This is a genomic window from Variovorax xiamenensis (assembly GCF_050916385.1).
Lineage (GTDB): Bacteria > Pseudomonadota > Gammaproteobacteria > Burkholderiales > Burkholderiaceae_C > Variovorax.
On the sequence record NZ_CP139038.1, the window covers coordinates 1 to 115,343 of the forward strand.

89 protein-coding genes (1 of these 89 running past the window's edge) are annotated in these 115,343 nt (G+C 68.6%); 52 read left to right on the forward strand and 37 right to left on the reverse strand.

Annotated elements, in window-relative coordinates:
* The 3 genes from dnaA (at position 1) to gyrB (ending at position 5,332) form a co-directional block, all read left to right on the forward strand.
* Complete coding sequence (gene dnaA, locus SFB74_RS00005) at positions 1 to 1,380, forward strand: chromosomal replication initiator protein DnaA (RefSeq protein WP_093195817.1); 1,380 nt, start codon at positions 1 to 3, stop codon at positions 1,378 to 1,380.
* A gap of 103 nt (positions 1,381 to 1,483) precedes the next feature.
* Positions 1,484 to 2,590, forward strand: coding sequence for a DNA polymerase III subunit beta (gene dnaN, locus SFB74_RS00010; protein WP_125950241.1), 1,107 nt, complete (start codon positions 1,484 to 1,486; stop codon positions 2,588 to 2,590).
* Between the two features lie 135 nt (positions 2,591 to 2,725).
* Positions 2,726 to 5,332, forward strand: a complete 2,607-nt coding sequence (gene gyrB / locus SFB74_RS00015) for a DNA topoisomerase (ATP-hydrolyzing) subunit B (protein ID WP_432728629.1) — start codon at positions 2,726 to 2,728, stop codon at positions 5,330 to 5,332.
* A gap of 55 nt (positions 5,333 to 5,387) precedes the next feature.
* On the opposite strand, the gene SFB74_RS00020 is transcribed toward gyrB, so the two are convergent.
* Genes SFB74_RS00020 through SFB74_RS00030 form a run of 3 tightly spaced genes read right to left on the reverse strand, consistent with a single transcriptional unit; the run spans position 5,388 to position 10,353 of the window.
* Positions 5,388 to 6,122 (reverse strand): amino acid ABC transporter ATP-binding protein, encoded by a 735-nt coding sequence (locus tag SFB74_RS00020; RefSeq protein WP_432728630.1) that lies wholly within the window; start codon positions 6,120 to 6,122, stop codon positions 5,388 to 5,390.
* A 29-nt stretch (positions 6,123 to 6,151) separates the two neighbouring features.
* The gene (locus tag SFB74_RS00025) at positions 6,152 to 7,399 is read right to left on the reverse strand and encodes a M20/M25/M40 family metallo-hydrolase (RefSeq protein ID WP_432728631.1); all 1,248 of its coding nucleotides are present in this window, start codon (positions 7,397 to 7,399) and stop codon (positions 6,152 to 6,154) included.
* A gap of 5 nt (positions 7,400 to 7,404) precedes the next feature.
* Positions 7,405 to 10,353: an FAD-dependent oxidoreductase gene (locus tag SFB74_RS00030; RefSeq protein WP_432728632.1), complete on the reverse strand. Its 2,949-nt coding sequence runs from the start codon at positions 10,351 to 10,353 to the stop codon at positions 7,405 to 7,407.
* 109 nt (positions 10,354 to 10,462) lie between these two features.
* Between SFB74_RS00030 and SFB74_RS00035 the strand changes: the two genes are divergently transcribed.
* The 13 genes from SFB74_RS00035 to SFB74_RS00095 all read left to right on the forward strand — a co-directional run bounded on the left by SFB74_RS00035 (position 10,463) and on the right by SFB74_RS00095 (position 49,898).
* Positions 10,463 to 11,359: a dihydrodipicolinate synthase family protein gene (locus tag SFB74_RS00035; protein ID WP_432728633.1), complete on the forward strand. Its 897-nt coding sequence runs from the start codon at positions 10,463 to 10,465 to the stop codon at positions 11,357 to 11,359.
* Positions 11,360 to 11,438: 79 nt separating this feature from the next.
* Positions 11,439 to 12,275: an ABC transporter substrate-binding protein gene (locus SFB74_RS00040; RefSeq protein ID WP_432728634.1), complete on the forward strand. Its 837-nt coding sequence runs from the start codon at positions 11,439 to 11,441 to the stop codon at positions 12,273 to 12,275.
* Positions 12,276 to 12,323: 48 nt separating this feature from the next.
* Positions 12,324 to 13,046 (forward strand): amino acid ABC transporter permease, encoded by a 723-nt coding sequence (locus SFB74_RS00045; RefSeq protein ID WP_432728635.1) that lies wholly within the window; start codon positions 12,324 to 12,326, stop codon positions 13,044 to 13,046.
* Between the two features lie 22 nt (positions 13,047 to 13,068).
* Complete coding sequence (gene hydA, locus SFB74_RS00050) at positions 13,069 to 14,523, forward strand: dihydropyrimidinase (protein WP_432728636.1); 1,455 nt, start codon at positions 13,069 to 13,071, stop codon at positions 14,521 to 14,523.
* Positions 14,524 to 14,595: 72 nt separating this feature from the next.
* Positions 14,596 to 15,282 (forward strand): GntR family transcriptional regulator, encoded by a 687-nt coding sequence (locus SFB74_RS00055; RefSeq protein WP_432728637.1) that lies wholly within the window; start codon positions 14,596 to 14,598, stop codon positions 15,280 to 15,282.
* 663 nt (positions 15,283 to 15,945) lie between these two features.
* Positions 15,946 to 17,355: an MFS transporter gene (locus SFB74_RS00060; RefSeq protein WP_432728638.1), complete on the forward strand. Its 1,410-nt coding sequence runs from the start codon at positions 15,946 to 15,948 to the stop codon at positions 17,353 to 17,355.
* Entirely contained in the window at positions 17,352 to 33,488 is a 16,137-nt protein-coding gene (locus SFB74_RS00065) for an amino acid adenylation domain-containing protein (RefSeq protein ID WP_432728639.1), read from the forward strand. Before SFB74_RS00060 ends, SFB74_RS00065 begins: the two co-directional genes overlap by 4 nt.
* Complete coding sequence (locus tag SFB74_RS00070; protein ID WP_432728640.1) at positions 33,485 to 37,030, forward strand: amino acid adenylation domain-containing protein; 3,546 nt, start codon at positions 33,485 to 33,487, stop codon at positions 37,028 to 37,030. Before SFB74_RS00065 ends, SFB74_RS00070 begins: the two co-directional genes overlap by 4 nt.
* Positions 37,027 to 45,369 (forward strand): amino acid adenylation domain-containing protein, encoded by an 8,343-nt coding sequence (locus SFB74_RS00075; RefSeq protein WP_432728641.1) that lies wholly within the window; start codon positions 37,027 to 37,029, stop codon positions 45,367 to 45,369. The genes SFB74_RS00070 and SFB74_RS00075 overlap by 4 nt, the downstream gene beginning before the upstream one ends.
* Positions 45,366 to 46,346 carry a TauD/TfdA family dioxygenase gene (locus SFB74_RS00080; protein ID WP_432728642.1) on the forward strand — a complete coding sequence of 327 codons (981 nt, stop codon included), beginning with the start codon at positions 45,366 to 45,368 and terminating at the stop codon, positions 46,344 to 46,346. Before SFB74_RS00075 ends, SFB74_RS00080 begins: the two co-directional genes overlap by 4 nt.
* A gap of 33 nt (positions 46,347 to 46,379) precedes the next feature.
* Entirely contained in the window at positions 46,380 to 47,294 is a 915-nt protein-coding gene (locus SFB74_RS00085; RefSeq protein ID WP_432728643.1) for a TauD/TfdA family dioxygenase, read from the forward strand.
* Positions 47,291 to 48,463, forward strand: coding sequence for a hypothetical protein (locus tag SFB74_RS00090; protein ID WP_432728644.1), 1,173 nt, complete (start codon positions 47,291 to 47,293; stop codon positions 48,461 to 48,463). The genes SFB74_RS00085 and SFB74_RS00090 overlap by 4 nt, the downstream gene beginning before the upstream one ends.
* Before the next feature lie 22 nt (positions 48,464 to 48,485).
* Positions 48,486 to 49,898, forward strand: a complete 1,413-nt coding sequence (locus SFB74_RS00095; protein ID WP_432728645.1) for an alpha/beta hydrolase family protein — start codon at positions 48,486 to 48,488, stop codon at positions 49,896 to 49,898.
* A 14-nt stretch (positions 49,899 to 49,912) separates the two neighbouring features.
* Here SFB74_RS00095 and SFB74_RS00100 read toward each other — a convergent pair whose 3' ends face one another.
* On the reverse strand, positions 49,913 to 50,224 hold the full coding sequence (locus SFB74_RS00100; protein WP_432728646.1) for a hypothetical protein: 312 nt from the start codon (positions 50,222 to 50,224) through the stop codon (positions 49,913 to 49,915).
* Between the two features lie 305 nt (positions 50,225 to 50,529).
* Between SFB74_RS00100 and SFB74_RS00105 the strand changes: the two genes are divergently transcribed.
* The 3 genes from SFB74_RS00105 to SFB74_RS00115 all read left to right on the forward strand — a co-directional run bounded on the left by SFB74_RS00105 (position 50,530) and on the right by SFB74_RS00115 (position 53,034).
* Positions 50,530 to 51,051 (forward strand): hypothetical protein, encoded by a 522-nt coding sequence (locus SFB74_RS00105; RefSeq protein WP_432728647.1) that lies wholly within the window; start codon positions 50,530 to 50,532, stop codon positions 51,049 to 51,051.
* Positions 51,052 to 51,161: 110 nt separating this feature from the next.
* A complete protein-coding gene (locus tag SFB74_RS00110; protein ID WP_432728648.1) occupies positions 51,162 to 51,656 on the forward strand; it encodes a hypothetical protein in 495 nt (164 codons plus the stop codon).
* Positions 51,657 to 51,789: 133 nt separating this feature from the next.
* Complete coding sequence (locus tag SFB74_RS00115) at positions 51,790 to 53,034, forward strand: metallophosphoesterase (RefSeq protein WP_432728649.1); 1,245 nt, start codon at positions 51,790 to 51,792, stop codon at positions 53,032 to 53,034.
* Between the two features lie 3 nt (positions 53,035 to 53,037).
* On the opposite strand, the gene SFB74_RS00120 is transcribed toward SFB74_RS00115, so the two are convergent.
* Positions 53,038 to 53,496: a polyhydroxyalkanoate granule-associated phasin gene (locus tag SFB74_RS00120; protein WP_432728650.1), complete on the reverse strand. Its 459-nt coding sequence runs from the start codon at positions 53,494 to 53,496 to the stop codon at positions 53,038 to 53,040.
* A gap of 261 nt (positions 53,497 to 53,757) precedes the next feature.
* On the opposite strand from SFB74_RS00120, the gene SFB74_RS00125 reads away from it, so the two are divergent.
* The gene (locus SFB74_RS00125) at positions 53,758 to 54,336 is read left to right on the forward strand and encodes an acyloxyacyl hydrolase (RefSeq protein WP_432728651.1); all 579 of its coding nucleotides are present in this window, start codon (positions 53,758 to 53,760) and stop codon (positions 54,334 to 54,336) included.
* Here SFB74_RS00125 and SFB74_RS00130 read toward each other — a convergent pair.
* From SFB74_RS00130 to SFB74_RS00140, 3 genes are read right to left on the reverse strand one after another with little or no spacing between them, the layout of a single operon-like run.
* Positions 54,333 to 55,304, reverse strand: a complete 972-nt coding sequence (locus SFB74_RS00130) for a lysylphosphatidylglycerol synthase domain-containing protein (RefSeq protein WP_432728652.1) — start codon at positions 55,302 to 55,304, stop codon at positions 54,333 to 54,335. The genes SFB74_RS00125 and SFB74_RS00130 overlap by 4 nt on opposite strands.
* Before the next feature lie 23 nt (positions 55,305 to 55,327).
* Entirely contained in the window at positions 55,328 to 56,620 is a 1,293-nt protein-coding gene (clsB, locus tag SFB74_RS00135) for a cardiolipin synthase ClsB (RefSeq protein ID WP_432728653.1), read from the reverse strand.
* Between the two features lie 11 nt (positions 56,621 to 56,631).
* The gene (locus SFB74_RS00140) at positions 56,632 to 57,444 is read right to left on the reverse strand and encodes an endonuclease/exonuclease/phosphatase family protein (RefSeq protein WP_432732037.1); all 813 of its coding nucleotides are present in this window, start codon (positions 57,442 to 57,444) and stop codon (positions 56,632 to 56,634) included.
* Positions 57,445 to 57,677: 233 nt separating this feature from the next.
* On the opposite strand from SFB74_RS00140, the gene SFB74_RS00145 reads away from it, so the two are divergent.
* Entirely contained in the window at positions 57,678 to 58,109 is a 432-nt protein-coding gene (locus SFB74_RS00145) for a serine/threonine protein kinase (protein WP_432728654.1), read from the forward strand.
* Between the two features lie 80 nt (positions 58,110 to 58,189).
* On the opposite strand, the gene SFB74_RS00150 is transcribed toward SFB74_RS00145, so the two are convergent.
* From SFB74_RS00150 to SFB74_RS00185, 8 genes are all read right to left on the reverse strand, one after another.
* Positions 58,190 to 58,759, reverse strand: coding sequence for a Spy/CpxP family protein refolding chaperone (locus tag SFB74_RS00150; RefSeq protein ID WP_432728655.1), 570 nt, complete (start codon positions 58,757 to 58,759; stop codon positions 58,190 to 58,192).
* 195 nt (positions 58,760 to 58,954) lie between these two features.
* The gene (locus SFB74_RS00155; RefSeq protein WP_432728656.1) at positions 58,955 to 60,028 is read right to left on the reverse strand and encodes a flavodoxin family protein; all 1,074 of its coding nucleotides are present in this window, start codon (positions 60,026 to 60,028) and stop codon (positions 58,955 to 58,957) included.
* An 86-nt stretch (positions 60,029 to 60,114) separates the two neighbouring features.
* The gene (locus SFB74_RS00160; protein WP_432728657.1) at positions 60,115 to 61,011 is read right to left on the reverse strand and encodes a pirin family protein; all 897 of its coding nucleotides are present in this window, start codon (positions 61,009 to 61,011) and stop codon (positions 60,115 to 60,117) included.
* Positions 61,012 to 61,086: 75 nt separating this feature from the next.
* A complete protein-coding gene (locus tag SFB74_RS00165; RefSeq protein ID WP_432728658.1) occupies positions 61,087 to 61,860 on the reverse strand; it encodes a GNAT family N-acetyltransferase in 774 nt (257 codons plus the stop codon).
* Positions 61,857 to 63,125 carry a biosynthetic peptidoglycan transglycosylase gene (locus SFB74_RS00170; protein WP_432728659.1) on the reverse strand — a complete coding sequence of 423 codons (1,269 nt, stop codon included), beginning with the start codon at positions 63,123 to 63,125 and terminating at the stop codon, positions 61,857 to 61,859. Before SFB74_RS00170 ends, SFB74_RS00165 begins: the two co-directional genes overlap by 4 nt.
* An 11-nt stretch (positions 63,126 to 63,136) precedes the next feature.
* On the reverse strand, positions 63,137 to 63,709 hold the full coding sequence (locus SFB74_RS00175) for a hypothetical protein (protein ID WP_432728660.1): 573 nt from the start codon (positions 63,707 to 63,709) through the stop codon (positions 63,137 to 63,139).
* Entirely contained in the window at positions 63,690 to 64,619 is a 930-nt protein-coding gene (gene xrtQ / locus SFB74_RS00180) for an exosortase Q (RefSeq protein WP_432728661.1), read from the reverse strand. Before xrtQ ends, SFB74_RS00175 begins: the two co-directional genes overlap by 20 nt.
* Before the next feature lie 21 nt (positions 64,620 to 64,640).
* Positions 64,641 to 66,701, reverse strand: a complete 2,061-nt coding sequence (locus SFB74_RS00185) for a VIT and vWA domain-containing protein (protein ID WP_432728662.1) — start codon at positions 66,699 to 66,701, stop codon at positions 64,641 to 64,643.
* Positions 66,702 to 66,905: 204 nt separating this feature from the next.
* Between SFB74_RS00185 and creD the strand changes: the two genes are divergently transcribed.
* From creD to SFB74_RS00210, 5 genes are all read left to right on the forward strand, one after another.
* A complete protein-coding gene (creD, locus tag SFB74_RS00190) occupies positions 66,906 to 68,390 on the forward strand; it encodes a cell envelope integrity protein CreD (RefSeq protein WP_432728663.1) in 1,485 nt (494 codons plus the stop codon).
* Positions 68,387 to 69,679 (forward strand): glycoside hydrolase family 3 N-terminal domain-containing protein, encoded by a 1,293-nt coding sequence (locus SFB74_RS00195; protein ID WP_432728664.1) that lies wholly within the window; start codon positions 68,387 to 68,389, stop codon positions 69,677 to 69,679. The genes creD and SFB74_RS00195 overlap by 4 nt, the downstream gene beginning before the upstream one ends.
* 17 nt (positions 69,680 to 69,696) lie before the next feature.
* Positions 69,697 to 72,102 carry a penicillin-binding protein 1A gene (locus tag SFB74_RS00200; protein ID WP_432728665.1) on the forward strand — a complete coding sequence of 802 codons (2,406 nt, stop codon included), beginning with the start codon at positions 69,697 to 69,699 and terminating at the stop codon, positions 72,100 to 72,102.
* A gap of 99 nt (positions 72,103 to 72,201) precedes the next feature.
* A complete protein-coding gene (locus SFB74_RS00205; RefSeq protein ID WP_432728666.1) occupies positions 72,202 to 72,807 on the forward strand; it encodes a hypothetical protein in 606 nt (201 codons plus the stop codon).
* A gap of 9 nt (positions 72,808 to 72,816) precedes the next feature.
* On the forward strand, positions 72,817 to 73,731 hold the full coding sequence (locus tag SFB74_RS00210; protein ID WP_432728667.1) for an acyl-CoA desaturase: 915 nt from the start codon (positions 72,817 to 72,819) through the stop codon (positions 73,729 to 73,731).
* On the opposite strand, the gene creC is transcribed toward SFB74_RS00210, so the two are convergent.
* Both creC and creB read right to left on the reverse strand, forming a co-directional pair.
* Positions 73,720 to 75,159 (reverse strand): two-component system sensor histidine kinase CreC, encoded by a 1,440-nt coding sequence (gene creC, locus SFB74_RS00215; RefSeq protein WP_432728668.1) that lies wholly within the window; start codon positions 75,157 to 75,159, stop codon positions 73,720 to 73,722. The two genes, SFB74_RS00210 and creC, sit on opposite strands and share 12 nt — an antisense overlap.
* A gap of 124 nt (positions 75,160 to 75,283) precedes the next feature.
* The gene (gene creB / locus SFB74_RS00220; protein ID WP_432728669.1) at positions 75,284 to 76,075 is read right to left on the reverse strand and encodes a two-component system response regulator CreB; all 792 of its coding nucleotides are present in this window, start codon (positions 76,073 to 76,075) and stop codon (positions 75,284 to 75,286) included.
* 566 nt (positions 76,076 to 76,641) lie between these two features.
* Between creB and SFB74_RS00225 the strand changes: the two genes are divergently transcribed.
* Entirely contained in the window at positions 76,642 to 77,598 is a 957-nt protein-coding gene (locus SFB74_RS00225) for a YcjF family protein (RefSeq protein ID WP_432728670.1), read from the forward strand.
* Between the two features lie 5 nt (positions 77,599 to 77,603).
* Here the strand turns inward: SFB74_RS00225 and cueR are convergent, their stop codons facing one another.
* Together cueR and SFB74_RS00235 are read right to left on the reverse strand one after the other, a co-directional pair.
* Positions 77,604 to 78,008, reverse strand: a complete 405-nt coding sequence (gene cueR, locus SFB74_RS00230) for a Cu(I)-responsive transcriptional regulator (RefSeq protein WP_432728671.1) — start codon at positions 78,006 to 78,008, stop codon at positions 77,604 to 77,606.
* Positions 78,005 to 78,199, reverse strand: a complete 195-nt coding sequence (locus SFB74_RS00235; RefSeq protein ID WP_019653627.1) for a heavy-metal-associated domain-containing protein — start codon at positions 78,197 to 78,199, stop codon at positions 78,005 to 78,007. The genes cueR and SFB74_RS00235 overlap by 4 nt, the downstream gene beginning before the upstream one ends.
* 156 nt (positions 78,200 to 78,355) lie before the next feature.
* Here SFB74_RS00235 and SFB74_RS00240 point away from each other — a divergent pair, with 156 nt between their 5' ends.
* The gene (locus SFB74_RS00240; protein WP_432728672.1) at positions 78,356 to 80,599 is read left to right on the forward strand and encodes a heavy metal translocating P-type ATPase; all 2,244 of its coding nucleotides are present in this window, start codon (positions 78,356 to 78,358) and stop codon (positions 80,597 to 80,599) included.
* 18 nt (positions 80,600 to 80,617) lie between these two features.
* Here SFB74_RS00240 and SFB74_RS00245 read toward each other — a convergent pair whose 3' ends face one another.
* Genes SFB74_RS00245 through SFB74_RS00265 form a run of 5 tightly spaced genes read right to left on the reverse strand, consistent with a single transcriptional unit; the run spans position 80,618 to position 84,794 of the window.
* The gene (locus tag SFB74_RS00245) at positions 80,618 to 81,100 is read right to left on the reverse strand and encodes a GNAT family N-acetyltransferase (protein WP_432728673.1); all 483 of its coding nucleotides are present in this window, start codon (positions 81,098 to 81,100) and stop codon (positions 80,618 to 80,620) included.
* A gap of 58 nt (positions 81,101 to 81,158) precedes the next feature.
* Positions 81,159 to 82,289 (reverse strand): sterol desaturase family protein, encoded by a 1,131-nt coding sequence (locus SFB74_RS00250; RefSeq protein WP_432728674.1) that lies wholly within the window; start codon positions 82,287 to 82,289, stop codon positions 81,159 to 81,161.
* 33 nt (positions 82,290 to 82,322) lie between these two features.
* Positions 82,323 to 83,606 carry a beta-ketoacyl-[acyl-carrier-protein] synthase family protein gene (locus tag SFB74_RS00255; protein ID WP_432728675.1) on the reverse strand — a complete coding sequence of 428 codons (1,284 nt, stop codon included), beginning with the start codon at positions 83,604 to 83,606 and terminating at the stop codon, positions 82,323 to 82,325.
* Positions 83,603 to 83,899: a phosphopantetheine-binding protein gene (locus SFB74_RS00260; protein ID WP_432728676.1), complete on the reverse strand. Its 297-nt coding sequence runs from the start codon at positions 83,897 to 83,899 to the stop codon at positions 83,603 to 83,605. Before SFB74_RS00260 ends, SFB74_RS00255 begins: the two co-directional genes overlap by 4 nt.
* Before the next feature lie 34 nt (positions 83,900 to 83,933).
* Positions 83,934 to 84,794, reverse strand: a complete 861-nt coding sequence (locus tag SFB74_RS00265) for an alpha/beta hydrolase (RefSeq protein WP_432728677.1) — start codon at positions 84,792 to 84,794, stop codon at positions 83,934 to 83,936.
* 137 nt (positions 84,795 to 84,931) lie between these two features.
* Between SFB74_RS00265 and SFB74_RS00270 the strand changes: the two genes are divergently transcribed.
* Both SFB74_RS00270 and SFB74_RS00275 read left to right on the forward strand, forming a co-directional pair.
* Entirely contained in the window at positions 84,932 to 85,621 is a 690-nt protein-coding gene (locus SFB74_RS00270) for a response regulator transcription factor (protein ID WP_432728678.1), read from the forward strand.
* 41 nt (positions 85,622 to 85,662) lie between these two features.
* Positions 85,663 to 87,045, forward strand: coding sequence for a sensor histidine kinase (locus tag SFB74_RS00275; protein WP_432732038.1), 1,383 nt, complete (start codon positions 85,663 to 85,665; stop codon positions 87,043 to 87,045).
* Positions 87,046 to 87,056: 11 nt separating this feature from the next.
* Here the strand turns inward: SFB74_RS00275 and gloA2 are convergent, their stop codons facing one another.
* The 7 genes from gloA2 to gstA all read right to left on the reverse strand — a co-directional run bounded on the left by gloA2 (position 87,057) and on the right by gstA (position 93,403).
* Positions 87,057 to 87,818 (reverse strand): SMU1112c/YaeR family gloxylase I-like metalloprotein, encoded by a 762-nt coding sequence (gloA2, locus tag SFB74_RS00280; protein ID WP_432728679.1) that lies wholly within the window; start codon positions 87,816 to 87,818, stop codon positions 87,057 to 87,059.
* A complete protein-coding gene (locus SFB74_RS00285; RefSeq protein WP_432728680.1) occupies positions 87,815 to 88,282 on the reverse strand; it encodes a GNAT family N-acetyltransferase in 468 nt (155 codons plus the stop codon). Before SFB74_RS00285 ends, gloA2 begins: the two co-directional genes overlap by 4 nt.
* Positions 88,279 to 88,761 carry a RidA family protein gene (locus SFB74_RS00290; RefSeq protein ID WP_432728681.1) on the reverse strand — a complete coding sequence of 161 codons (483 nt, stop codon included), beginning with the start codon at positions 88,759 to 88,761 and terminating at the stop codon, positions 88,279 to 88,281. The genes SFB74_RS00285 and SFB74_RS00290 overlap by 4 nt, the downstream gene beginning before the upstream one ends.
* A gap of 75 nt (positions 88,762 to 88,836) precedes the next feature.
* The gene (locus SFB74_RS00295) at positions 88,837 to 89,940 is read right to left on the reverse strand and encodes an alkene reductase (RefSeq protein ID WP_432728682.1); all 1,104 of its coding nucleotides are present in this window, start codon (positions 89,938 to 89,940) and stop codon (positions 88,837 to 88,839) included.
* Between the two features lie 85 nt (positions 89,941 to 90,025).
* Positions 90,026 to 91,849: an acyclic terpene utilization AtuA family protein gene (locus SFB74_RS00300; RefSeq protein ID WP_432728683.1), complete on the reverse strand. Its 1,824-nt coding sequence runs from the start codon at positions 91,847 to 91,849 to the stop codon at positions 90,026 to 90,028.
* Positions 91,846 to 92,628, reverse strand: coding sequence for an enoyl-CoA hydratase/isomerase family protein (locus SFB74_RS00305; protein ID WP_432728684.1), 783 nt, complete (start codon positions 92,626 to 92,628; stop codon positions 91,846 to 91,848). The genes SFB74_RS00300 and SFB74_RS00305 overlap by 4 nt, the downstream gene beginning before the upstream one ends.
* Positions 92,629 to 92,794: 166 nt before the next feature.
* Positions 92,795 to 93,403 carry a glutathione transferase GstA gene (gene gstA, locus SFB74_RS00310; protein WP_432728685.1) on the reverse strand — a complete coding sequence of 203 codons (609 nt, stop codon included), beginning with the start codon at positions 93,401 to 93,403 and terminating at the stop codon, positions 92,795 to 92,797.
* 184 nt (positions 93,404 to 93,587) lie between these two features.
* On the opposite strand from gstA, the gene SFB74_RS00315 reads away from it, so the two are divergent.
* From SFB74_RS00315 to SFB74_RS00355, 9 genes are all read left to right on the forward strand, one after another.
* Positions 93,588 to 93,773 carry a DUF1328 family protein gene (locus SFB74_RS00315; protein ID WP_019653611.1) on the forward strand — a complete coding sequence of 62 codons (186 nt, stop codon included), beginning with the start codon at positions 93,588 to 93,590 and terminating at the stop codon, positions 93,771 to 93,773.
* Entirely contained in the window at positions 93,773 to 94,660 is an 888-nt protein-coding gene (locus SFB74_RS00320) for a transglutaminase-like domain-containing protein (protein WP_432728686.1), read from the forward strand. Before SFB74_RS00315 ends, SFB74_RS00320 begins: the two co-directional genes overlap by 1 nt.
* 173 nt (positions 94,661 to 94,833) lie before the next feature.
* Positions 94,834 to 96,777, forward strand: a complete 1,944-nt coding sequence (mnmG, locus tag SFB74_RS00325; protein ID WP_432728687.1) for a tRNA uridine-5-carboxymethylaminomethyl(34) synthesis enzyme MnmG — start codon at positions 94,834 to 94,836, stop codon at positions 96,775 to 96,777.
* Positions 96,774 to 97,427, forward strand: a complete 654-nt coding sequence (rsmG, locus tag SFB74_RS00330; protein ID WP_432728688.1) for a 16S rRNA (guanine(527)-N(7))-methyltransferase RsmG — start codon at positions 96,774 to 96,776, stop codon at positions 97,425 to 97,427. Before mnmG ends, rsmG begins: the two co-directional genes overlap by 4 nt.
* Before the next feature lie 126 nt (positions 97,428 to 97,553).
* Positions 97,554 to 98,168: a LysE family transporter gene (locus SFB74_RS00335; RefSeq protein WP_432728689.1), complete on the forward strand. Its 615-nt coding sequence runs from the start codon at positions 97,554 to 97,556 to the stop codon at positions 98,166 to 98,168.
* A gap of 22 nt (positions 98,169 to 98,190) precedes the next feature.
* Positions 98,191 to 99,111, forward strand: a complete 921-nt coding sequence (locus tag SFB74_RS00340) for a ParA family protein (RefSeq protein ID WP_432728690.1) — start codon at positions 98,191 to 98,193, stop codon at positions 99,109 to 99,111.
* Positions 99,112 to 99,153: 42 nt separating this feature from the next.
* The gene (locus tag SFB74_RS00345) at positions 99,154 to 99,699 is read left to right on the forward strand and encodes an RBBP9/YdeN family alpha/beta hydrolase (RefSeq protein WP_432728691.1); all 546 of its coding nucleotides are present in this window, start codon (positions 99,154 to 99,156) and stop codon (positions 99,697 to 99,699) included.
* Positions 99,699 to 100,667: a ParB/RepB/Spo0J family partition protein gene (locus tag SFB74_RS00350; protein ID WP_432728692.1), complete on the forward strand. Its 969-nt coding sequence runs from the start codon at positions 99,699 to 99,701 to the stop codon at positions 100,665 to 100,667. Before SFB74_RS00345 ends, SFB74_RS00350 begins: the two co-directional genes overlap by 1 nt.
* A 115-nt stretch (positions 100,668 to 100,782) precedes the next feature.
* Positions 100,783 to 101,679: a CsgG/HfaB family protein gene (locus tag SFB74_RS00355; protein ID WP_432728693.1), complete on the forward strand. Its 897-nt coding sequence runs from the start codon at positions 100,783 to 100,785 to the stop codon at positions 101,677 to 101,679.
* Positions 101,680 to 101,765: 86 nt separating this feature from the next.
* On the opposite strand, the gene SFB74_RS00360 is transcribed toward SFB74_RS00355, so the two are convergent.
* Positions 101,766 to 103,190, reverse strand: a complete 1,425-nt coding sequence (locus SFB74_RS00360) for an FAD-binding oxidoreductase (RefSeq protein ID WP_432728694.1) — start codon at positions 103,188 to 103,190, stop codon at positions 101,766 to 101,768.
* Positions 103,191 to 103,261: 71 nt separating this feature from the next.
* Here SFB74_RS00360 and SFB74_RS00365 point away from each other — a divergent pair, with 71 nt between their 5' ends.
* From SFB74_RS00365 to SFB74_RS00380, 4 genes are all read left to right on the forward strand, one after another.
* On the forward strand, positions 103,262 to 103,762 hold the full coding sequence (locus SFB74_RS00365) for a DinB family protein (protein ID WP_432728695.1): 501 nt from the start codon (positions 103,262 to 103,264) through the stop codon (positions 103,760 to 103,762).
* Positions 103,763 to 103,783: 21 nt separating this feature from the next.
* Positions 103,784 to 104,368, forward strand: a complete 585-nt coding sequence (locus tag SFB74_RS00370; RefSeq protein WP_432728696.1) for a cob(I)yrinic acid a,c-diamide adenosyltransferase — start codon at positions 103,784 to 103,786, stop codon at positions 104,366 to 104,368.
* Entirely contained in the window at positions 104,365 to 104,733 is a 369-nt protein-coding gene (locus tag SFB74_RS00375) for a hypothetical protein (RefSeq protein ID WP_432728697.1), read from the forward strand. Before SFB74_RS00370 ends, SFB74_RS00375 begins: the two co-directional genes overlap by 4 nt.
* Positions 104,734 to 104,847: 114 nt before the next feature.
* Positions 104,848 to 105,375, forward strand: a complete 528-nt coding sequence (locus tag SFB74_RS00380) for a class IV adenylate cyclase (RefSeq protein ID WP_432728698.1) — start codon at positions 104,848 to 104,850, stop codon at positions 105,373 to 105,375.
* On the opposite strand, the gene SFB74_RS00385 is transcribed toward SFB74_RS00380, so the two are convergent.
* The gene (locus SFB74_RS00385) at positions 105,353 to 105,991 is read right to left on the reverse strand and encodes a GDSL-type esterase/lipase family protein (RefSeq protein ID WP_432728699.1); all 639 of its coding nucleotides are present in this window, start codon (positions 105,989 to 105,991) and stop codon (positions 105,353 to 105,355) included. The two genes, SFB74_RS00380 and SFB74_RS00385, sit on opposite strands and share 23 nt — an antisense overlap.
* 181 nt (positions 105,992 to 106,172) lie before the next feature.
* Here SFB74_RS00385 and SFB74_RS00390 point away from each other — a divergent pair, with 181 nt between their 5' ends.
* Genes SFB74_RS00390 through SFB74_RS00415 form a run of 6 tightly spaced genes read left to right on the forward strand, consistent with a single transcriptional unit; the run spans position 106,173 to position 112,430 of the window.
* Positions 106,173 to 107,354, forward strand: coding sequence for an ABC transporter substrate-binding protein (locus tag SFB74_RS00390; protein ID WP_432728700.1), 1,182 nt, complete (start codon positions 106,173 to 106,175; stop codon positions 107,352 to 107,354).
* Between the two features lie 7 nt (positions 107,355 to 107,361).
* On the forward strand, positions 107,362 to 109,191 hold the full coding sequence (locus SFB74_RS00395) for an ABC transporter permease (protein ID WP_432728701.1): 1,830 nt from the start codon (positions 107,362 to 107,364) through the stop codon (positions 109,189 to 109,191).
* 14 nt (positions 109,192 to 109,205) lie between these two features.
* Positions 109,206 to 109,784 carry an OsmC family protein gene (locus tag SFB74_RS00400; protein ID WP_432728702.1) on the forward strand — a complete coding sequence of 193 codons (579 nt, stop codon included), beginning with the start codon at positions 109,206 to 109,208 and terminating at the stop codon, positions 109,782 to 109,784.
* Positions 109,768 to 110,631 (forward strand): ABC transporter ATP-binding protein, encoded by an 864-nt coding sequence (locus SFB74_RS00405; RefSeq protein ID WP_432728703.1) that lies wholly within the window; start codon positions 109,768 to 109,770, stop codon positions 110,629 to 110,631. The genes SFB74_RS00400 and SFB74_RS00405 overlap by 17 nt, the downstream gene beginning before the upstream one ends.
* Positions 110,628 to 111,473 carry an ABC transporter ATP-binding protein gene (locus SFB74_RS00410; RefSeq protein WP_432728704.1) on the forward strand — a complete coding sequence of 282 codons (846 nt, stop codon included), beginning with the start codon at positions 110,628 to 110,630 and terminating at the stop codon, positions 111,471 to 111,473. The genes SFB74_RS00405 and SFB74_RS00410 overlap by 4 nt, the downstream gene beginning before the upstream one ends.
* Positions 111,474 to 111,515: 42 nt before the next feature.
* Positions 111,516 to 112,430, forward strand: a complete 915-nt coding sequence (locus tag SFB74_RS00415; protein WP_432728705.1) for a VOC family protein — start codon at positions 111,516 to 111,518, stop codon at positions 112,428 to 112,430.
* A 20-nt stretch (positions 112,431 to 112,450) separates the two neighbouring features.
* Here SFB74_RS00415 and SFB74_RS00420 read toward each other — a convergent pair whose 3' ends face one another.
* Entirely contained in the window at positions 112,451 to 112,846 is a 396-nt protein-coding gene (locus tag SFB74_RS00420) for a VOC family protein (RefSeq protein ID WP_432728706.1), read from the reverse strand.
* 12 nt (positions 112,847 to 112,858) lie between these two features.
* Here SFB74_RS00420 and SFB74_RS00425 point away from each other — a divergent pair, with 12 nt between their 5' ends.
* Complete coding sequence (locus tag SFB74_RS00425; protein ID WP_432728707.1) at positions 112,859 to 113,584, forward strand: CPBP family glutamic-type intramembrane protease; 726 nt, start codon at positions 112,859 to 112,861, stop codon at positions 113,582 to 113,584.
* Positions 113,585 to 113,594: 10 nt separating this feature from the next.
* On the opposite strand, the gene SFB74_RS00430 is transcribed toward SFB74_RS00425, so the two are convergent.
* The gene (locus SFB74_RS00430) at positions 113,595 to 114,017 is read right to left on the reverse strand and encodes a winged helix-turn-helix transcriptional regulator (protein WP_432728708.1); all 423 of its coding nucleotides are present in this window, start codon (positions 114,015 to 114,017) and stop codon (positions 113,595 to 113,597) included.
* Positions 114,018 to 114,118: 101 nt separating this feature from the next.
* On the opposite strand from SFB74_RS00430, the gene SFB74_RS00435 reads away from it, so the two are divergent.
* Together SFB74_RS00435 and SFB74_RS00440 are read left to right on the forward strand one after the other, a co-directional pair.
* On the forward strand, positions 114,119 to 114,709 hold the full coding sequence (locus SFB74_RS00435; protein WP_432728709.1) for a dihydrofolate reductase family protein: 591 nt from the start codon (positions 114,119 to 114,121) through the stop codon (positions 114,707 to 114,709).
* 127 nt (positions 114,710 to 114,836) lie between these two features.
* Entirely contained in the window at positions 114,837 to 115,262 is a 426-nt protein-coding gene (locus tag SFB74_RS00440) for an RcnB family protein (RefSeq protein WP_432728710.1), read from the forward strand.
* 79 nt (positions 115,263 to 115,341) lie between these two features.
* Here SFB74_RS00440 and SFB74_RS00445 read toward each other — a convergent pair whose 3' ends face one another.
* Positions 115,342 to 115,343: a 2-nt sliver of a hypothetical protein gene (locus SFB74_RS00445; RefSeq protein WP_432728711.1), read on the reverse strand. 181 nt of this gene lie beyond the right edge of the window; only 2 of the gene's 183 nt are visible here; its start codon lies beyond the right edge, outside the window; its stop codon straddles the right edge of the window (only 2 of its three bases are visible, at positions 115,342 to 115,343).

Genomic DNA, 115,343 nt, shown 5'->3' on the forward strand with positions numbered 1-115,343 from the left:
ATGTCGACTGACGGCATCGGCGAGAGCCTCTGGCAGGCCTGCGTCGACCAGCTCGCGCAGGAGCTGTCCGAGCAGCAGTTCAACACCTGGATCAAACCCCTGACGGCGCAGGTCGCCGACGACCTGTCGCGCATGACGGTGTTCGTCGCCAACCGCTTCAAGCTCGACTGGATCCGTGCCCAGTACGCCGGCAAGATCGCGGCCATGGCCGAGAAGATGTACGGCCAGCCGGTCGCCATCGAGTTAGCGCTTGCTCCTCGCGAAATCCCCGTGCGTGCTGCGCCCGTGGCTGTCATGACCGAGACGGACGTGCCGCGCGACGTGGCCGGCCCGGGCGAGGAACCGGCCGCCGCCGGCTTCAAGAACCGCCTGAATTCCGGCCTCACCTTCGACACCCTGGTCGAAGGCACGGCCAACCGCATGGCGCGCGCCGCGGCGATGCACGTGGCCGGCATGCCGGGGCATCTTTACAACCCGCTTTTCATCTACGGCGGCGTCGGCCTGGGCAAGACCCACCTGATGCATGCTGTGGGTAACCGGCTGCTGACCGACAAGCCGGATTCCAAAGTTCTCTACATCCACGCCGAGCAATTTGTATCGGATGTGGTCAAAGCCTATCAGCGCAAGACTTTCGATGAGTTCAAGGAGCGCTACCACTCGCTCGACCTGCTGCTGATCGACGATGTGCAGTTCTTCGCCAACAAGGACCGGACGCAGGAAGAATTCTTCAACGCGTTCGAGGCCCTGCTGGCCAAGAAGTCCCACATCGTGATGACCAGCGACACCTATCCGAAGGGTCTGGCTGACATCCACGAGCGCCTGGTTTCGCGCTTCGATTCCGGCCTCACGGTCGCCATCGAGCCGCCCGAACTCGAGATGCGCGTGGCCATCCTGATCAACAAGGCGCGCGCCGAATCGGCCGAAATGCCCGAGGAAGTGGCCTTCTTCGTCGCCAAGAACGTGCGCTCCAACGTGCGCGAGCTCGAAGGCGCGCTGCGCAAGATCCTCGCGTACTCGCGCTTCAACCAGAAGGAGATCTCGATCGCCCTGGCGCGCGAGGCGCTGCGCGACCTGCTGTCGATCCAGAATCGGCAGATCTCCGTCGAGAATATCCAGAAGACGGTGGCCGACTACTACAAGATCAAGGTCGCCGACATGTACAGCAAGAAACGCCCGGCCAGCATCGCGCGGCCGCGGCAGATCGCGATGTACTTGGCCAAGGAGCTCACGCAGAAGAGCCTGCCGGAAATCGGCGAGCTGTTCGGCGGGCGCGATCACACGACGGTGCTGCACGCGGTGCGCAAGATCTCGGGCGAGCGCCAGCAGCTCACCGAGCTCAACCAGCAGCTCCACGTGCTCGAGCAGACTCTCAAGGGCTGATCAGTCGGAAAGAAGAAGCCGGATGTCATCGGGGATGACCCTCGCGACAGCGGAGAATGGCACCTTACATGCTGATTCAAAGAGATAGGAAGAGGAAGAAGACATGATCGTTTTGAAGGCAACACAAGACAAAGTCCTCGCCGCGCTGCAGTCGGTGGCGGGCATCGTGGAGCGGCGTCACACCTTGCCGATCCTGGCGAACGTGCTGATCCGCAAGACCGGCGGCCAGCTGCAGCTGACCACCAGCGACCTCGAGATCCAGATCCGCACCACCGCCGAGCTCGGCGGCGACGAAGGCAACTTCACCACCACCATCGGCGCGCGCAAGCTGATCGACATCCTGCGCACCATGCCGGCCGACCAGACCGTGAGCCTCGAGTCGAGCGCGAGCAAGCTGGTGCTCAAGGGCGGCAAGAGCCGCTTCACACTGCAGTCGCTGCCGGCCGAAGACTTCCCGCTGGTGCAGGAAGCCGCCAACTTCGGCCCCGTGTTCAGCGTGCCGCAGAAGACGCTGAAGGACCTGCTCTCCCAGGTCTCGTTCGCGATGGCCGTGCACGACATCCGCTACTACCTGAACGGCATCCTGTTCGTGGCCGAGGGCAAGCAGCTGAGCCTGGTCGCCACCGACGGCCACCGCCTGGCGTTCTCGTCGGCCACGCTCGACGTCGAGGTGCCGCGCCAGGAAGTGATCCTGCCGCGCAAGACCGTGCTCGAAATGCAGCGCCTGCTGTCCGACGCCGAAGGCGCCATCGAGATGCAGTTCGCGAACAACCAGGCCAAGTTCAGCTTCGGCGGCATGGAGTTCGTCACCAAGCTGGTCGAGGGCAAGTTCCCCGACTACAACCGCGTCATCCCGAAGAACCACAAGAACACCGTCACGCTGGGCCGCGCGCCGCTCCTGGCCAGCCTGCAGCGCACCGCCATCCTGACCAGCGAGAAGTTCAAGGGCGTGCGCCTGAACATCGAGCCGGGCACGCTGCGCATCGCGTCGAACAATGCCGAGCAGGAAGAAGCGCAAGATGAACTCGACATCGACTACGGTGGGGACACCATCGAGATCGGCTTCAACGTGACCTACCTGATCGACGCGCTGTCGAACATGGACCAGGACATGGTCAAGCTCGACCTGGCCGACTCCAACAGCTCGGCGCTGCTGACCATTCCCGAGAACGCATCCTTCAAATATGTCGTGATGCCGATGCGCATCTAGCAGCCGGAAACCACAGCGCCTTGCGCACACGACCCGCGGCCCTCCGCGGGTTTGCGCTTTCAAGAGGCGGCGAATTGAGCCCTTGAGAGCCCGAAAAATCACGCAGAACGGCGTGAGAGACAGAGGAATATCCGAATGAGTGCAGAAGAGAACAAGCCCGAAGTGCCGCATACCGAGCCGGTCTACATCCCCGAGATCGATACGGTGGCCGCCGACAACAGCTACGGCGAGGGCTCCATCACGATCCTCGAAGGGCTCGAAGCCGTGCGCAAGCGCCCCGGCATGTACATCGGCGACACCTCCGACGGCACCGGGCTGCACCACCTGGTCTTCGAGGTGGTCGACAACTCCATCGACGAGGCGCTGGCCGGCCACTGCGACGACATCGTCGTGACCATCCACACCGACAACTCGATCTCCGTCACCGACAACGGCCGCGGCATTCCCACCGGCGTGAAGATGGACGACAAGCACGAGCCCAAGCGCTCGGCCGCCGAGATCGCGCTGACCGAGCTGCACGCGGGCGGCAAGTTCAACCAGAACAGCTACAAGGTGTCGGGCGGCCTGCACGGCGTGGGCGTGAGCTGCGTGAACGCGCTGAGCACCATGCTGCGCCTGATCGTGCGCCGCGAAGGCAAGATCCACGAGCTCGAATTCAGCCGCGGCTTCGTGCAGAACCGCCTGCTCGAGACGGTGAACGGCGTCGAGGTCTCGCCCATGAAGATCATCGGCGACACCGACAAGCGCGGCACCGAGGTGCACTTCCTGCCCGACACCGAGATCTTCAAGGAGAACTCGGACTTCCACTACGAGATCCTCAGCAAGCGCCTGCGCGAACTGAGCTTCCTGAACAACGGCGTGCGCATCCGCCTGAAGGACGAGCGCACCGGCAAGGAAGACGACTTCTCCGGCGCCGGCGGCGTGCGCGGCTTCGTCGAGTTCATCAACAAGGGCAAGACCGTCCTGCACCCGAACTCGTTCTACGCCGAGGGCGAGCGCCCGGCCGATACCTACGGCGGCATTCCCGGTACGCACATCGGCGTCGAAGTGGCGATGCAGTGGAACAGCGGCTACAACGAGCAGGTCCTCTGCTTCACCAACAACATCCCGCAGCGCGACGGCGGCACCCACCTCACGGGCCTGCGCGCGGCGATGACGCGCGTCATCAACAAGTACATCGAAGAGAACGAGCTGGCCAAGAAGGCCAAGGTCGAAGTCTCGGGCGACGACATGCGCGAAGGCCTGTGCTGCGTGCTGAGCGTGAAGGTGCCCGAGCCCAAGTTCTCGAGCCAGACCAAGGACAAGCTGGTGTCCAGCGAGGTGCGCGCGCCGGTGGAAGACATCGTCGGCCGCCTGCTGACCGACTACCTGCAGGAGCGCCCCAACGACGCCAAGATCATCTGCGGCAAGATCATCGAGGCCGCCCGCGCCCGCGAGGCCGCGCGCAAGGCCCGCGAAATGACGCGCCGCAAGGGCGTGCTCGACGGCATGGGCCTGCCCGGCAAGCTGGCCGACTGCCAGGAAAAGGACCCCGCCCTGTGCGAGGTCTACCTGGTGGAGGGCGACTCCGCCGGCGGCTCCGCCAAGCAGGGCCGCGACCGGAAATTCCAGGCCATCCTGCCGCTGCGCGGCAAGATCCTGAACGTCGAGAAGGCACGCTACGAGAAGCTGCTGACCAGCAACGAAATCCTCACGATGATCACCGCGCTGGGCACCGGCATCGGCCGCGCCGGCGCGAGCACGCCGGGCGGCGGCGCGGACGACTTCAACGTCGCCAAGCTGCGCTACCACCGCATCATCATCATGACCGACGCCGACGTCGACGGTGCCCACATCCGCACGCTGCTGCTGACCTTCTTCTACCGGCAGATGCCGGAGCTGGTCGAGCGCGGCCACATCTACATCGCGCAGCCGCCGCTGTACAAGGTGAAGGTCGGCAAGGAAGAGCAATACCTGAAGGACGGCCCCGCGCTCGATGCCTTCCTGCTGAAGGTGGCGCTGAAGGACGCGCGCATCGAGACCGGCGGCGCCAGTTCGACCACGCTCAGCGGCGACACCCTGGCCGAACTGGCGCGCAAGCACCAGGTGGCCGAGGCCGTCATCGCGCGCCTGCGCAACTTCATGGACGCCGAGGCCCTGCGCGCCATCGCCGACGGCGTGGCGCTCGACCTCGACACCACGCCCGCCGCCGAGGCCTCGGCCATCGCGCTGCAAGCCAAGCTGCGCGAACTCAACACGACCGGCGTGCCGGCCGAGGTGAGCAGCGAGTTCGATGCCCGCACCGACAAGCCGCTGCTGCGCATCAGCCGCCGCCACCACGGCAACGTCAAGAGCAGCGTGCTCACGCAGGACTTCGTGCACGGCGCCGACTACGCCGCGCTCGCCGAAGCCGCCAACACCTTCCGCGGCCTGCTGAGCCCCGAGGGCGCGCTGGTGAAGCGCGGCGAGGGCGACCGCACCAAGGAAGAAAAGGTCGACGACTTCCGCCAGGCCATGAAGTGGCTGATCGGCGAAGCCGAGCGCTCCACCTCGCGCCAGCGCTACAAGGGCCTGGGCGAGATGAACCCCGAGCAGCTGTGGGAAACCACCATGGACCCGAACGTGCGCCGCCTGCTCAAGGTGCAGATCGACGACGCCATCGAGGCCGACCGCGTGTTCACCATGCTCATGGGCGACGAAGTGGAACCGCGCCGCGAGTTCATCGAGCAGAACGCGCTGCGGGCGGCGAATATCGACGTCTGATTCTTTCTTCCTGCCTTCACGGCCCTGGGGCCGCGCTCTTCCGGAGCGCCCAACCTCAGTGCTGCAGGATCTTCGAAAGAAACTGCCGCGCGCGGTCCGAGCGCCCGGCGGGGTTGCCGAAGAACTCCTCCTTGGCGCAGTCCTCGACGATGCGGCCGCGGTCCATGAAGATCACGCGGTTCGCCACCTTGCGCGCGAAGCCCATCTCGTGGGTGACGCACATCATCGTCATGCCCTCGCGCGCGAGTTCGACCATCACGTCGAGCACCTCGTTGACCATCTCGGGGTCGAGCGCGGAGGTGGGCTCGTCGAACAGCATGGCGACCGGGTTCATCGCGAGCGCGCGGGCGATGGCCACGCGCTGCTGCTGGCCGCCGGAAAGCTGGCTGGGAAACTTGTGCGCATGGGCGCGCATGCCGACGCGCTGCAGCAGCGCCATGGATGCCGTCCGGGCTTCGCTGGCGGAGCGCTTGAGCACCTTGACCTGCGCGATCGACAGGTTGTCCTCGATCGAGAGATGCGGAAACAGCTCGAAGTGCTGGAACACCATGCCCACGCGGGCACGCAGCTTGTTGAGATCGGTCTTCGGGTCACCCACCGACACGCCGTCGACGGTGATGCTGCCCCGCTGGAAGGGCTCGAGCGCATTGACGCACTTGATGAGGGTGGACTTGCCCGAACCCGAGGGCCCGCAGACCACCACGACCTCGCCCTTGCGGACCTGGGTGGTGCAGTCGGTCAGCACCTGGAAGGCGCCGTAGCTCTTGTCGACGTGGCTGATTTCGATCATGTCGTGTCCTCGATGAGATGCGATGAGATTCAGCGCGTGAGCAGCCGGTGCAGCGTGTTGGCGACCACGCGCGTGGCCTTGCGCAGTTCGTCGAGCGGCACGCGCTCGTCGGCGCGGTGGCCGTTGGCCTCGAGCAGCGATTCAGGGCCGGCGCCGTACATCACTGTGGGAATGCCCGCCTCGCTGTAGAGGCGCGCGTCGGTGTACAGCGGCACACCGATCGGCGTCACCGGCTTGCCCATCACTTCGCTGGCTTCGCGGCAAACCAGTGCGGCGAACTCGTCTGCACCCGGCGCGGGCGCGAAAGGGCGGGCCAGCAGGATCTGGCGGATTTCCACCGAGATGCCAGGCAGCGGGCGGCAGGCCGCCTCGATCATCTCTCGCAGCTCGGCCTCGACGGCCTCGGGCGATTCCTCCGGCACGATGCGGCGGTCGATGCGCAGCGTGAGCACGTCGGACACCACGTTGGTGTTGATGCCGCCGTCGATCAGGCCCACCACCATCGTGGGATGGGTGATGCCCGGCGTGCGCGAGGGGCGGGCGGCGAGGCTGTCGCGGTAGCGATAGAGCGCCGGCAGCAGGGTGGCGGCAGCTTCGATCGCGTCGTGGCCGGTGTCGGGACGCGCGGCATGCGCCGAGGTGCCGCGCACGACGACTTCGAGGTGCAGGCAGCCGTTGTGCGCCACCACGACATGGTGCGAGAAGGCGGCGGAGAGCACGAAATCGGGCTTGCTCAGGCCCTTGGAGAGGATCCAGTCGGGCCCCGTCATGCCGCCGGTTTCCTCGTCGTAGGTCAGGTGCAGCTCGACGGTGCCGGCCAGCGGCGTGCCCGAGGCCGCGAGGTGCTTGAGCGCGCGCATCGCGAAGGCGTAGGTGGTGAAGTCCGACTTCGACACGGCGGCGCCGCGTCCGTAGAGCCAGCCGTCGCGCACTTCGCCGCCGTAGGGGTCGACGCTCCAGCCCGCGCCAGGCGGCACCACGTCGCCGTGCGCATTGAGCGCTACCACCGGCCCATCGCCGAAGCGTTCGCGCACGATCAGGTTGGTCGCGCTGCGCATGCCGTGTGCGGCCGCGAACTCGGCGGGCACTTCGTGGCGCTCCACCGTGAAGCCCATGGCTTCGAGCAGCCGGGCGGTGAGCTCGGCATGCGGGGCGCAGTCGCCGGGCGGGTTGTCGGAGGGACAGCGCACCAGCTCGGCGAGGGTGCGGACCTGCTCGTCGAAGTGCGCGTCGATGAAGTCGCGCAGCGTGTCGCGCGGGGAAGCGTTTTCGGTCATGGCGGTCAGAGGAAGCGGTCGATGAGGAAGGGGCTGATGTCGATGTCGGCGCGGCCGCGCACGATCAGGTCGGTGACCAGCCGCGCTGTGACGGGGGCGAGCGTGTAGCCGTTGGAGGTGACGGCGTTGTAGAAGCCGGGGCGGCCCGGCACTTCGCCGAGGATGGGCGCGCCGTCGATGTTCACGTTCATGCCGGCCCAGCAGCGCACCATGTGCAGCCCGCGCACGGCCGGCAGCACGTGGCCTGCCACCCAGAGGTTGCCTTCGATGCTCTCGCGCTCGGCGCGGTTGAGGCGCATGTCCTCGTTGAAGGCTGCGGTCCAGCCGCCGCCGATGATCAGGCCGCCGCTGGCCGCCTGCTTCAGGCTCAGGTGCCGGTCGGCATGCGCGACGAGATGGTTGACCAGCGGCGGCGCGGGCTCGGTCACGATCATCTGCAGCGGCGCGCCCTTGACGGGGATGTTCACGCTCAGCATGCGGCCGACGGCGCTCGACCACGCGCCGCTCGCGTTCACGACGCGCCCCGCGTGGATGGCGCCACGCGAGGTGCGCACCATGAAGCCGGCGCCTTCGCCAGGCAGCGCCTCGATGGACTGCACGTCGCAGCCGCGCAGCATGCGCGCGCCCTGCTGTTGCGCGCGCCGCGCGACCGCGTAGGTGGCGCGCAGCGGGTTGATCTTTCCTTCCATGGGGCAGAGTTCCGCGCCCAGCAGTTCGGCGGACAGGGCGGGCGAGAGGCGGCGCAGCTCGGTGCCGTCGATCACCTGCGCGTCGATGCCGTGGCTGCGCTCCAGCGCGGCCTTGGCTTCGAGAAAGCGCATGCCGGCCTCGCTGTCGGCGACCATGAGGCCGCCGGTGATCTTGATCTCGAGGTCTTCGCCGCAGTCGGCCTCGATCTCCTGCCACAGGCGCACCGACATCGGCCCGAGCGGCAAGGTGGCCGCGGCCGGGCCGCCGCCTTCCTGCGCCTTGGCGCCGAAGTCGAAAGAGAGAAGCTGCACGTGCAGGCTGCCGGCGTTGGCGCCAGACGCCTGCAGATTGATGTCGTCGCGATCGACCACCGTCACGTCCTGGCCGGCCTTCGACAGGTAGTAGCCGAGGCAGGAGCCGAGCACGCCGGCGCCGATCACGAGCACGTCGGTGCGCAGCGTGGTCCCGAACGGCGCCTGTTCCACCGGCCGTGCGAGGTTGGGCGTGATGGCGGGCTTGTGGCCGCCCCACTCGGGTTTCTCGAAGCCGAGTGCGCCGGCGGGTACCGGCTTGGCGGGCGGGCGCGGGGCGAAGTACTGCTCCACCTGCGGCGGCCGGCCGGTCATCTCTGTCAGCAGCCTGCCCGCTGTGACGGCGCAGTAGCGCGCCTGGCAGCGGCCCATGCCCAGGCGCGTGTTGCGCTTGAGCGCGGCCAGCGTGTCGCTGCCGGCGCGGATCTGCTCGCGCACCGAGCCGAAGGTGATTTCCTCGCAGCGGCACAGCAGGGTTTCGTCGGGCACCGCTTCGAGGCTGACGGGCGGTGGCGCGTAGATCGACCACAGCGCCTGCTGGAAGCACTCGGCGCGATGCAGTTTTTGCGTCGCTTCCCTGGGTTCCGGCACTTGAAGGCCGAGATTGCGCGCGACGGCGGTACCCGCCAGCGTGCCGCGCGCGAGCGCGACGCGGGAGCCGCCCAGATCGGCGCCGTCGCCCACGACGTACACGCCGGGCAGGCTGGTGGCACCGTCTTCCTGCGTGACGGTCGCGAGATAGCCGAGGTGGCGGGGCGCGAGGCGGTGCTCGCAGCCCAGCATGCGCGCGAGTTCGGTGGAGGGGATGAAGCCGTAGCCGAGGCAGAGCGTGTCGGCCTCGAGGCGGCGCGCCGTCGAGGGCACTGCGCGGCCTTGGGCGTCGATCCGCGCTACTTGCACCGAGCTCAATTCGGCAGAGCCGTCCGCGGAAACGACGGCGTGTTCCCACAGCACGGGCACCTTGTGCGCGCGCAGCTGCCGCATGTAGCGCCAGCCGTCGATCAGCAGGTCCGGGGCCGTGCGTGCCGCCGCCAGCAGATGGCGCCATTGCCGCGGCGAAGGGCGCGGGGCCGACTCCAGCACCGCGACGACTTCGGCGCCGCCCGCGAGAAGCTCCGCTGCGAGCTGCAGGTTGAGCGGCCCGTTGCCAGCGATCACCACGCGGCGCCCGGGCGCCACGCGGTATGCGCGCGCGAGCGTCTGGCCGGCGCCGGTGGTCATCACGCCGGGGAGGGTCCAGCCGGGGAAGGGCGCGGGGCGCTCGTAGGCGCCGGGGGCGATGACGAGTTGACGGCAACTGATGACGCAGGCGCGCCTGTCGATGAGTGCTGCGACCTCGCGCGGCGAGAAAGCGGCCCAGACCTGCGCGCTCTGGGCGATGGCGACGCCGGCTGCGCGGACTTCGTGCTCGAGCGCGAGGCCCTGCGCGAACTGGCGGTCGGCCGGGGAGGGCGCCTCGTGCGAAGGCGCGAGCGGCTTGTAGAACTGGCCGCCGGACTGGGGGCGCTCGTCGAGCACCAGTACATCGGCACCCGCCCGACGCGCGGCGAGCGCCGCCGAAAGTCCGGCCGGCCCCGCGCCGACGACGAGCACGTCGACCTGTCGGCGATCAGGTTCGGCGCCAGGCGCCGGGGTGAGCGGCCGCAGCGGATCGTCGGGCGTCCCCGCGGGCTGCGCCGAGCGAACCTGCTGGCCATCAGCCACTTTCGTGAGGCAGGCGCGCTGGCTGGCCTGGCCATCGACCGTGACGAGGCAGTCGAAGCACGCGCCCATGCCGCAATAGAGGCCACGCCGCTCGCCGCCGCGCGTGTGGCGCATCGCCTTGATGCCGCCGGCCGCCAGCGCCGCCGCGATGGTTTCGCCTTCCAGGCCCTGGACGGGCTGCCCGTCGTACCAGAAGCGCACGGGGCGCCCGGCCGGGGCGATGGAAGGGTGGGTCAGTCTGGCGCTCATGGGCAATGCGAAGGAAGAACGTCAACTTACGGTTGACGCGTCGAATTGTATACGTATACTCAGCGTATACATATACCGATTCGATCCGAGTTTTTCCCAAGGACTGCCCATGACAGCGTTCCGAGGCACCTATACGGTGCTCATCACCCCCATGACCGCCGACGGCAAGCACGTGGACGTGCCTGCGCTGAAGAAGCTGGTCAACTGGCAAATCGAGGAAGGAATCCACGGGCTGATCCCCCTGGGAAGCACCGGTGAGTTCCTCTCGCTGACGCCCGACGAGCGCCAACTGGTGATCGAAACCTGCGTGAGCACCGCTGCAAAACGCGTGCCGGTGTTGATCGGCACCGGCGCGGAGTGGACCGACGAGTGCGTGCGGCTGAGCCGCGAGGCCGAGGACATGGGCGCCGACGGCGTCATGATCATTCCGCCCTTCTACAGCACGCCCACCGACGACGAGCTGTTCGAGCACTACCGCAAGGTGGGCGAGGCCATCGGCATTCCGATCATGGTCTACAACAACCCGGCCACCGCCAACGTCGACCTCAAGCCCGAGCTGGTGGCGCGCCTCTCGCGCATCGACAACTGCAAGTACATCAAGGAGTCGACGCTCGAGGTCACCCGCGTGCGCGACATCATCGAGCTGTGCGGCGACCGCATGACCGTGTTCGCCGGCATCCTGGGCTACGAGTCGTTCTGGCTCGGCGCCCAGGGCTGGGTGGCCGTGTGCTCCAACCTCATCCCGAAGATGTCGGCGCGCCTGTTCGAGCTGGTGGCCGACGAGCGCGACATGCCCGCCGCGCTCGAGCTCTACAGGAAGATGCTGCCGATCGTGCGCTGGGTCGGCGGCCACCGCTACGTCGCTGCCTCCAAGGACGGCCTCTCGATGATGGGCCTGCCGGTCGGCAAGCCCCGCGCCCCGCGCCTTCCGCTGCCCGACGCCGACGTCGCCGAGTTGCGCCGCGAGCTCGCGCGCCTCGAACTGCTGGACTCGATCCGCGCCTGACGCCACCGCCGCCCGACGGCAAGCCCCTCATTCCCGCTTTCCACCTCGTCGCCTCGATCCCTTCCTCAAGGACCACACCATGAAACTGCTCCCCGCTCTCGCGTCGGCAACGGCACTCTTCATCTCCTGCGCTGGCGTCGCGAACGCGCAGCAGCAGGCCTGCAAGTCGCCCGTGCCGGATTCGGCGCTCGTCAAGAAGGGCACGCTGACCATGTCGGTCAACCCGACGCTGCCGCCGATGCAGTTCGTCGACCAGTCCGGCGCGCTCAAGGGCATGCGCGTGGAACTCGGCGAGCAGATCGCCAAGCGCCTGTGCCTCACGCCCGAGTACGTGCGCATCGAGTTCTCGGCCATGATCCCCGGCCTGCAGGCGGGCCGCTGGGACGTCATCAACACCGGCATCTTCTTCACCGACGAGCGCGCCAAGCTGATGCAGATGCTCGTCTACGAAGACCAGGCCATCAGCATCAGCGCGGCCAAGGGCAACCCGCTGAAGATCGTCAAGCCCGAAGACCTCTCGGGCAAGAGCATCGGCGTGGAGCTCGGCGGCTTCGAGGAGCGCAAGGCGCGCGAGCTCGACAAGCAGCTCACCGACAAGGGCATGAAGGGCATGACCATCCGCACCTTCGAGAACTTCGCGATGGCCTTCCAGGCGCTGCGTGCGGGGCAGGTCGAAGTGGCGCTGTCCATCGACTCGACCGGCGCCGAATACCAGAAGCGCGGCGACTTCGAGCGCGTGCTGCATGGCCTCTTCCCCACGCCGGTCGCGCTGGCCGCCCGCAACAAGGACCTGGCCGCCGCGATGGCCAAGGCCATGAACGACATGAAGGCCGACGGCAGCTTCCAGAAGCTGTTCGACCAGTACGGCGTGAAGGCCGCCGACGGCGCCGTGACCGTCAAGGGCCCGGCGAGCTGACGGCGCGCCGTCATCGACATCGCCATCGAGCAAGCGAAGGAGACTTCCATGGGACAAGGCTGGAGCTGGTCGGGCTTCTTCGACTACCTGTTCAATCCGTACATCCTCAGCGGCGCGGTGACCACGCTGTGGCTCACGCTCGCGGCGATCGCAGGCGGGCTTGTCGTGGGCTGCGCGCTGGCACTGGCCCGCCTGTCCAGCCACCGCTGGCTGGCGGCGCCGGCGCATTTCTACATCTGGGTGTTCCGCGGCACGCCGCTGCTGGTGCAGCTCATCATCATCTTCACCGGGCTGCCGCAGCTGGGGCTGAAGCTCTCGGTGATCGAGTCGGCGCTGCTGGGCCTGATCCTCAACGAGGCGGCCTACCTGGCCGAGATCGTGCGCGGCGGCATCCAGTCGATTCCCGCGGGGCAGACCAATGCGGCGCGCGCCGTGGGCTTCAGCAGCGCGCAGACCATGCGCTACATCGTGCTGCCGCAGGCCATGCGCCTGATCGTGCCGACGCTCGGCAACAGCATCAACGGCCTGCTCAAGACCACCTCCATCACATCGGTGATCTCGATGGAGGAACTGCTGCGCCGCACGCAGGTGCTGATCCAGGAGAAGTTCATGGTGCTCGAGCTCTTCATCGTCGCCGCCATCTACTACCTGCTCATGACCACCGCCTGGGACTTCATCCAGCGCCGCATCGAGCGCCACTACGGCCGCGCCTACGGCAGTGCCTCCGCGCCGCCGGCCGTGCCCGCCGAACCTGCCCTCGAGCAGCGCTAGGAAGAACGAGGAAGCAACGCCCATGAGCACCTACGACCTGATCCTGCGCAACGCCGACATCGCCACCGCCGGCGACCGCTACACCGCCGACATCGGCGTGCGCGACGGGCGCATCTGCGCCATCGCGCAAGGCCTCGACGCCAGCGCCGCGCGCGAGATCGACGCACGCGGCCGGCTGGTCACGCCCGGTGGCGTCGACGGCCACTGCCACTTCGACCAGCCCACCAGCGACGGCTCGCGCTTCGCCGACGACTTCCTCTCCGGCACCCGCTCGGCGGCCTGCGGCGGCACCACCACCGTGCTGCCCTTCGCCGCGCAGCAGAAGGGCCGCAGCGTGCAGGAGGCCGTGGACGACTACCACCGCCGCGCCGAGGGCAAGGCGGTGATCGACTACGCCTTCCACCTGATCGTGGCCGACGCCACGCGCGACGTGACGCAGCGCGAGCTGCCCGCCTTGATCGAGAAGGGCTATACCTCCTTCAAGATCTACATGACCTACGACGACCTGAAGCTGGACGACCGCCAGATCATCGAGGTGCTGGCCACCGCCCGCCGCCACGGCGCGATGACGATGATCCACGCCGAGAACAGCGACTGCATCGCCTGGCTCACCGAGCAACTGCTCGACGCGGGCCTCACCGCGCCGCGCTATCACTCCAGCTCGCGGCCGATGGCGGTGGAGCGCGAGGCGACGCACCGCGCCATCGCGCTGGCGGAACTGGTCGACACGCCCATCCTGATCGTCCACGTCTCGGGCCGCGAGGCCGTCGAGCAGATCCACTGGGCGCGCGGGCGCGGGCTGCCCATCCATGCCGAGACCTGCCCGCAGTACCTGTTCCTGAGCGCCGAGGACCTGGGCATCGACCCCGACGACCCGATGCACGGCGCGCGCTGCATCTGCAGCCCGCCGCCGCGCGACAAGGCGAACCAGCAGTTCATCTGGAACGGCCTGTCCAGCGGGCTCTTCACCATCGTCTCGTCCGACCACGCGCCCTTCAACATGAACGGCAGCGACGGCAAGCGCGTGGCCGGCGACAACGCGTCGTTCGACCGCATCCCCAACGGCATTCCCGGCGTGGAAACCCGCCTGCCGCTGCTCATGAGCGAAGGCGTGCTCAAGGGACGCATCGACATCCACCGCTTCGTCGAGCTCACGGCCACGAACCCGGCGCGCCTTTACGGCCTGTACCCGCGCAAGGGCACCATCGCCGTGGGCAGCGACGCCGACTTCGTGGTGTGGGACATGTTCCCCGAAGGGCAGGAGAAGCTGCTGTCCAACGACATGCTCCACCACGACGCCGACTACACCCCCTACGAGGGCATGCGGCTGCGCGCCTGGCCCGGCCTGACCGTCTCGCGCGGGCGCATCGTGTGGCAGGACGGCGTGTTCCAGGCCGAGCCCGGCTCCGGCCAGTTCCTTCCGTGCCTGCGGCCCCGTGCGCCCAACGACGGCAATCCGCTGGACAAATGGCTCTGAAAGAATGGCCCTGAGCCCGCCTGGCCGGCCCTGCTAAGCTCACCCGCCCTCGTGGCTTTCGCCCGTTCCCGCATGCCCAGCCTTCCCAGCCCCACGCAGCCCGCCACCATCACGATCGCCCCCCTGGAGGTGCGCTCCGCCAGTCTGGCCGAACAGGCCTACGACCGGCTGCGCACCCTCATCCTCGATCGCCAGATCTCGGCCGGCAGCCCGCTGCAGGAGGCGCGGCTGGCGGAGGACCTGCGCATCTCGCGCACGCCCATGCGCGAGGCCCTGGTGCGGCTGGCGGGCGAGGGGCTGCTGGTGCGGCGCGACGCGCGCTCCTATGCCGTGCGCGCGCTGGGCACCAAGGAATACTTCGACTGCATGCGCGCGCGCGAGGTCATCGAGTGCGAGGCCATCGCACTGGCGGTGGGCAAGATCACCGACGCCGAGATCGAGACCCTGGAGGCCGACATCAAGACGCTGGGCGGCGGCGAGCACAGCGAGACCGAGCACTGGCACTTCGACGACCGTTTTCACCTGCTGATCGCCAAGGCCAGCGGCAACGTCGTGTTTCCGCGGCTGGTGGAAGAGCTTCGCGTCAACGCCCGGCTCTTCCGCCTGCACAGCCCCCTGCACAGGCATTCGGAAAACCACGACGAACACGGCGAGATCATCCGCGCGCTACGTGCGCGCGACGCCGAGCGCGCACGCGTGGCCATGCGCGACCACCTGCGCAGCCTGCAGGAAGACGTGAAGCGCGCGCTGATCGAGTGAACGCGGGCACAAGCCCGCTACAGGGCCGTTGCGACGGCCGACGGATGATTCGAGATTCGTGCCAGTCCGATAAAAAAACTGCCAACGAATTCATTAATAAAAAGGCGCCCGGCATTGTCGGGCGCCTTTTTCTTTTTCCCTTCACGCAGTGCGCCAATCACTTGACGGCGCCGGCCGCGCTGATTTATTCGCCCGCGCGATTCAAAAACTCTCAACGCTTGCTTTTTTCTACAAATCGCCTTTCAAACTGAATTATTACGGCAGCCCACCCTATTTCCGGGCCGGATCGGCCTACCTGTCTTGCACCTGAACACCACAGGGAAGACAAGGTGTTGCACTTCGGATTTGACTCCGCCTTCCCTTTAGGTTTTACGCCGCACGCTTTCCGGGGCATTCGACGCCATTCGCATTACCCCGTGCGCCTCCGAACGGAACAGAATTTCGTAATTCCAAATTACCTCCAATTCCGAAGTTCTCGTCCTCCTGCGTCAACAAATTTAAATAATGCTTCATTTGTGAGAGCACCCAATTACAGTGCTGCAGCGCGGAATAATCGTGCATCACCCCGCGGCCCGGCCGCGCAAATATTCAACCGCCCCCCGAAGCAGCTGCGCTTTTTTTATTAATTGACAGTCCACGCACGGGCCCTGGAGAGCGCAAGTTATGCAGGAAGTGACCGTGGAAGCCGCTGCGACTCCGCCCCGTGACGACCCGGCCAGGCCGCTGCTGCAGCAGCAGCAACAGGCCCCGCGCACCCGATCGACATTCGCGCTCCTGTGGCTGAGCGAAACGGCCTTCGATCTCGGCACCACGCTGGTCAGCTTCGCCATCGGCGTCTGGATCTTCTCGCGCACCGGCTCGGCGCAGGACTACTCGTTCTCCGTGCTCGCCGCCGCGCTCGCGGCGATGCTGGCCACGCCCTTCGCCGGCGTGCTGGCCGACCGCCACGACAGGCGCCGGGTGGTGCTGTGCTGCGACCTCGCCGCCATCGCCGGCACCTTCGCGATCGTGCTGGCGCTGGTGTCAGGCCGGCTCGGCATCGGCGCGCTCTACGCCTACGCCGCCGTCGCGGCGGCCGTGGGCGCACTGCGCCGGCCGTCGATCCGCGTGGCGGTCAGCCGCTTCGTGCCCAGGGACCGCTTCGCGCAGGTCGGGGGGCTCACCGGCATCTCGCGCGCGCTGGTGCAGGTCGGCGCGCCCGCCGCCGCCGGCTTCCTGATGGCGCGAACGGGCGGCCTGCAGGGCGTGATGGCGATGCAGCTGTGCCTTCTGCTGGCCGCGGCCGCGCTGGTGTTCGCGGCCCTGACCCGCGCCGGGGCGGACGTGCGCGGCGGCGATGCGCCCGCGCACGGCGCCTCCTCGCTGTGGCGCGGCGCGGGCGCCAGCTTCTCCGGTGCGCTCGCCTACCTGCGCGAGCAGCCGCTGATGCGCGCGCTGCTCGGCTATGGCGCGCTGGTGCAATGCCTCATGGTGCTGGCCACGGCCATGGTGACGCCGCTGGTGCTGTCCACCCATTCAAGCGGCGTGCTGGGGCTGGTGATGTCCGTCGGCATCGTCGGCGGCCTGCTCGGCTCCATCCTGGTCGCCACCGCGCGGCTGCGGCACGGCCTGATGCAATGGGTGCTGGCCTGCGACGCGCTGCAATGCGCGGCGATGCTGGTGGCCGGCTGGGTGACCACGCCGGCACTGTGGTGCGCGGCGGCGTTCGTCTGCCTGTTCTGCGGCAGCACCTCGGTCGCGTGCTCGCATGCGCTGTGGATGCGCAAGGCGCCGATCGGCCGGCAGGGCAGCGTGTTCGCGCTGATCGCCGCGTCCAACCTGCTGGTGATGTGCGTGGTGCTGCTGGCCGGCGGCTGGCTCGCCGACGCGGTGCTGGAGCCCGCGCTGCGCCCGGGCGGCGCGCTCGACGGCACGCCGCTCGGCGCATGGTTCGGCACCGGGCCGGGTCGAGGGGTCGGCTTCCTGTTCTTCGCGAGCGGCGCGGCCGGCCTGGCGCTGACTGTGTTCGCGCTCTTCCATCGGCGCCTGCGCCGCCTGGAAACGCTGGTACCGGACGGCGGTGAAGAATCGTGAACGGCCAGCCCCTTTACCCCCTGAGCTCGCCCCAGCAGGCCGTCTGGCTCGACCAGTCGCTGGCGCCCGACCTGCCGTGCCACAACATCGGCGTTGCGGCCAGCCTCGACGGGCCGACCGACGTCGACCGGCTCGAAGCGGCGATCCGCGCGGTCGTCGCGCGCCACCAGGCGTTGCGCACCGTGCTCGAACGCGGCGGCAACCACGGCAACGGCGAAGCCATGCAGCGCTTCGCCGCCCCCGACGACGACAACAACGATGCCGCCGGCGCGGCATTGCAGCGCTTCGATTTCACCGGCGAGGCCGATCCCGAAGCAAGTGCCCGGGCGCACCTGCGCGCAGCCTTCCTCGTTCCCTTCGGCCTGTACGGCCAGCGGCTGTGGCGCATGCAGTGGCTGCAGGTCGCGCCCGAACGCGGCTACTGGCTGGTGTGCTTCCATCACCTGGTCGCGGACGGCTGGTCGGTCTCGCTGATCGGCAATGCCATCGCCGAGGCCTACAACCGGCTCGGGCGCGGCGAGGCCTTGACCGAGGAAGAAGGCGACGAGGACTACGCCGCCTTCATCCGCCTGGACGCCGAATACCAGGCTTCGCCACGCTACGCCCGCGACCGCGCCTTCTGGCTGCAGCGCCATGCACGCCTTGCCGCGCCGCTCTTCGACGAAGCTCCCGCGCGGCGCGCCCATGCGGGCCGAAGCAGGGTCGAGCAGGCCGTCTGGCAGCTGGAGCGCGCCGACCACGACAGGCTGACCGAAGCGGCGGCCGCGCAGGGCGCATCGAGCGCGCACTTCCTGGCCGCGCTGCTGGCGGTGTACTTCGCGCGCATCCAGGGACGCGAGGGCGATGAAGAAGAGGTCGTGATCGGCATGCCGGTGCACAACCGCACCACTGCGGCGCAAAGGCGCATGCCCGGCATGTTCTCCGGCGCGATTCCCGTCGGCATCGCGGTCCATCCGCAAGAGACGTTCGCGCAGACCCTGCGCCGCGTCGCGGCGGAGCTCAAGCAGTGCTACCGCCACCAACGCTATCCGCTGGCCGACCTGCACCGCGAACTGCTCGCCGGCGTTGGCGAACGCCGCGGCCTGTTCGACATCTCCCTGTCGATCGAAAGCTTCCAGGGCGACATCCGGCTCGAGGGCATCCGCAGCACGGTGATTCCGCTGCACAACGGCCACGAGCGCCAGCCGCTCGCGGTCTACGTGCGCGACTACGAGCCGGAGCGCCCGGTGCACATCGAGTTCAACCACGACCCGGCGCTGTTCTCCGCGCGGGAGATGGCCGCGCACCTGCGGCGGCTGCGGGTGCTGGCGCGCGCGGCGACCGATGCGCCGCACACGCCTGTGTGCGAGCTGCCGCTGATGGACGAGGCCGAGCGCGAACTGGTGGTGCACGGCTTCAACCGGCCGCTGCTCGACACCGGCGCGCCTTCGCTGATCCATGCCCTGTTCGAGCGCCGGGCCAAGCGCAACCCCGACGCCATCGCGGTGCAGTTCGAAGACAAGCGACTGAGCTACGGCGAGCTCGACCGGCGCGCCAATCGACTGGCCCACCATCTGCGCGGGCTGGGCGTCGGCCCCGATGCGCTCGTCGCGATCTGCATAGAGCGCGGGCTCGAGATGGTGGTGGCCATCCTGGCCACACTCAAGGCCGGAGGCGCCTACGTGCCGCTCGACCCTGTGCAACCCGAGGAGCGCCTGGCCCACATGCTGCGCGACAGCGCGCCGGTGGCGCTGATCGGCGACGGCGCCTCGCTCGATCGCCTGCCCACGCCAGCTTCGTGCCAACCGGTGCGCCTGGACCTTCCGTGGGAAGAAACGCCGTGGGCCGACGCTCCCATCGGCAGTCCACGAGTCGAAGGCCTCGCGCCATCGCACCTGGCCTACGTGATCTACACCTCCGGCTCGACCGGCCTGCCCAAGGGCGTGATGGTCGAGCACGCGCAGGTCAGCCGCCTCTTCGCGGCAACGCGCGGCGAATTCGGCTTCGGCCGCGACGACGTGTGGACCCTGTTCCATTCCTTCGCCTTCGACTTCTCGGTGTGGGAACTGTGGGGCGCGCTGATCCACGGCGGCCGGCTGGTCGTCGTGCCGCATGCGGTGAGCCGCGCGCCGGCGGAGTTCCATCGCCTGGTGTGCGAGCAGGGCGTGACCGTGCTCAACCAGACGCCCAGCGCCTTCCGCCAGTTCTCCGCCGCATGCCGGTCCGCCGCGAAGGAACTGCCGGCGCACGCGCTTCGCCATGTGGTCCTCGGCGGCGAGGCACTGGAGACGGCCACGCTCGAGCCCTGGTATGCGCAGCCGCACAACCTGGGCACGCGCCTGGTCAACATGTACGGCATCACCGAGACCACCGTGCACGTCACCTGCCGCGTGCTCGGCCCCGACGATGCCGGGCACGCCGGCGCGAGCCCGATCGGCAGGCGCATTCCCGACCTGCGCCTGTACGTGCTCGATCCGCGCGGCCAGCCGCTGCCGGTGGGCTGCGCGGGCGAGATCCACGTCGGCGGCGCCGGCGTCGCGCGCGGCTACCTGCGCCGGCCCGAACTCGATGCGCAACGCTTCGTGCCCGATCCGTTCAGCGGCGTGCCCGGTGCGCGCATGTACCGCAGCGGCGACATGGGCCGCCTGCTCGCGGACGGCAGCCTGGAGTACCTCGGCCGCAACGACCAGCAGGTCAAGATCCGCGGCTTCCGCATCGAGCCGGGCGAGGTAGAGGCGCGGCTCATGCGGCTCGATGGCGTGACCGACGCGGCGGTGATCGCGCGCGAGGACCAAGCCGGTCATCGCCTGATCGCGTATCTCGTCTTCACCGATGCCAAGGCCAGGGCCGCCTTCGATCCGTCCGCCGCGCGCGCCGCGTTGGGCGCGCACCTGCCAGACTACATGATCCCGTCGGCATACGTGCCGCTGGAGGCACTGCCGCTGACGCCCAACGGCAAGCTCGACCGCAAGGCGCTGCCCGCGCCGGAGCTTCGCGCGTGGCGCGAGCAGCGCGACCACGAGCCGCCACGCAACGCAACCGAGCAGGCGCTGGCAAGGCTGTGGGCGGAAGTGCTCGGCATCGAGCAAGTCGGACGCGGCGACAACTTCTTCGAACTCGGCGGGCACTCGATCCTCGCGGTGCAGCTGGTCGAGCGCATGCAGCGCGAAGGGCTCGAAGTCGACATCCGCCAGCTTTTTACCGAACCGACGCTGGGTGCGCTCGCGGCCCGCGCGGCACGAAGCGGGCAGGCCGCCACGGCGACTCCCGTGTCGGCCAACGCGATCCCCGCGCGATGCGAGCGCATCACGCCGCCGATGCTTCCTCTCGCGAGCCTGACGCAGGCGCAGATCGACCTGATCGCCGCCGGCGTTCCGGGTGGCATGCGCAACATCCAGGACATCTATCCGCTCGCGCCGCTGCAGGAAGGCATCCTGTTCCACCACCTGCTGCAAGGCGCGGGCGATGCCTATGTGCTGCCCGCGCTGCTGCGCTTCGACGACCGCGCGCGGCTGGACCGGTTCGTGGCAGCCCTGCAGCAGGTGATCGCACGCCACGACATCCTGCGCACCGCCGTGCAGTGGGAGGGGCTGGACACGCCCGTGCAGGTGGTCTGGCGCGACGCTTCGCTCACGCTGCAGGAACAGCATTTCGACCCGGCCGATGGCGACGTGCAGGCACAGCTGCAGGCCCGCGCCAACGCGCGCACGATACGACTGGACCTGCGCCGCGCGCCAATGCTGCAGGCCCACGCGGCCTTCGACCCGGCGTCGCGGCGCTGGCTTCTGCAGCTGCTGCATCACCACCTGACGCTGGACCACACCACCACCGAACTGATCCTGCATGAGGTGATGGCACTGCTGCAGGGGCGTGGCGGAAGCCTGCCGGCGCCGGTGCCGTTCCGCGATTTCGTGGCGCGCTCGCGCCTGGGCGTGAGCAACGCGGAGCACGAAGCCTTCTTCGGCGCGATGCTCGGCGATGTCGACGAGCCGACGGCGCCCTTCGGGCTGCTCGACGTGCAGGGCGACGGCTCGCAGGTCGAGCAGGCCAAGCTGATGCTGCCGCCGGCGCTGTCACCTCAACTGCGCGCGCTCGCCATGCGCCATGGCGTGAGCACGGCCAGCCTGTTCCACCTGGCCTGGGCCCGCATGCTGGCCGCCTGCAGCGGGCGCGACGACGTCGTGTTCGGCACGGTGCTGTTCGGCCGCATGCAGGGCGGCGCGGGCATCGACCGGGCCATGGGCATGTTCATCAACACGCTGCCGGTGCGCATCGGGCTGGGCGGACGTGGGGCCGCACAAGGGCTGCGCGAAACCCACGCGGCGCTGAGCGAACTGCTTCGCCACGAGCACGCATCGCTCACGCTGGCGCAACGCTGCAGCGGCCTCGCGCCGAACACGCCCGTCTTCTCGGCGCTGCTCAACTACCGGCACAGCCGTAGCGACAGCTTTTCCGGCGAAGGCGAGATAGAGATCGCCGAAGGCATGCACTACGTCGGCGGCCGCGATCTCACGAACTATCCGTTCAGCCTGTACGTCGACGACCTGGGCGAGGACTTCGTGCTCACCGCCGAGATTCATCTCTCGGTGTCCGCGCAACGCGTGTGCGGGTTCGTGCTGCGGGCATTGCAGGCGCTCGCGGAAGCCCTGGAAGAAGAGCCGGATCTTTCGCTGACGGCTCTCGATGTGCTGCCTGCAGAAGAGCGCGAGCGTGTGCTCCACGCTTTCAACGACTCGCGCCGTACGTACGACGCGACGCCGCTGGTCCACGAGGCCTTCGAGCGGCAGGCGGTGGCACATCCCGAGCGGATCGCCGTGGAGCTCGATGGTGCGCAACTGAGCTACCGCGCTCTCGATGAGCAGGCCAACCGGCTTGCGCGGCATCTGCGTGAACTCGGCGTCGGGCCCGACACCCGTGTCGCCATCTGCGCCGGGCGAAGCTTCGCGATGGTGGTCGCGATCCTCGCCACGCTCAAGGCCGGCGGCGCATGCGTGCCGCTGGACCCTGCGTATCCGGACGAGCGCCTTGCTCGCATGCTGCGCGACAGCGGGGCGGCAGTCGTACTCGGCCAGCGCGGATTGCTCGGGCGCCTGATGCCGTTCGATGCGGCTGCGGTGCTGCTCGACGAGGCCATGCCAGCATGGGCAGACGCATCGACGGCCGACCTGCGCTCGCAAGAGCCCGCCCTGAACCCTGAACATCTGGCCTACGTGATCTACACCTCGGGCTCCACGGGCGAGCCCAAGGGCGTGGCGATGCCGCATCGCGGGCTGGCCAATCTTCTTCTCTGGCAACAAGAGCAACTGCCCGAACCTGCGCGCACGCTGCAGTTCGCGGCCCTGGGCTTCGACGTTGCCTTCCAGGAGATCTTCTCGACGCTGGCCAGCGGCGGCACGCTGGTATTGCTGCGCGAAGAACTTCGGCAGGACCTTCCTGCTCTGGCCGAGTGGCTCGCCGGGGAATCGATCGAACGGCTGTTCCTGCCCTACATCGCGCTGCAGAACCTCTGCGAGCTGTGGTCGCAGCGCGATGCGCCATTGCCGATGCTGCGCGACGTGATCACCGCGGGCGAGCAGTTGCGCATCACGCCGGCGATCCGGCTCATGTTCGGCAGGCATCCCCAGGCAAGGCTGCACAACCACTACGGTCCGACCGAGACGCACGTGGTCAGCACGCACACGCTGGGCAACGCACCCGCGCAGTGGGAAGATCTTCCCCCGATCGGCCAGCCCGTCGGCAACAGCCGCATCTACGTGCTCGACGCGCAGCGCAACCCGGCGCCGGTGGGCGTGGCCGGCGAGTTGCATCTGGGAGGAGTCCAGGTCGCGCGCGGCTACCTGTCGCAATCCGAGCTCACGGAAGCACGCTTCCTGCCAGACCCGTTCGACAGCCGCGAAGGCGCGCGCATGTACCGAAGCGGCGACTTCGGACGCTGGCGCGCCGACGGCAGCATCGAGTACCTTGGGCGCAACGACCATCAGGTGAAGCTGCGTGGCTACCGCATTGAGCTTGGAGAAATCGAGGCGCAACTGGCGCGACTCGACGGCGTCAGGGACGCAGTGGTGGTCGCCCGTGAGGACCAGCCGGGCGACAAGCGGCTGGTGGCGTACCTCGTCCTCGACGATGCCACCGATCCATCGGCACTGCGCACCGCCTTGCGCGAGCGGCTGCCGGACTACATGGTCCCCTCGGCCTGCGTCGCACTCGATGCACTGCCGCTGACCCCCAACGGCAAGCTCGACCGCAAGGCATTGCCTGCACCCGAAGCCCGCAGCCAGCGCATCCACGAAGCGCCACAGGGTGAAGTCGAGCAAACCCTCGCCGGGATCTGGTCCGAGCTGCTCGACATCCAGCAGATCGGTCGCGACGACGATTTCTTCGAACTCGGCGGGCACTCCCTGCTGGCCATCAGGCTGCTCGAACCGCTGCGCCGGCGCGGCTGGTCCACCGATATCCGTTCGCTCTTCACGCATCCGAAGCTGCGCGCATTCGCCACCACGCTCCGGCGCGGCGAGGACGCGACAGCGGCCCCCGTGCCACCCAACCTGATTCCTCCCGGCTGCGCAGCCATCGAGCCGGAGATGCTGTCACTCGTTCAACTCGACGCGGCCGCCATCGCGCGGATCGTGCAGGCCACGCCGGGCGGCGCGGCCAACATCCAGGACATCTATCCGCTCGCGCCGCTGCAGCAGGGCATCCTGTTCCACCACCTGCTGGAGCGCGACACCGACACCTACGTGCTGCCGACGCTGCTCGAGTTCGACAGCAGGCCGCGCATGGACAGCTTCATCGCGGCGCTGTCGCAAGTGATCGAACGCCACGACATCCTGCGCACCGCGGTCCACTGGGAAGGCCTGGCCGAGCCCGTGCAGGTGGTGTGGCGCCACGTCGAATTCGCCCCGGAGATGTTGACGCTGGCGCCGGGCACGAACCCCGCGCAACAACGCCTGCGCGAGCATCCGCGGCTGCGCGGCCTGCGCACCGACGTGCGCCGCGCGCCCATGCTCCACGGCTTCGCCGCCCTCGACGATGCAGGCGGGCGCTGGCTGCTGCAGCTGTCCTATCACCACCTCGTGATGGATCACACCGCGCTGGAGCTGCTGGTGGATGAGATCGCGGCCATCGAGCGGGGCGACGCCGCCGGCCTGCCTGCACCCGTTCCGTTCCGCGACTTCGTGGCACGCTCGCGCCTGGGCGTGAGCGAGGCAGAGCACGAAGCCTTCTTCGGCGCGATGCTCGGCAACGTCGATGAGCCGACGGCGCCCTTCGGACTGCTCGACGTGCAGGGCGACGGCTCGCAGGTCGAACAGGCGAAGTCGATGCTGCCGCCGGCGCTGTCGTCGCAGCTGCGCACTCTCGCCAAGCGCCACGGCGTGAGCACGGCCAGCCTGTTCCACCTGGCCTGGGCACGTGTGCTGGCCGCGTGCAGCGGGCGCGACGATGTCGTGTTCGGCACGGTGCTGTTCGGGCGCATGCAGGGTGGCGCTGGCATCGATCAAGCCATGGGCATGTTCATCAACACGCTGCCGGTGCGCATCGGGCTGGACGGCCGCGGAACCTTGCAGGGACTGCAGGAGACCCACTCGGCGCTGAGCGCGCTGCTTCGCCATGAGCACGCATCGCTGGTGCTGGCCCAGCGATGCAGCGCGATGCCCGCGCACGTGCCCCTGTTCTCGGCGCTGCTCAACTACAGGCATGGCCGCCTCGCGCGCACCGAGGTGCTCGACGGCGTGCGCCTGCTCGACGTGCGCGACCGAACCAACTACCCGTTCGGACTGCATGTGGACGACGACGGCAGCGGCTTCGGGCTGACGGTGCAGGTCGATGCCTCGGTATCGGCGCATCGCATCGCGGAGTTCGTACGGCAGTCGCTGCAATCGCTTTCGCAGGCTCTGGAAGAAGAGCCTGGGCGGTCGCTGATGGCGCTCGATGTGCTGCCTGCCGGGGAACGTCATCGCGTGGTTCACGGCTTCAACGACACGCATCGCGCATTCGACACGGCCGCCTTGGTGCACGAGGCCTTCGAGCGGCAGGCGGTGGCACATCCCGAGCGGATCGCCGTGGAGCTCGATGGTGCGCAGCTGAGCTACCGTGCCCTCAATGAACGGGCCAACCGGCTCGCGCGGCATCTGCGCGGGCTCGGCGTCGGGCCCGATGCCCGTATCGCCATCTGCGCCGAGCGCGGCTTCGCGATGGTGGTCGCGATCCTCGCTACGCTCAAGGCCGGCGGCGCATGCGTGCCGCTGGACCCTGCATATCCGCAGGAGCGGTTGATCCACATGCTGCGCGACAGCGCGGCTGCGGTCGTGCTGGGCCAGCAAGCCCTGATCGAACGGCTCACGCCGGACGTGGCAGCGATCCCGCTCGATGAAGCGGACGCAGCCTGGACCGACGCCCCCGCCGACAACCTGCAGGTCGAAGGCCTCGCGGCATCGCATCTGGCCTATGTGATCTACACCTCGGGCTCCACAGGTGAACCCAAGGGCGTGGCGATGCCGCATCGCGGGCTGGCCAACCTGCTGGAGTGGCAACGGGAGCAGTTGCCCGAGCCCGCGCGCACGCTGCAGTTCGCGGCGCTGGGCTTCGATGTCGCCTTCCAGGAGATCTTCTCGACGCTGGCCAGCGGCGGCACGCTGGTGCTGTTGCATGAAAGGCTGCGGCAGGATCTTCCGGCGCTGGCCGAGTGGCTGGCGCGGGAGTCCGTCGAACGGCTGTTCCTGCCCTATATCGCGCTGCAGAACCTCTGCGAGCTGTGGTCGCGGCGCGGCGCGCCGCTGCCGATGCTGCGCGACGTGATCACCGCGGGCGAGCAGTTGCGCATCACGCCGGCAATCCGCCGGATGTTCGCCCGGCATCCTCAGGCAAGGCTGCACAACCACTACGGCCCGACCGAGACGCACGTGGTCAGCACGCACACGCTGAGCGGTCTTCCCGAGAAGTGGAAAGACCTGCCGCCGATCGGAAAGCCCGTCGGCAACAGCCGCATCCATGTGCTCGACGCGCAGCGCAACACGGTGCCGGTGGGTGTCACTGGCGAGCTGTACCTGGCCGGCGCCCAGGTGGCCCGGGGCTATCTGTCGCAGCCTGAACTGAGCGCCGAACGATTCGTGCCCGATCCGTTCGGACCCGAAGGCGCACGCATGTACCGAAGCGGCGACCTCGGCCGCTGGCGCGCCGACGGCAGCATCGAGTACCTTGGGCGCAACGACCATCAGGTGAAGCTGCGTGGCTACCGCATCGAGCTTGGGGAAATCGAGGCGCAACTGGCGCGACTCGACGGCGTCAGGGAAGCAGTGGTGGTCGCCCGTGAGGACCAGCCGGGCAACAAGCGGCTGGTGGCGTACCTCGTCCTCGACGATGCCACCGATCCATCGGCACTGCGCACCGCCTTGCGTGAGCGGCTACCGGACTACATGGTCCCGTCGGCCTGCGTCGCACTCGATGCACTGCCGCTGACCCCCAACGGCAAGCTCGACCGCAAGGCATTGCCCGCACCCGAAGCCCGCAGCCAGCGCGTCCATGAGGCACCACAGGGCGAAGTCGAACAAGCCCTCGCCGCGATCTGGTCCGATCTGCTCGACATCCAGCAGATCGGCCGCGACGACGACTTCTTCGAACTCGGCGGCCACTCCCTGCTGGCCATCAGGCTCATCTCCCAGATCCGCGACCGCCTCGACGCCGAACTCCCGCTCGCCACGCTGTTCGCCCGGCCACGCCTTGCCGCGCTCGCAGATGCCGTAGCCGAAGCCAGCCCCGGCGCCCTGGGCCCGATCAAACCCGCCGACCGCAGCCGCCCGCTGCCCCTGTCCCCGGCACAGCAACGCCTGTGGTTCATCTCCGGTGTCGATGTCCAGGCCAGCGTCGCGTATCACATCGCCGGCGCATTGCGCCTGCGCGGCAAGCTCGACCGCACGGCCCTGCGCGCCGCGCTGGACCATGTCGTGGCCCGGCACGAGGCCCTGCGCACGCGCTTCGTCGAGACGGACGGCCAGCCCTGGCAGCACATCGACCCGCCACGCGGCTTCGAGCTGCATGAGCAGGACGCGGGCACTTCGGACACGACGCACATCGAAGCGCTGTGCCGCGAAGCCGCCTCCGACCCCTTCGATCTCGCGGCAGGCCCGCCGATCCGCGGCCGCCTGCTGCGCACCGCCGCCAACGACCACGTGCTCGTGGTCTCGATGCACCACATCGTCTCCGACGGCTGGTCGCTGGGCGTGCTGATGCGCGAGTTCGCCGGCGCCTACAGCGCGCTGCGCGAGGGACACGAGCCGCGCCTGCCTGCGCTTGCCATCCACTACGCAGACCATGCCGCGTGGCTGCACGACCACCTGCAGGGCCCGGCGGCACAGGCCCGGCTGCAGGAGTGGGCCGCACATCTGCGGGATGCCCCGGCGCTGGTCGAGCTGCCGCACGACCGCCCACGACCCGCATTGCAGGACTATCGCGGCGCGAGCATCGAAGTCGGCATCGATGCCGAGACCACGCAGGCCCTGCGCACGCTCGCCCAGCGGCACGGCGCAACGCTGTACATGGTCGTGCTGGCGGCCTGGGCCACGGTGGTGGCGCGCTACGGCGGCCAGCGGCAGGTGGTGATCGGCAGCTCGCACGCCGGCCGCGGCCGCGTCGAGATCGAGCCGCTGATCGGCTGCTTCATCAACACACAGGCGATGAAGATCGCGCTGGACGGCAGCCCGAGCGTGGCCGGCCTGCTGGCGCAGGTGCGCGAGACCGCGCTGCAGGCGCAGGCCCGGCAGGACGTGCCTTTCGAGCGCCTCGTCGAGGCGCTGAACCCGCCGCGCTCTATGGCCCATCACCCGGTGTTCCAGCTGATGCTGGCCTGGCACAACACGCCGCCCATCGCGCTGGAACTCGCGGGCCTCGGGGTCGAGCGGGTCGAAAGCCTGCCGGCCGGTGCGCAGTTCGACCTCGCGCTGGATCTGCAGGAAGAGGGCGGCCGCATCGCCGGCAAGCTCAACTACGCCACGGCGCTGTTCGACGAGGCCACGGTGCGCCGCCACTGGCAGTCGCTGGTGGCAATGCTGCGGGGCATGGCCGAGGGCGACGGGAACCGGCCGGTCGATCGCATCGCACTGCTCGACGATGCAGAACGCGATCGCCTGCTGAACGCCTTCGCCCAGAGCGCGCCTGCATTGCCTGCGTACGCGTTCGCGCATGCCGCCTTCGAACAGCAGGCCGCACTGCGACCACAGGCGGTCGCGCTGGAACATGGCGGCGAACGACTCAGCTACGCCGGACTCGACCAGCGCGCCAACCGGCTCGCGCATCATCTGCGTGGCCTGGGCGTCGGCGCCGGTGACCGGGTCGCGCTGTGTCTCGAGCGCGGGTTCGAGCTGATCGTCGCGGTGCTGGGCGCGCTCAAGGCCGGGGCTGCGTATGTGCCGCTCGATCCTTCCTACCCTGACCAACGGCTGGCCTGGCAACTCGAAGACTGCGCGCCGGCGGTGCTGCTGACGCATTCCGCGCTGCGCCCGCGCCTGTGTCCGCCGCCGCGCTGCACGACGATCGCGCTCGACGGTCATGAGCCCTTGGCGAACGAGCCCGTGCACGCGCCCGACGCGGGCGATCTGCCCGCCGACGGCTCGCACCTCGCGTACGTGATCTACACCTCCGGCTCCACCGGCACGCCCAAGGGTGTGATGGTCGAGCACAGGCAGCTCTCCCACCAGGTCGCCGCGCTGCAGGCGCTCTACGGCTTCGGCGCGGAAGACCGGGTGCTGCAGTTCTCCGGCCTGAGCTTCGATGTCGCGGGCGAGGAGATCTTCGGCGCGCTCAGCCATGGCGCGACGCTGTTGCTGCGCACCGACGAATGGCTCGCCGAGCCCGCGCGCTGGTGCGCGCTGTGCGACGAGCATCGGCTCACGGTGGCCAATCTGCCGACGCTGTTCTGGCAGCGGCTGGCGTTGTCGTCCGATGCGGTGTTTCCGCCGTCGCTGCGCCAGATCGTGATCGGCGGCGACGCGGTCGGCGCGGCAGCGCTCGATGCGTGGTGGCGGCGCGAGGGCCATCGCCCGGCGCTGGCCAATGCCTACGGGCCGACGGAGACCACGATCAACGCCACCGTGGCGCGCTGCCGCGCCGGGGATTCGCCGCTCGATATCGGCCGGCCGGTTGCCAACGCCCGCGTCTATCTGCTCGATGCGCACGGCGAGCCGGTGCCGGTCGGCGCGGTCGGCGAAATCTGGATCGGCGGCGCGAGCGTGGCGCGCGGCTACCTGAATCGCCCCGAACTGACCGCGCAGCGCTTCGCACGCGATCCGTTCGCCGCAACTCACGCGGGCACCGCGCCGCGCATGTACCGCAGCGGCGACCTCGGCCGCTGGCGCGCCGATGGCTCCATCGAGTTCCTCGGCCGCGACGACCGGCAGTTGAAGATCCGCGGCTTCCGCATCGAGCCCGGCGAAGTCGAGGCGGAGCTGATGCGCATCGACGGCATCCGCGAAGCGGCGGTGATCGCCACGCCGCAGCATGACGAGGAAAGGCGCCTGCTGGCCTACGTGGTTGCCGACCCCGCCGGCCCGCCGCCCGACCCGGCGCATCTGCGCGCACGCCTGGCCGAGCGCCTGCCCGACTACATGCTGCCCGCCGCCTTCGTGCCGCTCGATGCGCTGCCGCTGAACGCCAACGGCAAGCTCGACCGTGCCGCGCTGCCCGCGCCGGACGACGAAGCCCACGCCCGGCATGGCTACCGCGCACCCGAGGGCGAGCATGAAGAAGCGCTGGCCCGGATATGGGAGTCGCTGCTCGGCGTGGCACGCGTCGGCCGCGACGACGGCTTCTTCGAACTGGGCGGCCATTCGCTGCTGGCGGTGCGCATGGTCTCGCAGCTGCGCCAGCGCTTCGGCATCGAGCTGGCGCTGACGACGGTTTTCGCGCGGCCACGGCTCGCGGAGCTTGCCGCCGAAGTGGCGCGCTCGACGCCCGATGCGGCCGACCCGATCGTCGCGGCGGATCGCGGCACGCTGCTGCCGCTCTCGCACTCGCAGCAGCGCCTTTGGTACGTGACACGCATCGACGCGCAGGCCGGCGCGGCCTATCACCTGCCCGCCGCACTGCGCCTGCGCGGCACGCTGGACCGCGTCGCGCTGCAGCGCGCGCTGGACCGGATCGTCGCGCGGCACGAGTCGCTGCGCGCGCGCTTCGTGATGGTCGACGGACAGCCGCGCCAGCGCATCGAAGCGGCGCAAGGCGTGGCGCTGGGCCTGCAGGAGATCGACGGCGCTCCGGGCGGGCTCGACGATCTCGGCAACGACACCCTGCGCGCGCTGTGCCAGGCCGAGGCCGCCGCGCCCTTCGACCTGGAGCGCGAGCCGCCGCTGCGCGTGCGCCTGCTGCGACTGGCCGCCGACGAGCATGTGCTGCTGCTCACGATGCATCACATCGTCTGCGACGGCTGGTCGCTGGCGGTGCTGGCGCACGAGTTCTCGGCGCTGTATGGCGCGTACCGCCGCGGCGAACCCGATCCGCTGCCGGCGCTGCCGGTGCGGTACGGCGACTACGTCGCTTGGCAGCGTCGGCGCCTGCAGGGCGAGGCCGCTCAGTCACGGCTGCGCTATTGGGTGGATCGCCTGCGCGATGCGCCGCCGCTGATCGGCCTGGCCACCGACAGGCCACGGCCGCCGCAGCAGGACTATCGCGGCGCCAGCATCGAGGTCGGCATCGACGAGGCACTGACACGCGAGCTCGGTGCCTTGGCACGGCGCCACGGCGTCACCGTCTACATGGCGGTGCTCGCGGCATGGGCAACGGTGCTCTCGCGCCTGAGCGGCCAGCCGCGCGTGGTGCTCGGCAGCGCGGTCGCCGGGCGCGACCGGGCGGAGCTCGAACCGCTGATCGGCTTCTTCGTCAACGCCCAGGCCCTGCGCTTCGACATCGAAGAAGGCCTCGATGTCGCCGGCCTGCTGCTGCAGGCGCGGCAGGTGGCGCTGGAGGCGCAGCAGCACCGCGACGTGCCTTTCGAGCAGGTGGTGGAGGCGCTGAACCCGCCGCGCTCCAGCGCCTTCAATCCGGTCTACCAGGTGCGGCTGGCGTGGCAGAACACGCCGCCGGCGCGGCTCGCGCTGGAAGGGCTGGCATTCGACAACCTCGCGAGCCACGCGGGCAGCGCGCAGTTCGATCTTTCGCTCGACCTGGAGCCGGCCGGCGAACGCATCGCCGGCCAGTTCAACTACGCCACCGCCCTCTACGACGAGGCCACGGTGCGGCGCCACTGGCATGCGCTGGTCGCGATGCTGCGCGGCATGGTGGCCGATGCCGCCATGCCGGTGGACCGCATCGGCCTGATGGCGCCACGCGAGCGCGAACAGGTGCTGCACGGCTTCAATGCCGCAGCCGGGGAAGGCAGCGAAGGCGGCCAAGGCGAACTGCTGCACCGCCTGTTCGAGGCGCAGGCCGCAAGCCAACCGGAGACGCTGGCACTGGCCTGCGAAGACGAAGCGCTGGACTACGCCACGCTCAACGCCCGCGCCAACCGCATCGCCCACCACCTGCGCGGCCTGGGCCTGCGCCCGGACGACCGCGTCGCACTATGCCTGGAACGCAGCGTGGACCTTGGCGTGGCGCTGATGGCCACGCTCAAGGCCGGCGGCGCCTGCGTGCCGCTGGACCCGGTGCATCCCGACGAGCGCCTCGCCCACATGCTGCGCGACAGCGCGCCGGTGGCGGTGCTGACCCGGTCCCATCTGCTGGAGCGCCTGGCGGTGCCCGAAGGATGCGCCGTGCTGGTGCTGGATGGCGCCGCATCTCCATGGGCGAACGAGCCCGTGCACAACCCCGGGCCGGAAGCGGTGGGGCTGACCCCGGCGCACCTGGGCTACGTGATCTACACCTCCGGCTCGACCGGCGAGCCCAAGGGCGTGATGGTCGAGCACCGCAACGTGCTGAACTTCCTGCGCGGGATGGAGCAACGCATTCACGGCTCCGCGCCGGACTGCAGGCGCGTGGCGTGGAACTCATCCTTCGGCTTCGACATGGCCGTGAAGGCCTGGGGCCAGCTGGCCTTCGGTCGCAGCGTGTTCCTGCTGCCCGAGCGCACCCGCCTCGATGCGCAGGCGCTGCTCGATTTCCTGGAGCGCCACGCCATCGAGGCGATGGAGTGCACGCCCTCGCACCTGCGCATGCTGCGATCGGCCGGCTTTCCGCAGCGGCGCGCCGCCTCGCTGCGCAAGCTCCTGCTGGGCGGCGAGGCGCTCGACGCCGAGACCTGGCAAGCCCTTGCCGAAGCCGGCACGGTGCAGTTCCACAACATGTACGGCCCCACCGAATGCAGCGTGGACGCCACCTGCGGCCCGGTCGCGGGCGCGGCGCCACACATCGGCCGGCCGATGCCGGGGGCGCGCGTCTATCTGCTCGATGCGCACGGCGAGCCGGTGCCCGTCGGCGTCGCGGGCGAGATCCACATCGGCGGCGCCGGGGTCGCGCGGGGCTACCTCGGACGACCCGAGCTCACGGCGCAGCGCTTCCTGCCCGATCCCTTCGATACAGGCGGCGGAGCGCGCATGTACAGGACGGGCGACCTGGGCCGCTGGCGCGCCGACGGCAGCATCGAGTACCTGGGCCGCAACGACCACCAGGTGAAGATCCGCGGCTACCGCATCGAGCCCGGCGAGATCGAGGCAAGGCTCGCGCGGCTGGACAGCGTGCGCGAGGCCGTGGTGGTGGCCGATGCGAGCCAGCCCGGCGAGCCCCGTCTGATCGCCTATCTGCTGGCAGGGAAGGGCAGGGCACCGGAGCCTTCGGCGCTGCGCGCGCAACTCGGCACGCAGCTGCCGGACTACATGCTGCCCGCCGCCTACATCGTGCTTCCAGCATGGCCGCTCAACGCCAACGGCAAGCTCGACCGCAGGGCGCTGCCGCTGCCCGACGACAGCGGCATGGCGCACCGGAGCTACGCCGCGCCGCAGACCGACATCGAGACCCGGCTGGCGGCGCTGTGGGGCGAGCTGCTGGGGGTGACGCAGGTCGGCCGCGACGACAACTTCTTCGAGCTCGGCGGGCATTCGGCACTCGCGATACAGCTGATCCACGCCATGGGCGAGCAGCAGCTTCAGGTCGACGTACAGATGGTGTTCAACGCGGCGACGCTGGCCGAGCTTGCCGCGGCCACCGTGCAGATCGAGGAGATCGTCCTGTGAGCCACCAGACGGCGACGCCATCGGAACTGCTGGCCGCGCTGGCCTCGCGCGGCCTCGTGCTGCGCCTGGACGGCGAACGGCTGGCGCTGCAGGGCGACGCGCGCCTGCTCGCCGACCCGGCGCTGGTGCAGGCGCTGCGCGAGCGCAAGGCCGAGCTGATCGCGCTGCTGCGCGAGGGCCACGGCGCCGACCCGCTCGACTACCGCATCGACGAGACGGCCGATGCGATCACGCCGCGGATGCTGCCGCTGCTGGCGCTGGAGCAGGACGCCATCGACCGCCTCGTGGCGAAGGTGCCCGGCGGCGTGCGCAACGTGCAGGACATCTATCCGCTCTCGCCGCTGCAGGAGGGCATCCTGTTCCATCACCGCCTGCATCACGGAAGCGATGACGCGGGCGACGCCTACGTGATGCCGACCCTGCTTCGCTTCGACAGCCGCGAGCGGCTGGAGGGCTTCGTGCGGGCGCTGCGCGAGGTGATTTCGCGCCACGACATCCTGCGCACCAGCGTGCACTGGGAAGATCTGGAGCAGCCTGTGCAGGTGGTGCATCGCGAGGCGGACCTGGAGATTGCGATGCTGGCCGCAGCGCCTGCCGAGACGGCAACAGAACGGCTGGCGGATCCACGGCATTGCCGCCTCGACGTGCGCCGCGCGCCGATGCTGCGCGGGCATGCCATCGAGGAGAAAGGCAGCGGGCGCTGGCTGCTGCAGCTGCTGCACCACCACCTGATCCTCGACCACACGGCTTCTCAGCTGCTGGTGCGCGAGGTCATGCTGATCCTTCGGGGCCGTCGCGATGAATTGCCGGCGCCGGTGCCGTTCAGGCGCTTCGTCGCGCAGGCGCGGCAGGGCGGGGCGCAGGCCGTGCACGAAGCCTATTTCCGTCGCGTGCTGGGCGATGTGGAGGCAACCACCGCGCCTTTCGGGCTGGACGAGGTGCGCGGAGATGGCAGCGGCGTGCTGCAGTCGCGCGGCGAACTGGAGCCCGGGCTCGCGCGGCGCCTTCGCGAGCAGGCGCGGCTGCGCGGCGTTGGCGCCGCCAGCATCTTCCACCTGGCCTGGGCGCTGGTGCTCGCACGCTGCAGCGCCCGCGACGACGTGGTTTTCGGCACGGTGCTTTTCGGCCGCTTGCAGGCCGGCGCCGAGGCGACGCGCGCGATGGGCATGTTCCTCAACACGCTGCCGCTGCGCGTGCGGCTCGACGACTGCGCCGAAGCGGCACTGCGCCGCGTGCACGCCGACCTCGCCGAGCTGCTGCGCCATGAGCACGCCTCGCTGAGCCTCGCGCGGCGCTGCAGCGGGCTGCCGGCCGATGCGCCGCTCTTCACGAGCCTGCTCAACTACCGCTACAGCCAGCGCCAGGACGAAAGCGGCGCCACCGGCGTGCCGGGCATCGAGTCGCTCGGCGGCCACGACCGCACCAACTACCCTTTCGTGCTGCACGTGGACGACCATGGCGACGGCTTCGGCATCACTGCCGAGATCGACCGCGGCATCGATGCGCGGCGAATCCGCGGCTTCGTCGAACAGGCCCTGCATTCGCTGGTCGACGCGCTGGAGGCGGAGCCCCGGCGGCCGCTGCGGCACATCGACGTGCTGCCGGAAGAAGAACGCCGGCAGTTGCTGGGCGACTTCAACGCCACCGCCGCCGACTACCCGCGCGGCCTGCTGCTGCACCAGCTGTTCGAGCGCCAGGCCGCGCGGAGCCCCGACGCCACCGCCGTGGTCTTCGAAGACCGCAGCCTCGGCTACGCCGAGCTCGATGCGCGCGCCGACCGACTGGCACGGCAGCTGCGTGCACTGGGCGTGATGCCCGATTCGCGCGTGGGCATCTTCATGCAGCGCAGCGAGATGCTGGTGGTGGCACTGCTGGCGGTGCTCAAGGCCGGCGGCGCATACCTGCCGCTCGATCCTTCGCATCCGCCGCAGCGGCTGCTGCAGATGATCGACGAGGCCCACCCGGTGGTGGTGCTGGCCGACGCCGGGCTTGCGCCGGAACTGCCGGCGACGGTCCGCGTGCTGGTGCCCGATCGCGATGGCGCCGTGGATGCGTCCCCCGAACCGGGCGCGCCCGCCATCGAGACCCACGAAGGCCACCTCGCCTACGTGATCTACACCTCCGGCTCCACAGGCCGCCCCAAGGGCGTGATGAACGAGCACCGGGGCATCGTCAACCGGCTGCACTGGATGCAGCAGGCCTATGCGCTGACGCCCGACGACGTGGTGCTGCAGAAGACGCCGCTGGGCTTCGACGTGTCGGTGTGGGAGTTCTTCTGGCCGCTGATGGCCGGCGCGCGGCTGGTGCTGGCGAAGCCCGATGGGCACAAGGACCCGGCCTACCTCTGCGAGCTGATCCGCGCGAGAGGCGTGACGACGCTGCACTTCGTGCCTTCGATGCTGCAGCTCTTTCTTGCCCGGCTCGATGAAACCGGCGACACGGCCGCCTGTGCCGGCCTGCGGCGCGTGGTCTGCAGCGGCGAGGCGCTTTCCGCCAGCCTCGCGCGCCGGTGCCGCGAGCGCCTGCCGCATGCGAGCCTTCACAACCTGTACGGGCCGACCGAGGCGGCGGTGGACGTGAGCGCGTGGAGCTGCGGGAGCGACGATGGCGATTCGGTGCCGATCGGCAAACCGATCGCCAACACCTGCCTGTACCTGCTCGACGACGCGCTGCGCCCGGTGCCGGTCGGCGTCGCGGGCGAGCTCTACATCAGCGGCGTGCAGGTGGCGCGCGGCTACCTGGGCCAGCCGGAGCTGACGGCGCAGCGCTTCATCGCCGACCCTTTCGGCGAAAGCGGCCGCCTCTACCGCACCGGCGACCTCGGCCGCTGGCGCAGCGATGGCGCCATCGAGTACCTGGGCCGCTGCGACTTCCAGATCAAGCTGCGCGGACAGCGCATCGAGCCAGGCGAGATCGAGGCACAACTGCGCGCGATCGAAGGCGTCGCCGATGCCGTGGTGCTGGCGCGCGAGGACCGGTCCGGCACGCCGTCGCTGGTCGCGTACGTGGTGCCGACCGTGCCCGACGAAACATTGGAGCCCGCGCGGCTGCGCAACCGGCTCGGCGAGCACCTGCCCGAGCACATGCTGCCCGCCGCCTATGTGCGCCTCTCCGCGCTGCCGCTGGGTGCCAACGGCAAGCTAAACCGCACGGCGCTGCCGGCGCCCGGAGACGAAGCCTTCGAGCGCAGTGCCTTCGTACCGCCGCAGGGCGAGGTCGAGGAAGCGTTGGCGCAGATCTGGTCGCGGCTGCTCGGCGTGGAACGCATCGGCCGCCACGACAGCTTCTTCGCGCTCGGCGGGCAATCGCTGCTGGCGGTGCAGATGCTGGAGCAGCTGCGCCGGCGCGGCTGGGGCATCGACGTGCGCGCGGTCTTCGACCGGCCGGGGCTGGCCGCGATGGCTGCTGCCGTGCGCACCGCGCCGGGCGCGCATGAAGTGCAAGTCCCGCACAACGCCATTCCGGCCCGCTTCGCCCACGGGGCGCAGGAAGCGGAAGCCGGATGGGACACCGAATCGGAAACCGAGGAGTTCAGGCTGTGAATCTGGAAGTCGCGAGCACGCAAACGCAATCCATGGACGCGCCGGCCCTGATCGGCCTGCTCGAAGAGCGCCGGGTCCTGGCGCGAATCGAACAGGGCGAGCTGGTGCTGAAGGCGCCGCGCGGCGTGCTGACGCCCGGCGTGATGGCATCGCTGAAGCTGCACAAGCAGGCGCTGATGAACTGGGTCGCCGCCAACGACGATCGCACCGCCGCCGCGGCAACGCACCAGCAGCAGGAGCAACCGCGCATCACGCCGCGAATGCTGCCGTTGGTGCGACTGGAACAGGCGCAGATCGACCGCATCGTCGCCGCCACGCCCGGCGGCGCGGGCAACGTGCAGGACATCTATCCGCTCGCGCCGCTGCAGGAAGGCATCCTGTTCCATCACCTGCTGCAGCAGCAGGGCGACGCCTACCTGACGCGGCTGCTCATGGCCTTCGGCAGCCGCGAGCTGCTGGACCGCTTCGTCGCCGCGATGAATGAAGCCATCGCGCGCCACGACGTGCTGCGCACCGCCGTGCAGTGGGACGGCCTGCCGGAGCCGGTTCAGGTGGTGTGGCGGCAGGCGCGGCTGGAAGTCGAAACGCTGGAGTTCGACGGCGGCGACGTGCAGGCGCGGCTGCAGGCCCACGCCGACCCGGCCCGCTACCGCCTCGACGTTCGCCGCGCGCCGATGATGCGCGGCTTCGCGGCCTTCGACGAAGCGGAAGGCGGCCGCTGGCTGCTGCAGATGCTCTATCACCACCTTGCGATGGACCACGTCACGCTGGAGCTGCTCGCGCACGAAGTCGGCCTGGTGATGCAAGGTCAACATGCCGAGCTGCCGCAGCCCGTGCCGTTCCGCAACTTCGTCGCTCAGGCTCGGCTGGGCGCGCGAGAAGCCGAGCATGAGCGGTTCTTCCGGGCGATGCTGGGTGACGTCGGGCAGCCGACCGCGCCCTTCGACCTGCTCGACGTGCAGGGCAATGGCAGCGGCGCGGTGCAGGCGAAGCTGCGACTGGCGCCGGCACTGTGCGCGGACCTGCGGCGCGTGGCGCGCGAGCGCGGCACCAGCGCCGCCAGCATGTTCCACCTGGCCTGGGCGCAGGTGCTGGCGCGCTGCAGCGGCAATGGCAGCGGCGACGTGGTGTTCGGCACCGTGCTGCTTGGCCGCCTGCAGGGCGGCGCGGGTGCCGACCGCGCCATGGGCATGTTCATCAACACCCTGCCGCTGCGGGTGCGGCTGGACGGACGCAGCGCGGGCGAGGCGCTCGACGGGACGGCCGCCGCGCTCGCCGAGCTGCTGCGCCACGAGCACGCATCGCTGACGCTGGCGCAGCGCTGCAGCGGCCTGCCCGCGAACACGCCGCTGTTCTCGGCGCTGCTGAACTACCGCCACAGCCGCGAGCAGGCGGCGCAGGACGAAGAAGGCATCGCCGGCATTCACCATCTGGAGAGCCGCGACCGCACCAACTATCCCTTCGTGCTGCACGTGGACGACCACGGCGAGGGCTTCTCCATCACCGCCGAGATCGTGAAGCAGGTGGACGCCGCGCGCATCGCCGGCTGGGTGCGCGAAACCCTCGAACACCTCGTGCGCGCGCTCGACCGGGCGCCCGACACGCCGATGCGCGACATCGAGACACTGCCGGCGGCCGAGCGCGAGCAGGTGCTGCACGGCTTCAATGCCACCCGCAGTGGCGATGGAAACATCGGCGAACTGGTGCATGCACTGTTCGAGCGCCAGGCCGACAGCGACCCGCACGCGGTCGCGCTGGAATCCGCCAGCGAGCGGCTGAGTTACGGCGAGCTGGAGACCCGGTCGAACCAGCTCGCCCGGCATCTGCGCGCGCTGGGCGTGGTGCCCGATCAGCGCGTGGCGATCTGCCTGGAGGGAGGGGCCGCGGCGGTGATCGCGATCGTTGCCACGCTCAAGGCCGGCGGTGCCTATGTGCCGCTGGACCCGGCGCTGCCCGACGAACGCCTGATGCACATGCTCGCCGACAGCGCGCCGCGCGTGCTGCTGACCCAGGAGCGGTTGGCAGGCCGCCTCGCCGTGCCGCCGACCTGCGAGCGCGTGCTGCTCGACGACATCGCCACAGCGCCATGGGCGCAGGCCACCGCGCCGCGGCCCGACCCGCACGCGCTGGGCCTGCGCGGCGAGCACCTGGCCTACGTGATCTACACCTCCGGCTCCACCGGCGCGCCCAAGGGCGTGGCGATGCCGCACCGAGCGCTGGTCAACCTGCTGGCCTGGCAGCGCGAGCAACTGCCCGACGCTGCGCGCACCCTGCAATTCGCTGCGCCGGGCTTCGACGTCGCGTTCCAGGAGATCTTCTCCACGCTGGCCACGGGCGGCACGCTGGTGCCGGTGCCCGAAGAACTGCGACGCGACCTGCCCGCACTGGCCGGCTGGCTCGGCGGGCAGGGGATAGAGCGGCTCTTCCTGCCCTTCATTGCGCTCAATGCCCTGAGCGAACTGTGGTCGCAGCACGGGGCGGCACTGCCGCCGACGCTGCGCGACCTGATCGTCGCGGGCGAGCAGTTGCGCATCACGCCGGCGATTCGGCGGCTGTTCGATGGCGACGGCAAGGCGCGCCTGCACAACCACTACGGTCCGACCGAGAGCCACGTGGTCACGACGCACACGCTCGCGGGCCCCCCGGACGAATGGGACGACCTGCCGCCCATCGGCGCGCCGGTCGACAACTGCCGGCTGTACCTGCTCGACGCGCAAGGCCGGCCCGTGCCGCACGGCGTGGCGGGAGAGATCCACATCGCCGGCACGCAGGTGGCGCGCGGCTACCTGAACCAGACCGCGCTGAGTGCCGAGCGCTTCCTGCGCGATCCGTTCGTGGACGACGAGCGTGCGCGCATGTACCGCAGCGGCGACCTCGGCCGCTGGCGCGAGGACGGCACGATCGAATACCTCGGGCGCAACGACTTCCAGCTCAAGATCCGCGGCCACCGTGTCGAGCCCGGCGAGATCGAGGCGCGCCTCAACGAGCTGCCCGGCGTGCGCGAAGCGGCGGTGATCGCGCGCGAAGACATGCCCGGAGAGAAGCGCCTTGTCGCCTACGTCGTCGCGGACGGCGCGCAGGACGCCATCGACCCGGCCGGTCTGCGCCAGCAACTGGCCGCGCGCCTGCCCGAGCACATGCTGCCGGGCGCCTTCGTGCCGCTCGCGGCCCTGCCGCTGACGCCGAACGGCAAGCTCGACCGCAAGGCGCTGCCAGCGCCCGAGGGGCTTGCCTTCGCCCACCGCAGCTACGAGGCGACGATCGGCGAGATCGAGGACACGCTCGCGCAGATCTGGTGCGAGCTGCTCGGCATGGAGCGCGTCGGGCGCAACGACGACTTCTTCGAGCTCGGCGGGCACTCGCTGCTGGCGGTGCGGCTGGTCTCGCAGCTGCGCGAGCGGCTGGGCGTGGAACTGCCGCTGCCGGTGCTGTTCACGCATCCACGGCTCGCCGACCTGGCGCGCGACGTGGCCGAGGCAAGCCAGAACACCCTGGGTGCGATCGCGCGCGCCGACCGCTCGGCACCGCTGCCGATGTCCTTCGCGCAGCAGCGGCTGTGGTTCATCGCGCGGGTCGATCCCGAGGCGAGCAAGGCCTATCACGTGCCCGACGCGGTGCGGCTGCGCGGCCCGCTGGACACCGCGGCGCTGCAGGCCGCCTTCGACCGCATCGTCGAACGCCACGAGGTGCTGCGCACCCGCTTCGTCGGCATCGGGGGCGAGGCGCGGCAGGTCATCGACGCGCCGCGCGGCTTCGCGCTGCTGCATGAAGACCGGCGCGGCATCGACGACGAGGAGCTGGAGCGCATCGTGCGCGAGGAGGCGCTGCGGCCCTTCGACCTTGCGCTGGGCCCGCTGATCCGGGGCCGCCTGCTCGCGCTCGGACCCGACGACCACGTGCTGCTGGTGACCATGCACCACATCGTGTCCGACGGCTGGTCGGGCGGGGTGCTGGCAAAGGAGTTCTCGGCGCTGTACGGCGCTTTCCGCGAGGGCCGCCCCGATCCGCTGCCGCCGCTGGCCATCCAGTACGCCGACTTCGGCATGTGGCAGCGCCAGTGGCTGCAGGGGCCGCTGCTGCAGCAGCAGCTGGAGCAATGGGTGCGGCAGCTGCGCGGGGCGCCGGCATTGCTCGACCTGCCGACCGACCGGCCGCGTCCGCCGGTGCAGGACTACCGTGGCGCCAACATCGAGGTCGAACTCGACGTCGGGTTGGGCCAGGGGCTGCGCACGCTGGGCCAGCGCCACGGCACCACGCTCTACATGACGCTGCTCGCGGCATGGGCGGTGGTGCTGGGCCGCCTGAGCGGGCAGGAGCAGGTGGTGATCGGCAGCTCGCATGCCGGCCGCAACCGCGTGGAGGTGGAGCCGTTGATCGGCTTCTTCGTCAACACGCAGGCCCTGAAGATCGATCTCTCGGACAGCCCGGGCGTGGGCGCGTTGCTGGCGCAGGCGCGGCAGACGGCGGTGCAAGCGCAGAGCCTGCAGGACGTGCCATTCGAGCGGCTGGTGGAGGCGCTCAACCCGCCGCGCTCGCTGGCCCACCATCCGGTGTTCCAGGTGATGCTGTCGTGGCACAACACGCCCGAAGCCGGGCTCGACCTGCCCGGCCTGCAGGCGCAGAGCCTGGGCGGCGGCGCGGACAGCGCGCAGTTCGAGCTCTCGCTGGAGCTGCGCGAAAACGGCGAGGGCATCGCCGGCCAGCTCAACTACGCCAGCGCCCTGTTCGACGAGGCCACGGTGCGCCGCCAATGGCGTTGCCTGGAAGCGGTGCTTCGCGCCATGGTCGCCGACGACAGCCAGCCGGTGGACCGCATCGACCTGCTCGACGCCGACGAGCGCGCGGCGATCGTGGAAGGCTTCAACGAAAGCCATGCCGTCACCGCCGAGCCGGTGCTGGTGCATGCGCTCATCGAGGAACAGGCGGCGCGCCAGCCCGATGCACAGGCGATCGAGTACGCGGGCCGGAGCCTGGGCTACGGCGAGCTCAATGCGCGCTCCAACCGGCTCGCCCATCACCTGCGCGCGCTCGGCGTGAAGCCCGACGACCGCGTGGCGATCTGCGCGGAACGCAGCCTCGAGATGGTCGTGGCGATGCTGGCCACGCTCAAGGCCGGCGGTGCGTACGTGCCGCTCGATCCGGTCCATCCGGACGAGCGCCTGGCGCAGATGCTGGAAGACAGCGGCGCTGTCGTGCTGCTGACCCAGCGGCGCCTCGACGCACGGCTGCAGGCGCCGCCACGGTGCGCTCGCGTGCTGCTCGATGCAGAGAAGTCGGACTGGGCCACGGCGCCGTCCACCAACCCCGACCCGGCCGCCGTCGGCCTCACGCCTTCGCACCTGGCCTACGTGATCTACACCTCCGGATCGACCGGCGAGCCCAAGGGCGTGATGGTCGAGCACCGCAACGTGACCTTCTTCCTGCGCGCGATGGAAGCCTGCGTGCACGGCACGGCGCCCGATTGCCGGCGCGTGGCGTGGAACTCGTCGTTCGGTTTCGACATGGCCGTGAAGGCCTGGGGCCAACTCGCCTTCGGTCGCAGCGTGTTCCTGCTGCCCGACGCGGATCGACTCGGCGCGCAGGAGCTGCTCGGCTTTCTGGAAACCCATCGCATCGAGGCGATGGAGTGCACGCCGTCGCACCTGCGGCTGATGCAGGGCGCGGGCCTCCTGCAAGGGCGAGCGCCGGAGTTGCGCAAGCTGCTGCTCGGCGGCGAACCGATCGACGCGGCCACCTGGGGCACGCTGGCGGCCGTCGAAGGGCGGCTCTTCTTCAACATGTACGGGCCGACCGAATGCACCGTGGATGCGAGCTGCGGTGTCATCGACGGGCGCCGTCCGCACATCGGGCAGGTGATGCCGGGCGCGCGGATCTACCTGCTCGACGCGGCGGGGCAGCCGGTGCCGGTCGGCGTGGCGGGCGAGATCCACATTGGCGGCGCCGGCGTCGCGCGCGGCTATCTCGGCCGGCCGGAGCTGACCGCCGAACGCTTCCCGCGCGATCCGTTCGTTACCGACGACGCACAGGCGCGCATGTACCGCACCGGCGACCTCGGCCGCTGGCGCGAGGACGGCACGCTCGAATACCTCGGCCGCAACGACCAGCAGATCAAGCTGCGCGGCTTTCGCATCGAGCCCGGCGAGATCGAGGCGCGGCTCGCGCGGCTGCCGGGTGTGCGCGAGGCGGCTGTGGTCGCGCGCGAGGACAGCCCCGGCGACAGGCGCCTGGTCGCGTACCTGGTGGCCGGCACGGAGGCACCCGATCCGGCGCAACTTCGCGCCGGCCTGGCCGCGCACCTGCCCGAGTACATGCTGCCCTCGGCCTTCGTGACGCTCGATGCGTTGCCGCTCACGCCCAACGGCAAGCTCGACCGCAAGGCGCTGCCGGCGCCCGACGCTCAGGGCCTGGCGCTGGGCCGCTACGAGCCGCCGCGGGGCGAGGCGGAATGCACCATCGCCGCGCTGTGGTCGCAGCTGCTGGGCGTCGAGCGCATCGGCCGGCACGACAACTTCTTCGACCTGGGCGGCTACTCGCTGATGGTGTTCCAGGTCATCGAGGGGCTGAAGCAGAAGGGCTACGAGGTCGCGCTGCAGGACGTGCTGCTGGCGCAGCAGCTCAGCGCGCTGGCCGAGCTGATCGGCAAGCCGCGCGAAGGCATGGCCGATGCCGACGTCAACGCGCAGTGGGTGACCATCCGCAAGGGCGGCGCCACTCGGCGCGCGCTGGTGTTCATCCATGAACCCAGCGGCGAGGTGCTGTCGTACGAGCGGCTGGCGCGGCACGTCGATCCGGAAGTCGGCCTCTACGGCATCCGCGCGGACCACGACGCGGTGCAGGCCGGAAGCCGATACGAAGACCTGGCCGCCGGGTATGTGCGCCTGATCCGCGACGCGCTGCCGCAGGGGCCGTACCGGCTCGCGGGCTGGTCGGCGGGCGGCGTGCTGGCCTTCGAGGTCGCGCGGCAGTTGCTCTCGGCGGGCGAGCAGGTCGAGTTCCTCGGGTTGATCGACAGCTGGCACCGCGGCGAGGGCGAGCGCGGCGTGTCCGAGCTGGGCGAGCAGGACCGCAAGCTGCTGCTGGTGGCCTTCGCCGAGTACTACGGGCGCAAGCTGGAGGCGGGCGAGATCGAGCGGCTTCTTGCCGCCGACGGGCTGCCCGCCGCGATCGCGCTGGCTCGCGCCGAGGGGTGGCTGAAGAAGGACATGAGCCCGGCGGAGTTCGACGCGCGCGCGGGGCTCTGGTTCGAGCTGCGCGCGGCGGCGCATCGCTATCACGCGCGGCCGCTGGAGACCGATGCGCATCTGTTCTCGGCGCTGCCGGCAGGCGATGGGGGCGACCCGGCCAACGGCTGGAGCGCGGTGCTCGGCAACCGGCTGCACGTGCATCCGGTGGGCGGCGACCACTGGAGCATCATGATGGACGGCCGGCACGCAGCGCGTGTCGGTGGCGCGATCGACTCGATCCTCGAGCGGCTCGATGGCACGCAAGCGCAACCGGCCATGGCCAATCGCCCGCTTGCGCCAGGTGCCGTGGTGACCATCAGAAGCAGCAACAGCAGCTCACAGGCACGCAAGGTGTTCTGCCTGCCGGGTGCGGGCGCCAACGCGACGTCGTTTCTCGACTTCGCGTCGCGCAGCCCCGGTGATGCCAGCTTCATCGGCCTGGAGGCACCCGCGCTGCTGGGCCGCGATGGCGAGCCGCCGACGCTGCAGGAGGCGGCGCGGCGGCATGCGGATGCGATACGCGCGCTGCAGCCGCGGGGGCCCTATCACCTGATCGGCCATTCCTTCGGCGGCTGGGTCGCGCTGGAAACCGCCCGGCAACTGGCCGAAGCCGGTGCGATGGTCGCGCCGGTGGTGCTGGTCGACACCGATGCGCCGCGCGCCGAAGGCTTCGGCGACCGCGCCCATGCGCTGCGCGAGTACCTGGCGCTGATCCGGCTGCAGGGCGGAAAGGAGCACGGGCTCGACGCCAGCACGCTGGCCGCGCTGCCTGCCGGCGAGCAGACGGCATCGGTCTTCGAGGCCATGCGGCGCGCCCGCCTCCTGCCGCCCAGCGCGCGGCGCGCGGACTTCGCGCCGGTGCTGGAGATGTTCTGCCGCCAGTGCGCGATCGGCTATCGCCCCGAGGGCGAGTTCGCCGGCCTCGCGTTGCTGCTGCGCGCGGTCTCCGGTGACGCGGACGACGCCGTGAACCTCGACGCCTGGCGCATGCACGAGCCCCGATTGCGCAGTTTCGACCTGCCCGGCAGCGACCACCTGTCGATCCTCAGGCCGCCGCACGTCGATCGCGTGATCGAGATCGTCGGGCGCCACTGGTACCTGGGGCAGCGGCCATGAGCGCGTTGACGGCGACCACGGCGGACCCGGGCGAGGTCGAGGACTTCGAGGACGGTTTTCCGCATCCCATCCACGCCGATGAGGAGCTGGCCGGCGGCAGCGCGGCCGACGCCGAAGGCTGGTTCGGCGAGGCGATGCCGCGTCTGGAGCCCATGCTGCTGCGCGCCGGTGCGCTGCTGTTTCGCGGCTTTCCGCTGCGCGAGGCCGAGGACTTCCGGCGCGCGGTCGCGGCGATGGCGCCACGGCAACTGCGCGACTACGCGGGCGGCACCTCGCCGCGCAGCAAGGTGGCCGAGGGCGTCTACACCTCGACCGAGTACCCGAAGCAACTGGAGATCCCGCTGCACAACGAGATGTCGTACAGCCTGCGCTGGCCGCAACGCCTCTACTTCTTCTGCGCGACCGCGCCGCAGACGGGCGGCGAGACGCCGCTGGCCGACTCGCGGCGCGTGCTGCAGGCGATGCCGGCGGCCATCGTGGAGGAGTTCGAGCGCCGCGAGCTGATGTACGTGCGCAACCTAGCGCCGGCGCACGCGCCCTACAACGCCTGGAGCAAGGCCTTCGAGACCACCGACCGCGAACAGGTCGAGGCGCATTGCCGCGAGATGGACATCGGCTGCGAATGGCAGCCCGGCGGCGGTCTGCGCATCCGCGAGCGGCGGCCGGCCACGCGCGTGCATCCGCTGAGCGGCGAGCGCGTCTGGTTCAACCAGGTGCACCTGTTCCATGCCTCCAACACGCCGATGGGCGGCAAGGTCGATGCGCGCATCGAGGCCGGGCTGCCGATGGCGGCGTACTACGGCGACGGCGGGCGCATCGACGGCACGACGCTGGCGAGCGTGCGCGAGGTGCTGCGCGCGCAGCGGCGCACTTTCGCGTGGCGCCAGGGCGACCTGCTGGTGGTGGACAACCTCCTCGCGGCGCACGGACGGCTGCCCTTCGACGGGCCGCGCCGCATCCTGGTGGCCATGTCCTGAAGAAATCGACGAACCGAAGGTGTGAACGAACCCATGCAAATCACTTCAACTTCCCGCGAGCCGCTCGCACCCTGGATACGACAGAACCGCGAGCGCATCGACGAGGCGCTGTGGAGCGACGGCCACGTGCTGTTCCGCGGCTTCGAGGTCGGCGGCCTGACCGGCTTCGAGGACTGCGCGGGCTCGGCCTGCGACGCGCTCTACAGGCACTACGGCGACCTGCCGCTGGCCAGCGCGAGCGACAACGTCTACTTTTCCACGCCGTACCCCAGGCACCTGGAGATCCGCTTCCACAACGAGGCCTCGCACACGCAGAGCTGGCCTTCGCGCCAGCTGTTCTTCTGCCTGGAACCGGCCACCGAGGGCGGCGAGTGGACCCTGTCGGACGGACGCCAGGTGATGGAGCGGCTGCCCGCGCAGATGGTCGAACGCTTCCGCGAGCTGGGGCTGGTCTACCGGCGGCGCTTCATCCGTGGGCTGGACACCTCGTGGCAGCAGTTCTTCAAGGTCGAGAGCCTGCAGGAGCTGCGCGTGAAGATCGAGGGCAGCGGGCACGAGATCGACGCGATCTCGGAGAACGACCTGACCGTGTCGTACCGCACCCATGCCGTGCTGCGGATTCCCGAGCGCGGCACCGAGGCCTGGTTCAACCAGATCCTTCTGCACCACCCCGACGCGCTGCCGGCCGAGGTCGATGCGATGCTGGGCAAGCACTTCCGCCGCGACCAGTTTCCGCGCACGGTGTTCTTCGGCGACGGCAGCCCGATACCGGCCGAATGGGTGCGCACCATCGACCGGGTGCTGGTGGAGTGTTCGGTCCGCATCCCGACCGAGGCCCACGACGTGCTGCTGGTCAACAACCTGCTGATGGCCCACGGGCGGCTGCCCTACAGCGGCAACCGCCAGGTGCGCGTGGCGCTGGGCGACATGCGCGAGGTGGCCGCGTGATCCGGCGCCAGCACGTCGCGGCCGACTTCTTCCCTGAGGCCGAGGCGATGCGCGCGGCCTACGACGAGAAGGTCGGCAACGCCTACCGGCAGGCCGTGCAGTGGCAGTACTTCTGCGATCCGCGCATGTACACCTATCTGCGCACGACGCCGCAGCAGGTGTTTGCGCTGCCGCTGTGGCGGCGCTTCGACCGGCACCTGAGGCAGTGGTGCATGGAGCATGCCGGCCTGATGCCGACGGGCGAGCCCAACCTGCACATGATGGTCAACGGCTGCACGCTGGGCCTGCACAGCGACTTCCAGAACGGCACGCTGGGTTTCGTCTACTCGCTCACGCGCTGGGACTCGCGCAGGTTCGCCGGCGGCGAGACGCTGCTGATGCGCGACGGCGTGCCCAGCTACAAGAAGCACCACGTGCAGGGCGAGGTGCTGTACGAGCTGGTGCCGGCGCAGTTCAACCAGCTGCTGCTGTTCGACGACCGCATCGTCCACGGCACGCCGACCATCCAGGGCAGCATGGACCCGCTGGAAGCGCGCATCGCGCTGGTCGGGCACCTGCGCGCCGCCTCGCCGGTGGTGACGGGGCCGCTGGACGAGGCGGCCGCGCGCGAGGTGGTCGCCGGATTCCATCGCGCGCTCGCCGAACCGCTGAAGCCGTTCAGGGACGTGCAGGGCGTGATGAGCCTGCGCTTCGCGGTGGCTGCCGGCGGCGGCGTGGAGTCGGTCGAGGTGCTGACCGACAACTTCGTCACCGCGCAAAGCGGCTACGAGGCCGACGACGAGGTCGCCGCGGCGCGCGCGCTGGTGCTCGATGCGGCTGCGAAGCTGCGCTTTCCGGTCGCGGGCGGGCCGTCGAAGCTGATCGCGCCGGTGCTCCTGCCGCTGCCGGACCTGCGGCCCGTGGAGATCGCCGTTGCGCATGCCGGGCGCCCGGCCGTGCTGCGCGAGGCGCTCAAGGCGCAGCTGAAGGAAGTCGAGGCGCTGGGCTTCAGGATCGAGCCGCAGAGCGACGACTTCGCGGTGCGCGAGCCGCTGGCGGGCACGATCCGGATCGAGAGCCATCGCATCGTCGCCTCCTTCGACGCGCCGATGTGGGTGCCCTCGCAGCGCGAGCAGTTCCAGGCCGCGCTGGCCGAGAAGCTAGGCATGCTGGCCCGGTACGCCGGCTGACGGACAACCACGGAGCCGGACGATGTCGATGCTCGATGGCGTGATCGTGCTGGTCGCGGTCGGCCTTGCGCTGATCGCGGCGGCGACGAGGCGGGTGAGCGGACGCGCTGTCTTCGCCGTGTCGGCGATGCTGCTGGGCGCCTGCGTCGTCCAGTTCCGGCTCGAAGGCTTCTACTGGCAGAGCCTGCCCATCTACGCCCTGCTGGCGGTGCTGCTGGTGCTGGCGTGGAGGCGCGGCCGGCCGCCGCCGCCGCGTGCGCTCGCATGGCTGGGGCGCGGCGGCGTGGCGGGGCTGGCCATGGTGGCGCTGCTCGCGTGGAGCTTCGTGCCGGTGCCCGAGCTGCCCGCGCCGAGCGGGCCTTTTGCGGTCGGCACCGAGGTGTTCCGGTGGGTGGACGAAGAACGCGCCGAAGAAGCGACCGCCGATCCGGATGACCGGCGCAGCGTCGTGGTCCAGGCCTGGTATCCGGCCGCGTCAGGGGAGGGTGCGGCATCGTCGCGCTACATCGACGGGCTCGGGAGGCTTCCGGACTTCGTGTCGCTGATACCCGGTCTGGTGATGCAGCGCTACGACCGCATCGCCACCCATGCGCGCACCGACGCGCCGGTGTCCGCGCAGCGGGAGCGCTGGCCGGTGGTGCTGTTCTCGCCGGGGTACGGCGCGTCGCGCGCGTTCTACTCCGGGCTTCTTGCCGACCTGGCCAGCCACGGCTTCGTGGTGCTCGCGCTGGACCATGCCTACGAGGCGCCGGTGCTCGAACTTGCCGATGGCCGGCTGGCGACGCCGATCGTGCGCTTCCTGCCCGACGATCCGGATCGCCTGCGCTACATGGGCGCGCAGCAGTCGGTGCGGGCGGCGGATCTGCGCTTCGTCGCCGGCCAGGTCGGACAGCCCTTCGCCTTCGGGCCGCGCCTGTCGCAGCGGCTCGACTCGCAGCGCATCGCCGCGATCGGCCATTCCTTCGGCGGGGCCAGCGCGGTCGAGGCGGCCATGGAGGACGCGCGCATCCGCGCCGTCGCCAACATCGACGGCACGCTGTACGGCCGCGCGGCCACCGGGGCGGTGCCGGTGCCCTTCCTGCTGCTGGAAAGCGACCACCGCGAGACGCGGCATTCGCGGCAGTACCTGCAGGGCAATCTCGCGCTGGTGCAGCACGCCCGGGCGGGCGGCTACCGCTACCAGATCGCCGAGGCGAACCACTACGGCTTCACCGACGTGCCGCTGTACCTGTCGGCGCCGGCGCGCTTCGCGGTCTCGATGCTGATCGGAGGATCGCGCGGGCCGGCGCGAACGCAGGCGGCGGGCAACGACGTGCTGGCGGCGTTTCTCGCGGGGCCGTTGCTGGATGCGTCCGGGGACGGCGTCGCGGCAGCGGCGGCGCGGCATCCGGGGGTGAGCGGGGGGCCGGCGGGCATGCGTGCCGGCGGCCCCTGAGGCGTCACGTCACCTCAGGTCACGTCGGCGCTGCTCTTCGTGCCGCCGGTGGCGCCGTTGCGCGGGCAGCCGAGGTTGAACTGCTTTTCCAGCGCGTGCTGCAACTGCTGCGTCAGCCTCGCGATCCCGCCGGTGCCGCTGGCCGCGCGGCCGATCAGCGCACCGCCTGCCGCGCCGGCCGCGAGGCGCGCCACGAGCGAGCGGCTGCGGCCCGCCGCGAGCAGCAGCAGAACCCCCACGCCCAGCACCACCAGGTGCTCGCCGGGGTAGTCCGCGCGCTGCGCGTCCACTCGCCTGAATTCGTTGATCGTCGATTCCCAAGACATGGCTGAAGCTCCTTCGTTTCGGTTTGCGGCCGTCGTTCTTAGCCCGCCGCGCCGCGCACCGGTGTAGGCGCTCGCCATGCCCTGTTGCCGAACGCGCCCCAAAAGGCGGCGGATCAGGGTTTCCCTGAGGTTTGTTAATAAAAGTAGCCGACGGGCGCGTCATATGGTCGTCATCAGCTATGAAAACAATAGCATTCAGTTCCGATCCGCAGATCGTTCCTCGTAAACGCTATATCTAGCCCGACTCTTGCTAAGCAAAATCCCCGACGGATTTCACGTCACGCAAGATCGAGGACCACACAGCAATGAACCCTAAGCGTCTCCGCCGGCCCCTGGCCGCGCTGGTATTGGGCGGCACAGCAGCTTTCCTCGGGGCCGTGACTTCGGCCCATGCGTTCTCCAACCCGCCCATCCAGGTGGCGCAGGGCATCGAATACATGTGCGGCGGCGCCGCGAAGGACGAAGCCGCGTTCATGGAAATGGTGTCGCCGCGCTGGGCCGCGACCATCGAGCTCGGCATCAGCGACGGCAAGGGCGCGCTGAAGCCCGGCTTCCCGGCCAAGGCCGCGGTCGAGGTCCGCCAGAAATACACCGGCCAGTCGGTGATGAGCGTGGAATCGCAAAGCCCCTACATGCTGGCGCGCCTCAATCCGGGCGCCTATGACGTGAACGTGACGCTCGGCGGTCTCACGCTGACGCAGACGCTGGTGGTGATCGCGGGCGTGCCGGCGCGCGCCTCGTTCGTGTGGCCGTCGAACTTCGACATGGCCTCGGTGATGCCGCCTCAGACCCAGACCTTCGCGCAGACCGCCTCCACCGCCCGCTGACCTTCGGGCGGCGGGCATCCCCAGGTCAGACTTTCCTAAGCCGCGCGCCGCACAGTGGCTGCGTGGCCCGGCTTGTTGCCACGACGACAAGGAAAGAAAGGACTCTGACCATGACCCCCCGTTTTCCATCATCGCTGCGCACGATGCGGCCGCTGGCGGCCGCGCTGTTCTGCGGCGCCGTCCTCCTCGGCGCGGTCTTGCCGGCCCAGGCCACGGTGAACCCGCCGATCTACATGGCGCACGGTGTCGAATACATGAGCGGCGGCATCGGCAGCGACGAGGCCCAGCTGATGGAGACGGTGTCGCCGCGCTGGCCCGCCACCTTCGAATTCGCGATCAAGGACCACAAGGGCGCCGACTTCGCGGCCAACGTGCACGTGACGGTGCGCGACAGCAGCGGCACGGCGCTGCTCGACAACGTGGTCTCGGGCGGCCCGTTCATGGTGGCGCGGCTGGACCCGGGCAGCTATCAGGTCGAGGCGCGCATCGGCAGCCAGGTGCTCAAGCAGGAGCTGCACGTGCTGCAGGGCGCGCCGACCAAGGCGACCTTCGTCTGGCCCGCCGGCACCGACATGGCCTCGGCCGGCACGCGGGCGGTGCAGTAGCGCCGGGCAAGTGAGCGCCGGCACGCATCCGGCTGGCGCACAATTCGTGGGTTGGGCCGTGCCACAAGGCTTGCTATCCGGGCGTCGTGCGCTATAGAAAAAATAGCGACCGAAACGCCTCGCGGTGTCTTGAATGCGCGGCATGCGCCTTGCAGATGGCCTGTCCCGGGCAGTGCCCGACCCCATTGCCCCGATGCCGATCCGTCCCCTGAGCGCCCTGACCGCGCTGTTGCACGTCTATATCGCGCTGCGCCTGCTGCCCGCGCTGGCCGTGCTCACGCCCGCGTGGCCGCTGGCGCTCGTCGCGCTGGTGGTGTCGGCGGCGACGATCCCCCTTCCTTTCGTGTCGCGCCGCCGCGAGGGCGCCGGAAACGGCTCCCTGCTGAAGTGGACCGGCCTGATCAGCATGGGCTGGTTCTCCTCGATGTTCGTGCTGACGCTGGTGCGCGACGCCGGCCTGCTGCTGGCCTGGCTCGCGGGCGCCGTGGGCGGCGTGCAGGTGCAATGGAGCACGCTGCTGCCCTGGAGCGCGCTGGCGGTGCTGGCACTGGCCACGGCCACCTCGGCCATCGGTTTCCTGAACGCGCGCCGCACGGCCGGCGTGAAGCGGGTGGAGGTGCCGATCCGCGGCCTGCCGCAGGCGCTCGAGGGCTTCAGCATCGCGCAGCTCAGCGACATCCACGTGGGGCCGACGATCCGCAACACCTACATCCAGCGCATCGTCGACGCGGTGAACCGGCTGGGCGCCGACGCCATCGCGATCACTGGCGACCTGGTCGACGGCAGCGTGCCGGAGCTGCGCGAGCACATCGCGCCGCTGGCCGGGCTGCGCGCACGCCACGGCACCTTCGTGGTCACCGGCAACCACGAGTACTACGCGGGCGCACATGCCTGGATCGACGAGCTGCGCCGGCTGGGCCTGAAAGTGCTGCTCAACGAGCACGTGGTGCTGCAGACCCGCAACGTGCGCGGCGCGCAGACGGATGAAGAACTCTTCGAGAGCGCGCTGGTGCTCGCCGGCGTGACCGACTTCACCGCCGGGCACTTCGACGCGGCGCACGCCAGCGACCCGCATCTGGCACTGCACGACGCGCCGCCGCTGGTGCACACGCGCGTGCTGCTCGCGCACCAGCCGCGCAGCGCGCCACTGGCGGCCGCGGCCGGCTACCAGCTGCAGCTGTCGGGCCACACGCACGGCGGCCAGTTCTTTCCGTGGAATCTTTTCGTGCCGATGCAGCAGCCCTTCACGGCCGGCCTGCACCGCCTGCACGACATGTGGGTCTACGTGAGCCGGGGCACCGGCTACTGGGGCCCGCCCAAGCGCTTCGGCGCGCCTTCCGAGATCACGCTGCTGACGCTGGTGCCGGCGAAGTCCTGAGGCTCAGGAATCGAGCCCCGAGAGCCGGCGCGCGTTGGAAGTGGCGGCGGCATGAATGGGCTTCAGCCCCTGGCGCGCGATGCGTGCCGCGATCTCGGGCAACTCGCTCGCCGCATCGACCGTGTCCGCGGCCGATTGCACGAAGGCGTCGCCATGCGCGGCAGCCTGCGCGGGTGTGACGCTGCCCGCCAGCGAGAAGAAGGCCGTCGTGCTCTGCAGCCATTGCTGGAGCACGCGATTGGCAAGCGAGAAATTGCTGCTGTGCCACTGCCGGGCCATCGCAAGGCCCGACTCGTTCGCGGCATCGAGCTTTTCCTGTCCCATGAGCTGGAACTCCGCAAGATCGTCTGCGCTGGGCGCGAGCCCCGCGCGGGCCATGCGCCCGGTGCGCATGCCGATCACGAGGCCGGAGGACAGCAGCATCTCGTGGGTCTTGAGCGCCAGGTCCAGCCACTGCTGCATGAGCGGGCTCGAAGGGCGGGCGACTGAACTGCTGGAAGACGACAACATGTGGAAGGCCGCGCTCGGGCGCGTGGAAGAGGGGGTCGGGCCACTATAGGCGTGGCCGGCTGCGGCGGTTTGCGCACGACAGGAATGGATCCGCATTTTTGTTGATCAAGTCCTACTTTCCGATGTGGAAATTACGTGCCGGGCGAATGCCGGATGCGGCGGAAATTGAAGATGACCTTCTCATTTCCACTTAGTGCATTCACACCTCGCATCATGAGATTCCATACTTGCGCGTCCCTTGCCGGGGCAGCCTTGTTCGCAGGCTTTCTCGGCCTGTCGGGCACCGCGGCCCACGCGTTCGAAGACAGTGCGCGCGGTTTCTATGTCGAAGGGGGCCGCGCCCCGCATGGCGAAATGGGCAGCACCAATTCGGCCACCGTCGGCATGACCATTCCCTGGTCGCCGCGCCAGCCCGTGCATGAGGGCGCGCTCACCACCTACTGGGACATCTTCCTGAGCAACTGGCACGCGCCTGCGCTGGGCGACGGTCCGCACGACTACGCGCAGATCGGCGCGATCTACACCTGGCGCTACCGCTTCGACCACGGGGGCTCGCCCTGGTTTGCCGAAGGCGGCGTCGGCGCCAGCGTGATGGACCACGTCTATCGCACGCCCGACCGCAGCTTCAGCACCGCCTTCCAGTTCACCGAGGTGATCGGCATCGGGCGCAGCTTCGGCGAGCACGGCGCGCACGAACTCTCGCTGCGGCTGCAGCACTTCTCCAACGGCGGCATCAAGAAGCCCAACCCGGGCGAGAACTTCGTGCGGCTGCGCTACACGTATCACTTCTAGCGCGGGCTGCCATGGCGCGGCGAGGTGCGCAGCCGCCTGGCCCGCGCCTCCGTGACCAGGTAGGCCAGCGCGGCCACCGCCAGCGGCAGCAGGTAGTAGAGCCCGCGGTAGGCCAGCAGCGCGCCGAGCAGCTGGACCTGCGGCACCTCGTGCGAAAGCAGCGCGACGAACACCGCCTCGAGCACGCCGAGCCCCGCCGGCACATGCGTGAGAACGCCGGCCACCGCGGCCACCAGCAGCACCGCGAGCACCTGCGCATAGTCGACCTGTCCCTGCAGCAGGAACCAGATCACGCCGCCCATCAGCGACCAGTTGGCGCACGACATCGCGAGCTGCAGCAGCGCCATCGCCAGCCCCGGCACCTTGAGCCCGAAGCCGCGAACGCGCCACACGTGCCCGCTCGCCAGGGCGCACAGCACGAGGTAGGCCAGCGCAACCATCAGCAGCGCCGCGCCGAGGATGCGCAGGCCCTCGCTCCCGATCTTCCACTCGGGCGGCAGCGTCATCGGCCAGAAGCAGAAGGCCGCGCCGGCCACCACCAGGTAGCCCAGCCAGTTGGTCAGCATGCTGAAGCCGAGCACGCGCGTGATGGTGTCGTTCGCAAGCCCCAGCCGCGAATAGAGCCGGTAGCGGAAGGCCACGCCGCCCACCAGCGAACCGAGGTTGAGGTTGAAGGCGTAGCTGATGAAGGTCACGCCCATCACCGTGCCCGTGCCCAGCCGGTGCCGCGTGAGGTGCCGGCCCAGCAGGTCGTAGGTGCTGTAGAGCGCGAAGCTGGAGGCTGCCAGTGCCGCGGCGGCAAGAAGGGCGGTGGCGGGCAGCGCGCGGATCGCGTCGAGCACGTCCTCCCAGTCGATGGCAAGCGCCTGCCGCACGATCAGCCACGCGATCAGCGCGAAGAAGCCCCACACCGCCGCGCGGCGGGCCCAGGGCCACCAGCTGTGGCGCGAGAGGGCCATGGTGCTCATCGGTACGGCGCTCCTGTTTCCGATCAGGCGGCTTCCGTCTGCGTGGCGCCGCCGGTCGGATCGCTGCGCCCCGTGTCGCGCCGGCTCGCGAGGTCGGTGGCCTCCGCCGGCGTGAGGCGCGGCACGTGGCGCGGCAGGCGGCCCAGCAGGGCCGGGTACCAGCGCATGATGTGGAAGACGAAGAAGCTGCGCACCAGCCGCCAGCCGCTCCATTCGCTGGCGAGGTCGGCGGCCTGCACCTGCTTGCAGCTGCACTCCATCAGCCGGTCCATGCGTTCGGCCAGCACGCTGTTGAAGGCCTCGTCGCGCACGACCACGTTGGCCTCGAGGTTGAGCGACAGGCTCAGCGGATCGAGGTTGCTGGAGCCCACGGTGCTCCACTTGCCGTCCATGAGCGCGACCTTGCCGTGCAGCGGGCGGTCGCAGTATTCGTAGATGCGCACGCCCGCGTGCAGCAGGTGGTGGTAGAGCATGCTCGCCGCGGTCTTCACGATAGGCATGTCGGGCTCGCCCTGCAGGATGAGCCGCACGTCCACGCCGCGCCTTGCCGCGCGCCGCAGCTCCTTGATGAGCCGGTAGCCCGGAAAGAAGTACGCGTTGGCGATCACGATGCGCTCGCGCGCGGCGCGGATCGCAGCGCGGTACTGCCGCTCGATGTCGTTGGTGTGGCGCCGGTTGTCGCGCGTGACGAACATCGCATCGGCCGTGCCCGCGGAGTGCGCATGCCTGGCGTCAGGCAGCTGGCGCAGCCGGCGGCGGAACCAGCCCGCGCCCTTGCCGCCCAGGGCGATGGCACGCAGCACGAACTGGTGGATCTCGCCCACGATCGGGCCTTCGAGTTCCACCGCGTAGTCCTGCTTGGCCATGGGACCGTAGTCGAGCAGGTGGTCGGCCGAGTAGTTGATGCCGCCGACGAAGGCGCGCTCGCCGTCGATCACCACGATCTTGCGGTGCATGCGGCGGAACACGTTGAGCCGCTGGCCCATGAAGCGGCGGCCCGGGTCGAACACCCGCACCTTCACGCCGGCGGAGGTCAGCCCCTCGATGAATTCGCGCGAGAGATCGGGCGAGCCGAAGCCGTCGATCATCAGGTCGACCTTCACGCCGCGCAGCGCGGCCTCGCGCATCGCGGCGTGCAGCTGCAGGCCGACCTTGTCCTCGAACAGGATGAAGGTCTCGACGATCGCCTCGCGCCGCGCCTGCCGGATGGCGTCGAACACGCGCGGGAAGAACTCCTCGCCGTTCTCCAGCAGGCCGATGCGGTTGCCGGCGATCCAGTGGCCGTTGTTGCCGCTGTCGTTGTTGCTTTCGTTCATGGCCACTGCACTCACAGGTCGATGTCCGCCACCAGCGGCGCATGGTCCGACAGGTGCGACCACGGACGGCGCGGCAGCACCACGGGTGCGTGCGCGCCGGCATTGCGCACGTAGATGCGGTCCAGCGACAGCACCGGGAAGCGCGCCGGAAAGGTCCTGGCCGCGCGGCCGGTGGCGTGCACGAACACCTCGCGCAGCGAGGCGCCCTTTTCGAGGATGTCGTGCGCGCGGCCGCGCCAGTCGTTGAAATCGCCCGCCACGATCAGCGGCGCGTCGGAAGGCACCTCGTCGCGCACGATGTGGCACAGCAGTTCGAGTTGCTGCTGCCGGTGCGCCTCGGCCAGCCCGAGGTGGGTGCAGATCACGTGCACGTCGACCACGCGGCCCGGCAGCCGCAGCACGCAATGCAGCAGGCCGCGCTTCTCGGGGCCGCTCACCGACACGTCGTGGTTGCGGAAATGCACGATCGGGAATTTCGAGAGCACCGCGTTGCCGTGGTGACCCTTGGGGTACACGGCGTTGCGGCCGTAGGCGAACTGCGGCCACATGGTGTCGGCCAGGAATTCGTAGTGCGGCGCCTCGGGCCAGTTGTTCACCCTGCGCGAATGGCGCGAGTGCGTGCCCAGCACCTCCTGCAGGAACACCACGTCGGCCCCCACGGTGCGTACCGCGTCGCGCAGTTCGGGCAGGATGAACCTGCGGTTGAGCGCGGTGAAGCCCTTGTGGGTGTTCACCGTCATGACCTTGAGCGAGGTCGGCGTGACCGCCGTTGCCGGCTCGGCATCGGGCGCGGTGGCGTCGGGAATGATGGGCGAGGAAGACATCGTCATGTGTGTTGTACGTGGCCGCGCCCTTCCTGACTGTAGGAACGCGCCAACTCCTTCCACCCGTCTTCCCGCCGCCATCCCGCCGCCGCCTTCGTGGCCGGACGGCCGGTTCCTACAGGCATGCCTGCCGCACCCCCACACGGGCTGAATCGCGGGACTCCTACGGTGAATTCACGGTTCAGGAAAAGGCAGCCCGCCTTTTCGAGGAACAAGCCACAAGGAGCACCCCCATGAAACACCAAGCCGCTTTCCACGCCACCGTTCTTGCCGCGCTGCTGGGCGCGGCGGGCATCGCGATGGCGCAGACCACTTCCATTCCCGCCCAGCCCGATCCCTCGGTGGGCGGCGAAGCCAGCACCATGACGCCGGCCGGCGTCGCCAATCCGCCGCAGCGCCCCGACAACTCGATGCCGATGTCGCGCGAATCGGTGAAGGCCGAGGCGCGCGCGCACAACCGCAACAACGCCAACAACCCGGTGCCCAAGGGCGAGGTGACCACCACGGTCAACAGCCAGCCCAACGCGATGCCGCAGCCCACCGGCGAGATGTCGCGCGCGGAAGTGAGCCAGACCGGGCGCAAGGTGAAGCCGCAGTTCGGCCAGAAGGGCGAGCGCCCGGACGTGGTGACGAACCCGACGGACAAGACGGGTACGCCGAAGTAAGTCCGAAGGCCCCATGAAAAAGCCCGCGGCGCTTTCGCGTCGCGGGCTTTTTTCGTTGCCGCCGCCGGGGCGGCGATCGATCAGCTCTTGGCGGGAGCCGGCGGCGCGCCACGATGGCCGCCGTCATGGCCACGGTGGCCGCGCGGGCCGCCGAAGTGGGCAGTCTCGGCGTCGAAGGTCTTCTGCTGGTCGGGCGACAGCGTGGCGTAGAAGGTCTTCGTGGCTTCGGCGCGCTTGGCGAACATCGCGCTGCGCTCGGCCTGGCGGGTCTGCATGCGTTCCAGGCGCTCCGGCGTGGTCAGCTTGGCGAACTCGGCGCGGTCCATGTGCGGACGCGGGCCGGCCGGCGGCTGCGTCGCGCTGGTGAAGGTGCTCCAGGCGCCTTCCTGTGCCGAGGTGAGCTTGAGCTTTTCCTTCAGGGCCGCGAGACGCTTGGCGCGGTGTTCCTTCATGCGCTCCATGCGCTGGGCCGGGTCCATGCGCTTGTGCTGCGCCTTGGGCACGGCGGCGTTGTCGGCCTGGGCCACCGCGGCGGTGGGCGCGGCTGCGGACGGGGCGGCTGCCGGCGCTTGAGCGAAGGCGCCCGAAGAGGCGAGGGCGGCCGAACCGAGCAGGCTGGCCCAGACGATGCGTTGGCGAAGAGAAATCATGAGAAGTGCTTCCTTTCGAAGAAGCCCGCCGCCGATGGGCAGCAGGTGAGACGAAGTGTGGAAGAGCTCTGTATCGCATCCGTTAGCCCGGCGTGAGCTTGCGTAAAGAATGATGAACAGGCCCTCCGGAAGCCGCCACCGGCGTGATTTATTGACCCTTTTCCTCCCGCTTTTCCTGCTGCTGCCGCGGCGGCGCTACTTGGGCCGCGGCCGCTTCAGCCCGCGGTCGGGTGCCTGCAGCCTGCCGGCGCGCAGCTCGGTGACCGCCTTGACCATGGCGCGGGCCACCTGGCGCACTTCTTCCTGCACGTCGGCGTCGGCATCGAGTGCCTCGTGGCTGGTGGCGTAGGGTTCGTAGTAACCGATGTAGCGGTCCAGCCGCGACTGCGTGCCGGCCTCGATCAGGCCCATCCAGTCGAGCCAGTCGCAGAGATTGCGGCGCACGCTTTCCACGCCGGCCACGTCGCCGTGCACCACCACGCCGTAGGCACGGCCGTCGAGGTGCCTGGGGTAGCCCCAGCCTTCCAGTTCCAGCGCCTTGGCCTCCTCGGGCTTCTTGCCGTGCGTGCTGGTGGGGTCGGGGTTGCCGCCGTCGGCGCAGACCAGGCGGTCGATCATGAGCTTCAGCGGGCTCGTGGCCTGGTACCAGTGCGTGGGGGTGAGGAGGATCACGCCGTGCGCGGACACCCAGCGCTCGTAGATCTCGTTCATCCAGTCGCCGGTCTGGCGCAGCGAATGGTTCGGATAGCAGCTGCAGGGCCAGTGGCACAGCGGCATGGCGGTGGAGACGCAGCCCTTGCAGGGATGGATCTGCCGGCCGTATTCGGAGGTGAGCAGGCTCAGGTCGAGCAGGTCGGTCTCGATGCCGTTGCTGTCGAGCACCTCGCGCGCGGTCTGCGCCAGCCGCCAGGTCTTGGAGACTTCGCCGGGGCATGTGCCGTCGTTGCGCGGTGAGCCGTTCACCAGCAGCACGCGCGACGGCGTCTGCGGTTGGCCCCAGGCCGTCTGGGCGGCGTCAAGGCGCGCCTTGGCTTCGAGCCAATCGACCGAAAGTTCGTACTCGGGGTCGGCATAGCCAGGCCCGGCCTTGCGGGTGACGGGCGACTTGCGGCCTTCCTCGTAGGCCTCCCAGGCGATGAGCTCGATGCGCCGCAGCGAATCGGCCTCGGCCCGGAAGGCCGGGTCTTGAAAAGGCTGCATGAAGCGTTCGTGGAACTCGGCGCGCTGCAGCGTTTCGGGCGCCTGTCCTTTCCGGATCGTGGGGGGCATTCGCGCAATCTAGGCGCCCCGCGCGGCGGCCGGGGCGCGTGCCCGATGCCGACTTTCGGTAGGCGGGCGACTACATCGCGACGCGCTCAGCCCAGCTTTCCGTCCTGGAAGTCGTGCACCGCCTGCCTGACCTGCTCCGGCGTGTTCATCACGAAGGGGCCGTACTGCGCGATCGGCTCGTTCAGCGGCTTGCCGGCGATGAGCAGAGCGCGCGCCGGGCTGTGGTTGGTCGCGCCGGCGCGCAGCACCACGCCGTCGCTGCCCGCGTCGTTGGCGAGGATGGCCATGCGCCGCGTCGGGATCTCGCTGCCCGCGATCCACAGCGATTCGCGGAACACGTAGACCAGCGCGTTGTGGTCGTCCGGCAGCGGCTGCGCGAATTCGGCACCCGGCGGCAGCTCGATGTCCAGGTAGAGCGGCTCGGTGTGGGCGCGCCGCACAGCGCCTTCGATGCCGTGGCTCGCGCCCGCGATCACGCGCACGCGCGCCCCGCCTGTGGTGGTGAATTCGGGAATCTCCGCACTCTGGATGTCGCGATACCAGGGCTCGCGCATCTTGTCCCGGGCCGGCAGGTTGAGCCAGAGCTGGAAGCCTTCCATCAGCCCTTCTTCCTGCTCGGGCAGCTCGCTGTGCACGAGGCCGCGGCCGGCGGTCATCCACTGCACGCCGCCGTTTTCGAGCAGCCCCTCGTGGCCGGCGCTGTCGCGGTGGCGCATGCGGCCGGCGATCATGTACGTGACGGTCTCGAAGCCGCGGTGCGGATGGTTGGGAAAGCCGCCGATGTAGTCGCCCGGGTTGTCGCTGCCGAAGGCATCGAGCATGAGGTAAGGGTCGAGCCGCTTCTGCAGGGGTTGCTGCAGCACGCGGGTGAGCTTCACGCCGTCGCCATCGCTGGTGGAAACACCGGCCACGATGTGGTCGATGCCGCGCGGCGTGGCGACGGGATCGGTGGGGTGGTTGGCGTGGTGGTTGGCGTTCGTCATGCGTCCATGGTGGCACTAACGCCCGCGCCGCGCCACCCGCGGGCTGTCAGCCGATGGCTTGTACGGCGTGTAACTTCAGGGCCACTGCTGGCGCTGCCAGTAGCTGTACTTCCACTGCGTCTCGAAACCGGCGCGGCGGTACAGCGACAGCGCCGCATGGTTGCCCGCGTCGACCTGCAGGAACACCCGCTCGAAGCCGCGCTCCGTCGCGGCCTGCGCCAGCGCGGCCAGCACGCGCCCCGCGAGGCCCCGGCCGCGCTGTGCCTGGTCGGTGCGCATGCCGTGCACGCTGGCCCAGCCGTGGCCGAAGGCCATGGCGCCGGCGGCCACCGTTCGGCCGCCTTCGCGCACGCTGGCGTAGAGGGTGCCCTTGGCGCGCGAGAGCATGCGCACGCGATGGGCGCCGTCCACCGGGTCGAAGCCCTCGCCGAGGAAGAGGGCCGACCAGGCGTTGTCGGGCGTGCGGTCGACGTCGGCCGACGCGCCGCCCGGCGCGACCACCTGCCGCATGCGCTGCACCGAGCCCGCCTGCACGCAGGTCGGGCTGTCGGCGATGTAGTGCCTGCGCTCCAGTTCGGCGCGCAGGCCGTCGAAGCAGGGCGCATCGGCCAGCCGCAGCGCGGGCGCCGCCTGGCGGCTGTCGTAGCGGTCCTCGATGCGGTCGAGCGTGGCGGCCTCGACCGCGCTGCGGTGCAGCGGCACGGCCGACTTGGCGCGCTTGACGGTGCCGCTGGCGAAGGGCAGCAGCCAGCCGTCGATTTCCTCGGTCAGGTCGGGCGACACCGCCGCGATGGTGGCTCGCTCGATGGCTTCTATTTCGGGAACGGACAGGTGGGCAGTGTTGTTCATTGCGTGGCGGCCTCCGGCGCCGTGAACTTCGCCGCGGCCACGCTCTTGAGCAGGGCCTCGCGCTGGTTGCGGCTGATTCCGCGGATGCCTTCGGCGATCCACTTGATGCGGTCGGCGTCGATCTGGCCGTCGCGCCGCCATTGCTCGAGCACGGCCTGCGGCTTGTGCAGCATGGCGGCCAGCCACACGGCCTGCGCCGGCTCCAGCGTGCGGGCGCTGCGCTTGAAGTAGCGCTTCGCCGCGGCCTCGGCGCCGCAGAGGTTGCCGCCCCAGGGCGCGTTGTCCAGATACAGCTGCAGGATGCGGGCCTTGCCCAGCGTCTGCTCCATCTCGACCGCGTAGAGCAGCTCGCGCAGCTTGCGCTCGGCCGTGCGGTCGCTGCCCGTCACCAGCAGCTTGGCGAGCTGCTGCGTGAGGGTGCTGCCGCCGCGCCGCGTCTGGCCGGGCTTCTGGTTGTTGTCGATGGAAGCGAGGATTTCCGTCAGGTCGTAGCCGCCGTGGGTGAAGAAGCGCTGGTCTTCGGCGGCGATGACGGCGCGCGCCAGCCAGCTGTCGTTGGCCAGCTTCGCCGACGGGCCGCAACTGGTGCGCGCACCCAGCATGGCCTCGGTGCCCAGCCCCTCGACCGTGAACTGGCTGATGGTCGGCTGCACCGCGAAGGTGGCCTCGGGCAGCACGAGCTGGCCGCGCAGTGCCAGCGTGCCGCCGATGCGCGCGCGCTGCAGCTCGGGCAGGGTAGGCACCAGCACCGCGTACCAGCGGGCGATGGGCGCGTCCTGCACGCTGGCGCTCAGGTGGATGTTCTTCGGCGTGAGCCTGCCGTCCCAGTGGCCCTGGAGCTGGCTGGTGTCGTTGCTCTGCGGGGTGGCCTCGAAGGTGCCGGCGAGCGTGTTGCCGTCGCGCTTGACCGTGGCGACCAGGCGATCGACGCGGATCGGCTGGGTGCCGAGCGCCGGCACCTCGGCGCTGCAGGGCGCGCACTGCATTTCCAGCAGCTCGCCGGCCGGCTTCCAGGCGAAGCGCACGGTGCCGAAGCGGGTGCCGAACGAGCGGCCGTCGAGATACGGCGCGAACCATGTCGAAGTGGCCACGCGCACCGCCGTCGGAACTCCGATCTCGAAATTCAGCGGCCCCGCCTTCACCGTGGTGCTCCATTCGCCGGCAGCCGGCGCGAGCGCCAGCTTGACTATCAAAAAGATAGCTACACAGGCCGTAATGACCAGGGCCAGCAGGCCATAGAGCACGAATCGCAGGGTCTTCTTCACAGGCAGGTTTCTCAGATCGGTCTCGCTACGGTGACAGCTTGCCACGGCCCATGCGATTGGCCGCTGGCTGCTGCCCAGTACCAGCTTGAAGTGTCTGTGAAAGCCGTGCCCTGGGCGTCGACGATGCGCTCGCAGACGCGGATTTTTTGCGCTCCGTGCCGTTGCGCAACAAAACAGCGCCACATGCGCTCCTGTGCGTCGCGTTCCAGGCGCGCCTGCTCGATGCGATAGCCCAGCGCGCGGTAGCAGTCCGTGGCCGGATGCAGCATGCGCGTGGGCTGGCTCACCTCGCGCATCACCAGCGTCTGGCTGCCGTCGGTCATGCGGCCGATGGCGCCGGGGAAGCGGTCGGCGAAGCGCTGCTCCACCTCGCTCAGCGCCAGCGGGCGCAGCGCGGCACCGTCCCACTGGCTCGGCCATTCGTGCGAGGCGACGGCGGGCGCCACCGGCTCGGCCGGCGTGCGCAGGGCCGCCGTGGCCGACCACAGCATGCACAGCGCCATCGCCAGCGCGAAAGCCGTCTTGTGGCCGATGCGGTTGATGAAATGGTTGGCGAACCAGCGCTCAAAGAACGGTGTCGACATGGCGGCCTCCCTGGGTAGTGATCAGGCCCGGAATGGGCAGTTCGGCGGGTTCGGGCGCGGGCCGGGCCGGCACCATCAGCCGGGCGATGGCGCCGCACACCACGGCCAGCAGCAGCAGGCCCAGCGCGTTGTGCGCCCAGGGCGCGAGCGGATGGCCGGCGCCCTCGAAGGCGATCAGCACGCTGTTGCGCACGATGTTCCCGGCCAGCACCAGGAGTCCGACCAGCGGCAGCCGCCGCGCGAAGGACCGGCCGCTGCGCGAGGCCCACAGCGCGACCGCGCAGGCCGTGAAGTAGCCCAGCCACACCATCTGCACGCCGGAGCAGGGCGCATCGACGATCACCAGCCGGCCATCGACCGCCAGGGTGGCGCCCTCGCGCGCCACCTCGAAGCCCGGCGACAACAGCCAGCGGCTGACCTCGGCCGTCACCACGCGCAGCGGATAGCCGGCATAGAACTGCAGCGACGAAAGCAGCGGCAGCGCCAGCACCGCGAGACCGGCCACCGGCAGCGCCGCCACCTTGCGCGGCAGGAAGGCCAGCAGCCCGCAGGCCAGTGCCAGCACAGCGACCAACCCAGCCGCGAGCGGCGGCAGCGCGGGCATGAAGCCGAGCCCCGTGCGCAGCAGCGTCGCGAGAACGGTACCCGCGCCGGCCAGCGCGAGCCAGCCCAGCCGCGGCGAGGCGCGCAGTTCGCGCCGGCGGCTCCAGGCCAGCGCGGCGAGCGCGACCAGCGCCAGCAAACCCAGCGGATCGTCGGAGCCGTCGCGCATGCGCTGGGCCATCCAGACCCAGGTGGGCATCAGCGCGACGAACTGCAGTCCGATCCAGCCGGCGGCCGGGGTGCGGTCGATGTGGATGCCCCAGTCCACGATGCGCGGATGGCGGTGGGCAAGCATTGCCAATGACATTCTTTTCCTTCTTCCGATGGATCAGGCGGTGAAGCGGCGCGCGTCGTTGCGGCGCGCGCGGCGGCGCAGCATGGCGAGCATCGAGAGCACGACGGCGATGGCACCCAGCGACTCGGGCTCCGGCGTGCTCGGCACCTCGGCGCCGAGCGCCAGCTCGCTCACGCCTTGCGGCAGGGGCAGCGGCTGGTTCACGCCCACGCTGTCCTGCGGCGCCACGTTGCGCACCACCTTGTCGACGGCGATGAAGCTCGTGTATTGCGTGAGCAGGCTGTACTTCAGGCCGAGCTCGGTGATGCGGTCCTTGAGGGCCGTGCCGCCTTCCAGCGTCTCCTGGTCGCTCAGGCTCTGGATGCGGTGGCGCGCCCACAGCGTGCGCAGCGCTGCCGTGTCCTGGCGGGTGTTGCCGTCGATGCGCACTTCCTGGCGGTAGGGACCGCTGGCGCTCTGGCCTTCGATGATCACGCGGCCTTTGGCTTCGCCGCGCCATTTGCCGAACACGATCACCGGGCGTTCGCCCAGCACGTCGGGCAGGGCTTGCGGCTCCACGTCGTACACATCGAGGCCGCCGAAGGTGGCCTTCACGTTGGTGAGCACCGGCGACTCGACCATGCGGCGGAAGCGCGCGGCCTGTTCGGGCGCCTGGATCGGGTCGGTGATGATGAAGGGCTCGCCCATGCCGGCGCGCGCGATGCCTTCCATCAGGCTGCGGTTGACCGACGAGCCGATGCCGAAGGCGAACACGTTGGCCTTCGAAAGGTTGTTGCGCACCAGCTCGAAGGCCTCGCGCTCGACCGTCACGTAGCCGTCGGTCACGACCACCACTGTGCGCGACACGTTCTCTTCCTTGGGCTCGGCGTAAACGCGCTTGAGCGCCGGAATGAGCTCGGTGCTTCCGCTGCCGCTGTAGTTCTTGATGGTGGCCAGCGCCTGCTCGATGTTGGCGCGCGTGGCCGGCACCGATTTCGGCGACAGCATCTTGTTGCTGCCCGAGAACAGCAGCACGTTGAAGGTGTCGCTCGGGCGCAGGCCGCCGATCAGGCGTTCGAGAACCGTCTTCGCGGTGTCGAGCGGAAAGCCGTGCATCGAGCCCGAGATGTCGACCACGAAGATGTAGTCGCGCGGCGAGATCGCGCTGGCGGCCACGGCCTTGGGCGGCTCGACCATCGCGAGGAAGAAGTTCTCGGCGTTGTTGCCCTGGCCCTTGTAGAGCATCAGGCCCGATTCGATCTTCTCGCCCGCGAGGCGGTAGTCGAGCACGAAGTCGCGGTTGTCGGCCGGGCGGCCGTCGGCGGCGAGCACGATGTCGGCGTGCTGGTCCTCGTCGCTCTTCTTCACGTCGATGGCGTGCGTGGCCGAGCGGATTTCCTTGATGCCCATCGGCGTGTCGATGGTGGCCTTGAGTCTGAAAGCGGTGCCGGCAGCCGTGCCAGCGGGCAGCGTGGGCTGCGCGATCCACTTGGCCTGCGCGTTCTCCGACTGCGGCGAGTTGTAGCGCGGACCGACCACGGTCGGGAACACGAACTGGTAGTTGCCCGACTGCGGCACCAGCAGTTCGGTGTAGCGCAACTCCACCTTCACGTCGTCGCCCGGCAGGATATTGGCGACGTTCATCTGGAACACGTTGGGCAGGTGCTGCTCGAGCAGCGCGGCGGTCTTGCCTTCCTTCTTGGCCGTGTCGTATTCGATCTGCGCCTGCTGCTTCTCGCGGATCTGCGCGGTGATGAGCCGGTCGGCCAGGCGCACGTTGAGGCCGCTCACCGCGGCCTTGGTCGATCCGGGGAACACGTACTTCGCCTCGATGGCGCGCTGGCCTTCGTTGCGGTAGGTCTGCGTGACCGTCACGTCGGCGATCACGCCCGAGATCTTCACCGAGACCTCGGTGCCCTTGAGTGGCAGGCGGTCGACCGAGGGGTCGTCGCTCTTCACGAAGAAATACGGGCTTTCCGTCTTCAGGCGCGGTCCGGCGGGCGCTTCCTGCGCGTGCGCCGGGCGCACGCCCATGGCGATGAAGCCCGCGGTCGCCAGGCTCACGGTGGCGAGCCAGAGCCAGCGGCCGGGACGTGTGGTGGTTTGGGCATCCATGGCGGGGTCCTTGTCCGTGCGAACTTGCACGGCCGCAACTTTCGCCAGCGCGCGAGAAGCCAGTTGGAAGGCGTCTTGAAGTCGTCGCCGGCCCGCATCCGCTGTGTGAAGTCTGTGTGAAGCGGGGCCGCCGGAGCCCTTCACACGGCCTTCGGCTCGCGCGGCGAGCATCGCGGCCATCGCTACAGACGAGGAGAGAAAAACATGCTTCAGTTGTTCAAAGTCCTGATGAGCTCCATGCTGGCCAAGGTCGCGGGCCTGCTCTTCCTGTTGCTGCTGCTGTGCATTCCGCTGGGAGAGATCGATTCGATCAACCGCGCCCGCGGCGAGAGCCAGCGTGAAGCCGCCGGCGAGCTCGCCGCCACCTATGCGGGCCGCCAGACGATGGTCGGCCCGCTGCTGCTGGTGCCGTACGTGGAACGCTGGATGGAGCCGCTGCGCAACGCGCAGGGCAAGGTGATCGGCCAGGAGCCGCGCAGCAAGGAAATGGCCCATGTGGTGTTTCCCGACAAGCTGCACATCGAAGGATCGATGGCACCGCAGGAACGCTATCGCGGCATCTTCAGGATTCCCTTCTACACGCTCGACGCCACGCTCACCGGCGGCTTTGCCGCCTTCGACCCGAAGGCCGTGTCGCACAGCGAGACCGACTCGAAGATCGAATTCAAGGCCCCGCTCATCGCCTTCAACGTGAGCGACCTGCGCGGCCTCGACGGCTCGCCGACCATGACGATGGGCAGCGAGGCCCTGCGCTTCAAGCAGCGCGTGCCGGGCCTGGCCGACGATGCGTGGTTCGCCGACGGCATCCACGCACCGGTCACCGGCGCGGCACTCGCCGCCTGGCAGGCCGGCACGCCCATTCCCTTCGAGATGAAGCTGGGCCTGGTCGGGCAGGACACGCTCGCCATCGCCCCCATCGCCGAGGAAACGACCGCGCACCTGCGCTCGCCCTGGGCACATCCCAGCTTCGGCGGCCGCTTTCTCGCAGCCGAGCGCAGCGTGACGCCCCAGGGCTTCGACGCGCACTGGCGCGTTTCCTCGCTCGTGACCTCGGCGCGCGAACAGGTGCGTGCGGGTCTCTCGGGCCAGGGCGGCACGGCGGACGTGGCAAGCAGCGCCCACGCGACGGCCGCAGCCGCCGTTCCGGCGCGCCGCAACATGGGCCCTCTGCAGACCTTCGACGTGTCGCTCGCACAGCCGATCAACGTCTATTCGATGAGCACGCGCGCAGGCAAGTACGGGGTGCTCTTCATCGGCCTCGTGCTGATGGCGGCCTTCATGTTCGAGCTGTTCCGCAAGCTGCGCCTGCACCCGATCCAGTACGGCCTCGTCGGCCTGTCGATCGCGCTCTTCTTCCTGCTGCTGCTGGCGCTGTCCGAGAAGTTCGCCTTCTGGATGGCCTATGCGGGCGCGGCCTCGGCGAGCGTCGCGCTGCTTGCCGTGTACTTCAGCGCGGTGCTCGGCGGCTGGCGGCGCGGCCTCTCGTTCGGCGCGTTCGTAGCGCTGCTGTACGGCGCACTCTACGGCCTGCTGGCTTCCGAAAGCAACGCACTGCTGCTGGGCGCACTGCTGATCTTCGGCATGCTGTCGGTGCTGATGCTCGTGACGCGCAAGGTCGACTGGTACGCGCTCTCGCGCCGCAACGAAGCCGCGCCAGTGGCGGTACCTGAAGCGCAGACGGCCGCATGAAGCTGCTGCGGGTCATCGCAAGTGCATCGGGCTGGCTGGCGCTGGCCGTGCTGTGGTTCTGGGCATGGCACCTGAAGGACCCGCACCTGCGCTTCATGCGCGCATGGGAGCTGCCGCTGCTGGTGGCGATGCTTCTTGCCGGCATCGCGCTTGCATGGCGCTTCGCGCGTGGCAGGCTGCGGCCCGTGGCGCTGGGACTGGCGTTCGCCGGCTTGCTCACCGCGCTTTGCAACGAGGCCGTCTCGCACCAGCATCGCGCCGAGGTGAATGCGATGGAAGGCCCGCTCGCGCAGGCCGTGGGCGCGCATTTCATCGTCGGCTATGACGACGCGAAAGACCTGCGCGAACTGGCGCGCAAGGGCCTGATCGGCGGCATCTTCGTCACCGGCCGCAATGTCAGGGGCCGCACCGCTGAGGAACTGCGCGACGAGATCGCCGGCCTGCAGGCCCTGCGCCGCTCGGCCGGGCTGCCGCCGCTGGTCGTTGCCACGGACCAGGAAGGCGGCGCCGTCTCGCGCCTGTCGCCCCTGGTCGAGCGCCAGCCCTCGCTCGCCTCGCTGCTCGAGGCCGACCTGCCCGATGACGAGCTCACCCAACGCGCCCGTGCCTACGGCGCGCAACAGGGCAAGGCGCTCGCCGCTTTGGGCATCACGCTCAACTTCAGCCCGGTGGTCGACCTGCGCCCCGGCCGCGCGCCGGGCCGTTGGGATTTCCACACCCGCATCGACGAACGCGCCATCTCGGCCGACCCCGCAGTCACCGCGCAGGTGGCACTCGCTTACGAGCTGGGCCTCGAATCTGCAGGCGTGCGCGGCACGCTCAAGCACTTTCCCGGCCTGGCCGGCGTGACCGAGGACACCCATCATTTCGCCGCCGAACTGCGCACGCCGGTCGCCCGGCTCTCGGCACACGACTGGAAGCCGTTTCAAGACGTATCGAAACATTCGGATGCGGCCATCATGCTCGGCCATGTCATCCTTGCGGAACTCGACGCCGCTTATCCGGTCTCTTTCTCGCGCAAAATCGTGCAGCGGGTGATCCGAGGCGAATGGGACTACCAGGGCCTGCTCGTCACCGACGATCTCACGATGGGCGCGGCCTACAACCGCGGTCTTTGCGACGCCACCGTCCGTGCCCTCGATGCCGGGGTGGATCTTCTGCTTATCGCCTTCGACCACGACAAGTACTTCGATGCCATGCATTGCGCGCAGCGTGCTGCGCGGCAAGGCACGCTCGAGCTCCGGACGCCGGAACGCGCAGGCGCGCCGCGGCTCCAATCCTTTCGCTAGCCAAACAGGCACTTCCCATGTTCAAACGCTCAAACTCCAAGGCTTCCGGCGACGACGGCGCGGCGCCTCGCGATTCCCGCCCCAACTGGAAGCGCATTGCCGGCTGGGGCGCCATCGGTGTCGGCTCCGGCGCACTGGTGGTGCTGGTCGCGGCCATCGTCGCGGTGGTCACCATCTATCCGAAGCTGCCCGATGTCTCGGCGCTTTCCGACTACCGCCCCAAGCTGCCGCTTCGCGTGTACTCGACCGAAGGCCAGCTGATCGGCGAGTTCGGTGAAGAGCGCCGCAACCTCACGCCCTTCGCCAACATTCCCAAGGTGATGAAGGACGCCGTGCTGGCCGTGGAGGACGCACGCTTCTACGACCACGGCGGCGTTGACTACAAGGGCTTCCTGCGCGCCGCCGTCGCAAGCCTGAAGGGCGGCCGCAAGCAGGGCGCCTCGACCATCACGATGCAGGTGGCGCGCAACGTGTACCTGACCTCCGAGCGGACCATGAGCCGCAAGACCTACGAAATCCTGCTGGCGATGCGGCTCGAGCAGCAGCTCACGAAGGACCAGATCCTCGAGATCTACCTGAACCAGATCTACCTGGGCAACCGCGCCTACGGTTTCGCCGCCGCCTCCGAAACGTATTTCGGCAAGCCGCTGCAGAACATCACCATCGCCGAGGCCGCGATGCTCGCCGGCCTGCCGAAGGCACCCGGCGCCAACAACCCGGTGGCCAACCCGCGCCGCGCGCGTGCGCGCCAGCTCTACGTGATCGACCGCATGCAGGAGACCGGCTTCATCACCGCCGAACAGGCGGCGGCCGCGAAGAAGGAAGAGCTGCATCTGCGCGATGCGGCCGATCCGAACCGGCTGCATGCCGAATACGTGGCCGAGACGGTGCGCCAGATGATGTACGCGCAGTACGGCGACAGCATCTACACCAGCGGCATGAAGGTCTACACCTCCATCGTCGCGGCCGACCAGGCCGCTGCCTACAGGTCGCTTCGCAAGGGCATCATGGACTACGAGCGCCGCCAGCCCTATCGCGGGCCCGAGCGCTTCGTCGACCTGCCGACCGAGCAGAAGGAAGTCGACGAGGCCGTGGACGACGCGCTGGCCGAGCACCCCGACAACGGCGACGTGATCGCGGCCGTGGTGCTCGACGTGAACGCGAAGGAAGTGAGCGCCGTGCGCGCGAACGGCGAAACCATCCAGATCACGGGCGACGGCCTGAAGCCCGCGCAGTCGGGCCTTGCCGCGAAGGCGCCACAGAACATCAAGATCCGCCGCGGCGCGGTGATCCGCGTGGCGAAGACGCCGAAGAACACCTGGGAGATCACGCAGCTGCCCGAGGTCGAAGGCGCCTTCATCGGCATGGACCCGCGCAGCGGCGCCATCAAGGCACTGGTGGGCGGCTTCGACTACGGCAAGAACAAGTTCAACCACGTGACACAGGCCTGGCGCCAGCCAGGTTCGAGCTTCAAGCCCTTCATCTACTCGGCCGCGCTCGAGAAAGGCTTCACGCCCGCCACCGTGGTGAACGACGCGCCGCTGTACTTCGACGCCAGCGCCAACGGTGGCCAGCCCTGGGAGCCGAAGAACTTCGAGGGCACCTACGAAGGCCCGATGCCGCTGCGCACCGCGCTGATGAAGTCGAAGAACCTGGTCACGCTGCGCGTGCTGCAGTCGATCGGCGCGCCCTATGCGCAGGACTGGATCACCAAGTTCGGCTTCGACAAGGACAAGCACCCCGCCAACCTGCCGATGGGCTTGGGCGCCGGCTCGGTCACGCCGATGCAGATGGCCGTGGGCTATTCGGTGTTCGCCAACGGCGGCTACCGCGTCAATCCGTACCTGGTCACGCGCGTCACGGACCTGCGGGACAAGGTCATCATGGAAACCGAACCGCCGGTGCTCGACGAAACGCGCCGGGCCATTCCGCAGCGCAACGCCTTCATCATGGATTCGCTGCTGCAGAGCGTGGTGCGCAACGGCACCGGCTTCAAGGCCTATCAGGCGCTCAAGCGCGACGACCTCTACGGCAAGACCGGCACCACCAACGATTCCTTCGACACATGGTTCGCCGGCTTCCAGCCGACCATGGTGGGCATCGCCTGGGTCGGCTACGACACGCCGCGCCAACTCGGCGTGCGAGGCGAGACCGGCGGCAGCCTGAGCCTGCCGATCTGGACCGGCTACATGCAGACCGCACTGCAGGGCGTGCCAGTGACGCATCTGGCCCAGCCCGAGGGCGTCGCGAACATCGACGGCGAGTGGTACTTCGATGACTTCACGCCGGGCCACAACGTGGCGAGCCTGGGCCTGGAGAACAGCGACACGCCGCCACCGCCGGTGGAAGAACTCACCGGCGCGCCCGTCGGTGCGCCGCCTCCGCCGGAAGAGCGCAACCGGATCCTCGATTTCTTCCGGTAGCCAGGGCTCTCTTCACGAAGTTGAAAAGAGAAGGCGGGTCGCGGTGCCTACACTCGGTGCTGTTTCCCGCCTTCTCTTTTTCTCCTTCTTCTCGCATTCATGGAAATCCTCACCCTGGTGGTGCTCATCGCCGCCGGCTTCTACATCCTCAAGTCCAGAGAGCAGCGCCTGCGCATCGCGCTGCTGGCCAGCCACCTCGGCCGCTATCAGATCGAGAAGCTGATGGAGAGCCTCACCTCCGGCTACATGCGCTGCCTCGGCGAAGACGACGCCGAGCGCCGCCGCCAGATCTGGCAACTGCTGGACACCACGGAAGAAAAACTCTCCGGCCAGGTCGACGGCTTCGCGGCCGAGTTCTCGCGCATGCCCGAGCCCGTCACGCGCGTGAGCAAGCTGCCCATAGCCATTCCGCTTTTCACCCAGCTATTTCCGGCGGCCAGCTTCGACATGCGCCAGGCCTTGCTCATCCACGCGCGCGGAATCGCCGGCGTGATGCGCAACGAAGCGGGCCGAACACCGAAGTCCAAGGCCTACACCATGTCGGCCGAACTGTTCCTGATGCAGCACACCTGCCACTGGTACTGCCGTTCGAAGACGGTGGCATCGGCGCGCATGATCGGGCAGCACCAGACGGAGTACCTGCAGGCGCTGGGGGCGGTGAGCCCGGAGACGCGCGAAGCCTATTGCGCGCTGATCGGGCGCTGAGTTTCCGCGATGCTGCCCACGGGTCTCGATCACCATCGGGTTCACGCGGGGCAGGCGAACTTCGTCTGTGAAGGCGAAGTTCTGTACGCACCGGTCAAGTCGCTCTGGTTCTCCGGCATGGCCGCCGCAGCACTGGTTGGCGGTTTTTTCTCTTTTCGGTGGGATGCATTCGCGCTTTTCGTTGCGAGCACCGCGTTCGTGCTGCTATTCGGGCATTCGCTGGGCAGTCATCGCCAGCTGATTCACCACAGCTTCCAATGCCCCCGATGGCTGCGTTGCACATTGATCTACTGCGGCGTACTCGTCGGTCTGGCCGGTCCTCTCGGCATTCTTCGCCAACATGAGTTGCGCGACTACGCGCAACGTTTGCCAGTCTGTCACGACTACTTGCGACACGGTCGCGGTTTCTGGGCCGATGCCTGGTGGCAGCTTCACTGCGAGCTGTATCTCTCGCATCCTCCCGACATCCGGATAGAACCCCTTGTCGCCAACGACCGCTTCCTTCACTGGCTCGAAAGAAGCTGGATGCTGCAGCAATTGCCGGTCGCCCTGCTCTTCTATCTCTTGGGCGGATGGGCTTTCGTTTTCTGGGGCGTTTGCGCGCGCGTCACCGCGGGCGTGCTGGGCCATTGGCTGATCGGCTGGTTCGCACACAACCAGGGCCAGATGAATTACGAGGTGCGAGGCGCTGCTGTGCAAGGACGAAACATACCGTGGACCTCGCTGCTGACCATGGGCGAGAGCTGGCACAACAACCACCATGCTTTTCCAGGCTCGGCCCGGCTGGGACTGGCGCCTGGTGAGTGGGACCCGGGATGGTGGGCGCTCGTGCTGCTCGAACGCAGCGGCTTGGTGTGGGATCTGCGTCTTCCCGAATCGCTCCCACCCCGTCCCGAACTCGTCGAGATTCGCTCAGTGATGTGACAGCAGCGGCAACGTGAGCGTGGCCACCGCCCCGCCGCGCGACGCGTTGCCCAGATCGATGCGGCCATGGTGCAAGGCTGCGATCTCCTTCACGAAGGCCAGGCCCAGCCCCGTGCTTTTCTTCTGGCTGTGCGGCCTAGCGAGCGAATAGAACTTCTGGAAGACCTTTTCCTGTGCGTATTCCGGAATGCCGGGGCCATGGTCGCGCACGCTCACGCGGGCAAGCTTCGACGTCGTTTCGAGCGTGAGCAGCACCTCGCTGTCGCGCGGCGAGAAGTCGATGGCGTTGTCGAGCAGGTTGCTGATCGCGCGGCGCAGCAGGAAGGGGTCGCCTTCGGTTCGCGCTTCGTTGCGGATGTTCACGAGCAGCCTGATGTTGCGCTTGGCAGCCGCAGGCTGGGCGCTGGTGGCGATGTCGTCGATCAGCGCGGCCAGCGACACCGGTTCCGTGCGGTCGAGCGCGCGCCGGGTTTCGAGCGCGGTGAGCTCCATCATGCGGTCGACGATTTCCTGGATGCGTTGTGTCTCGCGCTCGATGTTCTTAAGGAAGCGTTCGCGCTCGGCGTGCGGCATCGATGGTTCCTGCAGCAGCTCGGCCGCGCCGCGGATGGCCGAGAGCGGGCTCTTCACCTCGTGCGTGAAGGTCTGCACGTAGTCGGCCACGTAGTTGCGGCCGGTGAGCGCATCGCGCATTTCGCTGAAACCGGTACGCACGCCGTCCACCGCGCGCCGCGCCATGCGTGAAAGGCTCAGGCTGCGCTGGGCGCGAACCCAGGTCCAGTAGTCGCGGATCAGGCCGAAGGGCCGCACCAGCCAGACCGAGACGATCAGCGTGAGCAGCAGCAGCGCCAGCGCCGAGCCCACGCCGACCCAGATGGTGCGCCCGCGCGCGTCTTCCACGAACTGGCCGAAGCTCTGCACCGGCTTGCCGACGCTGACCATGCCGACGATCTCGTTGTTCCAGCGGATCGGCGCGCCCACGTACATGACCGAGGTGCGCGGATCGCCGTCGACATCGCGCGAGGTGCGCGCGCCATAGAGGCCGGCGAGCGTGCGGCTCACGTCGCTCCATTTCGAATAGTCGGCGCCGAGGTGCCTGCCGAGCGAATCGAACATCACGCGACCGTTGCGGTCGGTGACGTACACGCGCAGCTCGACGCGGCTCTTGTGCAGGTTGTAGATCTGCGCCGAGAACTCGCGCGCGTAGACCGTGCGGAACAGCGGCTCGAGCCGCGCGGTGTTGATGGCGCCGGCAATCACGTCCTGCTCGACCAGGCTGGCCACGAGCTGCGAGGTTTCGACCAGCGACTCCTCGGCCGATTCGCGATAGCGCGGATCGATGTCGGAGACGACGCGATAGAGCAGGAAAGCGATGCCCGCCGTGTAGATCAGCAGGATGCCGATGAAGATGCGCGTACGTCGGGTCAAGGCCTGGCTCTCCCCCAGGCTTGCCCACTTCGTGTGGCCGCCAACCCCCTCGCCGGGGGCAATACCTGCGGCCCGGCAAAGCCGGTTCCGCGGTATTCCGCGACAAGGTAGGCCAGGGGCGGCGTCATGCCCTTGACGGCAATTCTTCGTTCAGTGCGTAGCCGGTGCCGCGCAGCGTGCGGATCGGCTCCACTTCCGGCGCGATCGCCTTGAGCTTGGCGCGCAGGGTCTTGATGTGCGCGTCGACGGTGCGGTCGAAGCTGTCGCTGGAATCGTCCCAGACGAGTTCGAGCAGCTCGTCGCGCGTGAAGACGCGGCCGGGGCGCTGCACCAGCAGGCGCAGCAGGCCGTATTCGTAGCGCGAGAGCTCGAGCAGCCGTCCGTAGTAGCGGATCTGCATGCGCTCGCTGTCCAGCGCGAAGGGCGATGCGGGGGCCTGAGAGGCCGCAGGAGCGCCGTTCGCAGGTATTTGATGCCCCCCCACGTTGTTCGCGCCAGCGGCTGCCTGCTGGCCTCCTGAGCCGCTCCTGGCACTGCGCCGCAGGATGGTCCGCACCCGTGCGACGAGTTCACGTGGAGAAAAGGGCTTGGCGATGTAGTCGTCGGCACCCAGTTCGAGGCCGACCACGCGGTCTATTTCGTCGCTGCGGGCCGTCAGGAACACCATGGGTACCTCCGGGCCGCCCATGGACTGGTTGAGCGCCTGCAGGCGCTTGAAGAGCTCGAAACCGTTGAGATCGGGCAATCCGATGTCCAGGATGGCCAGCGCCGGCGGTTCCTGCGCGAACTGGGCGATGGCTTCCTCGGCCGTGGCGCACCAGACGGGGATGAATCCGTCGCTCTTCAGGACGTATTGCAGCGTGTCGGCAATGCCCGACTCGTCTTCGGCAATCAGGATCCGGGGTTTGAAGCTCATCCGCAGATGTTACCGAGGGGAGGAGGGGGCGGGAGGACCGGTCGGGCCCACGGCGTCCGGGACCGGCGCGGCCGTTCGCGGTTTTTTTTCAGGGCGCGGCTTCTCTTGTTCCCTATCTCTTGTTTTTATTATTCAAATTAGTAGTAGTAGATAAGGGTTGCCTCCCTCTGTGGACATGCTGCTTTTTTCGTTATGCGACAAGCACTTGTCATGCCGCTGTCACTGTGTGCAGCTGCGCTTCCGGTTTGTACCTGCGACATGGACAACATTGGGTAACCCTTCGGGCCTGTGGATAAACCATGCCTTGTTCAAAAAATGTCCCCAGACTTGTCCTTTGACGGCCCTTCAGAAATCTGCGAAAGACGGTTTTCGCCCGGAGAAATTCATTGCTGAAATTTTGGGCAAACCAGAGATTTCCATTTGAAATCAACGACTTGCAAGACCCCTACACAGAAGTGCCGACGTTATCCACAGAGTTGCCCAAGGTTTGTGGGGAGAAAGCCCGACGGAACCTTCGGACTCCGGCCACGACCCCATCGGGTCATTGAAATTGCGGAATATCGAACATGACACCTTCTGAAACAAAGTCGATCGTTACCCTGAGCCTGTTGGCAGCCTTCGTCGACGGCGAGAAGCACGAGCGCGAACGCGTCGAGATCAAGCGCATCGCGGAAGGCCTGTCGCAGGCCGACGGGCTGAACCTGCCGACGCTCTACCAGGACGTGTTGATGAAGCGGGTGTCGCTGGCCTCGGTGGCGGGCGAGCTCAAGAGCATGGAATCGAGGCAGCTCGCCTACGAAATGGCGGTGTGCGTCTGCGACGCGGATGGCGCGCAGTCGGAGGCGGAGCGGATGTTCCTGGCGGACGTGCGCACCTCGCTGGGCCTGGACGCCTCGGCGGCCGCGTTTTCGCAGCAGGCGGAAGAGATCGCGGCGGTGCCGGTGGCTGCGACTGCAGCGGCGGCAACCGCTTCCGCGCCAGTGCCCGCGGCGCAGAACAGCACCCCGGATGCGGCGGAGCTGGACAAGTCGATCCTCAACGCATCGATCCTCAATGGCGCGCTAGAACTACTGCCCGAGACGCTGTCGACCATGGCGATCATTCCGCTGCAGATGAAGCTGGTCTACCGTATCGGCCAGGCCTACGGCTACCAGCTCGACAGCGGCCACATCAAGGATTTCCTGGCGACGGTCGGCGTGGGCCTGACCTCGCAGTACCTGGAACAGGCCGGTCGCAAGCTTCTCGGGGGCCTGCTCGGCAAGGTCGGCGGCGGTTTGCTGCGCGGACTGGGCAACCAGGCCGTGAGCTCGGGCATGAGCTTCGCCTCGACCTACGCGCTGGGTCACGTGGCCAAGCGCTACTACGCCGGCGGCCGCACGCTTTCGGCGCAGATGCTGAAAGATGCTTTCTCGGGTGTGGTGAAGGAAGGGCAGAGCCTGCAGACTCAGTACCTGCCGGCCATCCAGGAAAAGGCCCGCACGCTGGATGCGGGCAAGGTGCTTTCGCTGGTGCGGGGCGCCTGATTCGCCTAGGCCTTGCCCAGATCATCGAGGATCGGGCATTCGGGCCGCGCGTCCCCGTGGCAGCAGTGCACCAGGTGCGCCAGCGTGCTGCGCATCGACTGCATGTCGGCGATGCGCTGTTCCAGTTCGCCCAGGTGCTTCTCGGCGATGCGCTTCACGCTCGAGCTGGCGCGACGCCGGTTGTTCCACAGCCCGACCAGCTCGGCGATTTCCTCCATCGAGAAACCGAGGTCGCGCGAACGCTTGATGAAGCGCAAGGTGTGGATGTCGGCATCCCCGTACTGGCGATAGCCGCTCTCGGTACGGGCCACCGCCGGCAGCAGGCCCAGGCCTTCGTAGTGGCGGACCATGCGGGCCGACACGCCGGAGCGCTGCGCCGCTTCGCCGATGCTGACCTGGCCTGTCGTCATTGAACCGCGTACCCCGCGTTCTCGATGGCGGCCACGATGTCCTTGCGAGGCTGTTCGCTCAGCACATCGACATGGCCCGTTTCCAGATCGACCGTGACCTGCGCTTCGGGATCCACCGTCTGCACCGCGTTCTGCACCGCATTGACGCAGTGGCCGCAGCTCATGCCCGTGACCTGGAATTTCTGGCTCATCGTGTTGCTCCTTGAAAGTAGCTGGTAAAGAAGGGTGGCCGGCCGGTTGACCGGAGAACCCGCAGTTTGAACCCTCTCACGATGTCAATGTCCAGGAAAGGGGCTCTGAATTTTTCCGCTTGACCTTGACATGGTGTGAGGCTTTAGCCTTGGCACATGGAAAAACTTCAGCTCCAGCAAATTCCCACCACCACCACGCTCGACCTGTCCGTCGGCGGCATGACCTGCGCCTCGTGCGTCATGCGCGTAGAGCGTGCCCTGAAGAACGTGCCGGGCGTGCAGGACGTGAGCGTGAATCTCGCGACCGAGTCTGCCCGCGTGGTGACGGCCGGCCTGGAAGACATGGACGCCCGCCTGCGCCGCGCCGTGCGTGCCGCAGGCTACGAACCTCGCGCGGCGGGCAATGAGGCCGACGAGGACACGCTCTCTCCATGGGCCGGCTTCGCGCCGGTCGCGATCGGCCTGGCGCTGTCGATTCCGCTGATGGCGCCGATGCTGGGCGACCTCTTCGGGCTCGACTGGATGCTGCCGCCCTGGGTGCAATTGCTGCTCGCGACGCCGGTGCAGTTCTGGCTGGGCGCGCGCTTCTATCGCGCGGGCTGGCATGCGGTGAAGGCGCGCACCGGCAACATGGACCTGCTGGTGGCGCTCGGCACCAGCGCGGCCTTCGGGCTTTCGCTCTGGCTCTGGTGGCGCGCGGCCACGGGTGAGCATGCAGGCCACGGCATGGTGCCGCACCTGTACTTCGAGGCTTCGGCGGTGGTGATCACGCTGGTGCTGCTCGGCAAGTGGCTGGAGGCCCGTGCCAAGCGGCAGGCCACTTCGGCGATCCGAGCGCTGCAGCAACTGCGACCCGAAGTGGCTCACCTGCTGGACGCACGCGGCAAGGAAAGCGACGTGCCGCTGGCCGAGGTGATGGTGGGTGACCGTCTTGCGGTGCGTCCCGGCGAGAGGGTACCGGCCGACGCGCGGGTGGTCGAAGGGCAATCCGAAGTCGACGAGTCGATGCTCACCGGCGAACCGCTGCCTGTGGCCAAGGGCCCGGGCGATGCACTGACCGGCGGCGCGGTGAACGGCGACGGCCGCATGGTCGTCGAGGTGAGCGCCATCGGCGCCGAGAGCGTGCTGGCGCGCATCATCCGCCTCGTCGAGGACGCGCAGGCCGCGAAGGCGCCGATCCAGCGGCTGGTGGACAAGGTCGCTGCCGTGTTCGTGCCGGTGGTGCTGCTGATCGCGCTGGCCACCTTCGCGGGCTGGATGGTGTCGGGTGCCGGCATCGAGACTGCGCTGATCCATGCGGTGGCCGTGCTGGTCATCGCCTGTCCGTGTGCGCTGGGCCTTGCAACGCCGGTGGCTGTGATGGCGGGTACCGGTGTGGCTGCAAGGCATGGCGTACTGATCAAGGACGCGCGTGCGCTGGAGATTGCGCACCGCGTCGATACCGTGGCTTTCGACAAGACCGGCACGCTGACGATCGGCCGCCCGGTGCTCACCGCACTGGTGCCCGTGGCCGGCGCCGCTGCCTCGCAGGACCAGCTGCTGGCCACCGCGGCGAGCCTGCAAGGCGGGAGCGAGCATCCGCTGGCCAAGGCGGTGCTGTCGGCCGCGGCGCAGCGCAACCTGCAGGTGCCCTCGCTGGGTGCGATGCAGGCCTCGCCGGGCCGTGGCGTACGCGGCGAAGTCGAAGGCGTCCAATGGGCCATCGCCAGCCTGCGCTGGTGCCGCGAGCTCGACGCCATGCCCGATGACGCTGAAGTGGAGCGCTTGCAATCGCAAGGCGCGACGGTCTCTGCATTGCTGCGCTTCGACGAAGCCGGTGCAGCGCATGTGCAGGCATTGCTCGCCTTTGCCGACGAACCCAAGCCGCAGGCCGCCGAGGCCATCCGCACGCTGCGTGCACGCGGCCTGCGCGTGGTGATGATCTCCGGCGACAACCTGCGTGCGGCGCAGGCCATGGCTGCGCGGCTGGGCATTGCAGCAGAAGACGTTCGCGCCGACGTGCTGCCGGCCGACAAGGCCGCGCAGGTTGCCGCGCTCAGGAGCAACGGGCATGTCGTCGCGATGGTCGGCGACGGTGCCAACGATGCGCCCGCGCTGGCCGCGGCCGACGTCGGCATCGCGATGGCGCCTTCGGGCGGCGGTACCGACGTGGCGATGGAAGCCGCGGGCATCACGCTGATGCGCGGAGATCTCGCGCTGGTCGCGCAGGCCTTCGAGCTCTCGGGCCGCACGGTGGCGAAGATCCGGCAGAACCTGTTCTGGGCATTTGCCTACAACGTGGCCGGCATTCCGCTCGCTGCTTTCGGCTTGTTGAGTCCTGTGGTGGCCGGCGCGGCGATGGCGCTGTCGAGCGTGAGCGTGATGGCGAATGCGCTGCTGCTTCGGCGCTGGAAGCCCTGAAGCTTCTGCTACGGAAGTTCAGTCGAACAGCAGCGCCATGATGTGGTCGTCGATGGCCTGTGCATCCGAGGCGCGCTTGTAGAACTTGCGCAGCGTGCCTTCGCGTTCGAAGCCGAGTTTTTCGTAGAAGCGCAGCGCCGGTGCGTTGTCGCTTTCGACGATGAGCTCGATGCGCTTGACGCCTTCGGACTTCAGCCGCTCGATCGCATCCTTCACCATGGCCAGTGCAATGCCCTGGCCGTGCAGCGCGGGGTTCACAGCGAGCGTGCCGAGGCTTGCCACATGCCGCACGCGGCCCGGGTAGCGCGAAGCACGGTAGAAGCCGGCGATGCGGTCGTCGCGTTCGTAGACGAAGAAATCGCGGCCGTCGAGCAGTTGTCGGTAGATCGGCCTGAAGTCTTCCAGCTGCATTGGGTCGTAGCCCAGGTAGGGCACGACCTTCTCGTGCATGTAGAGGGCGAAGACGGCGTCTATGTCTCCGGGAGTGGCCAGCCTGCGCATGATGGGTGCCCTGCAACGATGGAGGCGCAGAGCATAGCGGGCAGTGGACAGACCGGGCTCAGCCGAAGAGCAGTACAGCCGAGATCGCCAGAAGCGCCGCCTGCGTGCACCAGGCCCATCGCAGGCGCAGCCGCGAATCGAGCACCGCGCCTATGGCCCAGAAGCCACCGACCGACAGCGCGAGCAGCGTCAGCCCGGTATGGAATGCGAGGTCGTCGGCCCGCCAGAGAAAGGCCAGCGTCACGCCGACCCAGCATGCGAAGTGAAGTGCGGCCGACGCGACCTGCGGGCGCGTGAGCACGGGGGCGTGGATGTGCATGGCTTCTTCGAGCGAGAACGCGGGTTCCGGAAAGCGCGCCGCCACGTCGGCCGGCCGCCAGCCCGGCGGCTTGAACCACACGGCGATCTTGTCCTGCCAGCGCTTCGTGTGCCAGGCATCGCGCAGCAGCGGTGCGTAGGGGCCGAGGATCGCGCGCATCGGGTCGAAGCTCGCGAGCGCCTTGCGCGTGCCGTAGACGCAGCGCTCGCTTTCCTCGGCGAAGGTGCCGAACATGCGGTCCCACACCACGAGCATGCCGCCGTAGTTGCGGTCGATGTACCGGTCGTTCACCGCGTGATGCACGCGATGGTTGGAAGGCGAGGAGAACATGCGGTCGAACCAGCCGAGCTTGCCGATGTGCTCGGTGTGGATCCAGAACTGGTAGACCAGCACGATCAGCCCCGCGAGTCCGAACTGCTCGGGCGGCACGCCGATCACCGCCATCGGCAGGTAGAAGGCCCAGCCGAGAAAGGCCACGGTGCTTTCCTGTCGCAGCGCGGTGGAGAAGTTGAAGTGCTGGCTCTGGTGGTGCACCGAGTGCGCGGCCCAGAACACGGCAGACCTGTGTCCCGCGCGATGCAGCCAGTAGTCGAAGAAGTCGAACAGTAGCACCGCGGCGATCCAGCCCATGGCGCTGTCCCAGAAGGCGGGCCGCGTCCAGATCGCGACCAGCGGATAGACCATCGCGTACAGGCCGATCTGGAAGAGCTGCGTGCACACCGAGAGCGCCTGGCTCAGAAGCCCTTGGCTGAGGCTGCCGATGGTGTCGCCGAAGCGGTAGGTGTTGCGCCGCTTGAACCAGCCCCAGGCGAACTCGCACGCCATGAGCAGCGCGAACACCGGCACGACGAAAACAACCAGCCGATGCACCGCGCGATTTTTCAGGAAGCGTTCAGCGAATCTTCAGCGATCGGACGCGCGGCCGGCCACGATGACGGCATTGGTGCCGCCAAAGGCGAAGGAATTGGACAGCGCATAGCGCATGCCGCTGGCCTCGCGGGCCTCGCCTTGCACGAAGTCGAGATCGAAGGCGGCGTCGGGTGTCTGCAGGTTGGCGATGGGCGGCAGCTTCTCGCGTGCCAGTGCGCGCAGCGTCGCGATGAGCTCGATCGCGCCGCCGCCGCCGAGCACATGGCCGTGGATGGCCTTGGTGGCGCTCACGGGCACGGCGTTGCCGAACACTTCGCGGATCGACGCGGCCTCGGCTGCATCGCCGGCCGAGGTGGCAGTGCCGTGTGCGTTGATGTGGCCGATCTCGGAAGCCTCGATGCCCGCGTCGCGCAGCGCGGCGCGCATCACGCGCACCTGGCCCGCGGTGTCGGGGTTGGTGATGTGCGTGCCGTCGCAGTTGGTGGCGTAGCCGGCGAGCACGAAGGGCGCTGCTTCGGCGCCGCGCGCCGCCGCATGTGCTTCGGACTCGAGCACCAGTGCGGCCGCGCCTTCGCCGATGGCAAAGCCCGCGCGGTCGCCCGAGAAGGGGCGGCATGCGGTCGACGGCGCATCGGCCGGCGGAGGGGCCATCACGCGCATGGCGTGCCAGCTGGCCATCACGCCGGGCGTGAGCATGGCGTCGTGGCCGCCGACGATGGCGACGTCGATCCAGCCGCCGCGGATGGCGCGCATCGCCTCGCCGATGGCCACGGCCGACGACGCGCAGGCACAGGCGTAGGCAATGGCCGAGCCGCGCGCGCCGAAGTGCAGCGCCAGTTCGGCCACGGCGGCGTTGGGCATCACGGTGAGCACGGTGGTCGGGCGCATGCGGCGCTGTTCGCCGTAGAGCGTGCTGGTGGTGTTGTCGAAGGTGCCGGCGCCGGCGAGGCCGCTGCCCCAGAAGATGCCGAGGCGGTCGCGGTCGATGGCGTCGAGGTCGAGCTTCGCTTCGCCGGCGGCGTCCTGCGCGGCGGCCAGCGCCATGGCGGTGCCGCGGTCCAGCGGCAGGCGCGAGGTGCTGCGCACGCCGTTCGAGTCGAAGTCGCAGGCGGCGACGGCCAGCGCCATCGGGTCCATGCCCTTGATCTCCAGCGTCTGCGCGCGCACGGCCGAGCGGCCCGCGAACAGGGCCTCGTCGAAGGCCTCCACGGTGCGTCCGATGGGCGTGACGAAGCCGATGCCGCTCACGCGCACAGGGGCGGATGCGGCACGCGCGGCAGAGGCCGCGAGCACGGCGTGGGCTGCGCCGCTGCTCATGCGGTTGCTTCGGCGGGCTGGCCCGCAACGGCGTTCGCGCTCTCGGCGTCGATCACTTCGCACAGGCGCTGCAGCGTGATGCCGGCTTCGCGCGGATCGAGGCGTTCTTCGGGAATGCGCAGGTGGAAGGCGTCTTCCACGGCGAAGACGAACTCCATCAGCGCGAGCGAGTCGAGGCCGAGGTCGGTCAGCGCGGTGGCCGGCGAGATGGCGGCCGGATCGACGCGGAAGTCGGTTTCCAGGATCGCGGCGATGCTGTTGAAGGTGGGCGAAGAGAGATCGGAAGAAGACATGGGGATGCTTTCCTTTCGGACGTGATCGAAGTTGTCAGGCGTACAGCGGATGCTCGGGCATCGTGCCATGCGCCACGGCGTCGGCGAATGACACTGTTTCGCTCACGACCTGTTGACGATCGTTGTCGATTGTGATCATGTGGTAGCTGTTGGCCACCACCACCGCACGGAATGCGCGGCAGCGAAGACCGCGCGCGAGGATGCCGAGATTGGCCACGCTGGCCACCTCGTCCTGCTGCGCATGCAGCGCCAGCACGTTGGCGCACTGCACGCCGTGCAGGTTGCGGCGCACGTGGCGGATGAGCCTGTCGTGCTCGCGCAGATGGCCCACGCCGATGACCGAGCTGCCCGCGCGCGAGATCTTGCGGTGGCGCAGCTCGCGCTCGATCCAGGCGCGCACGCGTTCGTTCTTCACGCCGTAGGGCGGGCGTTCGCGGTATTGCCAGAGCCTGCCCAGCGGCGTGTAGAAGGCCAGCGGCAGCAGGAACTGCGTGCGCGGGATGGCCCAGCCGTCGAAGCGCAGCGTGGTCGACATGAGCACCAGCGCATCGACGTCGCTGCCGCAGCGGATGGCCGCGCCCAGTGCCAGCGAGGAGCCCGCGGAGATGCCGATCAGCATCACGCGGTCGTGCCGCTGGCGCAGCGACTTCACCTGCGCCTGGATCGCGTCGAGCCAGCGTTCGTACGGCGCCGCGCGCTGCAGCGGCGCGCTGGCGTCGAACGAGTAACCCTCGATCGACAGCGGATAGACCGGATAGCCGCGGCTGCGCAGTGCGGATTGCACGGTCAGCAACTCGTCAGGCGTGCTGCATAAACCATGCAGCAGGACCACGGCGGTGCTCTGCACTTCCGGAGGAACCAGGCTCAGCAGATCGGAGGGTTCGCGCGCACTCATCGTGTGGCGCGGGCCATGAAAATGGCCCGTGATTCATCGTGCTGTCGTATGCTCATGTTGCGTTTATCGCTTGGAGCGACTGACCGGCCGCTGACCCGTCGTTCGCAAGGCAGATTACCCCCAACCATTCAAAGACCATGCGAATTCTGCTTGTCGAAGACGACACCGTCCTGCGCGATGTGATGGTGCGCAGCCTTGCCGATGCGGGCCATCGCGTCGACGTTTCAACCAACGTCGAAGATGCCGACCACCTGTGGCGCGTGCAGCCCTTCGATGCCGTGCTGCTCGACCTCAACCTGCCCGCCACCGCGAGTCCGACCAGCGGCCTCGCGAGCGGGCTCACCGCACTGCGGCAGGCACGCGCGCGTGGCGACCGCACGCCGGTGCTCGTGCTCACCGCGCGAGGTCGTACCGAGGAGCGCATCGCCGGCCTCGACGCGGGCGCCGACGACTACCTCGGCAAGCCCTTCGACCTGGCCGAGGTCGAAGCCCGCCTGCGCGCACTGGTGCGCCGCGCGAAGGGCACCGAGGACATCGTGCTGCTGGGCCAGCTCAAGCTCGACCGCAAGGCGCGCCGCTTCTCCACCGCGGGTGGGCCGCTCGACCTGCCCGCGCGCGAGTTCGAGGTGCTGTGGGAGCTCATGAGCCCGCCGGGCCGCACGGTGAGCAAGCGTGCGCTGTCCGACAAGCTCTCCAGCTTCGACGAATCGCTCGGCGACAACGCGCTGGAGGCCTTCATCTCCCGCCTGCGCAAGAAGCTGCAGGGCACGGGCGCGAGCATCCGCACGCTGCGCGGCATCGGCTACCTGCTCGAAGCCGAGGTGTGATCGATTCCGGTCCGCGCGTGAACGGACAGCAGCAACAGACCATCGCCGAATCGCAGCCGGCTGCGGTCCGTGCCCCCTCGCTCACGCAGCGCGTGCTGCGCAACGTGCTGGTGCCGCTGGCGCTCACGTGGATGGTCGGCGCGGTCATCGCGCTGGTCATCGCCAATTACTTCTCCGAACAGGCCTTCGACCGCGGCATGCTCGACGATGCCTATGCGCTGTCGGCCAACGTGCAGGCGGGCGAGCGCGGCATCGAGCTCATGCTCACGCCGCGCGAGGTGGCCACGGTGCTCTTCGACCAGGTCGACAAGGTGTACTTCGCGGTGCAGCGGCTCGACGGCTCGCTGATCTCGGGCCAGTCGGGCCTGCAGGCGCCGCTGCCGGTGGACGGCTCGCGCTACCGTTTTTCCGATGTGAACTACGAAGGCAGCACGCTGCGCGCGGTGGTGCTCGAGCATGACGCCGAGCCCGACATCAGCATGCCCTATCGCGTGATCATTGCGCAGACCACGCTGAGCCGCGCGGCGCTGGTGCGCCAGTTGCTGGGCTATGCGCTCGCACCGCAGATCCTGCTTCTCATCCTGCTCGCTATCTGGCTCTGGTACGGCATCCGCAGCGACCTGCGTCCGCTCGGCGAACTGCAGCGCGCACTCGACCGGCGCGACGTGCGCGACCTGTCTCCGGTCGCGGTGGCCCAGACCTCGCGCGAGATCCAGCGCCTGGGCAACGCAGTCAATTCGCTCTTCGAGCGGCTGGGCAACAGCGTGCAGGCGCAGCGCGAGTTCGTGGGCAACGTGGCGCACGAGTTGCGCACGCCGCTGGCGGGCATCCGCGCGCTGGCCGAATATGGGCTCGCGCAGCAGGACACCAACGTGTGGCGCGAGCAGCTCGAGCGCGTGTCGGAGCGGCAGGCGCGCGCCAGCCACCTGATCGACCAGCTGCTGGCGCTCGCGCTCGCCGAGGAGGCACGCACCGAGCTCAAGCGCGTGCCCGTGCGGCTCGACGTGCTGGCCGAACAGACGGTGCTGAGGCACCTGGGTCGTGCCGATGCACGCGGCGTGGACCTGGGCGCTCGCGGCCTCGACGACGGCGTCGTCGTGAATGCCAACGAGGCGCTGGTCGAAGGCATCCTCGACAACCTGATCGACAACGCGCTGCGCTACGGCGGGCGCACCATCACCGTCGAGCTCGCGGGCCACACGCTGAGCGTGATCGACGACGGCCCCGGCATTCCGCTCGAAGCGCAGCGCGACCTGATGCAGCGTTGGGCGCAAGGCCCGGCGGGCCAGAAGCTGGGGCAGGGCTCGGGGCTGGGGTTGTCGATCGTCTCGCGCTATGCGGAGCTGCTGGGCGCGGAGCTGAGGCTCGAAGCCGCGGAGCCCACGGGGCTGCGGGTCAGCGTGGCATTCGGCGAAGTGGCCTGAGGCACGAACGTTCAGGCGAGCGGCGTGCCCTGGTGGAAGACCATGCGCCAGCGGCCCGCGCGCAGCCTCCATAGCGAGCTTCGCAGCGAGTCCGCGGCAGGGCGCTGGGGAATGGCTTCGCGGTGAGCGCGGTAGGTGACCAGCGCCACGTCGGGGGCCATGCGCAGCACGCGAAAGTCCGTCATCGTGCGCTCCGAGAAGGCTTCGTCGCGCAGCGCCTCGATGATGGCTGCCCGCGTCCACACCGTGCCGGAGACGCCGAGTTCATGGAAGTCGTCGTCGAGCAGTTCCTCGAGTCGTGCGGCACTCGCGCGCACCTCGCGCAGATGCAGCGCGCCTTCGAGTTCGAGCAGCAACGCTTCGAGCTCCTTGCCAGGCGCTGCCTCGTAGAGTTCGAGCGGCAGCCCGTCGGGGTCGGCGAAGAAGGTGAAGCGCCGGCCCGTGTATTCGTCGACGCGCAAGGGCTCCACGGCAATGCCTTGCGCCGAGAGTTCATCGGCAGCGGCCTGCACGTCGTGCACTTCGAAGGACAGGTGACGCAGCCCCTGCGCTTCGGGCCGCGTGGGCCGCGCGGGAGCGGCGGGAAAGGAGAAGAGCTCGATCTGCGAGCCATCGGGCAGGGCGAGATCGAGCTTGTACGAATCGCGAGCGGCGCGGTAGTTTTCGGCCACCACGCGCAGGCCCAGCACCTCGGTGTAGAAGCGCTTCGACACCCCGTAGTCGGAGCAGATGATGGCGACGTGATGAATGCGTTCGAGCTGCATCGTGGTCATCGCTTCTTCAGTTGCTTGCGGAGAAAGACGCGAGTTCGCTCCGCGAAGGCAAGCCGCTTGTACTCGACGTAGCCGATGCGCTCGTAGAGCGCGCGGTTCTCGGTCATCTTCTCGTTGGTGAAGAGGTAGATCGAGTCATGACCCTGCCGCAGCGCCTCGTGCTCGGCAAGCTCCAGCAGCGCGCGGCCCACGCCGGTGCCCTGCTGCGCGGGACGCACCGCGATCACGTCGATCAGGAAGCCTTCGTCGGTGACGTCGAGTACCAGCGCCGCGACGATTCGTTCCTGCTGTTGCGCGACCCAGACCTGCGCGTTCGCGATCGCCGCGCCGTAGTCCCTGGTCATCGGAACCGGCGTGAGTCCCAGCCGCGGGATGTAGTGGCGAAAGGCCTCCACGGCGCATTCGGTGATGGCTGCAGCGTCGGCGGAGTCGGCGCGTCGCAGCGTCCAGGGGGTGGTGCTCATTCGAACTCCACCTCGCCTTCGATCTCCACCGGGATGTTGAATGGCAGCTCCGCCATGCCGACCGCGCTGCGCGAATGGGCGCCGATGTCGGGGCCGAAGACTTCGAGGATGAGGTCGGAAAAACCGTTGATGACGGCCGGCTGCCTGTCGAAGCCCGATGCGCAGGAAACCATGCCGAAGACACGCGTCCATGCGGTGATGCGGTCCAGGTCGCCGAGCGCGCGCTGCAGGCTGCCCAGCATCGCGAGCGCGGTGAGACGCGCGGCGGTGTAGCCCTGCTCGACGTTCAGCTCGCGGCCCAGCTTGCCCAGCGGCGCGGCGATGGTGCCGTCGGCATTGAGCGGGCCGTGGCCGGAGATCAACGCGCGGCGGCCGGCGAGGCGAACGAACTGGAAAGGCAGCACGACGCCGGGCGGCGGCGTCACTGAGGGCGGAAGGACGAGGCCGAGCGCGGCCAGTCGTTGCTCGATGCGAGCCATGGCATTTCTCTCCTTGAGGCGACGGACACGAAGCGTCCGTCGCATCTTGCCATGGCCCTCGCTGCTGCTTCGGGCTCAGGCCAGCGCCGGATAGTCCGTGTAGCCCTTGGCGCCGCCACCGTACATGGTGGCCTTGTCGAGCGGATTGAGCGGCGCGTTTTCGCGCAGGCGGCGCACGAGGTCGGGGTTGGAGATGAAGGGCTTGCCGAAGGCCACGAGGTCGTCGCCTTCCTTCAGCGCTTCTTCGGCCAGCGGCTTGTCGTAGCCGTTGTTGACCATCCATGCGGCCTTGCCGCCGGCTTCGCGATACGCGGCCTTGAGGGCTTCGTAGTCGAAGGGGCGGTCCTCGATCTCGCGCGGGCCGCCGGTGGCGCCTTCGATGATGTGGATGTAGGCGAGGTCGAGCGTGGCGAGCTGCTTCACGACGTAGGTGAAGAGCGGCTGCGGGTCGCTGTCGTACGCGTCGTTGGCGGGCGTGACGGGCGACAGGCGAATGCCGGTCTTGCGGGCGCCGACGGCATCGGCCACGGCGCGCGTGGCTTCGAGCAGCAGGCGGGCGCGGTTCTCGATGCTGCCGCCGTAGTCGTCGGTGCGCTTGTTGCTGCCGTCCTTCAGGAACTGGTCGAGCAGGTAGCCGTTGGCGCCATGCACCTCCACGCCGTCGAAGCCGGCGGTTTCCACGGCGCTGCGCGCGGCCACGGCGTAGGCGTGCACGATGCCGGGCAGTTCGCCGGCGTCGAGCGCGCGCGGCTCGGAGGTGTCGACGAAGGTGGGCACGCCGTCCTTGATGAGCACGGTCTTGGTCTTGGCGGTGATGGCCGAGGGGGCGACGGGCTTTCCGCCACCGGGTTGCAGTTCGTTGTGCGAGACGCGGCCCACGTGCCACAGCTGCACGACGATCTTGCCGCCCTTGGCGTGCACGGCCTGGGTCACGCGCTTCCAGCTGTCGAGTTGCTCCGTGCCGTAGAGGCCGGGCACGTCGGAATAGCCCTGGCCCTGGTGGCTGATGGCGGTGGCCTCGGTGATGAGCAGGCCGGCGCTGGCGCGCTGGGCGTAGTAGGTGGCGGCGATGTCGGGAGGGATGGCGTTCGGCGAGCGGTTGCGCGTGAGCGGCGCCATGACGATGCGGTTGGCGAGCTTCAGGTCGCCGGCCTGTACGGGGTCGAAAAGGGTGGACATCGTGCGATCGAAAGCAGAGTTGATACGGGGCGCAAGGCTAAGCGCGCCGCCTCAACCCTGCTGTCGCACGGTTGACGGTTTGGTGCTAGGCGAGCAGCGCGAGCAGGGCGGGGCTCACCCGCATGGGCACGGCCAGCAGGATCTGCCCCATGCCCTTGCCGAGCGGATCGTTGCGCAGCGAAGCCATGCCGCCGCCGCCGAGCGCCTGCTCGCAGACGAAGTTGAAGGCGTCGATGCCCGGTACCTCATGACGCGTGACTCGGCCCTTGACCAGGTGCGCGAGCCATTCGGCCACGCGTGCCTCGGTGAGCTGCTCGCGCAGCAGCGGCAGCAGGGCGGGGTGGCGAGCGATGACGCCGATGTTCGAGGTGTCTCCCTTGTCGCCGCTGCGGGCCCAGGCCAGGCGCAGCAGGGGGACTTCGATGCTGTCGGTAGCGGAGGTGTCGATCGTCGTCTGAATGGCTCTGGCAGGCGAAGAGATGGGCTTGGCCATCTCGACTGCAGGTGGCGCTTCGGTGCGTGGAACGTCGATGCGCTCTCCATCGATGGCCACCGATGCCTCGACCAATGACTTGTCGAGCAGGAACGCGTATTGCCGGATCGATGGCGACACCGAAGCCCGCCCACCGCCTGCGCCAGTTGTGCCGGGCGCCCACGATGTGCCGGCCGGAGCGACCTCGCGCGCGAACAGCTCCAGTGCTTCCTTGCGCGGATGCGTCACCGCGAGCCGCAGCACCGCTTCGCGCGTCTGCAAGGCCAGTTGTGCATGAGGGCCGTAGCAGGACTCCGCGCCCAGCACTTCGAGCTGCGTGCCGCTGTAGGGACCGAAGCCGTATTGCGAGAACAGCGCTCCCGTGCGCGCGAGGATGGCTTCGCCAGTTCGCTTGGCCTTGGCCACCGCGTCGAAGCCGACGATGGTGAGCTGAGCCGCTGTCTTGAAGCCATCGACGTAGGTTGCGCTGACCTTGTAGCTCGAGGTCGGCGCATGGCCGCGCGCGCCGTGCACGCGCACGCGGTGCTCGCCGGCTTGCTCGACGCGCACCTGCGTGAAGTCGGCCACCACGTCGGGCAGCAGGTACGCGGCGGGGTCTCCGATCTCGTAGAGCATCTGCTCGCCCACGACGGCGGGCGTGACCTTGCCGCCGGTGCCCGCGGGCTTGGTGACGACGAAGCTGCCGTCGGCGCTGCATTCGACGATGGGGTAGCCGATGTTGGGCCAGTCGGGCACTGTGTCCCAGTCGGTGTGCAGGCCGCCGGTGGCCTGGCAGCCGCATTCGATGATGTGGCCGGCGAGGCTGCCTGCGGCGAGCAGGTCGAGGTCGTTCGGTTGCCACTTGAATTCATGCATGAGCACGCCGAGCGTGACGGCCGAGTCGACACAGCGGCCGGTGATGACGACCTGCGCGCCCGCGTCGAGCGCGGCGCGTATGGGCTGTGCGCCGAGGTACGCGTTGGCGGTGAGCACGCGTTCGGGCAGCGCGGCGCCGCTCTGCAGCTCGCGCACGGGCGGTTGCGACTGGCGCAGTTGCGGCAGCAGCGGGGACACGTCGTCGCCGCTCACCACGGCGATCTTCAGCGCGATGCCCTGTTCCGCAGCCAGTGCCGCGAGCGCGTCGGCGCAGCCTTGCGGGTTGACGCCGCCGGCGTTGCTCACCACGCGAATGCCTTGTTTCACGATGTCCTTCAGCACGGACTTCATCGCCACCGAAACGAAGTCGGTCGCATAGCCGAGCTCGGGCTTCTTGAGCCGCGCGCCGACGAGGATCGACATGGTGAGTTCGGCGAGGTAGTCGAACACGAGGTAGTCGATCTGGCCGCTGGCCACGAGCTGCGGCGCGCCCACGCTGCTGTCGCCCCAGAAGCCGGAGGCGCCGCCGATGCGGACGATGCTGTTGTTCCCTTTGCTCATCGTCCGCTCCACTGTGGCTTGCGCTTCTCGCGGAAGGCGAGTTGTCCTTCGGCCGCGTCCTCGGTGAGCGCGAACAGGCCGATCTGGCTTTCGGTGAAGGCCATCGATTCCTCGAAGGCCATGGCGTCGATCTTCTTCATGGTGTAAAGGCCGCGGCGGATGGCGGCGGGCGACTTGTCGAGCATGCGGCCGAGCAGCCAGTCGAGGCTTTCGTCGACGTCGTCGCTCACGCGGTTGACGAGCCTCAGCTCCAGCGCCTGCGCGGCATCGATGGGCTCGCCTGTGATGCACATCTCGGCCAGCACGCGGCGCGGGAGCAGGCCGCCGAGCACGCTGAGCACCTGTGCGGGAAAGAGGCCGACCTTCACCTCGGGCAGGCCGAACACCGCCTGGCTGCTCGCCACGGCCATGTCGCACATCGCCATGAGGCCCATGCCGCCGGCCATGCAGGCTCCGTTGACCCGCGCGATCAGCGGCACTGTCGATTGCCGGGCCTGGCGGAAGAGATTGGCGAAGCCCTGGTAGGGCGCGGCGTAGTCGAACTTGAAGGATGTGCCGCTCTGCAGGTCGGCGCCCGCGCAGAAGGCGCGCGTGCCTGTTCCGGTGATGACCACCGCGCGCACGGCGCTGTCATTGTTGGCGCGGGTGATGGCATCGCCCAGGCCAGCGAGCACCGCGCCGTTGATGGCGTTGCGGCGCTCCTCGCGTTCGATGGTGAGCCACATGACGGGCCCGCGCATCTCTTCGCGCAGCTCGACTGATGGAGGGGTTTCGGGCATGGCGAGATTCCTTCTGCTTCGGTTTTCCGAGTTCTCTTCTCTCTTGCCCCTAGCGTCGCCGGAAAAAAAAGCCGCATCGTGCGGCTTGTGGCTGAAGCGGTTCGGGTTTTCCCTAGAGGATGACCGAGCCGCTTCATTGTTTCTGCACGCTCTTGCGTGCTTCGGCTTACTTCAGCAGGCCTTCAGCCTTCATCGCGTCCTGAACGGCGGGGCGGGCGCCGACGCGCGCGTGCCAGGCCAGCAGGTTGGGGAAACCGGAGATGTCGACGTTGGTCGGCTTGGTCCAGTTGGTGACGGTGAACAGGTAGCCGTCGGCCACGCTGAAGTGCTCGCCCATCAGGAACTCCTTGCTGGCCAGTTCGCTGTCGAGCCACTGGAAGCGCGACTTGAGCTTGTCCTTGAAGATCGTCTTGGCTTCCTCGGGCATGTTGGGGTTGAACAGGGGGCTGAAGCCCTTGTGCACTTCGGTGCCGATGAAGGTCAGCCATTCCTGCAGGCGGTAGCGCTGCATGGTGCCGGCGGCCGGGGCGAGGTTCTTGGTGGGCGCGAGGTCGGCGATGTACTGGAGGATGGCGGGGCCTTCGCGCAGGCGGGTGCCGTCGTCGAGCTCGAGCATCGGCACGTAGCCCAGCGGGTTGATGCCGTAGTAGTCGGTGCCGTCCTGCAGCTTGTGGCTCTTGGTGCTGGCCAGCACGGGTTCGACGGCGATGCCTGCCTCATGCAGTGCGATGTGAGGGGAGAGCGAGCAGGCGCCGGGCGAGTAATACAGCTTCATTCGAGAACTCCAGTGAATGTCGAGGTTGGTTGGTTTTTCTGGGAGACCGCAGCGGATGCTAGCGGGTTTGGCGGCGTCGCGTTTTTGTCCTACGACTGCACGCGCGGGGCGACTATCGGGCCCGAAGACCGTGTTTTCTAAGCTCCGTTCCACGGCGGGCGGGGCCTGCTGCAAGGAGAAACGAATGTTGAAGTACGCCATCATTTTTGCAGTCATCTCGCTCGTGGCCGCCTTGCTCGGCTTCGGCGGTATCGCGGCGGGTGCAGCGGGCATCGCCAAGCTGCTGTTCGGCCTGTTCCTGGTGCTGGCGCTGCTGTTCGTGGTGCTGGCGGTGCTGGGCGTGGGCGCGGTCAAAAAAGCGATCGACTGATGCACATCTCTCACGTCGAGGCGCAGCTCGATTACGAAGTTGCCGCCCCTGCGCACATGCTGCTGAACATCGAGGCAGCGCGTTCGGGCATGCAGAACGTGATCGGGGAGGAACTGGTCGTGGAGCCGCCGACGCCCATGCGGCTTTTCTGCGACGAGGGAAGCGGCAACCGCTTCGTCCGTTTCGATGCGAAACCGGGGCCGCTGAAGATCGCCTACAAGGCCAGCGTGCGGCGCGCCCACGTGGTGGTGCCGAACGACCTGGCCGAGACGCCGGTGACCGAAGTGCCCGACGAGGTGCTGCACTACATGATGCCGACGCGCTACTGCGAGTCGGATCTGATGTCGCGCTGTGCCCAGCAGCTCTTCGGCGATCTGCCGCCCGGCATCGGCCGGGTGCAGGCGATCGTCGACTGGATCCACGACAGCATCACCTACGAGCCGGGCAGCAGCGACTCGACCACGACCGCGCGCGAGGTGTTCGTGGAGCGCGCGGGCGTATGCCGCGACTTCGCGCACCTGGGCATCACCTTCTGCCGTGCGCTGAACATTCCGGCCCGGCTGGTGGTCGGCTACGTGTGGTTCGACGAGCCGCCGCAGGATTTCCATGCTGTGTTCGAGGCGTGGCTCGGCGGGCAGTGGGTGCTGTTCGATCCGACCCGCATGGCGCCGGTCGACCGGCTGGTGCGCGTGGGCACGGGACGGGACGCGAAGGACGTGGCCTTCTGCACCATATTCGGCAATGTCCGCATGACGGGCAAGAAACTGGTCGTGCAAGAACTGCAGGACGGGAGCCTGCAGCCGTCGATGCCGCCTTCGCCCGCTGGCGAGGTGACGGGTATCGAGAAGCCCGTACCTTTGGGGCAGGTGGACGAAGCCGCGGCCTAGCAAGGTTGTTTGCTATAAAAAAACATAGCAAACTATCAAGCCTCTGTCTTGGAGAACGCTCTTAGGCGTCGCTCTCCAAGCTTATCCACACAGGGGGCGCAAAAGGGCGTCGCCGATTAAAATCGGTGCCCCTTTTGCGCCGCGCACGCGTCAGTTGTGCGCTCCCACTCCAAATGCTTTACCCCGAAGAATTCGACGTGATCGTCGTCGGCGGTGGCCATGCCGGCACCGAGGCCGCGCTCGCCGCCGCACGCATGGGCGCCAAGACGCTGCTGCTCTCCCACAACATCGAGACGCTGGGACAGATGAGTTGCAACCCGTCGATCGGCGGCATCGGCAAGGGCCACCTGGTGAAGGAGGTCGATGCGCTTGGTGGCGCGATGGCGATCGCGACGGACGAGGCCGGCATCCAGTTCCGCATTCTCAACTCGAGCAAGGGCCCTGCCGTGCGCGCCACGCGTGCGCAGGCGGACCGCGTCTTGTACAAGGCCGCCATCCGTCGCCGGCTGGAGAACCAGCCGAACCTGAGCCTGTTCCAGCAAGCCGTCGACGACCTGATGGTGGAGGGCGATCGTGTGGTCGGTGCCGTCACGCAGGTGGGCATCGCGTTCCGCGCACGGACCGTGGTGCTGACCGCGGGTACTTTTCTCGACGGGCGCATCCACGTCGGGCTCGACAACTACCAGGCCGGACGCGCGGGTGACCCGCCGGCCGTCAGCCTGTCGGCGCGGCTCAAGGAACTGAAGCTGCCGCAGGGACGACTCAAGACCGGCACGCCGCCGCGGCTCGATGGCCGCAGCATCGATTTCTCGAAGTGCACCGAGCAGCCGGGCGACGGCATGCCTGGTGGGGCAGGGCCGATGCCGGTGTTCAGCTTCATGGGTCGCGCGGACATGCATCCGCAGCAGATGCCCTGCTGGATCACGCACACCAATGCGCGTACGCACGAGATTATTCGCTCGGGCTTCGACCGCAGTCCGATGTTCACCGGCAAGATCGACGGGGTAGGGCCGCGCTACTGCCCGAGCGTGGAAGACAAGATCAACCGCTTTGCCGACAAGGAAAGCCACCAGATCTTCCTGGAGCCCGAAGGCCTGACGACCAACGAGTACTACCCGAACGGGATCTCGACCAGCCTGCCGTTCGACATCCAGTACCAACTGGTGCGCTCGATGCCCGGGCTGGAGAACGCGCACATCCTGCGGCCGGGCTATGCCATCGAGTACGACTACTTCGATCCGCGCGAACTCAAGAGCAGCTTCGAGACGCGTTCGGTCAAGGGGTTGTTCTTCGCCGGGCAGATCAACGGCACGACCGGCTACGAAGAGGCTGCGGCACAAGGTTTGTTCGCCGGCATCAACGCCGCACTGCAGTGCCGTGGCGAAGACGCCTGGTTGCCGCGCCGCGACGAAGCCTATCTGGGTGTGCTGGTCGACGACCTGATCACCAAGGGCGTGACCGAGCCGTATCGCATGTTCACGAGCCGTGCCGAGTTCCGGCTGCAGCTGCGCGAGGACAACGCCGACATGCGTCTGACCGAAGCTGGCCGCAAGCTGGGTCTGGTGGACGACGAACGCTGGGACGCATTCAGCCGAAAGCGCGATGCTGTTTCACGTGAAACAGAGCGCCTCAGGTCGATCTGGGTGAACCCGCGCAACCTGCCGGCTTCGGAGTCGGAGCGGGTGCTGGGCAAGGCCATCGACCACGAATACAACCTCGCCGATCTGCTGCGCCGGCCGGATGTGAGCTACGAAACGCTGATGACTCTGGACGGCGGCAAGTACGGCGCCCAGTCGCCACTGAGCGAAACCGAGATCGAGCAGATCGAGATCTCGGCCAAGTACTCCGGCTACATCGAGCGTCAGCACGACGAAGTGGAGCGCGCCGCCCACTTCGAGAACCTGAAGTTGCCGGCCGATTTCGACTACAGCCAGGTCAAGGCCCTGAGCTTCGAGGTGCGCCAGAAGCTGGACAAGCACCGGCCGGAAACACTGGGCCTCGCCTCGCGCATCTCCGGTGTGACGCCAGCCGCGATTTCCCTGTTGATGATTCATCTGCGAAAGGGTGGCCACAAGGCCTTTGCCCGCGACGCTGCTACGGAAGCAGCCGCCGAATGACGGCGCCGATCGACACGCTGCGCGCAGGCGCGGCCGCCATGGGCGTGGCGCTGTCCGACTCCCAGGGCGAGCGGCTGCTGGCCTACGGCACGCTGATGCTCAAGTGGAACAAGGTCTACAACCTGACGGCACTGCGCGATCCTGCCAGTGTGCTGACCCATCATTTGCTCGACAGCCTGGCGGCAGTTGCGCCGCTGCAGCGCGAGTGGGCAGGGAAGGGCAAGCTCCTGGACGTAGGCTCCGGCGGCGGATTGCCCGGCGTGGTGATCGCCATCATGCGACCGGATCTCGAGGTGAGCTGCCTCGATGCGGTCGCCAAGAAGGCCGCGTTCGTACAGCAGGTTGCGGCCGAGCTGGAGTTGCCGAATCTTCGTGGGCTGCATGCCCGGGTCGAATCTTTGGTCGGTAGCTACGAAGTCATCAGCTCGCGCGCCTTTGCGTCGCTGCCGGATTTCTTCAACGGCTCGATGAACCTGCTCGCTCCTGGCGGCGTCTGGCTGGCCATGAAGGGCAAGATGCCGACCGATGAACTCGCCGGCGTCCCGACGGGCGTGTCTGTGTTTCACGTGGAACAACTGACGGTTCCGGGCCTCGATGCCGAGCGCTGCATCGTCTGGGCGCGCAAGGAAGCCGCCCAGGTCGGCGCCTGATTCGCAAAAAGAGGCCGCGACACCGGTAAAAGCCGGTGTCCGAACGATCTTCGCGGCGGTGTGCTCGCTTAGACTCGATGCCTCCCTCTGGTCTCTTTCCCGGCTCGCTTTTTCGAGGCAAATCCCATGTTCGGCATTGCTGACTACGGCGCATTCGTCGCCGCCATCGTCCTTTTCCTTCTGATTCCCGGCCCGGGCAATCTGGCGCTGATCACTTCGACCAGCAAGGGCGGCATCCGCGGCGGACTGGCCGCGACGGCGGGCGTGATCGTCGGCGACCAGTTCCTGCTGTGGGCCGCGGTGGCTGGCGTGTCGGCCGTGATGGCTGCCTACCCGGCCGCTTTCAAGGCTGTGCAGTGGCTCGGCGCCGCCTACCTGGCCTGGATGGGCATCAAGATGCTGATGGCGAAGCCCGGCTCGGCTCCCATCCTCAACATCAAGCCCAGCCATTTCATGCGCCAGGCTTTCACCATCACGCTGCTGAACCCGAAGGCCATCGTGTTCTACATGGCCTTCTTCCCGCTGTTCGTGGACCCGGCCCGGCATCAGGGCCTGATCACGTTCGGCGCGATGGCGGTGACGATCGCCGCGCTGACCTTCCTGTACGGCCTGACCTCGACGCTGCTCACGCACTTCCTGGCCGAGCGTATCCGCGCCAATCCCCGCATTTCCACCACGCTCGAAAAGCTTGCCGGCACCTTCCTGATCGCCTTCGGCGTCAAGCTCGCAATCTCGCGCTGATCGATCGACCCCCGGTACTCACATGGCCAAGATTTTCTGCATCGCCAACCAGAAGGGCGGAGTCGGCAAGACCACCACCACCGTCAATCTCGCCGCCGGCCTGGCCAAGGTCGGCCAGCGCGTGCTGATGATCGACCTCGATCCGCAGGGCAATGCCACCATGGGTTCGGGCATCGACAAGCGCGAGCTCGAACTGACGGTGTACGACGTGCTGCTCGAATCGGCCTCGGTGGCCGAGGCGCGGGTCAAGGCCGACAAGCTGGTGGAGGGTGGTTGCGGCTACGACGTGCTGGGCGCCAACCGCGAACTGGCCGGTGCCGAAGTCGAAATGGTCGCGCTCGACCGCCGCGAGAAGCGCCTGCGCACCGCGCTGGCCGCCGTCGGTGCCGAGTACGACTTCGTGCTGATCGACTGCCCGCCCAGCCTGAGCCTGCTGACGCTGAACGGCCTGTGCGCCGCCCACGGCGTGATCGTGCCGATGCAGTGCGAGTACTTCGCGCTCGAGGGCCTGACCGACCTGGTCAACACCATCAAGCAGGTGCACGCCAACCTCAACAAGAACCTGCAGATCATCGGCCTGCTGCGTGTGATGTTCGATCCGCGCATCACGCTGCAGCAGCAGGTGAGCGAGCAGCTCAAGTCCCACTTCGGCGACAAGGTGTTCGACACCGTGATCCCGCGCAACGTGCGGTTGGCCGAGGCGCCGAGCTACGGACTGCCGGGCGTGGTGTTCGATCCGGCCGCCCGCGGCAGCCAGGCTTTCATCGCCTTCGCCCAGGAGCTGGTCGACAAGATGCCGCCCGCGAGCGCCTTCGCCTCGGGCGCGGTGGCTCCGCCGATCGCTCCGGTCGCGCGCATCACGCCGGACCTGCCCATCCCCGATGACGTCATGGCGCCAGCCGCCGCGCCGGCTGCGGACTCGCCCAGTGAAAACAATGCCTGACGGCCGCTTGCTGTGCGCAAGTCGCTATCAAATCAGTAGCAAATGACAGCTCCTCGCATCCTGCTGCTGCCCGGTTGGCAGAACAGCGGCCCCGGCCATTGGCAGACCCGATGGGAATCCGTCCATGGCGACCATCGAGTCGAGCAGCACGAATGGATGCGCCCGCTGCGCGGCGATTGGTCCGCGCGGCTCGAGGAAGAAGTGCTGGCCTCGCCCGGCCCGGTGGTCTTCGCGGCGCACAGCCTCGGCTGCATCCTCGTCGCCGCCTGGGCCGCGCATTCGCGCAACACGCACAAGGTGCGCGGCGCGCTGCTGGTCGCGCCCGGCGATGTGGAAAGCGACAGCCTGCGCCAGTCGATCCCGGGTTGGGCGCCCATCGTGCGCAAGCCGCTGCCTTTCCCGGCGGTGCTGATCGCCGCCAGTGACGACCCCTACTGCGAAGCCTCGCGCTCGCGGCAGCTTGCCGCCGACTGGGGTGCGCGCTTCATCGATGCCGGCGCGGGCGGCCACCTGAACGCCGAATCAGGCCTGGGCGACTGGCCCGAAGGCCGCAAACTCCTGAACGAAATCTCGAAAGAAAAGAACTGATGGCGACCAAGAAACCCAAGGGACTGGGACGCGGCCTCGAAGCGCTGCTGGGCCCGACGGCCGCGCCTTCCGCCGACAACAGCGGCGGCGGTGCCGGCGCCGCGGATGCGGAGGAGGGCGGCGCGCAACGGAACCCGAGCACGTTGATGCTCGACCAGATGGTCGCCGGCGTCTATCAGCCGCGCACGCGCATGGACGAGGGCGCGCTCTACGAGCTGGCCGAGAGCATCAAGGTGCAGGGCATCATGCAGCCGATCCTGGTGCGGCGGCTCGATCCCGAGTCGGCCGCAGCCAAGAACGCCGAATACGAAATCATCGCGGGCGAACGGCGCTTCCGCGCCGCGAAGCTCGCCGGCCTCGACAGCGTCCCGGTGCTGGTGCGCGACGTGCCGAACGAGGCCGCGGCGGCGATGTCCCTCATCGAGAACATCCAGCGCGAGGATCTCAATCCGCTCGAAGAGGCCCAAGGCCTGCAACGCCTGGTGACCGAGTTTGGGCTCACTCACGAGCAGGCGGCCCAGGCAGTGGGCCGCTCGCGCAGCGCAGCCAGCAACCTGTTGCGCCTGCTGAACCTGGCCGAGCCCGCGCAGCAGATGCTGATGGCCGGCGACATCGACATGGGCCATGCTCGCGCGCTGTTGTCGCTGGACCGCGGCACGCAGATCACGGCCGCCAACCAGATCGCGGCCAAGAAGATGTCGGTGCGCGAGGCCGAGTCGCTGGTGAAGAAGCTCGCGGCCGAGTTCACGCTCACGCCTTCGCGCCGCAGCAATGACGGCGAGAAGTCGCGCGATCTGCTGCGTGTGGAAGAAGAACTGGCCGACCTGCTCACGGCCGAGGTCGAGGTGCGCATCAAGAAGCGCAGCAAGCGCGGCGGCCGCATCGAGGAAAGCGGCGAACTCGCGATCCACTTCGGCTCCATCGAGGCGCTCAACGGATTGATCGAACGCATCCGCCGAACGGCCTAGTGTTGTGAACCCGGGGGCGGGCGTTCGTTTGATTGATTCCTGCAATCCTTTGCGCGTATCCTCGACCGCTGGTTTTTCCAACCTCAGATCTCTGAACAAACAGAGGGAGTCATCCATGAAGCTCACCAGGTTCCCGCTCGCGGCCATCGCCGCCGGCGCACTTCTTCTAACCGGTTGCGCCGCGACCGACATGCAAATGGGCAGCCAGTCGGCCAAGACCATGGCCACCGGCAGCGCGGCAGGCGGCGCCACCGACAACGCGAGCAGCCAGCTCGAGCGCTGCGAATCGCCGCTCGGCACCGTCTCCCTGATCGAGAACCAGAACGCGGGCTGGTACACCATCCTCACCGGCGAATACCGCCTGCCCCCCACGGCCAACCTGCTGCGCCTGCTGGTGCAACAGTCGAACTGCTTCATCGTGGTCGAACGCGGCGCTGCCGGCATGAACGCCATGACGCGCGAACGTGCGCTGATGCAATCCGGCGAAATGCGCGGCGGCAGCAATTTCGGCCGTGGCCAGATGGTCGCTTCCGACTACGGCCTGTCGCCCGAGATCGTGTTCAGCAACAGCGATGCAGGTGGTGTCGGCGGCGCGCTCGGCGGCCTGGTGGGCGGCGGCCGCGGCCGTGCCCTCGCAGCCATCGGCGGCAGCATGCAGACCAAGGAAGCCAGCGCGATGCTGACCCTCATCGACAACCGCTCGGGCGTGCAGGTCGCGGCTTCCGAAGGCAGCGCCTCCAAGACCGACTTCGGCGCCTTCGGTGCACTGGCCGGCCGCAGCGCGGGCGGCGGCCTCGGCGGCTACACCAACACGGCCCAGGGCAAGGTGATTGCCGCTGCCTTCATGGACGCGTTCAACCAGATGGTCCGTTCGCTGCGCAACTACAAGGCGCAGACGGTGCGCGGCCAGGGCCTCGGCGGCGGTGGCCGCCTGGGCGTGGATGGCGGCGCGGCGCCGTCGCAGACCTACGTGCCGGCAGAGAAGGCACCGGCACGCCGTCGCAGCAACTGATCGCACGGCAACCTTCAGTCGAACAAACAAAAAGCCCGGCGGCTCGCAAGAGCCCCGGGCTTTTTCGTTGGTGCCTGAGCGCGAAATCAGAGGCTGAAGATCTTCCCCGGATTCATGATGTTCTTCGGGTCGAGCGCCCGCTTGATCGTGCGCATCATGTCGATGGCGCCCACGCCCGCTTCATTCACCAGGAACTCCATCTTGTGCAGCCCCACGCCGTGCTCGCCGGTGCAGGTGCCTTCCAGTGCCAGCGCACGGCTCACCAGCGCGTGGTTCAGCTCCTCGGCCTTCACGCGCTCCTCGGGGATGTTCGGGTCGAGCAGGTAGCCGAAGTGGAAGTTGCCGTCGCCCACGTGGCCGACGAGGAAGTAGGGGATGCCGCTCGCATCGGCCTCGGCCACCGAGTCGAGCAGGCAGTCGGCCAGGCGCGAGATCGGCACGCAGGTGTCGGTCGAGATCACGCGGCAGCCCGGGCGCGACTGCACCGCCGCGAAGTAGCTGTTGTGCCGCGCGGTCCACAGGCGCGTGCGTTCTTCCGGCGTGCTGGCCCATTCGAAGGCATTGCCGCCATGGCCGCTCGCGAGTTCCTGCACCGTCTCGGCCTGCTCCTTCACGCCGGCGGGCGAGCCGTGGAATTCCATCAGCAACATCGGCTCTTCGCGCAGGTTCAGCTTGGCGTAGGCATTCACCATGCGCACCGTGTTCACGTCGATCAGCTCCACGCGCGCGATCGGCACGCCGAGCTGGATGGTCTCGATGGTCGTGCACACCGCGGCCTCGATGCTCGGGAACGAGCAGATCGCCGCGGACACCGCCTCGGGCAGCGGGTAGATGCGCAGCGTGATCTCGGTGACCACGCCCAGCGTGCCTTCGCTGCCCACCATGAGGCGCGTGAGGTCATAGCCGGCCGACGACTTCTTCGCGCGCGTGCCGGTGCGGATGACTTCGCCCGCGGCCGTCACCACCTCGAGCGCCAGCACGTTCTCGCGCATCGTCCCGTAGCGCACCGCGTTCGTGCCGCTCGCGCGCGTGGCAGTCATGCCGCCGATGGAGGCGTCGGCGCCCGGGTCAATGGGGAAGAACAGGCCCGTGCTCTTGATCTCTTCGTTGAGCTGCTTGCGCGTGACGCCGGGCTGCACCGTCACCGTGAGGTCGTCGGCATTGATCGACAGCACCTTGTTCATGCGCGACACGTCGATGCTGATGCCGCCCTGCACCGCCAGCAGGTGGCCTTCGAGCGAGGAGCCCACGCCGAAGGGAATGACCGGCACGCTGTGCTCGCTCGCGAGCTTCACCGCGTCTGCAACATCCTGCGTGCTCTCGGCGAACACCACGGCGGAGGGGGGCGGCGCGTCGAAGGAGGATTCGTCGCGCCCGTGCTGCGTGCGCACCGCCATCGCCGTGGAACAGTTGGCGCCGAAGCGTGCCTTCAGCGCCTCGATCAGGCTGTCGGGCACATCGCGCAGATGAAGCTCCGGCATCAGGTGCGAGGTTTGGGTCGGGGCGTTCATCGGCTTGTCTCCTGGCGGTGGGGTGATCGGCCATTCTACGGAGCGAGCACCATAATGCGCTTCGTAAAAACATGAACCCCACCACACTCAGCGCCCTTGCGGCTTTCCCCTCGCAGCTGGAGGCCCACTACGCGGCCATTCCCTTCGCCTTCAGGCACTGGGCGCCGCCCTCGTGGGATGGCGTGCCCAGCGAGGCCTTCACCGCCATCGAGCAGCTCTGCCATGTGCGCGACATCGAGATCGAGGGCTACCATGTGCGCTTCCGCCGCACGCTGGCCGAAAGCCATCCGACGCTCGCCTCCATCGACAGCGAGCCGCTGGCCATCGAGCGCAACTACGGCGCGGCCGATGCGGCGCAGGTGCTGGCCGACTTCCGCATGGCGCGCGCGCAGACGATGGAGATCATCTCCAGCCTGAGCGACGCGCAGCTCGCGCGCACGGCCGTGTTCGAGGGCTACGGTCCGCTCACCATGCGCAGCCTCATCCACTACCTGTGCAGCCACGACCAGCAGCACCTCGCGGGCCTGCAGTGGCTGGCCGGCAAGATCGACGCATCGACCGTCGCGCAATAAACAGGACCAGCAGGAGCGCCCATGGGCAACCGACTTTCCCAGATCGCCACCCGCACGGGCGACGACGGCACCACCGGTCTCGGCGACAACACGCGCGTGTCGAAAGACAACCTGCGCGTGCACGCGATGGGCGACGTGGACGAGCTCAACTCGCACATCGGCGTGCTGCTGTGCGAGCCCATGCCGGAGCCCGTTCGCGAGCTGCTGGTCGATGTGCAGCACCAGCTCTTCAACCTCGGCGGCGAGCTGTCGATGCCGGGTTTCACGCTGCTGAAGGCCGAGGCCCTGCTGCAACTGGACAACGCGCTCGCCGAGCACAACGCCGCATTGCCGCGCCTGGCCGAGTTCATCCTGCCCGCCGGCACGCGCGCGGCCTCGCTCGCGCACGTGTGCCGCACCGTGGCACGCAGGGCGGAACGCGCCGTGGTGGCGCTGGGAGCCGCCGAGCAACTCAACGACGCGCTGCGGCAATACCTCAACCGGCTCAGCGACCTGCTCTTCGTGCTCGCGCGCGTGCTCAACAGAATGAACGGCGGCGACGACGTCTACTGGAAGAGCGAGCGCATGGCGCGCGCGGCCGCTGCAGATACCAAGGAAACACCATGAACCCCTCGATGAACACCATCCTTCGCACGGCACTCGCCATGACGGCTGCCGCGGCCCTGTGGCTGCCGGCCGGCGCGGCACAGGCCCAGAGCGCCGACAACCCGCCGCAGGCGCAACGTGCCCACACCATCAAGTCGCCCTCGCGCGGCGGCAAGGTCGTGGGCAGCGTGCAGCGCGGCACGAATGCCGCAGGCCGAGGCGTCAATCGCGCGGATGCTGCAACGCGACGCGGCATCAACAACGTGTCGGAAAAGGCCAGCAGGCCGGTGCGCAACGTGGGCGAGGCCTTCGGGCGCAAGCTCTCACCGGGGTCCAGCGGGCGGGCTGCGCCGCCGTCGGTGGGTCCGCAGGGCAGTGCGCCCTGATCATCATCAATCCAGGAACACCGTGGAACCGGCTTCGCCGGGCCACCGGTGTTGCCCCCGGAAGGGGGTTGGCGAAGCGACACGAAGTGCGCGAAGCCTGGGGGAGAACCTGATATGGCACGAAACATCGAGATCAAGGCCCGCATCGACAGCGTGGAACGCGTCGCGGCCATCGCCGCGACACTGGCCGACAAGGGCCCCATCGAGATTGCGCAGGACGATACCTTCTTCCGCTGCAGCGACACCGCAGACCGCCTCAAGCTGCGCACCTTCGCGCCCGACCGCGCGGAGCTGATCTTCTACCGCCGCGCGAACAGCGCCGGCCCGAAGGAATCGTTCTACCTGATCACGCCCTGCAGCACGCCCGACGTGTTGCGTGACTCGCTCACGCTCGCATGGGGCCAGGCGGGGCGCGTGCGCAAGCAGCGGAGGCTGTTCCTCGTGGGCCGCACACGCGTGCACCTCGACCGCGTCGAAGGCCTCGGCGAGTTCCTCGAACTCGAAGTGGTGCTGGAGGAGGGCGAGTCGGCCGAGGCAGGCGTCGCCGAGGCGCACGCCCTCATGGCTCAATTGGGCGTGGGCACCGACCAGCTCCTGCAGGGCGCCTACGTCGACCTGATCAACGCCAGCCAGCAGACCTGAACTGCTCCGCCAGGAGCTGCGCGATCTTCTCGTAGCCTCGTGCATTGGCATGGATGCGGTCGGATCGCAGCGACGAGTCCGACAGCACGCTCGAATACACATTGGCCACCAGCAGCGCCTGCTGCGCCTTCGCCACCTCCTCGTAGAACGGCGCATCGCTGAGCGAGCCCACCACCGCGCGCATCGCGTCGGGCGAGGGCGTCGCCAGCACTGCCACGTAGGGCGTGTGCGCACGCGCCTGCGTGATCAGCTCCACAAGGTTGTCGCGCGTGGCCGTGGCCGACACGCCGCGCAGCATGTCGTTGCCGCCGATGCCGATCAGGATCGCGTCGTAGCTCGCCCCGCCCAGCAGCCCCGGCAGGCGCTGCAGCGCGCCCGCCGATGTATCGCCGTTGACGCCGGCGTTCTCGACCTGCCACCCCGTGAGTTCGCCCAGCTTCACCGGCCATGAGGCCTCGGGCGACGCGCCATAGCCGAAGGTCAGGCTGTCGCCGATGGCCAGCACGTGGGCACCGGGCTTCAGCGCAGCGGCCGATGACTTGCGCTTGCCGCAGGCCGCCAGCAGGGTCGCCGCGGGTACGCCCGCCAGCAGATGGAGGAGGTGTCGTCTCTTCATGTGGCGCGCAGCTTAATCGCAGCCCGAAGCCGCGCGGGCGCTTTCCCCTTTGCTCGGAAAGCGCATAAGCCTCCCCGTTTTTGTTAGTTCCCCGGCGATGGAGGCGGGCGAAGAATCGCCAGCAGGCCCTGGCTGCCTGCCTGTTTCTTCGTTCCGTTCACTCATCCCGGGATCCGACACCATGCCGACGCTCACCCGCCACCGCTTCCTGCGTCATGTGGCCGCACTCTCCGTGGCCCTGCTGGCCGCACCGTTCTCCGCCCTGGCCGCGCCAGCCACCGGCGAGCCCGTGTGGTTCGGCGTGAGCGGGCCGGTCACCGGCCAGAATGCCCAGTACGGCGCGCAGTGGAAGGCCGGCTTCGATCTCGCGCTGGAGCACATCAACGCGCAGGGCGGCATCCACGGCCGTCCGCTGGCCTACAACTTCGAGGACAGCCAGAGCGATCCGCGACAGTCGGTGGCCATCGCGCAGAAGCTGGTGAACGACAAGCGCGTGCTCATCGAGTTGGGCGACTTCTCCAGCCCGGCCTCGATGGCGGCCTCGCCCATCTACCAGCGCGCGGGCCTGGTGCAGCTGGGCTTCACCAACTCGCACCCCGACTTCACCAAGGGCGGCGACTACATCTGGAGCCCCTCCATCAGCCAGGCCGACGCCCAGCCGCTGCTGGCCGAGCTCGCGGTGAAGACGCTGGGCTTCAAGCGCATCGCAGTGCTGTACCTCAACACCGACTGGGGCCGAACCAGCAAGGACGTGCTCGTGAAGGCCGCGCAGGAGCGCGGCGCGCAGGTCGCCATCGCCGAGGGCTACCAGCCCGACGAGAAAGACTTCCGCTCGACGCTGGTGCGCGTGCGCGACGCCAACCCCGACGGGCTGGTGCTCATCTCCTACTACCCCGACGGCGCGCTCATCGCGGGCCAGGTGCGCAGCGTGGGCTTGAAGCAGCCCATCGCCGCCGTGGGCTCGGTGTATTCGCCCAAGTTCATCGAGCTGGGTGGCGCGTCAGTGAACGGCATCTACACCAACACCGCCTTCTATCCTGACGAGCCGCGTGCCGAGGTGCGCGACTTCGTGAAGAGCTTCCGCGCCAAGTACGACAAGGAGCCCGACGCCTTCAACGCCTACGCCTACGACGCCGTGGTGTACGCGGCCGCCGCGCTGCGCCAGGCCGGCCCGAACGCCGACCGCAAGGCCGTGCGCGACGCGTTCTACAAGATCAAGGACGTGCCCAGCGTGATCTTCGGCAAGGCGAACTTCGACGCGCAGACGCGCCGCGTGGTCGGCGTGAAGAGCGTCAACCTCGTCGTGAAGGACGGCAAGTGGGCGCAGCTCGACGAGAAGGCGGCCGTGGCAGCGGCCAGGTAGTCGGTCGATGAGCTTCACGTCCTTCTTCGACTACACCGTCAACGGCCTGATCATCGGCAACATCTATGCGTTGCTGGCGGTCGGCCTCGCATTGATCTTCGGCGTCTCGCACCTCATCAACTTCGCGCACGGCTCGGTGTACACGGTGGGCGCGTACATCGGCTGGGCGTCGATCACCTGGCAGCACACGCCGCTGCCCGTCACCATCGCGCTGGTGGTGCTGGGCTCGGGCGCGCTGGGCATGCTGATCGAGCGCGTGGGCCTGCGGCCGCTGCAGGGCTCGGCGCGCATCGCGCCGCTGCTGGCCACCATCGGCATCAGCTTCGTGCTCGACATCCTCGTGCAGCTGGTGTTCAGCCCCGACCCGCGCTCGCTGCCCACGCAGCTGCCCGACTGGCGCCTGCAGATCGGCACCGGCACCATCGGCGCGCTCGACATCCTCATCGCGGGCATAGGCCTCGCGAGCGCGGCCGTGCTTTTCGGCTTCCTGCGTTTCACGAAACTCGGCTGGGCGGTGCGCGCCACGGCACAAGACCGCGACGCGGCGCAGCAGATGGGCGTGGACGTCGACCGTGTGAACCAGATCGTGTTCGCCATCGCCGCCGCGCTGGGCGGCCTCTCGGGCCTGCTGGTGGGCATGTACTACAACAACATCAGCCCGGCGATGAGCTTCCAGGCCACGCTCAAGGGCGTGGTGGCCACCGTGGTCGGCGGCGTGGGCAGCGTGCCGGGCGCCATCGCGGGCAGCCTTCTGCTGGGGCTGATCGAGAGCTATGGCGTGGCGATCCTCGGCACGCCGTACCGCAACCTCTTCGCGTTCGCGCTGCTGCTGGTCATCCTGGTGTGGAAGCCCAACGGGCTGTTCGGACGCAAGCGCGCATTGCCGCCCGAGCCGCTCACGGGCACCTTCATCGCGCCCAGCAAGCCGTGGCATGTACCGCGCGGGCTGTTGCTCGCGCTGTTCGTGGCGGCGGTGGCGCTGCCGCTCTTCGACCCGTCTCCATACCTGCTGCAGACGCTCACCAACGCATGGCTCTACGGCGCGCTCGCGCTGAGCCTCACGCTGGTGGCCGGCACCGTCGGGCAGATCTCGCTGGGCCACGCAGGGCTGCTGGCCATCGGCGCGTACGCGTCGTCGCTGCTGGTGCTCGACCTGCGCCTGCCGGTGGGCACGGGCATCGTGCTCGCGGGCATCCTCACTTCGCTGATCGGCACGGCGCTGATCTTCCCGGCCTTCAGGCTGCGCGGCCACTACGTGTCGATCGCCACGCTGGGCATCGGCGAGATCGTGGCGCTCACCATCCTCAACTGGGAAAGCCTCACGCACGGGCCCATCGGCGTGTCGGGCATTCCGCCGTTGTCGCTGTTCGGGCGCGATGCCTCGTCGAACGAGGCGCTCTACTGGGCCTCCTTCGGCGCGATGGTGCTTCTTGCGTTGCTGCAGTGGCGCCTGCTGCGATCGCACCTGGGCCGCACCTTCCGCGCTGTGCGCGAGGACGAGGTGGCCGCGCGCGCCTACGGCGTGAGCCCCGACCGCTACAAGGCGCTGGCCTTCGGCTTCGGCGGCTTCGCGGCGGGCGTGAGCGGCGCCTTCACCGCGCACATGTACTCGTACATCAACCACGAGACCTTCGGCTCGCAGATCTCGATCCTCGCGCTCACGATGGTGATCCTCGGCGGGCTCGGGAACATCAGCGGCGCGCTGCTGGGCGCGGTCGCGCTCGTGAGCCTGCCGGAACTGTTCCGCGTGACGGCCGAGTACCGGATGCTGATCTACGGCGTCGCGCTTCTCCTGCTGATCCGTTTCCGCCCGCAGGGTTTGCTGGGCACTGTCTGAAAGAAAGCACCACCATGAGCCACCTCAACGACTACCTCGCCGAGAAACGCGCAGCCGTGCTGGCGCGCAATGCCGCCGTCGAAGCAGGCACCGCGCAGCCCGTACAGCTCAAGGCCAGCGTGAAGGCCGAGGGCCGCAGCGGCGTGCGCCGGCTGCGCATCCGCGAGCACCAGGTCATCAGCGACAGCCCGCCGGACTTCGCCGGCTACAACCTCGGGCCGAGCTCGCCCGAGCTGCAGCTGGGCGTGCTGGGTACCTGCGTCACGCACATCTTCCTGATCCAGGCGGCCGAACGGCAGGTGCCGCTCGAAAGCCTCGAGGTGGAGGTGACGGGCATCATCGACCCGCGCGGCGGCAAGCCGGGCCACGAGAAGACGCCCATCTGGCCGCACGAGATCGGCTACACGGTGCACATCGACTCGCCCGCGAGCCGCGAGGAGATCGACGCGCTGTTCGAGGCGGTGGAGCGCAACTGCCCCATCCTCAACCTGCTGCGCAATCCGCAGACGATCCGCGCCGAGGTCAAGCTCGTCGATTCCAAGGCCGAGGCTGCCAACGCATCGCGGAAAGAGGACGATGCCATCGCTGCTTGAGATACGCGGCCTCACACGCCGTTTCGGCGGGCTCACTGCCGTCAACGCCGTCGACCTGCATCTGGGCGAAGGCGAGCTGCTGAGCGTGATCGGACCGAACGGCGCGGGCAAGACCACGCTCTTCAATCTCGTCACCGGCCTCGACAGGCCCGACGAGGGGCAGGTGCTGTTCGACGGACAGGACATCACCGGCCTGCCTGCGCAGCAACTCGCACAGCGCGGACTGGCGCGCACCTTCCAGCACGGACGCGTGTTCGCGAATCTCTCGGTGCTCGACAACGTGCTGGTCGGCGCGCACACGCGGCTGCGCGCCGTGAAACCGCGCGTGGGCGGTGTGCCTGGGCTGGGCGCCATCGCCGAACTGGCCCTTGCGCTGGTGCAGCCCGGCGCCGTGCGCCGCGAGGAAGAGGCGCTGCGCGAAGAGGCTCGCGAGATCATCGCGCTCTTCGGCCAGCGCCTCGCGCCGCGCATCGACCACCCGGCCTACAGCCTCTCGTACGCCAACCGCCGCCGCGTGGAGATCGCACGCGCGCTCGCGCTGAAGCCGCGCCTGCTGCTGCTGGACGAGCCCACCGCCGGCATGAACGAGAGCGAGACGGCCGAGATGCTGGAGATCATCCGCGGCCTGAAGGCGCGCGGGCAGACCATCCTGCTGATCGAGCACAAGCTCGACCTGGTGATGCAGCTGTCGGACCGCGTGGCCGTGCTCGACGACGGCCGCAAGATCGCGGAAGGGCTGCCGGACGACGTGCGCAACGACCCGGCGGTGATCGAGGCCTACCTCGGCCATCGCCACGTGGGTTCGGCGGATGTGCCGCGCGAAGAGAAAGCGGCGGTGCCAGCATGATCGCCACTGTTGCCCGCTCGGGCCTTGCGCCGTCGCCGCTATGGGGTGAGGGCCGCGACGAGGATCTGCCCGAACGCAGTGCCGCGCCCGTTGCCGCCGGGGCGCAGCAACCGCTGCTCCAGCTCAGCAAGATCAACAGCTTCTACGGCCCCGTGCAGGCGCACTTCGATCTCGACATCGAAGTGCGCAGCGGCCAGATCGTCAGCCTGCTCGGCGGCAACGCCAGCGGCAAGTCGACCACGATGAAGATCGTGCTCGGGCTGCTCAAGCCGCGCTCGGGCGAGGTGCTCTTCAACGGCGAATCGACGCTCGGGCTGAGCACGCCGCAGATCGTGCGCAAGGGCATCGGCTCGGTGCCCGAGGCGCGCCGCCTGTTCCCTGCGATGACGGTGCGCGAGAACCTGCTGATGGGCGCCTATGCGTGCAGCGATCGCAAGGCCGTGGCCGAAGACCTGGAGCGCATGCTGGAGCTGTTCCCGCGCGTGGCCGAGCGCATCGAGTTCCAGGCCGGCACGCTCTCGGGCGGCGAGCAGCAGATGGTGGCGATGGCGCGCGCGCTCATGGGCCGGCCGCAGCTCATCTGCATGGACGAGCCGACCATGGGCCTGTCGCCGCTGTACGTCGACAAGGTGCTGGAGCTCATCGCGCGCATCAACGCGCAGGGCGTGTCGGTGTTCATGGTCGAGCAGAACGCGAGCCTCGCGCTGCAGATCGCGCACCACGGCTACGTGCTGCAGACGGGGCGCATCGTGCTCTCGGGCCCGGCGCGCGAGCTGCTGGCCGATGCGCGCATCCGCGACGCCTACCTCGGCGGCGACGGCGCGGCGCGCACCGCCTCCTGAGCCGAAGAGATCAGCAGCAAACATCCACGGGAGAACACACGAATGCCTTTGAAGCTCGACCACATCGTGATCGCGGTGCACGACCTCGAACGCACCATCGCCGACTACGGCGCGCTCGGTTTCCACGTGCTGCGCGGCGGCGACCATCCGGGGCGCGCCACGCACAACGCGCTGGTGGTGTTCGCCGACGGCAGCTACCTGGAGCTGATCGCGTGGCGCGAGCCTTCGCCCACCGAATGCTGGTGGCAGCTCCTGCAGAAGCACGGCGAAGGCATCGTCGACTTCGCGCTGCTGCCGCGCGACACCGCCACCACCGTGGCCGATGCGAAGGCCCGAGGCCTCGCTCTCGAAGGCCCGCTCGACGGCGGCCGTGTGCGGCCCGACGGCGAGCGCCTGCGCTGGCAGACGGCGCGTCCGTCGTCGGCCGACCTGCCTTTTCTTTGCGGCGACCTCACGCCGCGCGCGCTGCGCGTGCCCGAAGGCGACGTGCGCGTGCATGCCAATGGCGTGCTGGGCGTGGCGAGCCTGGCCGTTGCGGTGCGCGATCTCGATGCGACGCTGGCGCGCTATCGCGCCTTGCTGGGAAGCAGCGTGTCCGACGATGCCGACACCCATATCGGCGAGCCTGTCGTGCTGCCCGGCAGCAACGTGCGCCTGGCCGTCATTGCGTTGGGGCAAAGCGTGCTGGTGCTTTCCTCGCCGCGAGAGAACGGCAGCGGCAGCGCATCGGACGAAGGGGAAGGCGGTGGCGACAGCCTCGGGCAGCGTCTCGCTGCGCGCGGGGAGGGCCCCTATGCGCTCGTGCTTCACACCGACAGGCCGCAATCCACGGGCACTTTCGACCTTGCGAAGGCGCACGGCGCATTGATCGAACTCGACCTGCCGCCGCTGGACCGCCACGCGAAGCACGGCAGCGCCTCGCGCGGCTACCAGGTCAACAGCGCGGTCGGCGGCTGAGCCTTCGTTCGCTCGTTCATTCAGGCTGCGCGCATGCGCAGCTGGAACACATTGCCCTCGGGGTCGTGCCCGTCGCAATGGCGGTAACCGTTGAATTCCCATTCGGCACCGGCCGGCTTCAGCGTGCCGCCGGCTTCGGTCGCGAGTTGGCGGGCCGCTGCAATGTCAGCCACCGGGAAGATGAACTTCAGTGCCGTGTTCTCCCGCGGCACAGGCGGCTGCGCGATCTGCACCCGGGCGGCGATGTCCGGGTTCATCGCGACGATGAAAAGCTGCAGTGACGCCGACTCCAGGCTCGCGTAGCCGGCTTCCGCGTGCATGATCGCGAGGCCCGCGACACCCGCATAGAACGCGCTCAGGCGCGATACGTCCTTGGCGTAGATCACGGCGGCTGCCGGTGCGGTGTGTTCAGGCATGTGTTCCTCTCGATGGCTTCTTCTTCACTGTTCGACTACCTCGCTTCGATTCTGCCAGCGGCCCTGCTCGCACTGGCCTTGCTGCTGGCCATTCCACGTGCGCTGGGAGGTGTCCGGCTCGCGGTCCACATCCTGTTCTTCATCTTCGCGCGCGACGCGATGAGCCCAGCGGGTTTCTGGCAACTGAACGCGGGCTCCATGCGACTGACTGCGCCGGCGTCCGTGCTGCTTGCACTGGCGGGCATGTCGGCCGCCTTGTTCGCGGGTGTCGCATGGCTCGAGCGCGTGGCGTGGTGGCGGGGAGGGCCGGGAAGGCGGCCGGCGGTTTCCGTGCTCTGGGGCTTGCTGGGCGCCATCGTCGTCACCGCGCTGGCTGCAACGCTGAAGACGGTCCTGGATCTGCCCTCGCTCGCGCGGCCCGATGCGGCGCTGCTCGTGCCGATCCTCGTCTTCGCGCTGCTGGGCAATGCCTATGAAGAGTTGCTGTTCCGCGGCATGCTGCAGCGGTGCCTGATGCAGCAGATGGCGCCGCTGCGCTCGGCGGTGGTGGCCGCCGTGCTGTTCAGCCTGTGCCATGCATGGCTGGCATTGGTTGTTACGCGCGTGGGGCTGCCGGTGCTGGTCTTCACGCTGATCGAGGGGCTGGTCGCGAGCCTCGTGTACTGGCGCGCAGGCCTGCTGGCGGCCACGCTGGCGCACGGCCTGGCCATTGCCGCGCTCGCGGCTGGTCTCTACTGACGCTGCTGATTCAGTGCCCGCCGAGATGCGCCTTGCGCAGCCCGGCCTGCATCTTCTTCTGCAGAGCGGCTCCGCCTTTTTCCAGCGCTTCGGCGGGAGCGCCGCTCTCTTCGGTCACGGGCCGGTACTTGCGGCCCCAGATGCCGATCTGCGCCACCACCGGCAGCAGGTCGATGCCCATCGGCGTGAGGCTGTAGATGGCCTTCTGCTTGTGGGTCGGGTCGTCGGACTTTGAGAGAACGCCGTACTCGACCAGCTTGCCGAGACGCTCGGTGAGGATGTTCGAGGAGATGCCTTCCTCGGACTGCAGGAACTCGCGGAAGTGGCGCTTGCCCGCGAACATCATGTCGCGAACGATCAGCAGGCTCCACCGGTCGCCGAAGACTTCGAGCGCGAGATTGATCGGACATGCCGACTTTTCGCTGGAGGCCATGCTCTTTCCGATCTCTTTGAAAAACTGCTTGCATTTTTGCATCAGTTGCCGAACACTTCAACTGCTTGCATTTGGCAAGCAGTAACCGAAGGAGAACCGGCATGAGAAAGCTAATCCTGCAAATGCAGATGTCGGTCGACGGCTATGTGTCGCCCGCCAATGGCAGCCTCGACTGGCAGCTCTGGGGCTGGGGCGATCGCTGGGCCTGGGACGACGCGCTGAAGCGCGACTTCAACGCCGTCTTCGAAGGCATCGACACCATCCTGCTGAGCCGGCTCATCGTGGAAGAGGGCTACCTCGACCACTGGGGCCGCGCGGCGAAGAACTTTCCCGCGAACCGGCACTACGCCTTCGCGCAGAAGATCGTCGACGCGCGCAAGGTCGTGCTCACCGGCAAGCTCGCCTCCTCGCGCTGGGAGCGCACCGTCATCGCGCGCGGCGACATGGCCGAGGAGGTGAACGCGCTCAAGCGCGAGCCGGGCAAGGACATCATCACCATCGGGGGCGTGGGCTTCGCGTCGGCGCTGGTTGCGGCGGGGCTGGTCGACGAGTTCCAGTTCTTCGTGAACCCCACGGCCGTGGGCGCGGGGCGCTCGGTGTTCCACGACCAGCGCAAGGGCCACAAGCTGCGGCTGCTGCGCTCCACGGCCTACGAGAGCGGGATGGTGGTCAACCGCTACGTGCCGTGCTGATGCAGGACAAGGCGCCACGCGGATACCAGCGCTTACCTGATTTCACCTGACCGCGACCTGAAGCGGTCGAATCGGACACATGCGCGGCACACAATGGACTCGTCATCAACGCATGAAGGAGTTCCGGATGAACACCAACTCGAAGATCATGGCCGTGGGAGCCGCGGCGCTCGCGATGTGCCTGGCCGCTGGAAGCGCCTTTGCACAAGACCGTCGCTTCGACAACAACGGCCGCCCCGGCGATGGCCGCTACGAGCAGCGCGACCGCAATTTCGACCGCCGTGGTCCGCACGGTGACCACTACCGCGGCAACCAGGACTTCCGCGACGGCCGCCAGTTCGACCGCCGGGGCTTCCCGCAACCGCATGCCGATTGGCGTCGTGGCGGCCGCGTGCCGCCGGAGTACCGCGGCCGCAACTACGTGGTGCAGGACTGGCGCGCCTACAGGCTCCAGCAGCCGCCCCGCGGCTATCAGTGGGTGGGCGTGGGCGGCGACTTCGTGCTCGCGGCCATCGCCACCGGCGTGATCGCGAACATCATCGCCGGCCAGTAAGCAAGGGCTCGCACAGCGACGAAACCGCCACGGGTAACCGCGGCGGTTTTTTCTTTGGAGCGAACGCCAGAGCCGGTCTTC

Coding starts and splice junctions, on each gene's coding strand:
- SFB74_RS00020 (WP_432728630.1), bottom strand. CDS start 6,122: ATGATCGAAATCAGCCACGTCGACAAGAGCTACGGCGCCTTCCAGGTG.
- SFB74_RS00255 (WP_432728675.1), bottom strand. CDS start 83,606: ATGAGCAGCGGCGCAGCCCACGCCGTGCTCGCGGCCTCTGCCGCGCGT.
- SFB74_RS00155 (WP_432728656.1), bottom strand. CDS start 60,028: ATGCCCCCCACGATCCGGAAAGGACAGGCGCCCGAAACGCTGCAGCGC.
- creB (WP_432728669.1), bottom strand. CDS start 76,075: ATGAGCTTCAAACCCCGGATCCTGATTGCCGAAGACGAGTCGGGCATT.
- SFB74_RS00285 (WP_432728680.1), bottom strand. CDS start 88,282: ATGAGCACCACCCCCTGGACGCTGCGACGCGCCGACTCCGCCGACGCT.
- SFB74_RS00410 (WP_432728704.1), top strand. CDS start 110,628: ATGATCGCCACTGTTGCCCGCTCGGGCCTTGCGCCGTCGCCGCTATGG.
- SFB74_RS00205 (WP_432728666.1), top strand. CDS start 72,202: ATGGAAATCCTCACCCTGGTGGTGCTCATCGCCGCCGGCTTCTACATC.
- SFB74_RS00335 (WP_432728689.1), top strand. CDS start 97,554: ATGTTCGGCATTGCTGACTACGGCGCATTCGTCGCCGCCATCGTCCTT.
- dnaA (WP_093195817.1), top strand. CDS start 1: ATGTCGACTGACGGCATCGGCGAGAGCCTCTGGCAGGCCTGCGTCGAC.
- SFB74_RS00265 (WP_432728677.1), bottom strand. CDS start 84,794: ATGAGTGCGCGCGAACCCTCCGATCTGCTGAGCCTGGTTCCTCCGGAA.
- SFB74_RS00395 (WP_432728701.1), top strand. CDS start 107,362: ATGAGCTTCACGTCCTTCTTCGACTACACCGTCAACGGCCTGATCATC.
- SFB74_RS00365 (WP_432728695.1), top strand. CDS start 103,262: ATGAACCCCACCACACTCAGCGCCCTTGCGGCTTTCCCCTCGCAGCTG.
- SFB74_RS00100 (WP_432728646.1), bottom strand. CDS start 50,224: ATGTCTTGGGAATCGACGATCAACGAATTCAGGCGAGTGGACGCGCAG.
- SFB74_RS00120 (WP_432728650.1), bottom strand. CDS start 53,496: ATGCAGCAGTGGCTGGACCTGGCGCTCAAGACCCACGAGATGCTGCTG.
- SFB74_RS00175 (WP_432728660.1), bottom strand. CDS start 63,709: ATGTCGACACCGTTCTTTGAGCGCTGGTTCGCCAACCATTTCATCAAC.
- rsmG (WP_432728688.1), top strand. CDS start 96,774: ATGACGGCGCCGATCGACACGCTGCGCGCAGGCGCGGCCGCCATGGGC.
- SFB74_RS00145 (WP_432728654.1), top strand. CDS start 57,678: ATGAAACACCAAGCCGCTTTCCACGCCACCGTTCTTGCCGCGCTGCTG.
- SFB74_RS00235 (WP_019653627.1), bottom strand. CDS start 78,199: ATGAGCCAGAAATTCCAGGTCACGGGCATGAGCTGCGGCCACTGCGTC.
- SFB74_RS00130 (WP_432728652.1), bottom strand. CDS start 55,304: ATGAGCACCATGGCCCTCTCGCGCCACAGCTGGTGGCCCTGGGCCCGC.
- SFB74_RS00125 (WP_432728651.1), top strand. CDS start 53,758: ATGAGATTCCATACTTGCGCGTCCCTTGCCGGGGCAGCCTTGTTCGCA.
- SFB74_RS00225 (WP_432728670.1), top strand. CDS start 76,642: ATGACACCTTCTGAAACAAAGTCGATCGTTACCCTGAGCCTGTTGGCA.
- SFB74_RS00025 (WP_432728631.1), bottom strand. CDS start 7,399: ATGACCGAAAACGCTTCCCCGCGCGACACGCTGCGCGACTTCATCGAC.
- clsB (WP_432728653.1), bottom strand. CDS start 56,620: ATGAACGAAAGCAACAACGACAGCGGCAACAACGGCCACTGGATCGCC.
- SFB74_RS00405 (WP_432728703.1), top strand. CDS start 109,768: ATGCCATCGCTGCTTGAGATACGCGGCCTCACACGCCGTTTCGGCGGG.
- mnmG (WP_432728687.1), top strand. CDS start 94,834: ATGCTTTACCCCGAAGAATTCGACGTGATCGTCGTCGGCGGTGGCCAT.
- SFB74_RS00300 (WP_432728683.1), bottom strand. CDS start 91,849: ATGAGCAAAGGGAACAACAGCATCGTCCGCATCGGCGGCGCCTCCGGC.
- SFB74_RS00435 (WP_432728709.1), top strand. CDS start 114,119: ATGAGAAAGCTAATCCTGCAAATGCAGATGTCGGTCGACGGCTATGTG.
- SFB74_RS00400 (WP_432728702.1), top strand. CDS start 109,206: ATGAGCCACCTCAACGACTACCTCGCCGAGAAACGCGCAGCCGTGCTG.
- SFB74_RS00110 (WP_432728648.1), top strand. CDS start 51,162: ATGACCCCCCGTTTTCCATCATCGCTGCGCACGATGCGGCCGCTGGCG.
- SFB74_RS00370 (WP_432728696.1), top strand. CDS start 103,784: ATGGGCAACCGACTTTCCCAGATCGCCACCCGCACGGGCGACGACGGC.
- SFB74_RS00055 (WP_432728637.1), top strand. CDS start 14,596: ATGCCCAGCCTTCCCAGCCCCACGCAGCCCGCCACCATCACGATCGCC.
- SFB74_RS00185 (WP_432728662.1), bottom strand. CDS start 66,701: ATGGATGCCCAAACCACCACACGTCCCGGCCGCTGGCTCTGGCTCGCC.
- xrtQ (WP_432728661.1), bottom strand. CDS start 64,619: ATGTCATTGGCAATGCTTGCCCACCGCCATCCGCGCATCGTGGACTGG.
- SFB74_RS00390 (WP_432728700.1), top strand. CDS start 106,173: ATGCCGACGCTCACCCGCCACCGCTTCCTGCGTCATGTGGCCGCACTC.
- SFB74_RS00270 (WP_432728678.1), top strand. CDS start 84,932: ATGCGAATTCTGCTTGTCGAAGACGACACCGTCCTGCGCGATGTGATG.
- SFB74_RS00290 (WP_432728681.1), bottom strand. CDS start 88,761: ATGGCTCGCATCGAGCAACGACTGGCCGCGCTCGGCCTCGTCCTTCCG.
- SFB74_RS00320 (WP_432728686.1), top strand. CDS start 93,773: ATGCACATCTCTCACGTCGAGGCGCAGCTCGATTACGAAGTTGCCGCC.
- SFB74_RS00160 (WP_432728657.1), bottom strand. CDS start 61,011: ATGACGAACGCCAACCACCACGCCAACCACCCCACCGATCCCGTCGCC.
- SFB74_RS00200 (WP_432728665.1), top strand. CDS start 69,697: ATGTTCAAACGCTCAAACTCCAAGGCTTCCGGCGACGACGGCGCGGCG.
- SFB74_RS00080 (WP_432728642.1), top strand. CDS start 45,366: ATGAGCGCGTTGACGGCGACCACGGCGGACCCGGGCGAGGTCGAGGAC.
- SFB74_RS00105 (WP_432728647.1), top strand. CDS start 50,530: ATGAACCCTAAGCGTCTCCGCCGGCCCCTGGCCGCGCTGGTATTGGGC.
- SFB74_RS00375 (WP_432728697.1), top strand. CDS start 104,365: ATGAACCCCTCGATGAACACCATCCTTCGCACGGCACTCGCCATGACG.
- SFB74_RS00315 (WP_019653611.1), top strand. CDS start 93,588: ATGTTGAAGTACGCCATCATTTTTGCAGTCATCTCGCTCGTGGCCGCC.
- SFB74_RS00060 (WP_432728638.1), top strand. CDS start 15,946: ATGCAGGAAGTGACCGTGGAAGCCGCTGCGACTCCGCCCCGTGACGAC.
- SFB74_RS00295 (WP_432728682.1), bottom strand. CDS start 89,940: ATGTCCACCCTTTTCGACCCCGTACAGGCCGGCGACCTGAAGCTCGCC.
- SFB74_RS00420 (WP_432728706.1), bottom strand. CDS start 112,846: ATGCCTGAACACACCGCACCGGCAGCCGCCGTGATCTACGCCAAGGAC.
- gloA2 (WP_432728679.1), bottom strand. CDS start 87,818: ATGACCACGATGCAGCTCGAACGCATTCATCACGTCGCCATCATCTGC.
- SFB74_RS00340 (WP_432728690.1), top strand. CDS start 98,191: ATGGCCAAGATTTTCTGCATCGCCAACCAGAAGGGCGGAGTCGGCAAG.
- SFB74_RS00045 (WP_432728635.1), top strand. CDS start 12,324: ATGGGACAAGGCTGGAGCTGGTCGGGCTTCTTCGACTACCTGTTCAAT.
- dnaN (WP_125950241.1), top strand. CDS start 1,484: ATGATCGTTTTGAAGGCAACACAAGACAAAGTCCTCGCCGCGCTGCAG.
- SFB74_RS00150 (WP_432728655.1), bottom strand. CDS start 58,759: ATGATTTCTCTTCGCCAACGCATCGTCTGGGCCAGCCTGCTCGGTTCG.
- SFB74_RS00385 (WP_432728699.1), bottom strand. CDS start 105,991: ATGAAGAGACGACACCTCCTCCATCTGCTGGCGGGCGTACCCGCGGCG.
- SFB74_RS00210 (WP_432728667.1), top strand. CDS start 72,817: ATGCTGCCCACGGGTCTCGATCACCATCGGGTTCACGCGGGGCAGGCG.
- SFB74_RS00425 (WP_432728707.1), top strand. CDS start 112,859: ATGGCTTCTTCTTCACTGTTCGACTACCTCGCTTCGATTCTGCCAGCG.
- SFB74_RS00085 (WP_432728643.1), top strand. CDS start 46,380: ATGCAAATCACTTCAACTTCCCGCGAGCCGCTCGCACCCTGGATACGA.
- SFB74_RS00380 (WP_432728698.1), top strand. CDS start 104,848: ATGGCACGAAACATCGAGATCAAGGCCCGCATCGACAGCGTGGAACGC.
- gstA (WP_432728685.1), bottom strand. CDS start 93,403: ATGAAGCTGTATTACTCGCCCGGCGCCTGCTCGCTCTCCCCTCACATC.
- SFB74_RS00355 (WP_432728693.1), top strand. CDS start 100,783: ATGAAGCTCACCAGGTTCCCGCTCGCGGCCATCGCCGCCGGCGCACTT.
- SFB74_RS00095 (WP_432728645.1), top strand. CDS start 48,486: ATGTCGATGCTCGATGGCGTGATCGTGCTGGTCGCGGTCGGCCTTGCG.
- SFB74_RS00035 (WP_432728633.1), top strand. CDS start 10,463: ATGACAGCGTTCCGAGGCACCTATACGGTGCTCATCACCCCCATGACC.
- SFB74_RS00140 (WP_432732037.1), bottom strand. CDS start 57,444: ATGTCTTCCTCGCCCATCATTCCCGACGCCACCGCGCCCGATGCCGAG.
- SFB74_RS00195 (WP_432728664.1), top strand. CDS start 68,387: ATGAAGCTGCTGCGGGTCATCGCAAGTGCATCGGGCTGGCTGGCGCTG.
- cueR (WP_432728671.1), bottom strand. CDS start 78,008: ATGACGACAGGCCAGGTCAGCATCGGCGAAGCGGCGCAGCGCTCCGGC.
- SFB74_RS00360 (WP_432728694.1), bottom strand. CDS start 103,190: ATGAACGCCCCGACCCAAACCTCGCACCTGATGCCGGAGCTTCATCTG.
- SFB74_RS00115 (WP_432728649.1), top strand. CDS start 51,790: ATGCGCGGCATGCGCCTTGCAGATGGCCTGTCCCGGGCAGTGCCCGAC.
- SFB74_RS00165 (WP_432728658.1), bottom strand. CDS start 61,860: ATGAACAACACTGCCCACCTGTCCGTTCCCGAAATAGAAGCCATCGAG.
- SFB74_RS00260 (WP_432728676.1), bottom strand. CDS start 83,899: ATGTCTTCTTCCGATCTCTCTTCGCCCACCTTCAACAGCATCGCCGCG.
- SFB74_RS00240 (WP_432728672.1), top strand. CDS start 78,356: ATGGAAAAACTTCAGCTCCAGCAAATTCCCACCACCACCACGCTCGAC.
- SFB74_RS00305 (WP_432728684.1), bottom strand. CDS start 92,628: ATGCCCGAAACCCCTCCATCAGTCGAGCTGCGCGAAGAGATGCGCGGG.
- SFB74_RS00440 (WP_432728710.1), top strand. CDS start 114,837: ATGAACACCAACTCGAAGATCATGGCCGTGGGAGCCGCGGCGCTCGCG.
- creD (WP_432728663.1), top strand. CDS start 66,906: ATGCTTCAGTTGTTCAAAGTCCTGATGAGCTCCATGCTGGCCAAGGTC.
- SFB74_RS00245 (WP_432728673.1), bottom strand. CDS start 81,100: ATGCGCAGGCTGGCCACTCCCGGAGACATAGACGCCGTCTTCGCCCTC.
- SFB74_RS00040 (WP_432728634.1), top strand. CDS start 11,439: ATGAAACTGCTCCCCGCTCTCGCGTCGGCAACGGCACTCTTCATCTCC.
- SFB74_RS00030 (WP_432728632.1), bottom strand. CDS start 10,353: ATGAGCGCCAGACTGACCCACCCTTCCATCGCCCCGGCCGGGCGCCCC.
- SFB74_RS00345 (WP_432728691.1), top strand. CDS start 99,154: ATGACAGCTCCTCGCATCCTGCTGCTGCCCGGTTGGCAGAACAGCGGC.
- hydA (WP_432728636.1), top strand. CDS start 13,069: ATGAGCACCTACGACCTGATCCTGCGCAACGCCGACATCGCCACCGCC.
- SFB74_RS00415 (WP_432728705.1), top strand. CDS start 111,516: ATGCCTTTGAAGCTCGACCACATCGTGATCGCGGTGCACGACCTCGAA.
- SFB74_RS00430 (WP_432728708.1), bottom strand. CDS start 114,017: ATGGCCTCCAGCGAAAAGTCGGCATGTCCGATCAATCTCGCGCTCGAA.
- SFB74_RS00350 (WP_432728692.1), top strand. CDS start 99,699: ATGGCGACCAAGAAACCCAAGGGACTGGGACGCGGCCTCGAAGCGCTG.
- gyrB (WP_432728629.1), top strand. CDS start 2,726: ATGAGTGCAGAAGAGAACAAGCCCGAAGTGCCGCATACCGAGCCGGTC.